This window comes from Actinacidiphila acidipaludis, from assembly GCF_019890725.1.
Taxonomy (GTDB): domain Bacteria; phylum Actinomycetota; class Actinomycetes; order Streptomycetales; family Streptomycetaceae; genus Actinacidiphila; species Actinacidiphila acidipaludis.
Map to the genome: position 1 here is coordinate 1 of NZ_JAINZZ010000024.1, position 106,776 is coordinate 106,776.

Genomic DNA, 106,776 nt, shown 5'->3' on the forward strand with positions numbered 1-106,776 from the left:
TCCAGTCGCAGCTCCAGCACCGCCAGGATCACACCGCCGGCCGCGACGATCGCCGAGCCCCAACGGGTGCGCTCGGCAAGGGACATGAAGGCGGCCGCCGGGATCGTGCACACCGCGCCGATCAGATAGGCGAGGAAGACCGCCATGCCGTGCTCCGGCCGCTCGCCCCGGGCGAGCTGCACCAGCGACACCACGAGCTGCACCAGCGCGAGCAGGGTGACGACGGCCATGCCGGCGAAGTGCCAGTCCTTGGTCGGCGAGTCACGGTACGCGGCGTAGCCGCACCACGCCGCGAGGAGCAGCGCCGTGACGGAGACCGTGATGATGACCGCGTCGACCATGCGAAAACTGTATTACGGGCGGTCACCCCGCCCGATTCCGCCCCCGGCCTCCCGGCGGCCGGCGCTCCCGCCCGGCACTGTGTCCGCATCATGAACAAACGGACCACCATTCGGAACCCGGGCGGATCTCTGCTTTACTGGGGCACATGACCACGACGAACCGCCGCTGCCACGCGACCGAGGCGACCACGCCCGGTGTCCGCTGCATGCCCGGCCGGCGTCGTGCGTGTCGAATGTGTGACTGACTGAGGGCCCCGACCATCTGACTCCCGCGCCCCGAAGCGGGACCGGCGGCACGTCCGCGCGCCGCCCTCGTCGTCCCACCCCCTCCTCCCGGCCGAGGCCGGCAGGAACCCACCCCGCGCCACACCCACCGCCGCCGCGCCGCGCGCGCGGCCGGTCGCGCACGGCCCTGTCCGGGCCCGCCCGCGTGCCGCGGAGCACCGCACATCCCCCCGCACCCGGCGGACGTCACCGCCGTGTGCCCCGACGTGATGGACACGATCGTGATCACCACCACCGACCTGCGCAAGGTCTACCGCTCGCGCGGCCGTGAGGTCAGCGCCCTGGACGGCGTCGACCTGACCGTCCGCGAGGGCGAGGTCCTCGGCGTCGTCGGGCGGAGCGGAGCGGGCAAGAGCACCCTGATCCGCTGCGTCAACCTGCTGGAACGCCCCACCTCGGGCACCGTCGAGGTGGCCGGCCGCGACCTGACCGCGCTGGCCGGCCGCACCGACCGGGCGCCGGCCGCGCTGCGCGCCGCCCGCGCCGGCATCGGCATGGTCTTCCAGCACTTCAACCTCCTCTCCACGCGCACCGCGCAGGAGAACGTCGAACTCCCGCTGGAGATCCTCGGCCGCGCCGGCCGCCGCGACCGCGCCCGCAGGGCCCGCGAACTCCTCGACCTGGTCGGCCTGTCCGACGAGCAGGCCCGGGCGTACCCCGCCCAGCTCTCCGGCGGCCAGAAGCAGCGCGTCGGCATCGCCCGCGCGCTGGCCGGCGACCCCAAGGTGCTGCTCTCCGACGAGGCCACCTCCGCGCTCGACCCGGAGACCACCCGCGCGGTGCTCGGGCTGCTGCGCGACCTCAACCGGCAGCTCGGCCTCACCGTGCTGCTCATCACGCACGAGATGGACGTGGTCAAGGCCGTCTGCGACTCGGCGGCCCTCATGAAAGGCGGACGCATCGTGGAATCCGGCACCGTGGCCGAACTCCTCGCCACCCCCGGCTCGGAACTCGCCGGCGAGCTCTTCCCCGTCGGCGGCGTGCCCTCCGGCCCCGACCGCACCGTCGTCGACCTGACCTTCCACGGCGACAGCGCCAGCCGGCCGGTGATCTCCCAACTGGCCCGCACCTACAACGTCGACGTGTCGATCCTCGGCGCCGCCATGGAGACCGTGGACGGCCGGCAGGTCGGCCGGATGCGGATCGAACTGCCCGGCCGGTTCGAGGACAACGTGGTGCAGATCGGCTACCTGCGCGAACTGGGGCTGCAAGTGGACATCGCCGACGTCACCGGCGAGGCCGACGTCACCGGCAGCGCCGCCCCCCGTGCTCCCGGCGCCGCCGCTGCTCCCGGTCTTCCCGGTCTCGCCGCCGCGGAGGCCGCGAAGTGACCTGGTCCGAGATGGAGCCGCTGCTCTCCCAGGCGCTCGGTGAGACGCTGCGGATGGTCGCCTGGTCCACGGTGATCGCGGTGGCCGCCGGACTGCCCGTCGGCGTCCTGCTGGTCCTCACCGACCGCGGCGGCCTGCTCCGCAACCTCCCGGTCAACCGCGCGCTGGGCGTCGTGGTGAACGTCGGCCGCTCGCTGCCGTTCGTGATCCTGATGATCGCGCTGCTGTCCTTCACCCGCGGGATCGTCGGCACCACCATCGGCTGGCAGGCCGCCGTCGTGCCGCTGTCCGTCGGCGCCGTGCCGTTCTTCGCCCGGCTCGTGGAGACCGCGGTCCGCGAGGTCGACGACGGCCTGGTCGAGGCCGTGCGGGCGATGGGCGGCAGCACCTGGACGGTGGTCCGCAAGGTCCTGCTGCCCGAGTCGCTCGCGTCCCTGCTCGCCGGGGCGACCACCACCGTGATCGCGCTCATCGGCTACTCGGCGATGGCCGGGGTGGTGGGCGGCGGCGGACTCGGCGACCTCGCCCTGCGCTACGGCTACCAGCGGTTCGAGACCGGCTTCATGTGGGTGATCGTGGCGCTGCTCGTCGTCCTGGTCACGCTCGTGCAGCTCGCCGGCGACCTCGCCGCCCGGTCCGCGGACCGGCGCCGCCGCGGCCCGGCTCCCAGGCTGCGGCTGCTGCGGCCGCGCACCCCCTGAGTTTCCCCCCACACCCTGGCCCCGCGACGTTGCGGGGCTGCACCACCCATCTCCGTACATGGTCGAGAAAGAGGCACTTTTCGTGCGTACCACCCTGACGTTCACCGCCGCCGCCCTCGCCACCGGGGCCCTCGCCCTGGGCCTGACCGCATGCGGCTCCTCCGGCTCCGGCTCCCACGCCTCCGACGCCTCGGGCCCGCTCGTCGTCGCCGCCAGCCCCACCCCGCACGCGCAGATCCTGGACTTCGTCCGGGACCACCTGGCCAAGAAGGCCGGTCTGGACCTCCAGGTCAAGGAGTTCTCCGACTACGTCCTGCCCGACACCGCCACCGAGCAGGGCGAGGTCGGCGCCAACTTCTTCCAGCACAAGCCGTACCTGGACGACTTCAACAAGAAGAACGGCACCCACATCGTGCCCGTGGTGGACGTCGAACTGGAGCCGCTCGGCCTGTACTCGCACAAGGTCCACTCGCTCGCCGGGCTGTCCGACGGCGCGAGCGTCGCCGTGCCCAACGACACCACCAACGAGGCGCGGGCGCTGACCCTGCTCGCCGACAACGGGCTGATCACGCTCAAGGCCGGGACCGGCCAGACCGCCACCCCCGCCGACATCACCGCCAACCCCAGGCACCTGACGTTCAAGGAGCTGGAGGCCGCGGAACTGCCGCGCTCGCTGGACGACGTGGACGCCGGCGTCGTCAACGGCAACTACGCCATCCAGGCCGGGCTCAACCCGGCCAAGGACGCCCTCGTCCTGGAGAAGGCCGCCGGCAACCCCTACGCGAACTTCCTCGCCGTGAAGAAGGGGAACGAGAACGACCCGCGGGTGCGCAAGCTCGCCGAGCTGCTCAACTCGCCCGAGGTGCGCACGTACATAGAGGACACCTTCAAGGGCGCGGTCATCCCCGCGTTCGGCAAGGCCGCCTGACCCCGGGCCGCCTGACCCCGGGCCGCAGGACCTCGCGCCGTCGTGACCCCAGGTCCGCGGGGGCCCGTGCCCGCCGTTCGCCACGGCCGGGTACGGGCCCTCAGCCGTACCGCAGCCAGTACACGTCCGTGGTGTACGGCATCTCGACCGCGTCGCTGCCCCGCGTCGCGTCGTGCGCCCCCAGCACCGCCTCGACCTCCGCACGGACCCGTGCCTGCGCGGCCGGGTCCAGCACGGCTATGTGGCTCGACGACATCATGCGCTCCACCACGTCCTCCACGGTCGTGGAGTGCGGGTTGGGCCAGTGCCGCTCCTCGATCACGCCCCAGCCCTTGCGCTCCTCGAACGCCTCCCGCCACGCGCCCGGACCGACGCCGGGACCCGCGCCCGGATCACCGGGCAGCGAACCCAGCGGCGGCCGCGGCAGGTCCCGCGGCGCCAGCCGGAAGTAGATGTCCTGGTAGTCGCGCACCCACGGCACCGAGGTGTCGTAGGTGTTCCACACCAGTGCCAGCGCCCCGCCCGGCCGCAGCAGCCGCTCGACCTCGGCCAGCGCCTCGTCCTCCTGGAACCAGTGCCACGACTGCGCCGCCACCACGGCGTCCGCACACGCGTCCGGCAGTCCCGTCGACTCCGCAGTGCCGGCCGTCACCGCCACCCCCGGCAGCAGCTCCGCCATCCGCTCGCGCATCTCCGGCACCGGCTCGACCGCCAGCACCTCGGCGCCGGTCAGCGCCAGCAGCCGGGTGAACTTGCCCGTCCCCGCGCCGAGATCGACGACCGTGCGGCCCGCCTCCAGGGGCAGCGCGTCGGCCAGCGCGGCGAGCGCCGCGAGCGGATAGGAGGGCCGGGAGCGCTCGTAGACCCCCGCCGCCCGCTGGTAACCGACTCCTGCTGCGTGGTGCACTGTCACGCGGGCTGACGGTAGCAGTATCGGATGACGTCCACGGATATCCGCCCTGACCGGCATTCCCCCTACTCTGGAAGGGCGTTCGTCACAGCCCCGGGCCGCCGCACCCCGCGGCGACCCTGCCCGGCGGACGCCGCGCCTGATGCTGCATGCTGTGCAATCCACACATGCCCTGGTTACGGAGCAGCGAATGACAGCCACCTTCCCGGACATCACCCTCAGCACCGAACGCCTGGTGCTGCGCCCGTACGAGGCGGCCGACATCCCCGCGCTCGTGGAGATGATGAACGACGAGCTGGTCACCGCCTGGACCGGCGTCCCGTATCCGTACACCACGGCCGACGCCCGCGACTTCGTCTCCCGGGGCGCCGGCGCCGAGCGCACCCAGGGCCGCGGGCTGGTGCTGGCGGTCACCGAGTTCCTCACCCAGCGGCTGGTGGGCACCGTGACCCTCCAGCGCACCGACTGGCGGATCCGCGCCACCGAGATCGGCTACCTCACCGCCCCCTGGGCCCGCGGCGAGGGCTACGCCAGCGAGTCGGTGCTCGCCGTCTGCCGCTGGCTCTTCGACGAACAGGGCTTCCAGCGCGTCGAACTGCGCACCGCCGCCGACAACACCGCCTCCCAGCAGGTCGCCCAGAAGATCGGCTGCGTCAGCGAGGGCGTGCTGCGCGCCGCCGGGATCGTCCGCACCCGCGCCGAGGACCGCGCCGGCGACGACGCGGAAGGCTGGACCGAGACGCGCACCGACCTGCTCGTGTGGAGCCTGCTCCCGGAGGATCTGGACGACACCCTGGAGCCCGGACCCGAGGCCGAGCTCTACGACTCCGGCAGCGCCTCCACCGCCTACGCCGACTGGCGCTGACCGCGCCGCCACGGCCGCCGGCCGCCCGGGTTAGGGTTCTCCCCCGGGCCCTCCGCCGCGACCTGCCGGAGAGGAACCCGCACGCCCCGTCACAGGGACCCGCAGCGATCCGCACACGGCATGGAGGCAGAAGACGATGGCCGACCGGGTCACCGTGATCGGATGGGACGGCTCACCCCTGTCCGAACCCGCCCGTGCCGCACTGGGCGCCGCCACCCTGGTGGCCGGCACCCGCCACCATCTCGCCCTGCCGGACGTGCCCGAGGGTGCCGAGCAGATCGTCCTGGGCAGCATCGAGATCGCCGCCCGCCGGATCGCCAAGCACCGCGGCACCGCGGTCGTGCTCGCCGACGGCGACCCCGGCTTCTTCGGCGTGGTCCGCGCCCTTCGCGCCCCCGAACACGGCCTGGAGATCGAGGTCGTCCCCGCCGTCTCGGCCGTCGCCCAGGCCTTCGCCCGCGCCGGGATGCCCTGGGACGACGCCCGCGTCGTCGTCGCCACCAGCCGCACGCTGCGGCGCGCGGTCAACGTCTGTCGCGCCTACCCCAAGGTCGCCGTGCTCACCTCGCCCGGCGCCGGGCCCGCCGAACTCGCGCTGCTGCTCACCGGGGTGCACCGCACCTTCGTCATCTGCGAGGCGCTCGGCACCGAGCAGGAACAGGTCACCGTCCTCACCTCCGACAAGGCGGCCGACCACATCTGGCGCGACCCCAACGTCGTCCTCGTCGTCGGCAGCACCTCCTCCTCCCGGTCGCTGCGCTGGGGCGACCCGCAGCCCGGCGCCGCGAGCCGGGTCGGCGGCTGGATCGCCGGCCGCGACCCCGGCTTCCCCGGCGACGTCCGCGGCTGGGCGCTGCCGTCCTCCGAGTACGGAGGGAACGTTCCGGCACAGGTGCGGGCGCTCCAACTCGCCCGGCTGGGCCCGCGCACCGGCGACCTCGTGTGGGACATCGGCGCGGCGGACGGCGCGGTCGCCGTCGAGGCGGCCCGGTTCGGCGCGGCCGTCATCGCCGTCGAACGCGACGCCGACGCCTGCGACTGGATCACCGCCACCGCACGCGGCCACGGCGTCCAGATGCACGTCGTGCACGGCACTGCGCCCGCCGCCCTGGAGGACCTGCCCGAACCCGACGTCGTGCGGATCGGCACCGCCGACGCCGCGGTCACCGCCGCCTGCGCGGCCCGCAGGCCCGAGCGGATCGTCACCTCCGCGGCGAACCGCGATCAGGCCGAGGCGGTCACCCGGGCACTGGAGGAGGGCGGTTACGACGTCGAGCGGTCCCTGGTGCAGTCCGTCGAACTGGGCAGCGACTGGACCGAACGCGAGCGCGCTGTGACCTTCGTCCTCAGCGGCACCCGGCGCTGATCGCCGAGCCGTCCCAGGGCCCACCGGCCCACCCCCCGGGGGGTGTTGGGAACGGGACCGCCAACGTGTCGCGGTGTAGCACGTTTCCGCTGGTGGCGCGGGGAAATGCGGGCATCGTGTGAGATACGTCCCGAGGTGCGGACGGGGGAGCGGACGGCCTCCCGCAGCGGGGTAGGCTGACGGATCGTTGTGCCGTCGCCGTACGTTGACGGGCCGTTCAGGTGTTCGGGCCGTCCGTCGCCCGACGTGCCGCATCCCTGGCACGCTCGTTGTTGTTCCCAGGGGCTGCGGCACGGGTGGCACGGCGGCTGGAAGGAGCGAAACCGATGGGCGAGGGGCAGGCATGACGGACACCGGTCAGATCCCCGGCGAGGGGCTGCCGGAGAACGGCGTCGGGGATGCGGCTCTTCCGCCGCACACCGGCCTTCCCGGCAACGGCGTACCGCAGCAGGCCGGGTGGGGCACGGACCCGCTGGCCGGCCAGGAGGCGCCCGGGACCGGCTACACCTACCTCGACCAGCAGCCCGGCGCGGGATCCGGTCTCGACGACGAGGACGACGCCCTGCTCATGCCCGGTTCCGTGGGCGCGTGGAGCGACCCGCAGCCGGTGCCCGCCCAGCCGCAGCCGCACCTCCAGCAGCCGCCGCAGGGCTACGCGCAGCCGCAGGTGGTCAACGTGATCTCGGTGGAAGTGCCCACCGAGGTCCCGGTCGAGGCGCCCGTGCTGCAGATGCCGCCCACCACCCCGCGCCGGCCCCTGCACATGGGCCCGCCGGTCACCGACACCCCGTCCGGCGGCGTGTCCGTGCGCTCGCTCTCCGACCGCGGCCCGGCCGTGGCCACCGCCGGACCGCCCACGGCGGGCCCCGAGTACCTCGACGTGCCCCGGGACGAGGCCATCCCCGCGCAGCAGACCGGCGAGCCCACCGCCGCCGGCTGGCCGCAGGCGGGCGGTGCCTCCCGGGTGTCCCTCATCCCGCACGCCGACAGCGTGATCCCGGCGCAGGCGTCGGCCCCCTCGGTGTCCGAGGGCGCGGGCATCCCGTCGCCGACCCCGCCCAGCGCTCCCACCGCCTCCGTGGACGGGCCGCAGTTCGCCCGGCCGGAGCAGGTCCCGGCCGCCGAGCCCGCGCCGGCCGCCGAGTCCGTCCCGGTCGGCGGGGCTGAGGTGCCGCCGGCGCCCGTCGCCGCCGCGGCCCCCGCGGCGCCCTCCGTCAACACGCCCGCCGAAGCGTCCGGTTCGGCCCCGAGCGGCCCCGTGGCGTTCCTGCCGGGCGACGGTCCGGTGGCCGCGGCCGTGCCCGTGCAGGGGCTGCCCGGCGTCGTCGGGCTTCCCGTCGCCCCGGCCGTCCCCGCCGCGTCCGGTCCGGCGGACGCCGCGCCGGGCGCGCACGCTGCCGCGGACGCCGTCCCGGCGCCCACCGCTGCTCCGGCCGGCGCCCCCGCGACTGCTCCCGCGGAACCGGCCGGTGTCGCCGCCGCGACCGCCGACGCCCCGCAGAGCGCGAGCGGTGGGACGGACGCCGCGGACGCGGCCGGCAGTCCTGCCGCCGAGGGTGTCGCCGTGCCCGCCCAGGACGGCCCGGCACTGCACGTCGGGCCCGAGGCTCCGGTGGCGACGGGGGAGAGCACCCCCGTGCCCGCCCAGGCCGTGGCCGCCGCCGAGGCACCTGCCGAACCCGAGGCACCCGCCGCTGACGCCGTTGCGGAACAGGGGCCTGCGCCCGTCGGCGCTCCCGAGACCGTTGTGGCCGTCGCCGCGCCCGAGGGCGAAGCACCGGCCAGGCAGGCGCCTGCGCCCGAGGCGGAGGTCGTGCCGGGCGCCGAGCCGGGCGTGACCGAGGAGCCCGCCGCAGCCGCGCCCGTGGTGACCCCTGCGGAGCCGAACTCCGCCGCCGCGCACGGCGGTTCGGAGGAGGCGGTGCAGGAGAAGCCGTCCACCGCCGCCGGGACCGGCCGTCGGCGGGCGCCTGCCGCCCGCGAGGAGGAGCCCCCGGCGCCGCCCGCCGAGGAGGCCGCCCCGCCTGCGGCCGCGGCCGCAGGTGTCCCGCAGACACCGGCCGCCGAGGCCGGACCGGAGGGTCCGGAGTCCGCCGCCACGGCGGAGAACGCTGCCGTCGCCGCCGAGGTACCCGCCGCGCCCGCGCGAGGCCGTCGCGCCCGCCGTGCCGCGGCCCCGGCCGCCGCCCCGCCCGCTGTCGAGCCGCACGCCGCCGAGCAAGTCACCGAGGCCGGCGAGCCGGTCATGACCGGGGCCGCCGAGCCCGCGGCGGCGGAGGCCCCCGTGGTGGAGCCGCCCGTCGTCGAGGTGCCCGCCGTCGAGGCGCCCGATGCGGATGCGGCCGCAGAAGAGGCCCCCACCGCGGACGGGACCGCCTCCGGCGAGCCCGTCGCGGAAGTGGCCGCAGCCGACGAGCCCGCCGTCGAAGCGCCCGCGGAGGCGGAGCCGGCCGCTGAAGTGCCCGCCACCGCCGTGCCCGTGACCGAAGTGCCCGTGACCGAGGCGCCCGCAGTGGAGGAGCCGGTCGCCGCCGAGCCGGCGGCCGAGCCGTCCGCTCCCGAGCCGGCGGCTCCGGAGGTGGCGGCCGTTGCCGCCGCGGAGCCGCAGCCCGCCGCCGAGCCGTACGACCCGGCCGTGCGTGACGCCGTGCACCGGGTCATCCGCGAGCGCCGCGACATCCGCAACGGCTTCCGGTCCGACCCCATCCCGCACGAGGTGCTGCTGCGCGTGCTGGAGGCGGCGCACACTGCGCCGAGCGTCGGCCACTCGCAGCCGTGGGACTTCGTCGTGATCCGCTCCGAGAAGACCCGCGAGCGGATGCACCAGCTGGCGATGGCCCAGCGCGAGGCCTACGCCAAGTCGCTGCCGAAGGCCCGCGCGCGGCAGTTCCGCGAGCTGAAGATCGAGGCGATCCTCGACACCCCCGTGAACATCGTGGTCACGGCCGACCCGACGCGCGGCGGCCGCCACACCCTCGGCCGGCACACCCAGCCGCAGATGGCCCCCTACTCCTCGGCCCTCGCCGTGGAGAACCTGTGGCTCGCCGCCCGCGCCGAGGGGCTGGGCGTCGGCTGGGTCAGCTTCTTCGACGAGCGCCAGATGGTGGAGGAGCTCGGCCTGCCCGAGCACCTGGAGGTCGTGGCGTACCTGTGTGTCGGGTACGTCGACGAGTTCCCCGAGGAACCCGAGCTGATGCAGGCCGGCTGGTCGCAGCGGCGTCCGCTGTCCTGGGTCGTGCACGAGGAGGAGTACGGCAACCGGGCGCTGCCCGGCGAGGCGCCGCACGACCTCCTTGACGAGACGCTGCGGGGCATCCGCCCGCTGGACGCCAAGGCGCTCGGCGAGGCGTGGGAGCGGCAGAAGCGGATGACCAAGCCGGCCGGTGCGCTGGGCATGCTGGAGATCATCTCCGCGCAGCTCAGCGGGCTGTCCCGGCAGTGCCCGCCGCCGATCCCCGAGCCCGCGGCGGTGGCGATCTTCGCCGGCGACCACGGGGTGCACGCCCAGGGCGTCACGGCGTGGCCGCAGGAGGTCACCGGCCAGATGGTCGCCAACTTCCTCGGCGGCGGCGCGGTGTGCAACGCGTTCGCGAACCAGGTGGGCGCGGAGGTGTGCGTCATCGACGTCGGTGTCGCTTCCGAACTCCCCAGTACCCCGGGCCTGTTGCCGCGCAAGGTGCGGCCCGGGACGGCGGACTTCACCACCGGTCCGGCGATGACCCGGGACGAGGCGCTGCGCGCGATCGAGGTCGGCATCGAGACCGCCCGCGACCTGGTGGCGGCCGGCAACAAGGCGCTGCTCACCGGTGAGATGGGCATCGCCAACACCACGACGTCGGCGGCGCTGATCGCCGTCTTCACCGGGGTGGACCCGGCGGAGGTCACCGGGCGCGGCACCGGCATCAACGACGAGATGCACGCCCGCAAGGTCGAGGTGGTCCGGCGCGCGCTGGAACTCCACCAGCCGGACCCGGGCGACCCGATCGCCGTCCTCACCGCCGTCGGCGGGCTCGAACACGCGGCGATGGTGGGTCTGTTGCTCGGGGCGGCGGCGCTGCGGACGCCGGTCATCCTGGACGGGGTCAGCGCGGGCGCGGCGGCGCTGGTCGCCCGGGCGATCGCACCGGAGGTGCTGGCGGCGTGCATCGCCGGGCACCGCAGTGCCGAGCCCGGCCACATGGCGGCCCTCACCACCCTCGGACTGCGGCCCCTGGTCGACCTCGACCTCCGCCTCGGCGAGGGCACCGGGGCGCTGCTGGCCCTCCCGCTCGTCCAGAGCGCGGCACGCGTGATGCACGAGGTGGCCACCTTCGACGCGGCCGGCGTCACCGAAAAGTCCTGACGCCTCTCGCCCCGAGTTACGCCCCCAAGGGTCCCCAGCTACGCCGAACCATGCGCCGGGCACGCACCGCAAAGGGGCATGCGTGCCCCGCAGAGGGGCTCGGCCACGGCGAACTGTGCGACGGGCATGCACCGCAAGGGGGCGGTGCGTGCCCCGTAGGGGCGCGGGGAACTGCGCGATCGGCCACGGCGAACCGTGCGACGGGCACGCACCGCAAGGTGCAGCTCGGGCCCCGAAGGGCTCGGCCACGGCGAACCGTGCGACGGGCATGCACCGCAAGGGGGCGGTGCGTGCCCCGTAGGGCGCAGGGAACTGCGCGATCGGCCACGGCGAACCGTGCGACGGGTACGCACCGCAAGGTGCAGTTCGGGCCCCGAAGGGCTCGGCCACGACGAACCGTGCGGCGGACACGCACCGCAAGGGGGCGGTGCGTGCCCCGTAGGGCGCGGGGAACTGCGCGATCGGCCACGGCGAACCGTGCGACGGGTACGCACCGCGCAGTGCGTGCCCCGTAGGGGCGCGGGGAACTGCGCGATCAGCCACGGCGAACCGTGCGACGGCGACGCACCGCAAAGGGGCATGCGTGCCCCGCAGAGGGGCTCGGCCACGGCATACCGTGCGACGGCGACGCACCGCAAGGGGCGGTGCGTGCCCCGTAGGGGCGCGGGGAACTGCGCGATCAGCCACGGTGAACCGTGCGACGGGCACGCACCGCGCAGTGCGTGCCCCGTAGGGGCGCGGGGAACTGCGCGATCAGCCACGGCGAACCGTGCGACGGGCATGCACCGCAAGGGGCAGCTCGGGCCGTGTGAGGCCCCGGCCGCCCAGGCCGAACGGGCGCTCGGGCCCGTGGCCCGAGAGGGGGCTGCCCGGCGGGGGCGGACCGCGGGGGAGGCGGGCCCACGAGAGTGGGACTGACGCCCTAGGGTGGGACGACACGACCTATGGAGGACAACCGTGCTGGAAGACGCCCCGGCGTACCCCGTCGGCCTGCGGCTGCAGGGCCGCCGCGTGGTCGTGATCGGCGGCGGCCAGGTCGCCCAGCGGCGCCTGCCCGCCCTCGTCTCCGCCGGCGCGGACCTCGTCCTCGTCTCACCGAGCGCCACCCCCTCCGTCGAGGCCATGGCCACCGCCGGTGAACTCCGCTGGGAGCGGCGGGCCTACCGGGACGGCGACCTGCACGGCGCCTGGTACGCGCTGATCGCCACCACCGACCCGGCCGCGAACGCCGCCGCCTCCGCCGAGGCCGAGGCCCGCCGCGTGTGGTGCGTCCGCAGCGACGACGCCGGGGCGGCCACCGCCTGGACCCCGGCCACCGGCCGTACCGAGGGCGTGACCGTGGCGGTGCTGACCGGCCGCGACCCCCGCCGCTCGGCCGCCGTGCGGGACGCGGTGGTCGCGGGGTTGCGCGACGGCAGCCTCGTCGCCCCGCAGCACCGCGCGCGCACCGCGGGCGTCGCCCTGGTCGGCGGCGGTCCAGGCGACCCCGACCTGATCACCGTCCGCGGCCGCCGCCTGCTCGCCGAGGCCGACGTGGTGATCGCCGACCGGCTCGGTCCGCGGGACCTGCTGGACGAACTGCCGCCGCACGTCGAGGTGATCGACGCGGCGAAGATCCCGTACGGCCGGGCGATGGCGCAGGAGGCGATCAACGCGGCGCTCATCGAGCACGCGAAGGCCGGCAAGGCCGTCGTGCGGCTCAAGGGCGGCGACCCCTACGTGTTCGGACGGGGCATGGAGGAGGCCGAGGCGCTCGCCGCGGAGGGCATCCCCGTGACCGTGGTGCCCGGCATCTCCAGTTCGATCAGCGTCCCCGGCGCGGCCGGGATCCCGGTCACGCACCGCGGCGTCGCGCACGAGTTCACCGTCGTCAGCGGGCACGTCGCGCCCGACGACCCGCGCTCGCTGGTCGACTGGGCCGCGCTGGCGCGGCTGCGCGGCACCCTGGTGCTGCTGATGGCCGTCGAGCGGATCGGCGCGATCGCGGACACCCTCGTCGCCGAGGGGCGGGCCGCCGACACCCCGGTCGCGGTGATCCAGGAGGGCACCACCGCGGCCCAGCGCCGGGTGGACGCCACCCTGGCCACGATCGCCCGCACGGTCGCCGACCAGGACATCCGTCCGCCGGCCGTCGTCGTCGTGGGCGACGTCGTGAACGTCGGCACCCGGGGCTGACCCGCGATGGCCGAACCCGTCACCGTCGACGACCCCGCGGACCCCCGGCTCGCCGACTACACCTCCCTCACCGACGTCGAGCTGCGGCGACGCCGGGAGCCCGCCGAGGGCCTGTTCATCGCGGAGGGCGAGAAGGTCATCCGGCGTGCCCTGGCCGCCGGTTACCGCATGCGGTCCCTGCTGCTGTCCGAGAAGTGGACCGAGGCGCTGGGTGACGTGATCGCCGCGACCGACGCGCCCGTGCACCTGGTGGAGCCCGCGGTCGCCGAACAGGTCACCGGCTACCACGTGCACCGCGGCGCGCTCGCCTCGATGGAGCGGCGGCCCCTGCCCGCGCCGGCCGAACTCCTCGCCGGCGCACGGCGGGTGGCGGTCATGGAGGCGGTCAACGACCACACCAACATCGGTGCGATCTTCCGCAGCGCCGCCGCCCTCGGCATGGACGCCGTGCTGCTCTCCCCGGACTGCGCCGACCCGCTGTACCGGCGTTCGGTCAAGGTCTCGATGGGCGCGGTGTTCTCGGTGCCGTACGCCCGGCTGGAGCGGTGGCCGCACGACCTGGACGGCGTGGTGCGCGCGGCCGGGTTCCACGTCCTGGCGCTGACCCCGGCCGAGGACGCCGTGGACCTCACCGCTCTCACCCCGCCCGACCGGCTCGCTCTGCTGCTCGGGGCGGAGGGCCCGGGGCTGACCCAGCGCGCCCAGCGGGCGGCGGACACCCGGGTGCGCATCCCGATGTCGCACGACGTCGACTCGCTGAACGTGGGCGCCGCCGCGGCGGTCGCCTTCTACGCGGTCTCCCACCCGGTCAGCGGACGGGCTCCGATCCCGGAGTGACCAGGCCCGTCTCGTAGGCCACCACGACCGCCTGGGCGCGGTCGCGCAGCCGCAACTTGTTCAGGATGCGGGCGACATGGGTCTTCACGGTGGCCTCGCTGAGCTGGAACCGGCCGGCGAGTTCGGCGTTGTTCAGGCCGGTGGCCAGGAGTTGCAGCACCTCCAGTTCGCGCGGGGTGAGCGCGGCCAGGTCGCGGTGCAGGGTGGTGGCGCCGGCGTCGCGGACGGCGAACCGCTCCACCAGCCGCCGGGTGATCGCCGGCGCCAGCAGGGCGTCGCCGGCCCGCACCATGCGCACCGCGGCCACCAGGTACTCCGGCGTGACGTCCTTGAGCAGGAAGCCGCTCGCGCCGGCCGCCAGCGCCGCGTACACGTACTGGTCCAGATCGAAGGTGGTGAGGATGACGACGCGCGGCTCGCCCGGAGCGCCGGCCAGGATCCGCCGGGTGGCCTCCAGGCCGTCGAGTCCCGGCATCCGGATGTCCATCAGCACCACGTCGGGCCGGCAGCGGCGGACCGCCTCCACGGCCTGTTCGCCGTCGGCGGCCTCGGCCACCACCTCGATGCCGTCGGCCGCCAGGATCATCCGGAACCCGGTCCGCACCAGCGCCTGGTCGTCCGCGATCACCACACGGAGCCCCGCTGTGTCCTCCGGCGCGTCCCCCGGCACGTTGATCGGAACGTTCCCCGGCACGTCGAGCGGCCTGTCCTTCGCGTTCACACGCCCCCCACCGGGATCACGGCCCGGACCCGGTAGCCGCCGCTGATCCTGCGGCCCGCCTCGAGGGTCCCACCATAGACGGCCAGGCGTTCCCGCAGCCCGATCAGGCCGCGGGCGTTGCCGGTGGCCGCGGCCGGCGAACTCGCGCCGCCGGTGTCGGCCACCTCGATCCGCAGTTCCTCGGGCGAATGCCGCACGGTGATCGTCACGGACGCGCCCACCGCGTGCTTGACGGTGTTGGTGAGCGCCTCCTGCACCACCCGGTACGCCGCCAGGTCGACGCCCGGCGGCAGCACGCCCGGGGTTCCCGACACCACCAGGTCGACCGGCACGCCGGTCTCGCGGATCCGCCCGGCCAGCACCTCCAATTGGTCCAGGCCCGGCTGCGGGGCCAGGTCCACCTCGTCCGTCATGGTCAACAGGCCCATCACGTGCCGGAGTTCGGACAGTGCCGCGCGCCCGCCCGCCTCCACCGCGAGCAGCGCCTCCCGCGCCTGCTCCGGCGAGCCGTCCATGACCTTGCGGGCCGCGCCCGCCTGGACGGTCATCATGCTGACGTTGTGGGTGACCACGTCGTGCAACTCCCGTGCGATCCGCGCCCGTTCCTCCTCCACCGCCCGCCGTGTCGCGGCTCGCTGCTCGGTCTCCAGCGCCGCGAACCGCTGCCGCCAGGTGTGCAGGGTGTTCGCGGCCAGACCCAGCGGGATCAGCATCAGGAACGGCACGAAGCCGGGGGTGAAGTCCGGGACCGTCCGCTTGTAGAAGCCCAGCACGACCACGGTGGCGGCGCCCAGGCACCACGTCAGGGCCCGCCGGTTGCGGCTGTACATCGCCGCGCTGTAGGCGGCGATCAGACAGGACCCGAAGGTGAAGAACGCCGTGTCGTTGATCTGCGTCCCCGGCACCTCACCCAGGTGGTAGGCGAGGGTCGCGCCCACCACCAGGCACAGCGCGGTCAGCGGCAGCCGCCGCCGCACCACCAGCGGCGCGGCCGTCAGGGCCGCCAGCACCAGCAGCCACCACGGGGGCGAGATCGCGTGGGCGTCGAAGAGCGGGCCGGCGGCGACCGGGACGTGCCGCGGTGGTGGCACCGCCGGGGGACGGGGCGGCAGGGGTACCCCCGCACCCGGCCTGAACGGCGGCACGAACCCCACCAGTGCCTCGCCCTTGCCCGCCGCGAACACCGTGCCGGCGGCGAGGAACACCGCGAGCACCGCGTCCGCGGTCCACGCCCATCGCGTCGGACGCTGCGGCACGCCCACCGGCATGCGCAGCACGTCACGGAACGCGCGTATCCGCGCGACCACGTCCTCCCTGTTCACCGCGCCAGTGTGCCAAGGCGACGGGCGCGGCCACATCCCACCGGCGAAGGTTCCGCCGGAACCGGCCTACACCGGCCGCGTACATCCGCGGGATGACGCCCCGCGCGATCCGCCCGGCACGGTACGGCCGTTCGTCACGCCGGGCGACGCGCCGGCCCCGCCGTGTTCCCTAGCTTCGGCGTGTACCGAGACGACCGCACAGGAGGACCGCGTGACCGCGCCGATCATCGAGATCCGGGACGTGAGCAAGAGATACGACGACGGGCCTCCCGCACTGGCCGGGCTGTCGCTGACGGTCGCCGCGGGCGAGGCGCTGGCCGTCCTCGGTCCGTCGGGCAGCGGCAAGTCCACGCTGCTCAACATGATCGCCGGGCTCGACCGGCCGACCGGGGGCGGCGTCACCGTCGCCGGAGTGCGGGTCGACGAGCTGACCGAGACCGCGTCCGCCCGGTTCCGCCGCGAACGGATCGGCATGGTCTTCCAGTTCTTCAACCTGCTGGACGACCTGACCGTGCTGGACAACGTGCTGCTCCCGGCCCAGCTCCTCGGCACCGGCCGGGCGGCGGCCCGCGACCGCGCCGTCGAACTGCTCGACAACCTCGGCATCGACCGCCACGCCCGCGCCTACCCCGGGCGGCTGTCGGGCGGCGAGCGCCAGCGCGTCGCAGTCGCCCGCGCCCTGATGAACCGGCCCGCGCTGCTGCTGGCCGACGAGCCGACCGGCGCCCTGGACACGGCGTCCGGCGCCGAGGTCAGGGAACTGCTGGCCGAACTCAACGACGACGGCCAGACGATCCTGCTCGTCACCCACGATCTGGCACTCGCGGAGTCCTGCGCGACCCGCACCATCGAACTCGTCGACGGCCGCCTCGCGCGCGACGAGCGGGCGGCGACCCGATGAGCGCGCTGGGCCGGGTGGTGCGCGCCGGCGTCGGGCGGCGCCGCGTGCAGAGCCTGGTGATGGCGCTGACCACGATGACGGCGGTGACCGCCTCCGTGATGGCGGCGGCTCTCGTCGTCGCGTCGCAGCAGCCCTTCGACCACTCCTTCGCGCGGCAGCGCGGCGCCCACCTGACGGCGGTGTTCGACGGCGGCCGGGCGACCGCCGCCCAGGTCGCCGCGACCGCCCACGCCCACGGCGTCACGGCCACCGCGGGCCCGTTCCCGCTGGTGTCGGTGGGTGTCCGGCCCCAGCCCCCCGCGGGAATGCCCGCGCCGCCGGTCGACCCCGTGCTGACCGTCGCCGGCCGCACGGCCCTCGGCGGCGCCGTCGACTCCCTCACCCTCACCTCCGGTCACTGGCTCACCGGCGCGGGACAGATCGTCGTCGCCGACGGCTGGGGCCCGCCGGACCTGCTCGGCCACCAGGTGCACGTGCCCGGCGTACCCGGGAACCCTGCGCTCACGGTGGTCGGCACCGCCCGCTCGGTCACCTCGACCGCCGACGCCTGGGTGCTGCCCGGTCAGATCGCCGCGCTCACCCGGCCCGGCACCACCCCCGAGCAGCAGATGCTCTACCGGTTCGCGGCGGCCGGCAGCACGGCGGCGATGGACGCGGACCGCGCCGCCGTCACCGCCGCGGCCCCCGCGGGCTCCGTCGACGGCAGCCAGTCCTACCTCGTCGTCCGGGCCACCGCCAACCGCCAGACGGCCACGTTCGTGCCGTTCGTCGCCGCCCTCGGGCTGCTCGGACTGGTCATGTCGGTGCTCATCATCGGCATCGTCGTCAGCGGGGCGGTCAGCGCCGGCACCCGGCGCATCGGCGTCCTCAAGTCACTGGGCTTCACACCGTTCCAGGTCGCCCGCGCCTACGTCGGCCAGGCGCTGATCCCCGCCGCGGCCGGCACGGTCCTGGGCGTGGTGCTCGGCAACCTCGGCGCGGTGCCGCTGCTGTCGCAGGCCGAAGGGGCGTACCACACAGGCACGTTGACGGTCGCCGGGTGGATCGACGTGGCCGTGCCGGCCGCCGTGCTCGCCCTCGTCGTGGTCAGCGCGCTGGCCCCGGCCCTGCGCGCGGGCCGGCTGCGCACGGTCGAGGCCCTGGCCATCGGCCGCACTCCGCAGGTCGGCCGGGGGCGGTGGGCCGCCCGCCTCGCGGGCAGGCTGCCGCTGCCAAGGGCGTTCAGCCTGGGGCTGGCCGGTCCCTTCGCCCGGCCGGGACGCTCCGCCACGATCGCCGCGGCGATCGTCTTCGGCGCCGTCGGCGTCACGTTCGCCTACGGCCTGGGGGCGTCCCTCAACGGCGTGCAGCGCGGTATCAACCTCGACTCGCCGGGCCAGGTCACCGTCGATCCGTTCCCGCGGCAGATCGCGGCGCCCGGCAGCGGACCCGCCGGCCCGCCGCGGGAGGCCGACCCCGCAGCCGTCGCCCGGGTCATCGCCGCACAGCCCGGCACCCGGGCCTCCTTCTCCAGCGTCTTCACCGAGGTGCACTTCCTGGGAGTGTCCGACGCCGTGACCGCCGTGGCCTACCAGGGCGACTCGTCGTGGGGCGCCTACCAGATGGTGTCCGGGCGCTGGTTCGACCGGGCCGGTGAGATCGTGGTCGGCCACCGCTTCCTGCAGGCCACCGGTACCCGCGTCGGCGACTGGACGACGCTGGAGGGCGACGGGCGCAGCACCCGGGCGCGGATCGTCGGCGAGGCCATGACCACCGGCGACGGCGGCATGCGCGTGCTCACCGACGCCGGCACCCTCGAACGCGCCGGCATCACCGAGCACAGCGCCACGTTCAGCATCGCGCTCAGGCCCGGAACCGATCGGGACCGCTACGTCGCCGCGCTCGACACCGCGCTCGGCCCGCTCGGCGCGAGCGCGCAGGCCCGGAACGGCGAGATCAGCGCGACCGTCGTCGCCATCGACGCCATCACCGCCATCCTCACCCTCATGCTGGTCCTGGTGGCCGGCCTCGGCGTCCTCAACACCGTCGTCCTCGACACCCGCGAACGCGTCCACGACCTCGGCGTGCTCAAGGCCCTCGGGATGGCGCCGCGGCAGACGGTGGGGATGGTGATCACCTCGGTGGCCGGGATCGGCGCGGTCGGCGGACTGGCCGGCGTGCCGCTGGGGATCGCCCTCCACGACCTGGTCGTACCGCGGATGGGGGAGGCCGCGGGCACCCGGATCCCGCCGGTCGACATGGCGGTCTACCACGCGCCGCAACTCGTCCCGCTGGCCCTCGGCGGCCTGCTGATCGCCGTCCTCGGCGCCCTGCTCCCGGCCACCTGGGCCGCCAGGACCCGCACCGCGACGGCACTGCGCACGGAGTGACCCGCGGGCGGCGGGCCGCCACCGCACGGAAGGCCCGTGCGGCGGCGTCCCGGCCGGTCAGCCCACGGCCGGGAGGCCGACCAGGGCGCCGAGGGCCGCGCGGTGGCGGCCCGGGGTGCCCAGGGCGATCTCGTCGGCCTTGGCACGCTTCAGATACAGGTGGAGCGGGTGCTCCCACGTCATGCCGATGCCGCCGTGGAGCTGGACGCCCTCCTCGGCCGCGTGCACCGCGACGCCGCTGACGTACGCCTGCGCCACCCGCACCTCGACACCCGCGTCCCGGCCGTCCCCGGCCAGCGCGTCGGCCGCCGCCCGCGCGGCCGCCCGGGCCGACACGACCTCCAGCCACAGATCGGCCAGCCGGTGCTTGAGGGACTGGAAACCGCCGACCACCCGGCCGAACTGGTGCCGCTGCCCGAGATAGCGGACCGTCTCGTCCAGGCACCACTGGGCGACGCCGAGCTGTTCGGAGGCCAGCAGGCCCGCGCCGGTCAGCAGCGCCGCGTCGAGCGCCGCCGCCGCGTCGCCCGCTGGCAGCAGGCGCGCCGGGGCGGCCGCCAGCCGCACGTCGGACAGCGGCCGGGTCAGGTCCAGGGACACGAACGGCTCGACCGCCGCGTCCGCGGCGGCCACCGCGTAGAGGCCCGACCCGTGCGGACCGGTCGCCGGCACCACCAGGACCCCGGCCGCGGCCGCGTCCGCCACGGCGGTGACCACGCCGGTCAGCCGGCCGTCGGCGTCCGCCCGCACGGCGGCCGGGAACGGGGCGCCGGGCGCGGACGCCAGTGAGACGGCGAGGGCGGCCGTCTCCGTGCCCGCCGCGAGCCGGCCCAGCAGGTCGGCCACGGCGGGCTCGCCCGTCGCGCAGCCGAGCAGGGCGGTGGTGGCCAGCACCGCGCTGCCCAGGAACGGCACCGGCGCCACCGCGCCACCCAACTCCTCCATCACCACGGCCACTTCGCGTGCCGTCGCGCCCTGGCCGCCCAGCTTCTCCGGCACCAGCAGTCCGGCCACGCCCAGATCGGCGGCCAGCACCCGCCACAGCCCGCGGTCGTACGGCTCGCCGCCCTCGACCCGGGCCGGCACCGCGCCCGGCGGGCAGTGGTCGGCCAGCACGTCGCGGACCGCGGCCCGCAGGTCGTCCTCCACCTCGGAGTACAGCAGGTTCATCGGGGCAGGTCCTTCCAGGCGACGTCCTTGTCGGTACGGGGTTCCGAGGGGAGCCCGAGCACCCGCTCGGCGATGATGTTGCGCAGGATCTCCGAGGTGCCGCCCTCGATGGAGTTGCCCTTGGCCCGCAGATAGCGGTAGCCCGCGTCCCGGCCGTAGAAGTCGACCTTCTCCGGGCGGACCATCGTCCAGTCCCCGTACCGCAGGCCGTCCTCGCCCAGCAGCTCCACCTCGAAGCCGCTCACCCGCTGGTTGAGCCGGGCGAAGGCGAGCTTCAGGCCGCTGCCCTCGGGACCGGGGGCGCCGGCGGCCATCTGCTGCCGCACCCGCTCGGCGCCGAGCCGGGTCACCTCCGCCTCCACCCACAGCCCCAGCAGGCGGTCGTGGAGTTCGGCCGTCCGCAGCTCGGGACGCTCCCGCCAGGTCTTCGCGACCGGGGCGATCATGCCGCCCTCGCGGGGCAGCGCCAGCCCGCCGATCGCCACCCGCTCGTTCATCAGCGTGGCCTGGGCGACCCGCCAGCCGTCACCGACCGCGCCCAGCCGGTGCGCGTCCGGGATCCGCACGCCGGTCAGGAACACCTCGTTGAACTCGGCCTCGCCGGTGATCTGCCGCAGCGGCCGCACCTCGACGCCGGGGTCCGTCATGTCGCACACGAAGTACGTGATGCCCTGGTGCTTGGGGACGTCCGGGTCGGTGCGGGCGATGAGGATGGCCCACCGCGCGTTGTGGGCGCTGGACGTCCAGACCTTCTGGCCGTCCACCACCCAGTCGTCGCCGTCGCGCACGGCCCGGGTGCGCAGACCGGCCAGGTCGGAGCCCGCGCCCGGCTCGCTGAAGAGCTGGCACCACACCTCCTCACCGGTCCACAGCGGCCGCAGGAAGCGCTCCTTCTGCTCGGCGGTGCCGTAGCGGAGGATCGTGGGCGCGGCCATGCCGAGGCCGATGCCGATGCGGCGCGGGTCGTTGTCGGGCGCGCCCGCCGCGGCCAGTTCGGCGTCCACCACGGCCTGCAGGGCCCGTGGCGCGCCGAGGCCGCCGAGGCCCTCCGGGAAGTGGACCCAGGCCAGCCCCGCGTCGAACCTCGCGCGGAGGAAGTCCAGGGGGGTGGGGCGGGGCTCTTCCAGAAGCGTGCGGGTTCTGCTGCGCAGGTCTTCCGGGGTGGGCGTGGGGTGCTCCGCCATGCGCCGCGTCCTTCCGTTTCTCAGGGGGCCTAAGCAAGCGCTTGTTAACGTACTCGACGTACCCTCTTTCCCGCCACCCGCCGGCTTCCAGCCCGGTAGACCTCCGGCTTCCAGCCCGGTAGAGCGGTACGGTTTCGGGCTGCCCCCGCGGCTTTGCTTCCCGCCCTCCGCCCGATGGTGGGCTGCCCGCGCCTCTTTCGGCTTCCGGGCTGCCCCGGGCCCGCCGTCGCCGTCCACCGGTTCCCCGTGGCCTGTCGCGCAGTTCCCCGCGCCCCTTCGGGGCTCGCCCTGCCCCTTGCGGTGCTGTGCCGTCTGCCGACCGGCCGTGGCCTGTCGCGCAGTTCCTCGCGCCCCTGTTATCGCTTGCCGTTCGTTCGTCTGTTGGGGGCAGTCCGGAAGCGTCTCCTCGGACTGTGCATGACGGGTTCTTCCGCCTGTTGACGCGGGCGGATGCACATTCCTGCGGGGAGCGCTTCCTCCCCACCCCCTGGCAGTGAAAGTGGCCGCAGGGGGTGTTACCGGGGCACCCCTGTTCTGCCCAGGCGGCTCCATGGGCTGCCAAGGGGGTGGGGAGGAAGCGCTCCCCGCAAGGACTTGTGCACCCCCCCGCCCAGCCGGACAAAAGAACGGTCACGCACAAGTCCGAGGAGACGCTTCCGGACTGCCCCCAACGAGTGGACGAACGGCACGTGAAACAGGGGCGCGAGGTCCCCCAGACTTCGTCCGGGAGGTGCCCCAGCGCGACAAGCCCACCACCGGGCGGAGACTCGGCAACGCACCGCAAGGGGCAGGACGTGCGGACGTGCCCCGGCAGGGGCGCGAGGTCGCCCAGGCTCCGCCCGGGAGGCGCCCCCAGGGCGACGAGCCACAGCCCAGCGGCAGGCGAAAACGCACCGCAAGGGGCAGGACGTGCGGACGTGCCCCGGCAGGGGCACGAGGTCGCTCAGGCTTCGCCCGGGAGGCGCCCCCAGGGCGAGCAACCCACCACCGGCGGACAGCCGGCAACGCACACGCAAGGGGCAGGACAAGGTCCCGAAAGGGGCCCGGCCGGAGGTCGGGAGGGGGAGGCAGGGCGTGCCCGAGGGATTTGGAGGGGGAACCCCGCGGGAGGCGTCAGAAGTGGTGGCACCCCTGAAGCGCCGCGATACACACCGCCGCCAGCACCGTGACCGTCACGAAGACGAACAACCGCTGCCGCATGAGCCGACTGCGATGACCGACGGCCCGCGGCACAGGCGTGCGGGTCCCCCCGGACGGCCCCCGCCCCGCGGGAGTGCGCTGGGCCGGCGTACGGACAGGAGTGCGCCCACCCTGCCGCGGCACAGGGGTGCGCGCACCCGCCCGCCCCGCCGTGGAGGACGGCCCGGGCGCCACCCCCCGCTCCGTCCGCTGCCGCGCGTACTCGTCCGCCCGGCGCCCCACCGGCCGCTCCGGCCGCGGCCCGGCCGCCTTCGGGATGCCCTCCCGCCGCGGCGCGGCGATACCGCGCGCCTCGCGGGCCGCGATCTCGGCCAGCCGCTCGGAGAGTTGCACGGTGCTGGGCCGCTCCCCGGGATCCTTGGCGAGACACGCGTAGACCAGCGGCGCGAGCGCGTCGGGGACGCCGGCCAGGTCCGGCTCCTCGTGCACGACCCGGTACAGCATGACCTCGGAACTGCCCTGCCCGAAGGGGGAGTCGGCGGTCGCGGCATACGCCAGCGTGGCGCCGAACGCGAAGACGTCCGTCGCCGGGGTGACCGCCGCCCCCCGTACCTGCTCGGGCGCCAGGAACCCGGGGGAACCCACGGCCGTCCCCACGTGCGTGAGCGTGCTCGCCCCCGTCGCCCAGGCGATGCCGAAGTCGATGATGCGCGGGCCCTTGGGGGAGAGCAGGATGTTCGACGGCTTCAGGTCCCGGTGCACGACACCGGCCTCGTGGACCGCCACCAGGCCCTCCGCCAGCGCCGCGCCGATGGAGGCGACCTCGGCGGCCGGCAGCACGCCGTTCTCGGCGACCTTGTCGTGGAGCGAAGGACCGGGCACGTACTGGGTGGCGAACCAGGGCCGCTCGGCCTCCAGGTCGGCGGCCACCAGGCGGGCCGTGCAGCCGCCGCGGATCCGCCGGGCCGCCGACACCTCGCGCGCGAACCGCGACCTGAACTCCTGGTCCTCGGCCAGCTCCGGCCTGATCACCTTGAGCGCCACGCGCTGCCCGCGCTTGTCCGCCCCCAGGTAGACCACGCCCATGCCGCCCGCGCCCAGCCGCCGGTGCAGCCGGAACGCGCCGACGACCCGCGGATCCTCGCGCCGGAGCCGCATCATCGCCATGTTCTGTCCGTCCCCTGCCTCCGGTTGGTGGGGAGGCCCCACTCCGCTGTCTGGCCGGTGCGGCCGCCCACAGCTTACGGACTCACCTCGCTCCGCGCGGTGAAGCCCCGCAGGCGACGGGCCGTGAATTGTCAGTGCCGGGTGGGAATCTGGACTGTGGGAGCGGGCCCGCGGCCTGCGGACCGGCTCCCGCCGACGCGCCAACGGACCGTCTGCCGAGGGGGAGTGACGCCGTGAAAGGTGACCGGGTCGAGATCGTGGTGGACGCGGGGGACACCACACGCACGTACGAGGTGATAGCCACCCGCGCCGGCCGCCGGGTGGAGACGGCGGTGCGGCGCGGAGTGGTGGAGGTGAGCGAGGTCACCCGCAGCGGCACGGTGGTGCGCACCGCCCGCTTCATGGCGAACCGGGTGCTGGCCCTGGTGGAGCAGCCCGTGCCGCGGGACGACGACTCCGCGGCCTGAGCCGGGTGGACTCAGGGATCACCCTGGGGACCTAGGACCCTTCCTCCACCCAGGGGAGTATCCGGGGTGTCCTTCGTCATCCTCCGGGAGGCCGGTAAAGCCGTACGAGGGGCTGACGACCGGGGCTCCCGCGGCACCTAATGTTGAGGTCAAGCGGCGGGCGAAGCACTCGTCCCCCGAGGTCAAGCGTCCGCCGCTCCTCAGACGTCGTCCGTGGCCGGCCTGATGGGGCAGCGACATTCGCCCCAGGCCCGGAAGAGCGGTCCGGGCCGGGGACACACCGGCATCACCCCGTGGGGACGGGGGTACGGCGGACGACTGCGGTTGCCCGGGTATCTGCTGATACCCGGGCATTACGCTTGCCCCGGCGCGACCGGTCCCCTCAGCGGCACGGCCCGCCTCGCGCACCGTCCGGCGGGCCACCGGGCGGCGACCGGAACCGACGCGAGCCCCGCGGCCGGGGGCGGGGGAGCGCACGTGCCACCAGCAGACCCGACCGCCCCCACTCCCCGCACCGGTGCCACCGCCCGCCCAGGTCCCGCTCCTCGCACCGCCGAGCCCCGGCCCGCTCCCGCGGCGCCCCCCGGCGTCCGTGCTGTCCACCCCCAGGCCCCCGGCGCGCCGGCCGCCCAGGCCACCCCGTCCGTGGACCTGGCGGCCCGCGCGGCGGCCGGCGGCCTCGTCCGGGGCCTGGCCGACATCGCGGCGGCCGCCGGGACGGAGCACGCCACCGGAGCGGGACACCAGGACGAGGGCGCCCACACCGTGCTGGCCGAGCGCCGCGACGGCACGGTCGTACGGGTCGGCGGCGCGGTCGCCAAGGCGCACCCCGTGGACAGCGTGCCGGCCGACCTGGCGGTGCGGCTGGCGGTGGCCGGGCACCCGCGGCTGCGCGGCATCGTGCTGGCCCCGCACGCCACCGGCGCGGAGGTCGGCGGCCGGGCGGTCAGCGTGTGGCCGTACGGGGAGCCGGTGGACCGGCGGCAGGCGCAGGCCGCGCCGTGGGAGGACGCCGCGGTCCTGCTCGCCCGGCTGCACGCCGTTCCCCTCACCGAACTGGGCGCGCCCCCGCCCGAGATGCGCGGCCCGGCCAAGGCGGCGCGGGCCATGGCCCGGCTCGGCGCGCTGCCCGACTCCGCCGACACCCGGACCGTGCGGGCCGCCTGGCGCCGGCTGCCGGCCTGGGCCCGGGGCGAGCAGCCCTACCGCGGCCAGCGCGCGCTGTGCCACGGCGACTGGCATCTCGGCCAGCTCGTCCGTCACCCTCCGCCGGACGGCCCCTGGCTGCTGATCGACATCGACGACCTGGGCGCGGGCGATCCGGCGTGGGACCTGGCCCGGCCGGCCATGTGGTTCGCTGCGGGCCTGCTGCCGGGCGAGGCGTGGGCGCGGTTCCTCGCCGCGTACCGTGCCGCCGGCGGCATCGCGGTGCCGCCGGATGGCGACCCGTGGCCGCAACTCGACGTGCCCGCAAGGGCGCTGGCGGTGCAGACCGCCGCGATCGCGCTGGCCAAGGCGGCCCGTGACGGCCGCGCCCTCGATCCCGCGGAGACCGAACTCCTTGGCGTCTGCCGCCGGATCGCCCAACTAGAGTGAGCGCACCCTTGTCCGCAGGAGGAGTTGATCCCGACCATGGTGTGCCCCAAGTGCCACGGCCACATGCAGACCTACAACCGCAACGGCGTCCAGATCGAGCAGTGCGGCAACTGCCGGGGCATCTTCCTCGACTACGGGGAGCTGGAGGCGCTGACCCAGCTCGAGGGTTCCTGGCACCAGCCGGGACCGCCGCCGCAGCCCTATCCGCAGGCGTACCCGCAGGCCCCCGGCTACCCGCAGCCGGCCGCCCCCGTCTGGGGCGCCCCGCACCACGGTGGTCACGGGCACGGCGGCCACGGCGAGTACGGTCATGGCCACGGCGGGCAGCACGGCTTCGTGCACATGCTGTTCTCCTCGTGACCCCGGGCCGCCCGGTCACGGCTTCGCGCCCCGACCGGGCGGCCGCCCGTCGCGGCAGGTGCGCGCACAACGGCGGAGGGCCGGAAGCTGATCGCTTCCGGCCCTCCGCCGATCTTCGTGTGGACGATACTGGGATTGAACCAGTGACCTCTTCCGTGTCAGGGAAGCGCTCTCCCGCTGAGCTAATCGTCCGGGATGCGTGTGACGCGTGCGCGATACTGGGATTGAACCAGTGACCTCTTCCGTGTCAGGGAAGCGCTCTCCCGCTGAGCTAATCGCGCGGGATTCCAGCAAGGACCCCCGGAGAAGGTCTCCGCAGGTCCCGTGGACGATACTGGGATTGAACCAGTGACCTCTTCCGTGTCAGGGAAGCGCTCTCCCGCTGAGCTAATCGTCCTTGGAGGTGGAGACGGGATTTGAACCCGTGTAGACGGCTTTGCAGGCCGTTGCCTCGCCTCTCGGCCACTCCACCACACAGCGGGGGTCCCGGGAGGATCCCCCACGTCGAGCGGACGACGAGATTCGAACTCGCGACCCTCACCTTGGCAAGGTGATGCTCTACCAACTGAGCCACGTCCGCACGTTGCCTCGGAACGGGTTCCTCGGCGACGGGTTGAACTCTAGCGGATTCCCGGGCCAGCTCAAAAACCGGTTTCCGCAGCGTGCCGGGGCAATGACAAGCGGTTGACGGTCGTTGTGCCTGCTGACCGGCGTCCACCGGCCCCGATTAGACTCGGCCCCGGCACTCTTTCGTCCACCAGGGAAGCCCCGTGCGCGACCTCGCCCCCATGGCCCGGTTCGGCGGCCTCGTCGCCTCCGACCTGCGGGATGTCACCGATGATCTCGGTGCGCTCGACTCGTCCGGCTTCTGGGCGGTCGCCGCCGACTTCGACGGCCGCACGGTCTGCGCCCGCTTCGGCGACGTGCGCGAGGCCCCCGACGACGCCGCCGACCGGGCCCGCGGCTGGCGCGGCCCGCGCGCGGACGCGTGGACGACGTCGATGGACCGCGAGGCCTACGAGGCCGGTGTCCGCTCGGTGCGGGCCCGGATCGCCACCGGCGAGGTCTACCAGGTCAATCTCTGCCGGGTGCTGAGCGCACCGCTCCCGTCGGGGGAGGAGCCCGACATCGACGCGCTGACCGGAGTGCTGGCCGCCCGCAACCCGGGCGCCTACGCAGGAACGATCCGGCTGCCCGCGCACGGCGTCGAGATCGCCACCGCGTCGCCGGAGCTGTTCCTGCACCGCGACGGCACGACCGTCGAGTCCGGCCCGATCAAGGGCACCGCCGTGGACGCCGGCTCCCTCCTGGACAAGGACTACGCCGAGAACGTCATGATCGTCGACCTGGTCCGCAACGACCTCGGCCGCGTCTGCGCCACCGGCAGCGTCACCGTCCCCGCGCTGTGCGCGGTCGAGCCCTACCCGGGGCTGGTCCACCTGGTCTCCGCCGTGCGCGGCGAGCTGCGCGACGGCGCCGGCTGGCCCGAGCTGTTCGCCGCGTCCTTCCCGCCCGGCTCGGTCAGCGGCGCGCCCAAGTCGAGCGCCCTGCGGGTCATCCGGGAGCTGGAGACGGCGCCGCGCGGCCCGTACTGCGGGGCGATCGGCTGGGTGGACGCGGACCGGCGCAGGGCCGAACTGGCTGTCGGCATCCGCACGTTCTGGATCGACCGGACGGCTCCGGGCGGCCCGGTGCTGCGGTTCGGCAGCGGCGCGGGCATCACCTGGGGCTCCGACCCGTCCGGCGAGTGGGCGGAGACCGAGCTGAAGGCCGGCCGGCTGCTGGCGGTAGCGTCGGAAGAGGACCGGGGAACGCCCGCGGACACACGGGCCGGCATGGCGCACCGCGCGCCGGAAGGAGCCGTGGCCGACGGTCAGGGACGGGACCCCGAGCCGGTACCGGGAGCGCGCCCGGACCGCGCAGACGCGTCCGGGCCTCCGCCCGGGCACAGCACGAGCGGAAGGATGCTGCGGTGAGGATCTGGGTGGACGGCGGACTGCGGGACACCGCGGACGCCATGGTGTCGGTGTTCGACCACGGGCTGACCGTCGGGGACGGCGTCTTCGAGACGCTCAAGGCGGTGGACGGCACCGCGTTCGCCACCACGCGTCACCTGCGGCGCCTGGCCCGCTCGGCGCGCGGGCTCGGCCTGCCGGAGCCGGACCTCGACGAGGTCGCCGCCGCCTGCGCGGCGGTGCTGGCGGCCAACCCCGTCCCCTTCGGCCGGCTGCGGATCACCTACACCGGCGGGGTCTCCCCGCTCGGCTCCGACCGCGGCGACGCCGGTCCGACGCTGGTCGTCGCGCTCGCCGCGTCCACGCCGCGCGCCGACACCACCGCGGTGGTCACCGTGCCCTGGACCCGGAACGAGAAGGGCGCGCTCGCCGGTCTGAAGACCACCTCGTACGGCGAGAACGTGGTCGCGCTCGCCCGCGCCCACGAGCACGGCGCCTCCGAGGCGCTGCTGGCCAACACCGAGGGCCGGCTGTGCGAGGGCACCGGCTCCAACGTGTTCGTGGTGGTCGGCGGCCGGCTGCTCACGCCGCCGCTGGAGTCCGGCTGCCTGGCCGGCATCACCCGGGCACTCGTCGTCGACTGGGCGGGCGCCGAGGAGGCCGACCTGCCCTTCGAGGCGCTCGCCGAGGCCGACGAGGTCTTCCTGACCTCCAGCCTCCGCGACGTGCAGGCCGTGCACCGCGTCGACGACCGTGAACTCCCGGGCGCCCCGGGCCCGGTGACCGCCAAGGCCATGCGGGTGTTCGCCGAGCGGGCCGCCGAGCAGATCGATCCCTGACGGCGGTGAGCCGGGCCCTCCCGGCGGGGTAGAACGGCTCTCGACGACCGCCGCGACTTCCCCGGAGCGTGACCCATGACGACGACCCTGCGGCCCGCCGGGGAGGAGCGGCGCGGCCCGGACGGCTTCCGCGCGCGCAATTACACGGTGTGCGTCAACAGCCGCCCGGTCGGCAGCGTCGAGCTGAGCTGCGGCGAGGCCTTCGGGCCGGCGGTCGGCACGATCGCGGCGCTGACGATCGACGCGCCGGACCGGCGGCGCGGGCGCGGCGCGGTGGCCGCCCTCGCGGGCGAGGAGGTGCTGCGCTCATGGGGCTGCCGGGTGGTGAAGATCGCGGTGCCCGTCGAGGCCGAGTACGCCCTCCGGCTCGCCTCCGCGCTGTGCTACGCCGAACGCAGCCGGCACCTGCGCAAGGAGCTCGGGGCCGAGCGGGAACTGCCGCCGGGCAGTTCGGTGCGGGCGCTGGGCGCGGCCGGCTACGAGCCGTGGCTGGACCGCGTGCGGCGGGACGCCGCGGACAGCGTGACCGGCCTCGGCTTCTCCCGGGAGGCGGCCGAGGCGTGGGCGCGGGACGGGGCGCGGCTGCTGCCGTACGACGCCGCGGGCACGGTGCCGGAGGGCGTCGCGCTGCTCGGCGTCACCCACGGCGGCGAGGACGTCGCCGCGATGTGGCTGCGGACGGCCGAGCCGGCGTGGGTCTACGCGGTCGAGGTCGCCGAGGAGCACCGCGGCCGCGGTCACGGCCGGACGGCCATGCTGGCGGCGGAGAACGCGGCGGGGGTCGCGGGGGCGCGGACGATCGGCCTCAACGTCTTCACCGGCAACGCCCCGGCCGAGGCGCTCTACGCTTCGCTGGGGTATCGGACGGTGGTGCGTCACTTCACGAAGCCACTGGTGTAGTGGCCTGCTCCGCGATCCGCGCCCGTGCGGGCGGCTCCTCCCTCGGGCGGGGGCCGTTCTACCCCTTGCGGTGCGTTGCCGGGTCCCCGTGCGGGGTGGCTGGTCGCGCTCCTACGGGGCTTCGGTGGTGATGAGGGGGTCGAGGAGGGACTGGAGGCGGGGGAGGACGCCCTCCTGGGACTTGGAGGCGTCGATCAGCTCGCCGCCGACCACATAGGTGGGCGTGCCCTTGACGCCGATCGCCCGGCCCTCGGCCTGGTCGGAGTCGACCAGCAGCAGGTGGCGGCCGTCGATCAGCGCCGTGTCCACCTCGTCGGCGTCCAGGCCCAGCTCCCGGGCCACGTCCACCAGCGCCTCCTCGCCCCGCCGGTCCAGTTCCTCCACCCGCGCCAGCACCGCCTCCGCGTAGGGCCACGCGGCACCCTGCGCGAAGGCCTCCTCGTACGCCTGCGCCGCGGCCAGCGCGTGCTTGTGCTTCTCCAGCGGGAAGTGCCGCAACTGGATCACGAGCGCGTCGCCGTATCGCTCACGCAGGGCCGCCAGGTCGTCCAGGGCGGTCCGGCAGTCGGGGCACTGCAGCTCGCACCAGACGTCGAGGACGACGGGCGAGGCAGCGGAGGCGGGGGAGGGGTGCGTCATGCGGCCCAGTCTCCCACTCACGGAGGAGGCCACCCCGCACCCACGGAGGAGGCACCCCCGAGATCCCCCTGAAGCCGTCGCCGGGCCGTGGCCGCCGGGGCGGTGCACGGGGCACGATGGAGGGACGCGATACCGCGGGGTGCCCCGGCAGGGGTGCCCCGCGGCCGGACGAGAGACCGCGGGGAGCCGCAGGATGCTGACCACCGCCCTTTGCGTCGCCCTGACCGTCGCGGGTCTGGCCGTCGCCGCGCAGACGGCCCACCGGCGCCGTTTCCCGCGGGCCACCAGGATCGCCGCCCTGTCGCTGCTCCCAGTCGGCCTGGCGATGGCCGGGCTGATCACGCTGGGGCGCCGGATCGGCACGGCTGTCGCGGACTGGGCCGCCGACCTGGTCTTCAAGCCCACGGTGTGGGTCGGCTTCGGCGTGATCGTCTGCTCGGTGCTGCTGTACGGCACCACCCGGCTGTTCTCCGGCCGCGGCGGCGGGGAGGAGACGGCGGGAGGCGCCGGTGCCGGTGGCGGGCCGGCTGCGGTCCCGGCGGCCGGCGCCGGCGCGGGCACCGCCGCGATCACTCAGGGCCGCGGCCAGGGCGGCAGGCGCAAGAGCGGCGACAGCGGCCTGTCGGAGTTCGCGGACGTCGAGGAGATCCTCAAGCGCCGCGGCATCTGATCCGACGATCCGACCGTCGAAGGCCGCCGGGCGCCATCCGGACAACCCACGCACACTAGTTGGGACGGGACGTCTCAGCAGGCGGATTCCGCGATCCGAGACGCAGGTAAACGGCCTTGCAAACTCTGCGTGTTGGGGCCCCCGCGATCTTGTGCTGCGCGATCATCGGGCTGTGCTGACCTCCCCCGGGGACCGCATCGCCCCACCGCGCCCCGAGCGCGCCGATGCGTCCCCCCACCGGGCCCCTGCCGCCACTCGTCCCGCGCCCGAACCCGCTCCTCCCGAAGCCGCGCCCGAGCCGGCCGCGAGCGCCGCGGCCGGCGAACCGAAGGGCTGCCTGTACGCGCTGTCGCAGCCGCCGCTGATGCTGTTCCTGTGCGTGATCGGCGGTCTCATCGGGGCGGGTGCGGCCTGGGACCTGCTCTTCGTGTGAGGGCGGCCCGGGCGGCGGGCCGCCGGAGCCCCGTCGTGCGCCCGGGCCGTCCCGGCCCCGGGTCCGTCCGGTGGAGGGAGTGCCTCAGGCGCTGGCCTCGCGGCGGCGGGCCCGGTACGCGGCGACGTGCAGCCGGTTCCCGCAGGTGCGGCTGTCGCAGTAGCGGCGCGACCGGTTGCGGGAGAGGTCGACGAAAGCGCGCCGGCAGTCGGGGGCGTCGCAGCGGCGCAGCCGCTCCCGCTCGCCCGCCACGATCAGGAACGCCAGCGCCATCCCGCCGTCCGCAGCCAGGTGCTCGGCCAGGGCGGCGCCCGGCGCGAAGTAGTGCACGTGCCAGTCGTAGCCGTCGTGGTCGGTGAGCCGCGGCGTGGTCCCGGCCTCGGCGATCATGGCGTTGAGCATCGTCGCGGCGGCGGTGTCGTCACCGGCGCCGAAGAAGACCTCCGTGAACCGGTCGCGGACGGCCCGCACCGCCGTGACGTCGTCCTCGGTGAGCCGGCCCACCTCGCTCACGCGGTGCTGCTCGACGAAGTCGCGCAGGGCGGCGACGTCGCCCAGCGCCTCCCGCCCCTCGATCTGCGGCTGGCTGTTGACCAGGTCCACCACGCTGTCGAGCGCGCACCTGGTGTCGTGGTTGATGAGCACGGAATCGCTCCCTGCCGGCGGGATCAGCGGCTGCGGTTCCGGGTGACTCTAGCGCGCGAGAGCCGCCCGCGTGGGGGTCGGGCCTCCACGATGACGGCTCTCTTACGTGCGGCGACGGCATGCCGGTGCGGCTTGGGCCCCGGCCGGCATGACGGGTCGCAGTCCGGGCTGTCCCCCCGAGTAGGACGGCTCCGGACGCCGGGATGCGGATTCAGCTCTCGGCGAGGATGTGCGAGAGCTCCGTGTCCAGATCGAAATGGCGGTGCTCGGTGCCGGGTGGGACCGCGGCGTCCGTCCGCTTCAGGAAGGACTCCAGGGCCCGCGCCGGGGCTTCGAGCAGGGCTTCGCCCTCGGGGGAGCTGAGGGCGATGCACACGACGCCCTGACCGTGGCTGCGGGACGGCCAGACTCGGACGTCGCCGGTGCCGGTGGGGCGGTGCAGCCCCTCGGCGAGCAGGTCGCGGGCGAACACCCATTCGACCGTCTCTTCGGCTCCGGTGTGGAAGGTGGCGTGCACGGCATACGGATCGGCCGTGTCGTACCGCAGGCCCGCGGGTACAGGCAGTGAGGACTCGCTCGACACAACGAGGCGCAGGTGCAGCTCGCAGCTGACCGTGGTGTTCATAAGCGCCAGGGCCTTTCGCTCAGTGTGCGCTCGGGGATTCGCACGTCGGCGAAATCGACATGCCACCTGCGGGGACGTTGTAAACCCCTCTGAGGGGTTTGTGCGTCTTCGGGTACCTCGTCCGGCGCAGCGCCCGGACCAGCGCGGCGGCCATCCCGGTGAGCGGTCCGGTGGCCCGATCCGGGCGGCGCGACTGCGGAGAGTGACGGAATGACGTTGCGCGGCGGGAGCCCGCTCAGGGCGGCTCGGGGCGGTCGCGGCATGGTCGGGACCCCGGCCCGGGTGCGGTAGTGTTGTCCTCGCCGGGGCGATTAGCTCAGCGGGAGAGCACTTCGTTCACACCGAAGGGGTCACTGGTTCGATCCCAGTATCGCCCACCCGGAATCGAGGATCCCGGAGTCCGAATGCGGACTCCGGGATCTTCGTCGTTCGCGCGGTCCGCGGTCCGCCGGCCGGGGGCGGAGCGCGGGGGTGCCGGAGCGCCGGGACGGGCAGGCTCCGGGCATGGACTGGAGCCACTACCGATTCCGCAGCACGTGGCACCTCGACGCCGGACCCGACGCCGTGTACCGGGTGCTGGAACGCCCGGACTCCTACCCCCAGTGGTGGCCGCAGGTCCGTGAGGTGCGGCAGACCGGCGAGGCCACCGGGGTACTGCGTTTCCGCTCGGTCCTCCCGTACGACCTGGTCGTCAACGCCCGCTCCACACGCCAGGATCCGCGCGAGCGGGTGCTCGAGGTCGCGTTGACCGGCGACCTGGAGGGGTGGGTGCGCTGGACGGTCGGTCCCGGGGCGCCGGGTCGCGGGACCCGCCTGGTGTTCGAGCAGGAGGTCGTGGTGCGCAAATCGCTGATGCGGGCCCTGGCCGTGCCGTGCCGGCCGCTGTTCCGTGCCAACCACGCCCTGATGATGCGCTCCGGGCGGGTCGGACTGCTCGCCCGGCTGGCCGCCGACGCGGCGGATCTCGTTTGAAGGCCGCACCCCGGGGACGGTATGGTTCACCACGTCCCGGGCGATTAGCTCAGCGGGAGAGCACTTCGTTCACACCGAAGGGGTCACTGGTTCGATCCCAGTATCGCCCACCACCGCGAAGGCGGGACCGGTCCACTCACCGGTCCCGCCTTCGTCGTCGGTGCTCCGTCGTTGAGCGATCGCTGTCCGGCCTTCGCGGTCCGGCCTTCGCCGTTCGGCGCCGACGTGAAGCCCGGCGCTCAGCCGTGGAGCCCCCGCGCGTTCAGGCCGCCGCGCTGGCCGGCGGCTGCGGCCGCAGCGGCCAGGCGGGATCGCACCGTTCGTCCGAGCCGTTGACGGCGAACCACGCCTGCAGCCCGCGCGACTGGGCCGCGTGCCACACCGCCTGACGGGTGTGCAGCTCCGCGAGTGTCAGCCCGTCCAGCCGGGCGGCGAACCTGCGGCCGACCGCCCGCACCAGCTCCAGTGACGCCAACGCGTCGGCGGCCGCGTCGTGCGCGCCGTCCAGCACCACGCCGTAGTGCGCGCACAGGTCGGTCAGGGTGCGGCGGCCCCTGCGGTAGCGGTCCAGGTGCTTGTCCAGCACGCGGGGGTCCACCACGCACCACGCGGGACCGGTGAAGTACGTGCTCAGCGGCACCCCGCGGTGCCGGAGCAACTCCCGGTCCAGCAGGGTGAGATCGAAGGGGGCGTTCATCACCACCAGCGGCGTCCCGGCCGCGCACACGGCCGCGACCGCGCGGGCCAGCTCCTCCGTCACCGGAGCGGGCCGCCGCCCGTGCCGCCGCAGGAAGGCGTCCGACAGTCCGTGCACCGCGCGCGCGGCCTCCGGGACCGGTATGCCCGGGTCGACCAGCCACCGGGTGATCCCGGCCGGTTCGCCCGGCGCGCGCTGGACCACCAGCGCGGCGGAGACGATCCTGTCCTGCTCCACATCCACTCCGGTCGTCTCCGTGTCGAAGGCGGCCAGCGGTCCCTCGTACCAGGCTTGCGTGTCCGGCATGTCCGGCTCCCGTGTTTCGGGTGAACAGCGTGTGTCCAAGGGGAGATGAGGAGGAGTCAGGACAACTCCCCATCAACGGTGTACCCATGACGTGACGTCAACGAACCGGGATTGTTTGACGGTTGTCGCAGGTGGAGATGACACCTGTGACGAGATAAGTCGTATGAACGGCGACCCGGCGCCCCTGGGCGCACCCGCACGGAAGGCACACAGAGCGATGGCGCTCGCACAGCCCGGCCCTGGCGGGCTGCTGCCCGAACGGGCGGCCCCCCTGCGCGGCGGGCTCGCCACCACCAGCTGCATGGAGACCCTGCAAGTGGGCTATCTGCACGCGGTCGCCGCGGCGGCCGGCTGCTCCCTGGCCCAGCCCTTCCCCGACAACGGCATCGACTGGCACCTCAGTCACAGTTCCCGCACCCACGAGGTCGACGACGAGGTCACCATCAAGGTGCAGCTGAAGTGCACGTACCAGACGGCCCCGAACCCCCCGGGCCCCACGTTCGCCTTCACCCTGGAGAACGACCATCTGGCCAAGCTCGCCAGAACCCCCGTGTCCGTCCACAAGATCCTGGTCGTGATGCTCGTCCCGCGCACCCAGGACGAATGGCTGCGCGCCGCGCACGACCGGCTCGAACTGCGGCACTGCTGCTACTGGACCAACCTGGCCGGCCACCCGCTGACCGGCAGGTACAAGACCACTGTGCGGATACCCACCGCACGGATCTTCGACGACCGCGCGCTGTGCGACATCATGGCGCGGGTCGGGGCCGGAGGAAGACCGTGACGCATCCGACCGGCGACGCACCGGTACCACCGGACCCCGAGCGGGTCGACCCCGCCGTCCTGTCCGCCCTGCTGCGCCGCCACGGCTGGCAGCGCCGGGGCGGCGCGCCCGGCCGCTACAGCCGCTGGACGCCGCCCGGCGACGCCGCGGGCACCAGCCTGCTGCTGCCCGAGGGCCGGCCGCGCGGCGGGCGCAGGCCGGAGTACGCCGACTACGGCGACCTGATCGGCGAGGCGCTCACCGCGCTGGCCCGCTCGGCGGTCCCCTCGGCGCGCGAGGTGCTGCGCGCCCTGACCGTGCCCGGCGACGCGATCCGGTGGAGCCGCGACGTCCCCGGGGCGGGGCCGGGCGTGCCCTGGGCGACCGCGGACCACCTCCGGTCCGCGGCCCGCTCCATGCTGCTGGCGGGCGCCCGCGCCGCGCTGCGGCCGGCCGCCTACTTCGGGGAGCGGCACGGCCCGCAGGCGGCCGCGTTCCTCGACACCGTCCTGGTCGGCCCGAGCGGGGCAGGGGTGGGCGGCGACCTGCTCACCGCCTACACCCCGGTGCCCGACGGCCGGCCCACCGCCACCACGCTGCTGCGGGCGCTGCAGGCCACCCGGGACGCGGTCGACTACCAGCGCGCCACCGGCGGCCTCGACGCGTTCGACGCGGCCGTCGGCCTGGGCGTCAGCCACGAGCTGGCCCGCTCGCTGGTCAAACTGGTGCGCGGTACCGAGGGCGTCACCGTCGAGCTGGAGTGGTCCCCGGAGGCGGGCCCGCCCGAGGGCTTCCCGGCCCGCCCGGAACCCGTCGAGTTCTCACCCGGCGACCTCCCCGCCCTGGAGGCCGCCGGTGCCCGTTACCGGGACCGTGAGCCGTCCGTCCCCGTGCGCATCACCGGCACCGTGGTCCGCATGCGCCGCCCGGCGCCGGCCGGCGGCGGCACGGTCCGGCTGCGGGTACTGGCCGGGGCGGACGTCCGCCAGGTGCGGGTCCGCCTCGGCGAGGAGGCGTACCGCATCGCCGTCCACGCCCACCTGGTCGGCCTGCCGGTGCGGATCAGCGGCAGGCTGGAGAGCCGCGGCGGGTTCCGGCGGCTGGCCGAACCGAGCGGGGTGACCCCGGTCGAGGTCGACGAGGCCGAGCGGGACCGGCTGCTGAAGTCGCTGCACGGCGGGGTGGAGACCTTCGAGGACGCCTGCGGCACCGAGACCGACTGACCCTCCCCGGCTCAGCGGCCCGGACCACGGGCCCCGCCGCGGAGGGGGCCACCGCGCGCCCTTCGGCCACGCGGCTCGGCCGTACCTTGCGTGACGGCTGCGCGGGCCACCCTGATCGCTCGGTACGATTCAGCGAGTGGCGGCTGCCGCCGCCCGGCCCGTACGACCAAGTCAGGAGCAGACCGGTGTCAGACCTCCGTGTGATCATCAAACGCGAATCCGCCGAACCGGAGGAGCGGGTGGTCACGACGGGCACGACCGCCGCCGAACTGTTCCCCGGAGAGCGGTCCGTCGTCGCCGCCCGCGTGGCCGGCGAGCTGAAGGACCTGGCGTACGCCCTGGCCGACGGCGACGAGGTCGAGCCGGTCGACATCTCCAGCGAGGACGGCCTCAACATCCTGCGGCACTCCACCGCGCACGTCATGGCCCAGGCCGTGCAGGAGCTGTTCCCGGAGGCCAAACTCGGCATCGGCCCGCCGGTCAAGGACGGCTTCTACTACGACTTCGACGTGGAGCGGCCGTTCCACCCCGATGACCTCAAGGCCATCGAGAAGAAGATGCAGGAGATCCAGAAGCGCGGCCAGCGTTTCTCCCGCCGTGTCGTCAGCGACGAGCAGGCGCGCGAGGAGCTCGCGGACGAGCCGTACAAGCTGGAGCTGATCGGCATCAAGGGCTCCTCGGCCACCACCGAGGACGGCGCGGACGTCGAGGTGGGCGGCGGCGAGCTGACCATCTACGACAACCTGGACGCCAAGACCGGCGAGCTGTGCTGGAAGGACCTGTGCCGCGGCCCGCACCTGCCGAGCACCCGCGCCATCCCGGCGTTCAAGCTGATGCGCAACGCCGCCGCGTACTGGCGCGGCAGCGAGAAGAACCCGATGCTGCAGCGCATCTACGGCACCGCGTGGCCCACCAAGGAACAGCTCAAGGAGTACCTGGACTTCCTGGAGGAGGCGGCCAAGCGCGACCACCGCAAGCTCGGCGCCGAACTCGACCTGTTCTCCATCCCGGAGCAGATCGGCTCGGGCCTGGCGGTCTTCCACCCCAAGGGCGGCATCGTCCGCCGGGTCATGGAGGACTACTCGCGGCGGCGCCACGAGGAGGAGGGGTACGACTTCGTCTACACCCCGCACGCCACCAAGGGCACCCTGTTCGAGACCTCGGGCCACCTGGACTGGTACGCCGACGGCATGTACCCGCCCATGCAGCTCGACGAGGGCGTCGACTACTACCTCAAGCCGATGAACTGCCCGATGCACAACCTGATCTTCGACGCCCGCGGCCGGTCGTACCGTGAACTGCCGCTGCGGCTCTTCGAGTTCGGCACCGTGTACCGGTACGAGAAGTCGGGTGTGGTGCACGGCCTGACCCGTGCCCGCGGCTTCACCCAGGACGACGCGCACATCTACTGCACCAAGGAGCAGATGGCGGAGGAGCTGGACTCGACGCTCACCTTCGTGCTCAACCTGCTGCGCGACTACGGCCTGACCGACTTCTACCTGGAGCTGTCCACCAAGGACCCGGAGAAGTACGTCGGTTCGGACGAGGTGTGGGAGGAGGCCACCGAGACGCTCCGGCGGGTGGCCGAGAAGCAGGGCCTGCCGCTGGTCCCCGACCCGGGCGGCGCCGCCTTCTACGGCCCGAAGATCTCCGTCCAGACCAAGGACGCCATCGGCCGGAGCTGGCAGATGTCGACCGTGCAGCTCGACTTCAACCTGCCCGAGCGCTTCGACCTGCAGTACACCGCGGCGGACGGCTCCCGGCAGCGGCCGGTGATGATCCACCGCGCGCTGTTCGGCTCGATCGAGCGGTTCTTCGCGGTGCTGCTGGAGCACTACGCGGGCGCGTTCCCGGCCTGGCTCGCGCCGGTGCAGGCGGTCGGCATCCCGGTCGGTGACGCCCACGTCCCGTACCTGCAGGAGTTCGCCGCCGAGGCGCGGCGCAAGGGCCTGCGGGTCGAGGTCGACGCCTCCTCGGACCGGATGCAGAAGAAGATCAGGACGCACCAGAAGCTCAAGGTGCCGTTCATGATCATCGTCGGCGACGAGGACATGACCAACGGCACGGTGTCCTTCCGCTACCGCGACGGCTCGCAGGAGAACGGCATCCCACGCGACCTGGCGCTGACGAAGCTGGCCGACGTGGTCGAGCGCCGCGTCCAGGTCTGACGGCTGACGGCTGACGGCTGACGGCTGAGGGCTGAGGGCTGAGGTCTGACGGCTGACGGGGCGGGGCCGGGCGGATCGCGCGTGCGATCCGCCCGGCCCCGCGCTACTTCTCGTCCTCCCGCGTGAACGTCTGGATCAGCCAGGACGAGAACGAACCGGTCACCGCGCCGAGCAGCGCCAGGCCCAGGACCATCACGAAGGCCGCGATCACCCGGCCGCCGGGCGTGACCGGCGTGACGTCGCCGTACCCGACGGTGGTCAGCGTCTCCGACACCCACCACAGCGAGTCGCCGAAGGTGCGGATCGTGGCGCCGGGCGCGTTCCGTTCCTGCTGGTAGACCGCGAGCGCGCTCGCGAAGCCGAGCAGCAGCGCGGTCATGCTCCCGTAGGCGATCACCCGGACGTACAGGCTCAGCCGCGGCTGCTCCTGGCGGCGCTCGATGACCTCGTAGAGCTGCACGACCCGCAGGGGGCGCAGCAGCGGCAACGCGGTGGCGATGGTGTCGATCAGGTGGCGGCGGACGTAGGCAGGACCGAACCGCACGCCGCTGAGCCGCCAGCGGACCGCGTAGTCGGCCACGAACATCGCCCACGTCGCCGCGATCACCGCCAGCAGCGCGTCGTGCACGTCGGCCGGCGCGTCCGGAGCCAGGACGTGCGCCGCGTAGGCGCCGAGGAACACCAGCGACGCGGCGAACAGCGGCAGCTCGCTGCGGTTCTCCCACCGGGACAGACGCGGGTCGGCCTCCATCCGGCCAGGATCGTGGCCCGGCCCCCGGCCCGGGGCCCGGCGACACGCGCCGCACGGGTGAAGTCCTATGCTGAGCGGCATGACGAGTGACCGGGGTCAGCAGATCGGGGCGGGGGAGCCGGACGCGTTCCAGCGGCTGTGGACCCCGCACCGCATGGCGTACATCCAGGGCGAGAACAAGCCCACCGGCCCCGGCGCGGGGGACGGCTGCCCGTTCTGCGCGGTGCCTGCGGAGTCCGACGAGGACGCCCTGATCATCACCCGCGGCAAGCACGTCTACGCGCTGCTGAACCTGTACCCGTACAACAGCGGCCACCTCATGGTGGTGCCCTACCGGCACGTCGCCGACTACACGGAGCTCGACGCGGCGGAGACCGCGGAACTGGCGCTGCTCACCAAGCAGGCGATGGTCGCCCTGCGGACGGCCTCCGCGGCCCAGGGCTTCAACATCGGCATGAACCAGGGCGGGGTCGCCGGCGCCGGGATCGCCGCGCACCTGCACCAGCACGTGGTGCCGCGCTGGGGCGGCGACATGAACTTCATGCCGGTCGTCGGGCACACCAAGGTGCTGCCCCAACTGCTCGCCGACACGCGGAAGATGCTCGCGGACTCCTGGCCGCGCTGAGCGCGCCGAGGCGCCGCCCGACGGGCGGCGCCGCCCTCACGCGTCGTAGACGTCGGCCTTCTTCGGCTCCACGCCCTGCACCAGACCGCTGAGGACCATCGAGCGGTTGGTGAAGTGCGAGGTGTCGACGCCGTTCTCGTCCATCACCTGGATCGCGGCCGCGTGCACCGCGCGCAGCACCGGGGTGGCGGCGCGCAGGGCGTCGTCCGCCATGAACCGGTGCTTCCACGGCTTGCCCGCCCAGGTGTGCCGCAGCCCGAACGGCTCGGGCAGCTTCACGGACCCGCCGAGGTGGTCCAGCACCGGCGGGAACCAGGTCAGCGGGGCGCGCGCGGCCAGCCGCACCACCTCGTTGGCGGTGATGATCGGCTGGCTGACGGTCTTGGTCTCCCAGAACTTCACCGGCTTGGCGACGGTCTTCTCCGACGGCTCCGGCGCGGTGGTGAACAGGCCGTCCACCGGCCCGAGCGCGTGCCCGGTCACCTCCACCCGCAGGGTGTGCGCCAGCACCGTCACGGTGACCATCAGGGTCAGCACCAGGTTGCCGTCCCAGAGCACGAACTGGATGCCGAGGTAGTGCCGGTTGCCCTTGCCGAACTGCTGGTTGTTGCAGATCCGCTGGATCTCGAAGTCCTTGACGCTGAACGCCTCGACGTCGGCGCCGGTCGGCCGGACGATCTTGCCGGCGTTCTCGCCGACGGGCACCACGACCCAGTGCCGTATCGAGGCCTTGGGGAATCCGCCGGTGTGCAGCGGGCCGCGCTCCAGCATGCGCAGCTTGTCGTGGATCGCGCGGATGACGTCCCAGCTGCGGAAGGGGTGGATCTCGGCGAGGCCCTCGCGCGGCACCAGCTCCTCGGCCATGTGCCAGCTGCCCCAGCGGCTGCCCATGCCCAGTATCCCCCTGGGCCCGGCGTAGAAGACGACGTTGCTGTTCTGCTCGGCCGCCAGCTTCGCCAGGCTCTGCCGCAGCGTCTCCGCCTTCACCTGGTTGGGGTTGCGGGGGACCGCCTCCGGGATCTTCGCGCCGACGCCGCTGCCCGCCACCAGGCCGTCCCAGCGGTCCCGCAGGTCCTTCGCGCTGCGCTCGCAGATCCGCTTGGCCCAGTACCAGCCGATGACCGGGGCGATCATCACGACCCGTGTGTACTCGCGCCAGAAGCCGCTGAACGGCGGGCGGACGGCCAGCAGCACGGTGAACCCGATGGCCACCGCGAGCACGATCGTGCCCAGCGCGCCGGCCCGGTTGCCCCGCTGCCGCAGCGACGCCAGCGAGGTGCGGAGCTGGAACGCGCCGAGCCACACCAGCACGCCGGGCAGGAAGAGCAGGCCGAACACGCCCATCAGGCCGGTCAGCCGGGTGTCGCGCTCCTGCCGCAGCCGGTTGGCGGCCAGGCAGTGCTCCACCACGGTCTGCGGCTCGATGCCGAAGGACTGCACCAGCTCCTTGCGGCCGGCGCCCAGCATCCGCACCTGCACCGCGCGGGCGAACGCCTCACCGAGGTTGGGCCGGAACAGCGACAGACGGGGCGGGGTGATCTTGGTACCGGCGTTGATGTCCACCAGTACCGTGACCGGCGAGTCGCGGTACGCCGCGGAGGCCAGCGCCTGTGTCGCGGCGGTCTCGCCGTCGATGCCCGTGAGCGGGACCTGAGCCCCGGGGCTGAAGTCGAACCCGTCCGTCATCCACAGCCCCCAGTCGGCCGTTCCGCCCGCCACTTCACCCGCTCCGACCGGCCCATTCCCCGCCGGACGGCGCGTCACACGTTCGGAGCAGTTCCCACAGTAGCGGCGCGGCGGCCCGCGGGATGCCCGCGGACCGCCGAATGACCATGAAACCGTGCCCAGTTGGCGAATCACCCGGGGCGCGCGCCGTTCTGCGCGCGCGCCCCGCCACTCACCTGGGGCGCACCGTGCGCCCCGGCGGGTGCGGTGTCATCTGGCGTGCTCCTCCTCCAGCGCCTGCTGGCGCATCTTGGCGGCCAGCGCCGTCGGCATGGGTTCGTGCCGGGCGTAGTGGCGGCTGAACCGGCCCGTGCCGTGGGACAGCGAGCGCAGGTCCACGGCGTACCGGCCGATCTCGATCTCCGGGACCTCGGCGCGTACCAACGACCGCCCGGGACCGGCCGGTTCGGTGCCCAGCACCCGCCCCCGCCGGCTCGACAGATCGCTCATCACCGGGCCCACGTAGGCGTCGGGCACCATCACCCCGACCTCGGAGACCGGTTCCAGCAGGTGGATGCGGCAGGCGGAGGCCGCCTCCCGCAGGGCGAGCGCGCCCGCGGTCTGGAACGCGGCGTCCGAGGAGTCCACCGAGTGGGCCTTGCCGTCGGAGAGCGTCACCCTGATGTCCACCACCGGGAAGCCGAGGGCGACACCGCGGGCGGCCTGGGCGCGGACGCCCTTCTCCACCGACGGGATGAACTGCCGCGGCACCGCGCCGCCGATCACCTTGTCCACGAACTCGATGCCGGAGCCCACCGGCAGCGGCTCCACCTCGATGTCGCAGATCGCGAACTGGCCGTGCCCGCCGGACTGTTTGACGTGCCGGCCGCGCGCGACCGCGCTCTCGCCAAACGTCTCGCGCAGCGACACCCGGTAGGGCACCGCGTCCACCTGGACCCCGTAGCGGGCGCGCAGCCGCTCCAGCGCGACGTCCGCGTGCGCCTCGCCCAGGCACCACAGCACCACCTGTCCGGTGTCCGGGTTCTGCTCCAGACGCATCGTCGGGTCCTCGGCGACCAGCCGGGACAGGCCCTGCGAGAGCTTGTCCTCGTCGGCCTTGCTGTGCGCCTCGATGGCGATCGGCAGCAGCGGATCCGGCATCTGCCAGGGCTCCATCAGCAGCGGCCGGTCCTTCGACGACAGCGTGTCCCCGGTCTCGGCGCGGGTCAGCTTGGACACGCACACCAGGTCGCCGGCCATCGCGGACGGCGCCGGGCGCTGCTGTTTGCCGAAGGGCGACGACAGCGCGCCGACCCGCTCGTCCACGTCGTGGGGCCCGCTGCCGAACGGCGACTCGCGGTCCTCCATGCCGTGCCCGGAGACGTGCACCGTCTCGTCGGGCCGCAGCGTGCCGGAGAACACCCGCACCAGGCTCAGCCGGCCCACGTAAGGGTCGGACGACGTCTTGACGACCTCGGCGGCCAGCGGCCCCGCGGGATCGCAGACCAGGTCCGGCTGCGGGCTGCCGTCCGGACCGGTGACCGGCGGCGGCGTGCGCTCCAGGGGGGTCGGGAAGCCCCTGGTGACCAGCTCCAGCAGTTCCACCGTGCCCAGGCCCTGCTTCGCGCCGTCCGTGGCGGGGGCGGCGGCGAGCACGGGGTGGAAGGTGCCACGGGCCACGGCGCGTTCCAGGTCGGTGATGAGCGTCTTGACGTCGACCTCCTCACCCCCGAGGTAGCGGTCCATGAGGGTCTCGTCCTCGCTCTCCGCGATGATCCCCTCGATCAGCCGGTTTCTCGCCTCCTGGAGTTCGGTCAGCAGGCCGGGACCCGGTTCGATCTCGGTGCGCTCGCCGCCGGAGTAGTCGAAGACCCGCTGGGACAGCAGACCCGCGAGCCCGGTCACCGGCGCGTGCCCGTCGGGACCGGCCGGGCCGTGCACCGGCAGGTACAGCGGCAGCACCGCGTCGGGGTCGTCGCCGCCGAGCTCGGCCGCGCACTGGGCGGCCGTCTCCTCGAAGCCGGCCCGCGCCGACTCGAGGTGTGTGATCACCACCGCCCGCGGCATCCCGACCGCCGCGCACTCCTCCCACACCAGCCGGGTCGCGCCGCCGATGCCCTCGCCGTCCTGGGCCGCCGAGACGACGAAAAGGGCCGCGTCCGCAGCGCGCAGACCGGCCCGCAGTTCCCCGACGAAGTCCGCGTAGCCGGGGGTGTCCAGCACATTGACCTTGATGCCGTCCCATTCCACCGGGACGAGCGACAACTGCACCGACCGCTGCTGCCGCTGCTCGATCTCGTCGTGGTCCGAGACGGTGCCGCCGTCCTCGACGCGGCCCGCCCTGTTCACCGCCCCCGTGGCCAGCGCGAGCGCCTCCACCAGCGTCGTCTTGCCCGATCCGCTGTGGCCGACCAGCACCACGTTGCGCACGTTCTCGGGGCGGTCGGCCGTCGGTGCCCCTCCGGCGGCCCCTGGCTGTCCGTCTCTCCTGTCGGATGCACCACCCATGTGTCATTCGCCTCCCGGTCCTTCACCGCATGAGGGACCGCACCCGCGGGGCGGGCGCGGAATCGGGGGCGCCACGACACGACCGCACCGGCACACAGGCGGTCTTCGACGACGCCCGCGGTAATTCGACCTTCCCACGGGTGTCACGGTGCGTCCATACGTCGGACAACCGGCCCGGTCAGCGTGGCGCCGGAGCCCGTCCGGCGGGCGGCGCGACGCGATACCGGGGTCCGCCGGGGCGCGCTGGGCGGTGCCACAGACGTTCGGTGTCCCGGGGCTGGCTACGATGGGCCATCCGGTGGCCGCCCAGGCCGTCGCGTCTTGATCCACCGACCCGTCGGGAAGGCCATGCTGAACAAGTACGCGCGTGCGTTCTTCACGCGTGTTCTCACGCCGTTCGCCGCGTTTCTCCTGCGCAAGGGGGTGACCCCGGACGCGGTGACGCTCGTCGGCACCGCGGGCGTGGTGGCCGGCGCACTGGCCTTCTACCCCAGGGGGCAGTTCTTCTGGGGCACGGTCGTGATCACGCTCTTCGTCTTCTCCGACCTGGTCGACGGCAACATGGCCCGCCAGATGGGCCGGTCCAGCCGCTGGGGCGCCTTCCTGGACTCCACCCTGGACCGGGTGGCCGACGGCGCCGTCTTCGGCGGCCTGGCCATGTGGTACGCCGGCAGCGGCAACGACCTGGTGCTCTGCGCGGTGACGATCTTCTGCCTCGCCAGCGGCCAGGTGGTGTCCTACACCAAGGCCCGCGGCGAGGCCATCGGACTGCCGGTGAACGTCAACGGCCTGGTCGAGCGGTCGGAGCGCCTGGTGATCACCCTCGTGCTCTGCGGCCTGTCCGGTTTCCACCGGACGTTCGGCGTGCCCGGCATCCAGTGGCTGCTGCCGATCGCGCTGTGGGTCGTGGCCGTCGGCAGTCTGGTCACCCTCATCCAGCGCGTGGTGACCGTGCGGCGCGAGGCCGCGGAGGCCGACGCCGCCGACGCGGAGGCCGCCGCGCTCACCGACCAGGGGAGCGGCGCGTGAAGGAACGCCTCACCGACGGGCTGTACGGGCTGGGGTGGAGCGCGGTCAGGACGCTGCCCGAGCCGGCCGCCCGCGCTCTCGGCCGCGGCATCGCCGACGCGGCCTGGCGGCAGCGCGGCAAGGGCGTGCGGCGCCTGGAGGCGAACCTGGCCCGGGTCCGGCCCGGCCTGGACGAGGCGGGCCTGCGCGAGCTCTCCCGCGCCGGGATGCGCTCCTACCTGCGGTACTGGATGGAGTCGTTCCGGCTGCCGGCCTGGAGCAAGGACCGCATCCGCGGCGGCTTCGACCCCAGGGACGTGCACTACCTGACCGGCGGACTCGCCGCGGGCGGCGGCGTGATCCTGGCGCTGCCGCACATGGGGAACTACGACCTGGCGGGCGCCTGGGTCACCACCAAGCTGGAGACGCCGTTCACCACCGTCGCCGAGCGGCTCAAGCCCGAGACGCTCTACGACCGGTTCGTCGCGTACCGCGAGGGTCTGGGCATGGAGGTGCTGCCGCACACCGGCGGCTCGGCGTTCGGCACCCTCGCCCGGCGGCTGCGGGCCGGCGGGCTGGTGTGCCTGGTGGCCGACCGCGACCTGTCGGCCAACGGCGTCGAGGTCGAGTTCTTCGGCGAGAAGACCCGCATGCCCGCCGGGCCCGCGATACTGGCCCAGCAGACCGGCGCCCTGCTGCTGCCGGTCACCCTCTGGTACGACGACTCGCCGGTCATGCAGGGCCGGGTGCACCCGCCGGTCGACGTGCCCGCCACCGGGGACCGGCCGTACCGCACCGCGGTGATGACGCAGGCACTGGCCGACGCGTACGCCTCCGGCATCGCCGAGCACCCCGAGGACTGGCACATGCTGCAGCGCCTGTGGCTCGCCGATCTCCCGCCGCGGCCGCCGGCGCAGGGCGCCGCGGGAGCCGCCGAGGGCTCCGGAACGGAGAAGGTGTGAGGATCGGGATCGTCTGCCCGTACTCCTGGGACGTCCCCGGCGGCGTCCAGTTCCACATCCGCGACCTCGCCGAGCACCTCAACGGCCTCGGCCACGAGGTGTCGGTGCTCGCGCCCGCCGACGACGAGACCCCGCTGCCGCCCTACGTCGTCTCCGCCGGCCGCGCGGTGCCGGTCCCGTACAACGGGTCCGTCGCCCGGCTCAACTTCGGCTTCCTGTCCGCCGCGCGGGTCCGGCGCTGGCTGCACGACGGCAACTTCGACGTCATCCACATCCACGAGCCGGCCTCGCCGTCGCTCGGCCTGCTGTCGTGCTGGGCCGCCCAGGGCCCGATCGTCGCCACCTTCCACACCTCCAACCCGCGGTCGCGGGCGATGATCGCCGCGTACCCGATCCTGCAGCCCGCGCTGGAGAAGATCTCGGCGCGGATCGCGGTGAGCGAGTACGCCCGGCGCACCCTCGTCGAGCACCTCGGCGGCGACGCGGTGGTCATCCCCAACGGCGTCGACGTCGGCTTCTTCGCGGCGGCCGAGCCCAAGAAGGAGTGGCAGAACGGCACCATCGGGTTCATCGGCCGGATCGACGAACCCCGCAAGGGCCTGCCGGTGCTGATCCGCGCGCTGCCGAAGATCCTCGCCGAACGCCCCGGCGCCCGGCTGCTGGTGGCCGGCCGCGGTGACGCCGAGGAGGCCGTGCAGGACCTGCCGCGCGAGATGCGGGACCGGGTGGAGTTCCTCGGCATGGTCAGCGACGAGGACAAGGCGCGGCTGCTGCGCAGCGTCGACCTGTACGTGGCGCCCAACACCGGCGGCGAGTCCTTCGGGATCATCCTGGTCGAGGCCATGTCGGCCGGCGCGCCGGTGCTCGCCAGCGACCTCGACGCGTTCGCCCAGGTGCTCGACCAGGGCGCGGCGGGCGAACTGTTCGCCAACGAGGACGCCGACGCGCTGGCCGCCGCCGCGGTCCGGCTGCTGGGCGACCCGGCACGCCGTGCGGAGCTGCGCGACCGGGCCGGGGCCCACGTGCGGCGCTTCGACTGGTCGGTGGTCGGCGGCGACATCCTCGCCGTCTACGAGACGGTCACCGACGGCGCCGCGCACGTCGCCACCGACGAACGCACCCGGCTGCGCGCCCGGTTCGGGCTCGGCCGCGACGACGCGGCGGACCGCTCCGACCGCGGCTACCGGCCCCGCCGGTAACCTTGCCGCCCGTGACCACCACCATCATCTGGGTCGCGGTGGCCGTCGTGGCCGTCGGCCTCTACCTGAGCTGGACGGCCGGCCGGCTCGACCGCCTGCACGCCCGGATCGACGCGGCCCGCGCCGCCCTCGACGCCCAGCTGCTGCGGCGCGCCTCGGTCGCCCAGGAACTGGCGACGGCGGGCGTGCTGGACCCGGCCGCCTCGATCGTGCTGTACGAGGCCGCGCACGGCGCCCGGCAGGCCGAACCCGACCAGCGCGAGGTCGCCGAGAGCGAGCTGAGCCAGGCCCTGCGCGCGGTCTTCGCCGACGGCGAGACCGTCACCGAGGTCCGCGAGGCGCCCGGCGGCACCGCGGCGGTCGGCGAGCTCACCCAGGCGGTACGGCGGGTGCCGATGGCCCGCCGCTTCCACAACGACGCGGTCCGCGCGGCCCGGGCGGTCCGCGACCACCGGGTGGTGCGCTGGCTGCGGCTCGCCGGGCACGCCCCCTTCCCGATGGCCTTCGAGATGGACGACGAGCCGCCCGGCGCGCTGACCGCCGACGGCGGCGCGACCGCGGTGCGCTGAGGCCCGGACGGCCGCCCGCCGCGGGTCCGCCCGGGCGCACCGGGCCGGGCGGGAGCCACCGCAGCGGAATTGGCCCTTTTCCGTCGCCCGCGGCCGCCGGACGATGGGGACAGACCGTGGCACAACCATGGTCGAATCCGTCCTTTCGTCAGGAGTGAGGTCACCGTGTCCACCACCCCGTCCACCGCCACCCCCGAGACCGGCACCGCACGCGTCAAGCGCGGTATGGCCGAGCAGCTCAAGGGCGGCGTGATCATGGATGTCGTCACCCCGGAGCAGGCGAAGATCGCCGAGGACGCGGGCGCCGTGGCCGTCATGGCCCTGGAGCGGGTGCCGGCCGACATCCGCAAGGACGGCGGCGTGGCCCGCATGTCCGACCCCGACATGATCGAGGGCATCATCAACGCCGTCTCGATCCCGGTCATGGCCAAGTCCCGCATCGGCCACTTCGTCGAGGCCCAGGTCCTGCAGGCGCTCGGCGTCGACTACATCGACGAGTCCGAGGTCCTCACCCCGGCCGACGAGGTCAACCACTCCGACAAGTGGGCCTTCACCACCCCGTTCGTGTGCGGCGCCACCAACCTCGGTGAGGCGCTGCGCCGCATCGCCGAGGGCGCGGCGATGATCCGCTCCAAGGGCGAGGCCGGCACCGGCAACGTCGTCGAGGCCGTCCGCCACCTGCGCCAGATCAAGGGCGAGATCTCCCGGCTGCGGGGCCTGGACAACAACGAGCTGTACGCCGCGGCCAAGGAGCTGCGCGCCCCCTACGAGCTGGTCAAGGAGGTCGCCGAGCTCGGCAAGCTGCCCGTCGTGCTGTTCTCCGCCGGCGGTGTGGCCACCCCGGCCGACGCCGCGCTGATGCGCCAGCTCGGCGCCGAGGGCGTCTTCGTCGGCTCCGGCATCTTCAAGTCCGGCGACCCGGCCAAGCGCGCCGCGGCCATCGTCCGCGCCACCACCTTCTTCGACGACCCGAAGGTCATCGCGGACTCCTCCCGCAACCTCGGCGAGGCCATGGTCGGCATCAACTGCGACGTGCTGCCGGAGTCCGAGCGCTACGCGAACCGCGGCTGGTAACCGAAGCGATGAGCAGCACCCCCACCATCGGCGTCCTGGCACTGCAGGGTGACGTGCGGGAGCACCTGGCGGCACTGGCCGCGGCGGACGCCGCGGCCGTGCCGGTGCGGCGTCCCGAGGAACTCGCCGGCGTGGACGGCCTGGTCATACCCGGCGGCGAGTCCACCACCATCTCCAAGCTGGCCGCGCTGTTCGGGCTGGCCGAGCCGCTGCGCGCGGCCATCCGCGACGGCCTGCCGGTCTACGGCACCTGCGCGGGGCTGATCATGCTGGCCGACAAGATCCTCGACCCGCGCTCGGGCCAGGAGACCTTCGGCGGCATCGACATGATCGTGCGGCGCAACGCCTTCGGCCGGCAGAACGAGTCGTTCGAGGCGTTCGTCGACGTCCGCGGGGTGGCCGGCGGCCCGGTCGAGGGCGTCTTCATCCGCGCGCCCTGGGTGGAGTCGGTGGGCGCCCGCGCCGAGGTCCTCGCCGAGTACGACGGCCACATCGTCGCCGTGCGGCAGGGGCAGGTGATGGCCACGTCGTTCCACCCGGAGCTGACGGGCGACCACCGGGTCCATGAACTCTTCGTGCACACAGTACGCACCGGGAGCTGACACTTCACCGGTAGGATCGACCGCGCGACGAAGAACAGACATTGGTGACGCGAAGGAGACAGTCGGATGTCCGGCCACTCTAAATGGGCGACGACGAAGCACAAGAAGGCCGTGATCGATGCCAAGCGCGGCAAGCTCTTCGCGAAGCTGATCAAGAACATCGAGGTCGCGGCCCGCACCGGCGGTGCGGACCCGGACGGCAACCCGACCCTCTTCGACGCCATCCAGAAGGCCAAGAAGCAGTCGGTGCCGAACAAGAACATCGACAGCGCGGTCAAGCGCGGCTCCGGCCAGGAAGCCGGAGGCGCCGACTACCAGACGATCATGTACGAGGGCTACGGCCCCAACGGCGTGGCCGTCCTGATCGAGTGCCTGACCGACAACCGCAACCGCGCGGCCTCCGACGTGCGGGTCGCCATGACCCGCAACGGCGGCTCGATGGCCGACCCGGGCTCGGTGTCGTACCTGTTCAACCGCAAGGGCGTGGTGATCGTCCCCAAGGGTGAGCTGGGCGAGGACGACGTGCTGGGCGCGGTGCTCGACGCGGGCGCCGAGGAGGTCAACGACCTCGGCGAGTCCTTCGAGGTCATCAGCGAGGCCACCGACCTGGTGCCGGTCCGCAAGGCCCTGCAGGACGCCGGCATCGACTACGACTCCGCCGACGCCAACTTCCTGCCCACCATGCAGGTCGAGCTGGACGAGGACGGCGCGCGGAAGATCTTCAAGCTGATCGACGCGCTCGAGGACAGCGACGACGTACAGAACGTCTTCGCCAACTTCGACGTCTCCGACGAGGTCATGGAGAAGGTCGACGCCTGACGCCGGGCGCCGGGCGACGCGGCTCCGGCGCACGGCCGAGGGGCCGGCGGGGACACGCCCCGCCGGCCCCTCGACCGTTTGTCGGTGCCAACCGATAGCCTGCGGGAACAGGGCGAACGGCGGTGCGAAGGGAGGGGCGGCGTGCGCGTACTGGGCGTGGACCCGGGGCTGACGCGGTGCGGGGTCGGCGTGGTCGAGGGCACGGCCGGCCGGCCGCTGGCGATGGCCGGTGTCGGTGTGGTCCGCACTCCGGCCGACGCCCCGATCGGCGACCGGCTGGTGCTGATCGAGCGCGGCCTGGAGGAATGGCTGGACGCCCACCGGCCCGACGCGGTGGCCGTCGAGCGCGTCTTCAGCCAGCACAACGTCCGCACCGTCATGGGCACCGCCCAGGCCAGCGCGGTGGCCATCCTGTGCGCGGCCCGGCGCGGTCTGCCGGTGCACCTGCACACCCCCAGCGAGGTCAAGGCCGCCGTCACCGGCAGCGGCCGCGCGGACAAGGCGCAGGTCGGCCAGATGGTGACCCGGCTGCTGCGGCTCGACGCCCCGCCCAAGCCCGCGGACGCCGCCGACGCCCTCGCGCTCGCCATCTGTCACATCTGGCGCGGCGCCGCCGCAGGCCGCCTGCAGCAGGCCGTCGCCGCCCACCGCACCGCACGCAACCAGGAGCCCGCCCGGTGATCGCCTTCGTCAGCGGCCAGGTGGCCGCACTCGCACCCGACACCGCCGTCATCGAGGTCGGCGGGGTCGGCATGGCCGTGCAGTGCGCGCCGAACACGCTGGCGGCGCTGCGCGTCGGGCAGCACGCCCGGCTGGCCACCTCCCTGGTGGTCCGCGAGGACTCCCTCACCCTCTACGGCTTCGCCGACGACGAGGAGCGGCAGGTCTTCGAGCTGCTGCAGACCGTCAGCGGGGTCGGGCCGCGGCTCGCCCAGACGATCCTCGCGGTGCACGCGCCCGACGCGCTGCGGGCCGCGGTGGCCGGCGGGGACGAGAAGGCGCTGACCGCCGTGCCCGGCATCGGCAAGAAAGGCGCCCAGCGCCTGCTGCTGGAGCTGAAGGACCGTCTGGGTGCCCCCACCGGCTCGGGCGTCCCACAGGCCCCTGGCACCCCCGTAGCGGCCTCCTGGCGCGACCAGTTGCACGCGGCACTGCTCGGCCTCGGCTACGCCGCCCGCGAGGCGGACGACGCGGTGGCCGCCGTCACCCCGCAGGCGGAGGCCGCCGCCGAACCCAACGTGGGGGCTCTGCTGCGCTCCGCCCTGCAGAGCCTGAACCGCACCCGCTGACGCGCGCCGCGCGCCCGAGCCGCACGGCATCCGCGGCGCCCGCGCCGCCGCCGGCCAGCGAACCCGAGACCCCGCCGAGAGACCGAGACCACCGATGAACTGGGACGACGCCACAGCCGAGACGCCCGAGCGCCTGGTCGGCGCCGACGCCGACCGAGAGGACCAGGCGGTCGAGGCGGCGCTGCGCCCGAAGGACCTGGCGGAGTTCGTCGGCCAGGAGCGGGTCAGGCAGCAGCTCGGCCTGGTCCTCCAGGCCGCCCGCAAGCGCGGCGGCACGGCCGACCACGTGCTGCTCTCCGGCGCCCCCGGACTGGGCAAGACCACCCTGTCCATGATCATCGCCGCCGAGATGGGCGTTCCCATCCGCATCACCTCGGGGCCGGCCATCCAGCACGCCGGCGACCTGGCGGCGATCCTCTCCTCCCTCCAGGAGGGCGAGGTGCTCTTCCTCGACGAGATCCACCGGATGTCGCGGCCCGCCGAGGAGATGCTCTACATGGCCATGGAGGACTTCCGGGTCGACGTGATCGTCGGCAAGGGCCCGGGGGCCACCGCGATCCCGCTGGAGCTGCCGCCGTTCACCCTGGTCGGCGCCACCACCCGGGCCGGGCTGCTGCCGCCGCCGCTGCGCGACCGCTTCGGCTTCACCGGCCACATGGAGTTCTACGCGCCCGCCGAGCTGGAGCGGGTGATCCGCCGCTCGGCCGCGCTGCTGGACGTGGAGGTCGACGGTGAGGGCGCCGCCGAGATCGCCGGCCGATCCCGCGGCACCCCCCGGATCGCCAACCGCCTGCTGCGCCGGGTGCGGGACTACGCGCAGGTCGAGGCGGACGGCGTGGTCACCCGCGAGGTCGCGGCCCGCGCCCTGGAGGTCTACGAGGTCGACGAGCGGGGGCTGGACCGGCTGGACCTGGCGGTGCTCCGGGCGCTGCTGACGCTCTTCGGCGGCGGGCCGGTCGGCCTGTCCACCCTCGCGGTCGCGGTGGGGGAGGAGCGGGAGACCGTCGAGGAGGTGGCGGAGCCGTTCCTGGTGCGCGAAGGACTGCTGGCCCGGACGCCGCGCGGCCGGATCGCGACCCCCGCGGCCTGGACGCATCTGGGCCTCGTGCCGCCGCAGGGGACACCGGGGGCCGCCGGGGGGAGTGCGACAGATCACCCAAGAACCGGACAGGACGGTCTTTTCGGTCCTTGAGCTGCGTGAGAGTCTTGCAGTCAGGAACCGCAGTGCCATGCTTGGCGTTGTTCCAGCGGCGAGCCAGCCTTTAGACTCCGCCGACGCCCTTCCTCCGGATTGGCATCCACACCCCGAAATCCAGGCCATCCCCACGTGGCCGCGCGAAGGAATGTCCAGACCGTGAACATCGGAATCCTCCTCCCCCTGATCCTGATCGTCGGCGTCATGTTCATGATGTCGCGATCCGCCAAGAACCGGCAGCGTCAGGCATCGGAGATGCGCAGCAAGATGGAGCCCGGCACTGGCGTCCGCACCATCGGCGGCCTGTACGCCGTGGTGAAGGAAGTCAACGACGAGACCGTGCTCCTCGAACTCACGGACGGCGTCCACGCGCACTTCGCCAAGAACGCCATCGCCACCGTGCTCGGCGAGGACGAGTTCAACCGGATCGTCCACGGCATCGAGCCGGACGAGCCCGAGGGCCTCGACCACGACGCGCAGGCCCCCGCGGCCGACGCCGGTGACGCCGACGCGAAGGAGGCCGGGGACGCCGGGACCGCCGAGGACGCGCCCGCCGAGGACGCCCCGATCGACCTCAGCAAGTCCGACGCCGCCACGCCGCAGGACAGCGGCGCGCCCCGCGACGGCAAGTAGCCTCAGCAAGGGTCCGGTCTCACAACACTCGTGGCCGTCCCCGGGGAGCCGTACGCCCGGGCGGTAGGACAGGGAGAAACAAGAAGGTGGCAGCAGCCAAGAAGGGCCGCAGGTCGTCGGGGAGCCAGGGGTATCCCGGGCGCGCCCTGGCCGTGATCCTCATCGCCCTGGTCGCGCTGACCGGGGGGATCTTCATCTCCGGCCAGAAGACGCCGCGCCTCGGCATCGACCTCGCCGGCGGTGTGAGCATCACGCTGCAGGCGAAGGCCAACCAGGGGAACGCGGTCAACAAGGCCAACATGAACACCGCGGTCGACATCATCAACCGCCGTGTCAACGGCCTGGGTGTCTCCGAGGCCGAGGTCCAGACCCAGGGCTCGAAGAACATCATCGTCAACATCCCCAAGGGCACCAACGCCGACCAGGCCGAGAAGCAGGTGGGCACCACCGCCCAGCTGTACTTCCGCCAGGTGCTGGCCGAGGTCGACGGCAAGCCGGCCAAGCCGGCCGCCACGCCCACGCCCTCGGGCACCACGACGCCGAAGCCCACGGGCAGCGCCACTCCCAAGTCCACCGCCACCCCGAAGTCGACCGCGACCCCGTCGAAGAGCGCCACGCCGCAGGGCCGCGCCGTCACCGACGCGCTGAAGTCGAGCACGGGCAAGGCGCCCACGCCGTCGCCGACCGCGCCGACGCCGGCCGCGCCGACCACCCCGGCCACCGGCGGCACCCCGACCGCCGACACCAGCATCCCGGCCGCCCTGCAGGCCAAGGCCGACAAGCTGGACTGCACCAACGCCAACCAGCGTGCCGAGGCGGTCGCGAACAACAAGGCCAACGAGAAGGTCGTGGCCTGCGGCCAGGTCAACGGCGCCTGGGCCAAGTACCTGCTCGGCCCGTCCCTCATCGACGGCAAGCGCGTCTCCAGCGCCAACGCCGCCTTCGACACCCAGCAGGGCAACGGCTGGGTCGTCAACCTGTCGTTCGACTCCGCGGGTGCCAAGCAGTTCACCTCGGTGACCGGCAACCTGGCCAGCCAGCAGACGCCGTACAACCAGTTCGCCATCGACCTCGACGGCGACGTGCAGTCGGCGCCGCGGGTCAGCAGCGCCCTCACCGGCGGCAGCGCCCAGATCTCCGGCAGCTTCACCCAGCAGTCCGCCGAGGACCTGGCGAACGTGCTGAAGTACGGCTCCCTGCCGCTCGCCTTCGACATCCAGGACAAGACCACCGTCTCCGCCGCCCTCGGCGGTGAGCAGCTGCGCGGCGGCCTGATCGCCGGCGCCGTCGGTCTCGCGCTGGTCGTGCTGTACCTGGTCGCCTACTACCGCGGCCTGAGCCTCGTCGCCCTCGCGAGCCTCATGGTCTCGGCGGTGCTCACCTACACCCTGATGTGCCTGCTCGGCTCGGCCATCGGGTTCGCGCTCAACCTGCCGGCGGTCTGCGGTGCCATCGTGGCCATCGGTATCACCGCCGACTCGTTCATCGTCTTCTTCGAACGCATCAGAGACGAGCTGCGCGAGGGCCGGTCCCTGCAGCCCGCGGTGGCCCGCGGCTGGCCGCGCGCCCGGCGCACCATCCTGGTGTCGGACTTCGTGTCCTTCCTCGCCGCCGCGGTGCTGTTCGTGGTCTCCGTCGGCAAGGTCCAGGGCTTCGCGTTCACGCTCGGCCTCACCACGCTGCTCGACGTCGCGGTGGTCTTCCTGTTCACCAAGCCGCTCATGACGATCCTGGCCCGGCGTCCGTTCTTCGCCCAGGGCCACAAGTGGTCCGGTCTGAACCCCGAGAGCCTCGGCGTGCGGCGAGCGCCCCTGCGCAGCGTCCGCCGCAAGCCCTCCGAGACGAAGGAAGCCTGATGTCCAAGCTCGGCACCCTCGGGCACAAGCTGCACCGGGGCGAGGTCAGTTACGACTTCGTCGGCAAGCGCAAGATCTGGTACGGCATCTCGATCCTGATCACGATCACCGCGATCATCGGTCTGGCCGTCAACGGGCTCAAGGAGGGCATCGAGTTCTCCGGCGGCGCCGTCTTCACCACGCCCAAGACCTCGCTGTCGGTCTCGGACGTGCAGAACAAGATCTCCGGTGACACCGCCGGGCACGACGCCACCGTGCAGAAGCTCGGCACGGGCAGCGTCCGCATCCAGGTCAGCGGCATCTCGACCGACGCCTCCAAGGAGGCGCAGACGAAGATCGCCCAGTCGCTGAACATGCCCAAGGACAAGGTCGACGCCGAGATCGTCGGCCCGAGCTGGGGCAAGGAGATCTCCCAGAAGGCCCTGGAAGGCCTGGTCATCTTCCTGGTGCTGGTGGTCATCTACCTGGCCATCGCCTTCGAGTGGAGAATGGCGGTGGCGGCCCTGGTCGCCCTGCTCCACGACCTGACGATCACCACCGGCGTCTACGCCCTAGTGGGCTTCGAGGTCACGCCGGGCACGGTGATCGGTCTGCTGACGATCCTCGGTTACTCCCTCTACGACACCGTCGTCGTCTTCGACGGTCTGAAGGAAGCCAGCAAGGACATCACCAAGCAGAACAAGTTCACCTTCAGCGACGTCGCCAACCGCAGCCTCAACAGCACGCTGGTCCGGTCGATCAACACCACCGTGGTCGCGCTGCTGCCGGTCGCCGCGCTGCTCTTCATCGGCGGCGGCATCCTCGGCGCCGGCATGCTCAACGACATCGCGCTCGCGCTGTTCGTCGGCCTCACCGCCGGTGCCTACTCCTCGATCTTCATCGCGACCCCGATCGTGGCGGACCTCAAGGAGCGCGAGCCGCAGCTGAAGTCGCTGCGCAAGCGGGTGCTGGCCAAGCGGGCCTCCGACGCCGCCAAGGGCGACGACCCGCGCGCGACCGAGGCCGCGGGCGACGAGCGGGACCGCGAGGTGCCCGACGACGAGGACGCGGCGACCGCGACCGCCGGTGTCGTCGGCCAGCGCTCCCAGGGCACGGCCGCCGGCCGCCCGGCGCGCAACCAGCCGCCCGGACGCGGCAACCGCAGCCGCAACCGCCCCTCCGGCAAGCGCCGCTGAACCACCGCCCGCCGCCGCCCGGCTGAATCAGCCGGGCGGCGGCGGGCCTTTGTGTCCGCGAGCCGTCGCCGCCTGTGCGGCCCGTAGGCTCGTACCTTCTCGCCCCCGCCCCGAAAGAAGCACCATGACCACGACGGAAGCCGCCTCCGCCGAGCTGCGTGACCTGCTGCTCTCCCGCATCAGGGACGTGCAGGACTACCCGAAGCCCGGTGTGGTGTTCAAGGACATCACCCCGCTGCTGGCCGACCCCGTCGCCTTCAACGCCCTCGTCGACGCGCTGGCCGGGCTCTGCCGGCGGCACGCGGCCACCAAGGTCGTCGGTCTGGAGGCGCGCGGCTTCATCCTGGCGGCCCCCGCCGCCGCCCGCGCCCACCTCGGCTTCGTCCCGGTCCGCAAGGCGGGCAAGCTCCCCGGCGAGACGCTCGGCCAGTCCTACGACCTGGAGTACGGCACCGCCGAGATCGAGCTCCACACCGACGCCTTCGCTCCCGGCGACCGGGTCATGGTGATCGACGACGTGCTGGCCACCGGCGGCACCGCCGAGGCGTCCCTGGAACTGATCCGCCGCACCGGCGCGACCGTCGCCGGAGTGGCGGTGCTGCTGGAGCTCGGGTTCCTGGGCGGGCGGGGACGGCTCGCCCCGGTCCTGGGCGCCACCCCGCTGGACGCGCTCATCGCCGTCTGAGGCGCCCGCGGTCACACGGACGGCCCAGAAAAGCTGCGAGGCCGCCTGAGGCCGTCCCCGGCCGCCTGGGCCCACGCCGGCCCTCTCCGGCCCCAGGAGGCCACAGCCGCCCCCTTACGGCCTCCCGGGCCGTCTACGGGCCCGCTGCGGCGGCCTGGGGCCGCCTTGCCCCACCGGGCCCTCCGGTTGCCTCCGCGGCTCGATACCATGGGTACTCCCACCCCCGCGTGAGGAGTGCACTTGCCAGACCAGGCCCAGCCACTCGGCGCCGCAGGCGGGCCGGAGCCCGTCACCGGCGGGCCGGGGTTCACCGCCGCGTCGGGCGGAGCCACCGAGCCCGCCGAGAGCAAGGCGACCGCGCCCAAGCCCGCGCCCCCCGGTGTCCGGCCCGTCCGGACGCCGGGCAGCGTCGCGCCCACCCGGCCGGGGGCCTCCTCCAGTCGCGTGCGGGCCCGGCTGGCACGGCTCGGCGTGCAGCGCTCCAGCCCCTACAACCCGGTGCTCGAACCGCTGCTGCGGATCGTCCGGGGCAACGACCCCAAGGGCGACAGCGGCCAGCTCCGGCAGATCGAGCGGGCCTACCAGGTCGCCGAGCGCTGGCACCGCGGCCAGAAGCGCAAGAGCGGCGACCCGTACATCACCCACCCGCTCGCGGTGACGACGATCCTGGCCGAGCTGGGCATGGACCCGGCGACGCTGATGGCCGGGCTGCTGCACGACACCGTCGAGGACACCGAGTACGGCCTGGAGCAGCTCCGCCGCGACTTCGGCGACCAGGTCGCGCTGCTGGTCGACGGCGTCACCAAGCTGGACAAGGTCAAGTTCGGCGAGGCCGCGCAGGCCGAGACCGTCCGCAAGATGGTCGTGGCGATGGCCAAGGACCCGCGGGTGCTGGTCATCAAGCTCGCCGACCGCCTGCACAACATGCGGACCATGCGCTACCTCAAGCGCGAGAAGCAGGAGAAGAAGGCCCGCGAGACCCTGGAGATCTACGCCCCGCTGGCGCACCGGCTGGGCATGAACACCATCAAGTGGGAGCTGGAGGACCTCGCCTTCGCGATCCTCTACCCGAAGATGTACGACGAGATCGTCCGTCTCGTCGCCGAACGCGCCCCCAAGCGCGACGAGTACCTGGCGGTCGTCACCGACCAGGTGCAGCAGGACCTGCGCGCGGCCCGGATCAAGGCCACCGTCACCGGCCGCCCGAAGCACTACTACAGCGTGTACCAGAAGATGATCGTCCGCGGCCGCGACTTCGCGGAGATCTACGACCTGGTCGGCATCAGGGTGCTGGTCGACACCGTCCGGGACTGCTACGCGGCGCTCGGCACCATCCACGCGCGATGGAACCCGGTCCCCGGCCGGTTCAAGGACTACATCGCGATGCCGAAGTTCAACATGTACCAGTCGCTGCACACCACGGTGATCGGTCCCAGCGGCAAGCCCGTCGAGCTGCAGATCCGCACCTTCGACATGCACCGCCGCGCCGAGTACGGCATCGCCGCGCACTGGAAGTACAAGCAGGACGCGGTGGCCGGAGCGTCCAAGGTCCGTACGGACAGCCCGCGTTCGGACAAGAAGGACGACGCGGTCAACGACATGGCGTGGCTGCGTCAGCTGCTGGACTGGCAGAAGGAGACCGAGGACCCGGGCGAGTTCCTGGAGTCGCTGCGCTTCGACCTGTCGCAGAACGAGGTCTTCGTCTTCACGCCCAAGGGCGACGTCATAGCGCTGCCGGCCGGCGCCACCCCGGTCGACTTCGCGTACGCGGTGCACACCGAGGTGGGCCACCGCACCATAGGGGCACGGGTCAACGGCCGTCTGGTGCCGCTGGAGTCCACCCTCGACAACGGCGACACCGTCGAGGTGTTCACCTCCAAGGCGGCCGGCGCCGGACCGTCGCGCGACTGGCTGGGCTTCGTCAAGTCCCCGCGGGCGCGCAACAAGATCCGTGCGTGGTTCTCCAAGGAGCGCCGCGAGGAGGCCGTCGAGCAGGGCAAGGAAGCCATCGCCCGCGCGATGCGCAAGCAGAACCTGCCCATCCAGCGGGTGCTGACCGGCGACTCCCTGGTGACGCTCGCGCACGAGATGCGCTACCCCGACATCTCCGCGCTGTACGCGGCGATCGGCGAGGGGCACATCACCGCGCAGTCGGTGGTGCAGAAGCTGGTGGACGCGCTCGGCGGCGAGGAGGGCGCCACCGAGGACATCGCCGAGATCACCACGCCGACCCAGGGCCGCACCAAACGGCGGGCGAACGCCGACCCGGGCGTGATCGTCAAGGGCACGAGCGACGTGTGGGTGAAGCTGTCGCGCTGCTGCACGCCGGTGCCGGGCGATCCGATCATCGGCTTCGTGACCCGCGGCAACGGCGTCTCGGTGCACCGGGCGGACTGCGTCAACGTCGAGTCGCTGTCGCAGCAGCCCGAACGGATCATCGACGTGGAGTGGGCGCCGACCCAGTCCTCGGTGTTCCTGGTCGCCATCCAGGTCGAGGCGCTGGACCGCTCGCGGCTGCTGTCGGACGTCACCCGCGTGCTGTCCGACCAGCACGTCAACATCCTCTCGGCGGCCGTGCAGACGTCCCGTGACCGGGTCGCGACCTCGCGGTTCACCTTCGAGATGGGCGACCCCAAGCACCTGGGCCACGTCCTGAAGGCCGTCCGCGGCGTCGAGGGCGTCTACGACGTCTACCGCGTCACCTCCGGCCGGCAGCGCTAGCCCGGACCCCCGCGGCCGCCGCCGACGGCCGCGGGGGCCGACCTGCACGCCGAAGGGCGGCCACCCGGGATCTCCCGGGTGGCCGCCCTTCGGCCGTCACGGCGTGCGGTTCTAGCGGAACTCGCCCATGCCCTTGAGAGCGGCGTCCAGGAGGGCCTGGCGGCCGTCCAGTTCGGACTGCAGCTTGTCCGCCTTCGCGGTGTTGCCGGCCGCGCGGGCGGCCTCGATCTGGTCACGCAGCTTGTCGACCGCCGCCTGGAGCTGTCCGGTCAGGCCCTCGGCCCGCGCCCGCACCTCCGGGTTGGTCCGGCGCCACTCCGCTTCCTCGGAGTCCTGCAGGGCGCGCTCGACCGCGTGCATCCGCGCCTCGATCCGTGGCCGGGCGTCCCGCGGCACATGGCCGACGGCCTCCCAGCGCTCGTTGATCGAGCGGAACTGCGCCCTGGCGGCCTTGAGGTCGCCCACCGGCAGGAGCTTCTCCGCCTCGGCGACCAGCTCCTCCTTGCGCTCCAGGTTCTCCCGCTGCTCGGTGTCGCGCTCGGCGAACACCTCGGACCTGGCGGCGAAGAAGACGTCCTGCGCACCGCGGAAACGGTTCCACAGGTCTTCCTCGGCCTCGCGCTGGGCGCGGCCCGCCGCCTTCCAGTCCGCCATCAGCTCGCGGTAACGGGCCGCCGTCGGGCCCCAGTCGGTGGAGTCCGACAGCGACTGCGCCTCGGCGACCAGCTTCTCCTTGGTCCGCCGGGCCTCCTCGCGCTGCGCGTCCAGCGACGCGAAGTGCGCCTTGCGGCGCTTGGAGAAGACCGAACGGGCGTGGCTGAAGCGGTGCCACAGCTCGTCGTCGGACTTGCGGTCCAGCCGGGGCAGGCCCTTCCAGGTGTCGACCAGTGCCCGCAGCCGCTCGCCCGCCGACCGCCACTGCTCGCTCTCCGCGAGCTGCTCGGCCTCGACGACCAGCTGCTCCTTGGCGCCCCTGGCCTCCTCGCTCTGCTTGGCCTTGGCGGCCTTGCGCTCCTCACGACGGCTGTCCACCAGCTCGGTCAGCTCGTCCAGGCGCTTGGCCAGGGCCTGCAGATCGCCCACCGCGTGCGCCTCGGACACCGTGGTCCGCAGGTGCTCGATCGCGGTCAGCGCCTCCTTGGGAGCGAGGTCGGTGGTCTTCACCCGGCGTTCGAGGAGGCTGATCTCGACGACGAGCCCCTCGTACTTGCGCTCGAAGTAGGCGAGGGCCTCCTGGGGAGAGCCCGCCTGCCACGAACCGACCTCCTTCTCCCCGTCGGCCGTCCGCACGTACACGGTCCCCGTCTCGTCGACGCGGCCCCACGGGTCGCTGCTCACAGCGCCTCCCTCACGTGATGCCCCGCCGAATCGCGCCCGGCGGGCATCGTCCACAGTTTCCAGCCGGCCGGGCCGCACGCCCTGACCGGTCCAACGCCAACATAGGCGACCAGCGCCCCGGCTGTCCGCATCCCGTGACGGCCTAATCGCGATTCAGATACCGATCAGGTCTCGGTGGCCGCCGGGTGCGGGTCCTGACCAGGACCCGCGCCCGCCCTCAGGTCAGGACTTGGTGACGGTCGCCTTGTTGATCACGACGGTGGCGTTCGGCGCGCCGTCGCCCTGCCCGGTCGACTCACCGGCCTTGGCGATCTTGTTCAGCACCGTCATGCCGTCGGAGCTGATCGTCCCGAACGGGGTGTAGCTGGGCGGCAGCGGGCTGTCCTTGTAGACGAGGAAGAACTGGCTGCCGCCGGTGTGCTTCTGGCCGGTGTTGGCCATCGCGACGGTGCCCGCCTTGTACGTCACCGAACCGCTCGCGCCGGCCTTGCCGAAGGCGTCCAGGTTCTCGTCGCCGATGGTGTAGCCGGGGCCGCCGCTGCCGCTGCCCGTCGGGTCGCCGCACTGCAGCACGTAGATGCCCGTGGTGGTCAGGCGGTGGCACTTGGTGTGGTCGAAGAAGCCCTTGCCCGCGAGGAAGTCGAACGAGTTGACCGTCTCGGGGGCCTTCGCCGCCTCCAGGGCGATCGGGATCGCGCCACAGGTCGTCTGCAGGGTGAAGGTGTAGTGCGCGGACTTGTCGATGGTCTGCGCCGGCTCCTTCTTCCACTGCTGCGTGCCCGGCTTGCCGGCGGCCGGCTGAGCGCACGGGTCCGGTCCCTTGGCGGGCGTGGTGGCCGCGGAGGCGGACGGGGAGGTGCTCGCTTTCGCGGCGTCGGTCTTCTTGCCGCTGCTGTCGAACGCGCCGGCCCCCCACGCCCCGAGGAGCGAGAGGGCGACCACCGCGACGACCGCGCCGATCGCGGAGTTGCGGACCCTCGCCTTGCGCCGCGCGTCGACCCTGCGCTGCTGCTGCCGCTCGAACTTCTCCCGGGCGAGCTGCCGCCGCCGCTGATCCTTGGTGACCACTTCGCCGTCTCCGTCGTCTGTGTCCGTTGCCGTCCGTGCCGTGGGGGGCACGCTGTGCGTTCACTGTGTGGCGGCTGTGTCCCGGGGGCCGCAGCCGTTGTCTGTTGTTCTGTTCTCGAACGCGAATGCGTGTGCCGAGATCTTCGCGTCAAGCAGGCCCGCAGTCCAGTCCGCACGCGCTCCGATGCGCGCACGATACGGGTTCGCGACCGCCACACCGTCGCCGGTAGGCTCGTGGCACACCACCGCACGACAGCACCGCGGCGGACGCCGCGGACGACAGAAGGACGAACGTGCTCATTGCCGGGTTCCCCGCCGGGGCCTGGGGCACCAATTGTTATGTGGTCGCCCCCGCCGCCGGCGAGGAGTGCGTGATCATCGACCCGGGTCACCTCGCGACCCAGGGCGTCGAGGACATGCTCGCCAAACACCGCCTCAAGCCCGTCGCCGTCGTCCTCACCCACGGCCACATCGACCATGTCGCGTCGGTCGTCCCGGTGTGCGGGGCCCATGACGTCCCGGCCTGGATACATCCCGAGGACCGCTACATGCTCGGCGACCCGGAGAAGGCCATGGGCCGCGCGATCGGCGCCCAGCTGCTGGGCGAGCTGACCGTCGGCGAGCCCGGCGACCTCCGCGAACTCAGCGACGGCGCCGCCCTGCGGCTGGCCGGGCTGGAGTTCACCGTCGCGCACGCGCCCGGCCATACCAGGGGGTCGGTGACGTTCAGGCTGCCCGAGGCCACCGGAGACTCCATCCCCCCGGTGCTGTTCTCCGGCGACCTGCTCTTCGCCGGCTCCGTCGGACGCACCGACCTGCCCGGCGGTTCCGCGGCCGAGCTGTACGAGTCGCTGGCCCGTGTGTGCCTGCCGCTCGACGACTCGACCGTGGTGCTGTCCGGCCACGGCCCCCAGACGACCATCGGCCGCGAGCGCGCCACCAACCCCTACCTGGGTGAGGCGGCCCGCGCCGCCGGAGCCGCCGGACCGGCTCCACGACGAGGATTGTGACGACTGCTGCTGTGAGCACGTTCCAGGCCCCCAAGGGCACCTACGATCTGCTGCCGCCCGACTCCGCGACCTATCTCGCGGTGCGCGAGGCGATCGCCGCACCCGCCCGCCGTGCGGGCTACGGCTATGTCGAGACCCCCGGTTTCGAGAACGTCGAGCTGTTCTCCCGCGGCGTCGGTGAGTCCACCGACATCGTGACCAAGGAGATGTTCACCCTCACCACCAAGGGCGGCACGCAGCTCGCGCTGCGCCCCGAGGGCACCGCCTCGGTGCTGCGCGCGGCCCTGCAGGCCAACCTGCACAAGACCGGCAACCTGCCCGTCAAGCTCTGGTACTCCGGCTCCTACTACCGCTACGAGCGCCCGCAGGCCGGCCGTTACCGGCACTTCTCGCAGGTCGGCGCCGAGGCGATCGGCGCCGAGGACCCGATGCTGGACGCCGAGCTGATCATCCTGGCGGTGGACGCCTACCGCTCGCTGGGGCTCCGCGACTTCCGGCTGCTGCTCAACTCGCTCGGCGACCGCGAGTGCCGCCCGGTGTACCGGGCCGCGCTGCAGGACTTCCTGCGCGGGCTGGACCTGGACGAGGACACCCGCCGGCGGATCGAGATCAACCCGCTGCGGGTCCTCGACGACAAGCGCGAGTCGGTGCAGCGCCAGCTCGCCGGGGCGCCGCTGATCGCCGACCACCTGTGCGAGGCGTGCAAGGCGTACCACGAGCAGGTGCGCGACCTGCTCACCGAGGCGGGCGTGGCCTACGAGGACGACCCGAAGCTGGTCCGCGGGCTCGACTACTACACCCGCACGACCTTCGAGTTCGTGCACGACGGCCTCGGCTCGCAGTCCGCGGTCGGCGGCGGCGGCCGCTACGACGGCCTGTCCGAGATGATCGGCGGCCCGTCGCTGCCGTCCGTCGGCTGGGCGCTCGGCGTCGACCGCACGGTGCTGGCGCTGCAGGCCGAGGGCGTCGAGCTGAACCTGCCGGCCGCCACCGCGGTCTACGCGGTGCCGCTCGGCGAGGAGGCCCGCCGGGCGCTGTTCACCGCGGTCACCGCGCTGCGCAGGGCCGGGGTGGCCGCCGACTTCGCCTACGGCGGCAAGGGCATGAAGAACGCGATGAAGTCGGCGAACCGCTCCGGCGCGCGGTTCGCGCTGGTCGCGGGGGAGCGGGACCTGGCCGAGGGCGTGGTCCAGCTCAAGGACCTGGAGACCGGCGAGCAGGGTCCGGTGGCGTTCGACGACCTCGTCGCGACCGTCAAGGAGCGGCTGGTTTAAACCCCCCGTCCGGGTTGAGGTCGGTCAGGACTTACTCCGTCCTGACCGACCTCGTGCACAATGAGGGATGCCCGCCCCCACGGACTGACCTGGAGACTTCGGCGATCATGACGACATCAGCTCTTGACGAGCCCCGCACGGACGGCGATCGCGATGAGCCGGCGCGCCAGACGATCGCCGCGGGCAGGCCGCTCACCTGGCTGCTGCTGATCTGCGGCGCCCTCGGTCTGTGGGCCTCGTTCGTGATCACCAACGACAAGTTCGTCCTGCTCCAGGACAAGATCGAGGGCAAGCAGACGCACTTCTCGTGCAGCCTGAACCCGATCATCTCCTGCGGCGACGTGATGGAGAGCTCACAGGCGCACGCCTTCGGCTTCCAGAACCCGATCATCGGCCTGGTCGCGTACGGCGTGGTGGTCTGCCTGGCGATGGGCATGTTCGCCGGCGCCCGGTACAAGCCGTGGTTCTGGTACGGCCTGCAGGCCGGCGGCCTGTTCGGCGTCGGCTTCATCAGCTGGCTGCAGTACCAGACGATCTACAACATCCAGGCGATCTGCCTGTGGTGCTGCCTGGCCTGGGTCGTCACCATCCTGATCTTCTGGTACACCGCCGTGCACAACATCAAGCACGGCCTCATCAAGGTGCCGGGCAAGGTGCGGGAGGCGGTGCTGGAGTTCCACTGGGTGGTCCCGGTGCTGTGGTACGGCGTCATCGCGCTGCTGATCCTCACCCACTTCTGGTACTACTGGAAGACCGTCATCTGACCACCCGCAGGCCGCCGCCCACGCCTCCGTGCGCGCCCTCGCGCGGGCGTCCCGGCCGGCGTACTGCCGCCGCGGACCCGAGTGTCCGACCGGTGTCCTAGGCTTCAAGGCGTGGAGCCAGACCTGTTCACCGCCGCGGCCGAGGAGCGCCGGGAGCGGGACCCCAGCAGTACCCCTCTCGCCGTCCGGATGCGTCCGCGCACACTCGACGAGGTGGTGGGCCAGCAGCATCTGCTGCGTCCCGGCTCACCGCTGCGGCGCCTGGTGGGGGAGGGCGGCGGCGGCCCGGCCGGCTCCTCGTCGGTGATCCTGTGGGGCCCGCCCGGCACCGGCAAGACCACCCTGGCCTACGTGGTCAGCAAGGCGACCAACAAGCGCTTCGTCGAACTCTCGGCGATCACCGCGGGCGTCAAGGAGGTCCGCGCGGTCATCGAGGGCGCCAAGCGCCAGTCCGGCGCGTACGAGCGCGAGACCGTGCTCTTCCTCGACGAGATCCACCGCTTCAGCAAGGCCCAGCAGGACTCGCTGCTGCCGGCCGTGGAGAACCGCTGGGTCACCCTGATCGCGGCCACCACCGAGAACCCCTACTTCTCGGTCATCTCCCCGCTGCTGTCGCGCTCGCTGCTGCTCACCCTCGAACCGCTCACCGACGAGGACGTGCGCGGGGTGCTGCGCCGCGCACTGACCGACGAGCGCGGGCTGGCCGGCGCCGTCACCCTCCCCGAGGACGCCGAGGCCCATCTGCTGCGCATCGCCGGCGGCGACGCCCGCCGCGCGCTGACGGCCCTGGAGGCGGGCGCGGGCGCGGCCCTCGCCAAGGGCGAGGACGCCATCACGCTGGCGACGCTCGAACAGGCTGTGGACCGCGCCGCCGTGACCTACGACCGGGACGGCGACCAGCACTACGACGTGGCGAGCGCGCTGATCAAGTCGATCCGCGGCTCCGACGTGGACGCGGCACTGCACTACCTGGCCCGGATGATCGAGGCCGGCGAGGACCCCCGGTTCATCGCCCGCCGCCTGATGATCTCCGCGAGCGAGGACATCGGCCTGGCCGACCCGACGGCCCTGCCGACCGCGGTGGCCGCGGCCCAGGCCGTGGCGATGATCGGCTTCCCCGAGGCGTCGCTGATCCTCAGCCACGCCACCATCGCCCTGGCCCTCGCCCCCAAGTCGAACGCGGCGACCACCGCGATCGGCGCCGCCCTGGCCGACGTCCGGGCCGGCAAGGCGGGCGCGGTGCCGCGCCATCTGCGCGACGGCCACTACAAGGGCGCGGCCAAGCTCGGCCACGCGCAGGGCTACGTCTACCCGCACGACGTCCCCGGCGCGATCGCGGCCCAGCAGTACATCCCGGACGAACTGCTCGGCCGCCGCTACTACGAGCCGACCCGCTACGGCGCCGAGGCCCGCTACGCCGACGTCGTCGAGCGCGTGCGGCAGCGGCTGTCGGGCACCGCCGAGGAATGAGCGGTGCCGAGGGCGGGTTACCCTCGATGGATGTGCGCGCGCCGGCGGCCTCGGGCCGCCCGGGCGCATCGTTCTGCGTCGGGACGCGGCTGACCACCCCTGCCGGATCAGGGATGGGGTTCCCGTGCCGAACCACGCACTCCCATCAGTTAAGGTAAGCCTTACCTAAGTACACGGAGGTTCGACGCACGTGAATCAGTCGCGTCCCAAGGTCAAGAAGTCCCGGGCACTGGGCATCGCGCTCACCCCGAAGGCGGTCAAGTACTTCGAGACTCGCCCCTACCCGCCGGGCGAGCACGGTCGCGGCCGCAAGCAGAACAGCGACTACAAGACGCGTCTGCTGGAGAAGCAGCGGCTGCGTGCGCAGTACGACATCAGCGAACGCCAGATGCAGCGCGCCTACGACCGTGCGAAGAAGGTCGAGGGCAAGACCGGCGAGGCGCTCATCGTCGAGCTGGAGCGCCGGCTGGACGCCCTGGTGCTGCGCTCCGGCCTGGCCCGCACCATCTACCAGTCCCGCCAGATGGTCGTGCACGGCCACATCGAGGTCAACGGCCGCAAGGTCGACAAGCCCTCGTACCGGCTGCGTCCCGACGACGTCGTCCAGGTCCGCGAGCGGTCCCGGGAGAAGACCCCGTTCGTCGTCGCCCGCGAGGGCGGCTGGGCCGGCGAGGGCGAGGGCCCGCGCTACCTCCAGGTCAACCTGCAGGCGCTGGCCTTCCGGCTGGACCGCGACCCCAACCGCAACGAGATCCCGGTGATCTGCGACGAGCAGCTCGTCGTCGAGTACTACGCCCGCTGACCGGCGGGGCCGTCCGGCCGGCTACCCGGCCGCCCACGGCCCGATCTCCGCGGCACGCTCAGCCCGTCGCCTCCCCGGAGGCGGCGGGCCGCTGCGTTCGCGGGCCCTTCCCGCCGCCGCGCGCCCTGCTGCGGGTGCGCGGGCGGTCCAGTGCCCGGGCCACCGCCTCGTCGAAGCCCAGCCGGCCGCCCTCCAGCAGGGCCGCCGCGTAGGGGCCGTCGCCGAGCGCCGCGCGGACCCGCTTCTCGCACACCACGTGCGGGGCGTTGAAGTGCCGCGAACCGAACAGCCGCAGCCCCACCGATTCCCACAGCCGGCCCGCCGCGCCCTGCAGCACCGCCGCCTCGTGCGGCGCCCCCTCGCCCTCGGTGACCAGCGCCAGCAGCTCCAGCGCCAGCACCGACCCCACCAGGTCGTGGAAGGCGTGGTCGATCGCCAGCGACTCCTCGGCCAGCCGCCGCGCCCGCTCCTGCTCGCCGGCCAGCCAGGCCGCGTACGCCAGGACGTACAGCGCGTAGGCGAGAGTCCACCGCTCCCCGTGGTCCCGGCAGATCTCCCGCACGTCCTCGGCCAGCCGCACCGCGTGGTCCAGGTCGCCCTGGAAGGCCACCGCCATCGCGAGTTCGACCTGGCCCATCAGCACGTTGCTGTTCAGCTCGCCGATCCCGCGGTAGCGCAGCAGCGCGTCGCCGATGAACCGCTCGGCACGGTCCATGTCGTCCGAGACCAGCGCCAGGCAGCCCAGCCGGTGCACCGCGTACGCCTCGGCGGTCTCGTTGCCGGTGGCCTGCGCCTCCTGCCGGCACTCCTGGAGCGCGGCGAGCGCCGCCGCGGAGTCCCCCTGCAGCAGCGCCACATAGCCGAACACCCACATCGCCTTGGCGCGGGCCTCGTTCGCCGTGTCGCTCGCGTCCAGCGCGCGCTCCAGCCAGTGCCGGCCCTCGGTCAGCCGCCCGCAGCCCACCCAGCAGAACCACAGGGTCGCCGCCAGGTACTGGCCGACCGCCGGATCGTCCGGCGGCTCGCCCTCGGTGCCGTCCAGACTGAAGTCCAGGGCCAGCCGCAGGTTCGGCAGGTCCGCGGCCACCCGGGCGGCGACCTCGGCCTGCCGCGGGCTGAACCAGTCCAGTTCGCACCAGGTCGCCAGCCCCAGGTACCAGTCCCGGTGCCGGCGTCTGACCCGCAGCTCGTCGCCGATCGCGGCCAGCCACACCGCGCCGTACTCCCGCACGGTCTCCAGCATCCGGTAGCGGACCTGCCCGTCGCCGCCCTCCTCCCGGCTGAGCACCGACTGCGCCACCAGCGCCTCGACGGTCTCCAGCACGCCTTCGTCGGCGAGTTCCGCGCCGGTGCACACGTACTCCACCGCGTCCAGGTCGAAGGGCCCGGCGAACACCGAGAGCCGCGCCCACAGCAGGCGCTCCGGAGGGGTGCACAGCTCATGGCTCCAGCCGATCGCGGTGCGCAGCGCCCGGTGCCGCTCGGGGGCGCTGGGATCGCCGCCGGTCAGCAGCCGGAACCGGTCGTCGAGCCGTTCCAGCACCTGCTCCAGGGACAGTGCGCGCAGCCGTACCGCGGCCAGCTCCACCGCCAGCGGCAGCCCGTCGAGCCGGGCGCACAACTCGGTGACCAGCCCCTCCTCCTCCGGGGCGACGCTGAACCCGGGCAGCACCCCGGCGGCCCGCTCGCTGAACAGCCGCACCGCGTCCGGGGCCGGCAGCGGGGCCAGCGGCAGCAGCTGCTCCCCGGTGATGCCCAGCGGGCGGCGCCCGACGGCGAGCACCCGCAGCCCCGGAGCGTGCCGCAGCAGCTCGGCCACCAGGGCCGCGCACTCCTCCTGCACCCGGTCGAACCCGTCGAGGACCAGCAGCAGCTCGCGGTCCGCGAGATGGCCGGCCAGCACCTGCCGGGGGTCGCGCCTGGTGTGGTCCGCCAGCCGCAGGGCGTCGGCGACCGTCTGCTCCAGCAGATCGGGGCCGTTCAGCCCCGACAGCTCGACCGACCACACTCCGTGGCCGAAACGGTCCTGCAGACGCGCGGCGGCACGCAGCGCCAGCCGGCTCTTGCCCACACCGCCGGGCCCGGTCACGGTGGCCAGCCGGGAGTGCGCCACCAGGCGGGAGAGGTCGCTGAGTTCGTCGCTCCTGCCGACGAAACTCGTCAGGTCGGCCGGAAGGTTGCCCTCGGTACCCATGATGCACGGAGCGTACTGGCGGATGAGCGGAACGTACAATCCAACCGCAATCCGGGCGGAATCGACCCCGTTCCGCGGACAGGAGGCCGCCGCATCTGCTAAGAGCGGTCCTTCCGCTTCCGTCGGCGGCCGTGCTCGACGCCGTGCCTGCCGCCGTGTTCCGGAGGGGCCACCCGACGCGGACCGCCGCGCGCTAATGCGGTACGGAGGCGTCGGTGTGGCGCGATAAGGTCGGAGTTCACGAACGACGTTCACGACCGGCGCCCGACTGCGGCGCGGCGTGCGGGTGACGAGGGAGAACGGCAACGTGTCGGGTGGAGAGGTGGCCGGCCTGATCGTGGCGGTGTTCTGGGCGATCCTGGTGTCGTTCCTGGCCGTCGCGCTGGTCCGCCTCGCCCAGACGCTCCGCCGCACCACCGAGCTGGTCGCCGGCATCACCGAGCAGGCCGTGCCGCTGCTCGGCGAGGCGTCCGAGGCGCTGCGCACCGCGCACACCCAGCTCGACAAGGTCGACACCATCACCTCCGACGTCGCCGAGGTGACCGCCAACGCCTCCGCGCTGTCCTCGACCGTCGCCACCGCCTTCGGCGGCCCGCTGGTGAAGGTCGCGGCGTTCGGCTACGGAGTGCGCCGCGCGGTGGGGCTGCAGACCGGCGAGGCCGGCCGCGCCCGCGCCCGGACCCTCCGAGGGAAGGTGCTGCCGCCCGCCCGGCGCGGTGGCCGTCGCAACCGATCCAAGGACTGAGGCCCCGCCATGTTCCGCCGCATGTTCTGGTTCCTGACCGGCGCCGTCACCGGCGTCTGGGCCACCGTCAAGGTCAACCGGGCGGTGCGCAGGCTCAGTCCGGACAGCCTCGCCGCCACCGCGGCCGACCGCGCGCTGGAGACCGGCGCCCGGCTGCGGCTCTTCGCCCGGGACGTGCGCGCCGGCATGGCGCAGCGCGAGGGCGAACTCCACGACGCCCTGGGCCTCAAGGTCCACGACCAGCCGCCCGCGCTGCCCGCGGCTGAGGAGCACCCGGGCCTGACCGCCCGGAACACCGACGTCCCGGCCGCGCGCCGGGGGATCACGTACAACGCGTACGACCGGAAGGACGAACACTGATGGAGTCGGCAGAAATCCGCCGTCGCTGGCTGCGCTTCTTCGAGGAGCGCGGGCACACCGTCGTGCCGTCGGCGTCCCTCATCGCCGACGACCCCACCCTGCTGCTGGTCCCGGCGGGCATGGTCCCGTTCAAGCCCTACTTCCTCGGCGAGGTCAAGCCGCCCTTCGCGCGCGCCACCAGCGTGCAGAAGTGCGTCCGCACCCCGGACATCGAGGAGGTCGGCAAGACCACCCGGCACGGCACGTTCTTCCAGATGTGCGGCAACTTCTCCTTCGGCGACTACTTCAAGGAAGGCGCCATCACGTACGCCTGGGAGCTGCTCACCACGCCCCAGGACCAGGGCGGTTACGGCCTGGAGCCCGAGAAGCTCTGGATCACCGTCTACGAGGAGGACGACGAGGCCGAGGCCATCTGGCGGGACGTCATCGGCGTGCCCGCCGAGCGCATCCAGCGCCTCGGCAAGGGCCCCAACTTCTGGTCCATGGGCGTGCCCGGACCCTGCGGCCCGTGTTCGGAGATCAACTACGACCGCGGCCCCGAGTTCGGCGTCGAGGGCGGCCCGGCCGTCAACGACGAGCGCTACGTGGAGATCTGGAACCTGGTCTTCATGCAGTACGAGCGCGGCGCCGGCGAGGGCAAGGAGGACTTCCCGATCCTCGGCGACCTCCCCGCCAAGAACATCGACACCGGCCTCGGCCTGGAACGCCTCGCGATGATCCTGCAGGGCGTCCAGAACATGTACGAGACCGACACCCTGCGTGCCGTGATCGAGACCGCCACCGCTCTCACCGGCGTGCACTACGGCGCCGACCACGAGTCCGACGTCTCGCTGCGCGTGGTCGCCGACCACATGCGCACCGCCGTGATGCTCATCGGCGACGGCGTCACCCCGGGCAACGAGGGCCGCGGCTACGTGCTGCGCCGGATCATGCGCCGCGCCATCCGCAACATGCGGCTGATGGGCGCCGACCGCCCGGTGGTGGCCGAGCTCGTCGACGTCGTCATCGGCATGATGGGCCAGCAGTACCCGGAGCTGATCAACGACCGCAAGCGCATCGAGTCGGTCGCGCTCGCCGAGGAGTCCCGCTTCCTCAAGACCCTGTCGGCCGGCACCAACATCCTGGACACGGCGGTCAGCGAGACCAAGGCCAAGGGCGGCACCGTGCTCGCCGGCGAGCAGGCCTTCCTGCTCCACGACACCTGGGGCTTCCCGATCGACCTGACCCTGGAGATGGCCTCCGAGCAGGGCCTGTCGGTGGACGAGGACGGCTTCCGCCGCCTCATGAAGGAGCAGCGGGACCGCGCCAAGGCCGACGCCCGGGCCAAGAAGACCGGCCACGCCGACCTGTCCGCCTACCGCGAGGTCGCCGACCGCTCCGGCGCCACCGTCTTCACCGGCTACACCCAGGACACCAACGAGGCCACCGTCGTCGGCCTGCTCGTCGACGGCCTGCCCTCGCCGGCCGCCTCCGAGGGCGACGAGGTCGAGGTCGTCCTGGACCGCACGCCGTTCTACGCCGAAGGCGGCGGCCAGCTCGCCGACCGGGGCCGGATCAAGATCGAGGGCGGCGCCGTCGTCGAGGTCCGCGACGTCCAGCAGCCGGTGCCCGGCGTCAGCGTGCACAAGGGCGTCGTCCAGGTCGGCGAGGTGACCGTCGGCGCCGCGGCCGAGGCCCAGATCGACATCACCCGCCGGCGTGCCATCGCCCGGGCCCACAGCGCCACCCACCTGACCCACCAGGCGCTGCGTGACGCCCTCGGCCCCACGGCCGCCCAGGCCGGCTCGGAGAACTCGCCCGGCCGCTTCCGCTTCGACTTCGGGGCGCCGGCCGCCGTCCCCGGCACCGTGCTCACTGACGTCGAGCAGAAGATCAACGAGGTGCTGGCCCGTGAACTCGACGTCACCGCCGAGGTGATGCCGATCGCCGAGGCCAAGCGGCAGGGGGCCATCGCCGAGTTCGGCGAGAAGTACGGCGAGCAGGTCCGGGTCGTCACCATCGGCGACTTCTCCAAGGAGCTGTGCGGCGGCACCCATGTGCACAACACCGCCCAGCTCGGCCTGGTCAAGCTGCTCGGCGAGTCGTCGATCGGCTCCGGTGTGCGGCGCGTCGAGGCGCTGGTCGGCGTGGACGCCTACAACTTCCTCGCCCGCGAGCACACGCTGGTCGCCCAGCTGACCGACCTGGTCAAGGGGCGCCCCGAGGAGCTGCCCGAGAAGATCTCCGGCATGCTCGCCAAGCTCAAGGACGCCGAGAAGGAGATCGAGAAGTTCCGCGCCGAGAAGGTGCTGCAGGCCGCCGCGGGGCTGGCCGAGGCCGCCGAGGACGTCAAGGGCGTCGCCCTGGTGACCGGCGCGGTCCCGGACGGCACGGGTGCGGACGACCTGCGCCGCCTGGTGCTGGACGTCCGCCAGCGGATCACCGGCGGCCGGCCGGCCGTCGTCGCCCTGTTCACCGTGGCCGGCGGCCGCCCGCTGACGGTGATCGCCACCAACGAGGCCGCCCGCGAGCGCGGCGTCAAGGCCGGCGAGCTGGTCCGCACCGCGGCCAAGACGCTCGGCGGCGGTGGCGGCGGCAAGGACGACGTCGCCCAGGGCGGCGGCCAGAACCCGGCAGCCGTCGCGGAGGCCATGGAGGCCGTCCGCCGCCTTGTCGCAGAGAAGGCGTGACGGCGGCATGAGAAGGGGCCGGCGGATCGCGATCGACGTCGGGGAGGCCCGGATCGGGGTCGCCTCGTGCGACCCCGACGGGATCCTCGCGACCCCGGTGGAGACCGTGCCCGGGCGGGATGTGCCCGCGGCCCTGCGCCGCATCGCCGCGATCGTGGCGGAGTACGAGCCGCTGGAGGTCGTCGTCGGACTGCCCCGGTCCCTCAACGGGACCGAGGGCCCGGCGGCGGCCAAGGCCCGCGCCTTCGCACAGAGTGTGGCGAAAGTCATCGCCCCGGTCGCCGTCCGGCTGGTGGATGAGAGGATGACGACGGTCACCGCGACGCAAGGGCTCCGTGCGTCGGGTGTGAAAGCGAAAAAGGGACGCTCCGTAGTCGATCAGGCAGCAGCCGTCATCATCCTGCAGAGTGCCCTGGAGACCGAACGGGTGTCTGGGAAAGCGCCGGGCGAGAGCGTCGATACAGTCCTCTGATCGCGGTACGGTAACGTTCCGCGCGCTGCAGCGGCGCCTCCTTGGCGCCGCCCGTTTCGCAAGGTCGGCAGGCCCGATGCCGGCCGTGTAGCAAGGGGACCGATGACTGACTATGGCCGGGGCTCCGGCTCGGATCCGTGGCATCCCGAGGACCCGCTCTTCGGTGATGTGTACGACCAGGGCCAGGGGTACCAGCAACAGCAGCACCAGCCTCAGTCCCAGCAGGGCGGCTGGCAGGACCCGTATGCGCAGGACCCCTACACGTCGGGACAGCACCCCACCTATCCGCAGCAGGGCTACCCCCAGCAGCAGTACCCGCAGGGCCAGTACGGCCAGGACCAGTACCAGCAGGGGCAGCCGGTTCAGCAGGGCCAGCAGGGTCACTACCCGCAGGAGCAGTACCAGCAGCAGCCCGCGTCGCACCCGCAGCACCCGCAGCACCCGCAGCAGCAGTCGTACGGCCAGACGGCCTACGACCCGTACGACACGGGCTCGTACTCCACCGGCGGCTACGGGAACCAGGACCCGTACGGCGGTCAGCAGGCGCACGACCCCTACGGGAACGGGCAGCGCCCCGACTACTACGGGCAGAACGGTTACCCGCCGCCGCAGCAGCCGCAGTTCCGCGGCCAGCCGCAGCCGGGGATGCAGCAGGGCATGGGCGGCCCCGGGCAGATGGGCCAGCCCGGTCAGGGCGGTCAGCCGGCCGGCCCCGGTCAGCCCGGCGCCGGCCCCCAGGGCCTGCGGCAGCCCGGTCAGCCCGGCCAGGGCGGCCGGCCGACGGAGCCCGAGCAGACCCCGCTGCGGACCGCGCCGGAGAAGACCGGTACGTGGGACGACGACGAGGCGGATCCGCGCGAGCACGCGTTCTTCGCGGGACGTGACGACGACGATGACGATGACGAACTGCCGTCGTCCTCCGGCGGGCGCAGGACGGGCAGGTCGTCCGGCAAGGAAGGCCCGCGCAAGCGGCGCAGCGGCTGCGCGTGCCTGGTCGTCGCCACCCTCCTGGTGGGCGCGGTCGGCGGCGCCGGCTACTACGGCTACACCTTCTACCAGTCGCACTTCGGCCCCGCCCCGGACTACTCCGGCCAGGGCACCGGGGACGTCCAGGTGACGATCCCGAACGGCTCGACCCTCACCACCATGGGCAACATCCTGAAGAACAACGGTGTGGTGAAGAGCGTCGAGGCGTTCACGTCCGCGGCGAACAAGAACCCCAAGGGCCGCTCGATCCAGCCCGGGGTCTATGTGCTGCGCAAGCAGATGTCCGCCTCCGACGCGGTCACCATGATGCTCGACCCCAAGGCGCAGAGCACGATGATCGTGGCCGAGGGCATGCGGGACAAGCAGATCTACGACGTCATCGACAAGCGGCTCGGTCTCGCGTCCGGCAGCACCCAGAAGATCGCCGCCGCGAAGTGGAAGACCTTCGGGCTGCCCGCGTGGGCCAACTCCGCCCGGGACATCAAGGACCCGCTGGAGGGCTTCCTCTTCCCGTCCCGCTACAGCGTCGCCAAGGGCATGAAGCCCGAGGACGTGCTGCGGCAGATGGTCGGCCAGGCCAACGAGCAGTTCGCCAAGTTCGACCTCGCGGCGGAGGCGAAGAAGCAGCACCTGAAGAGCCCGCTGGAACTGCTGACCGTCGCCAGCCTGGCCCAGGCCGAGGGCAAGACGGACGACGACTTCCGGAAGATGGCCAAGGTCGTCTACAACCGCATGGTGCTGTCGAACCCCGAGACCTACGGGTTGCTGGAGTTCGACTCGACCTATAACTACATCAAGAACGCCAGCCTGACGAACATCAATATCGACAGCGCCAAGGCCCTTGACGACCCGTACAACACCTACAAGTACAAGGGCCTGCCGCCGGGACCCATCGGCAACCCGGGCCTCGTCGCCCTCCAGGCGGCCATGAACCCGGATCCGGGTAACTGGTACTACTTCATCTCGCTGGACAACAAGACGACGAAGTTCACCAAGACCTATGCCGAGTTCAAGGAGCTCTACGCCCAGTACAACGCGAAGAAGCACTAGGAGAGCCGGACACCTGTCGTGAGCACCCCCGAAGGAGGGCCGGGCCCGCGCCGCGCGGCCGTGCTCGGTTCGCCCATCGCCCACTCGCTGTCCCCGGTGCTGCACCGGGCCGCCTACGCGGACCTCGGCCTGGACGGTTGGCGGTACGACCGGTTCGAGGTCGACGAGGCCGCGCTGCCGGACTTCGTCGCCGGCCTCGACCCGGCCGAGTGGGCGGGGCTGTCCCTGACCATGCCGCTGAAGCGGGCGATCCTGCCGCTGCTGGACGAGATCACGCCGACCGCGGCGTCCGTGGAGGCGGTGAACACGGTGGTGTTCACCGCCGACGGCCGCCGCCTGGGCGACAACACCGACATCCCCGGCATGGTCGCCGCACTGCGCGAGCGCGGGGTGACGGCGGTGCCGTCGGCCGCGGTGCTGGGGGCCGGTGCCACCGCGTCCTCGGCGGTCGCCGCCCTCGCCCAGATCTGCGAGGGCGAGGTCACCGCCTATGTGCGGGGTGCGGCCCGCGCCGCCGAGATGCGGCAGTGGGGCGAACGGCTCGGCGTCACCGTGCGCACGGCCGACTGGGCGGACGCCGCGAAGGCACTCGACGAGCCGCTGGTCGTCAACACCACGCCCGCCGGTGCCGCCGACCATCTGGCCGACGCCGTCCCGGACCAGCCGGGGGCCCTCTTCGACGTCCTCTACGACCCGTGGCCGACCGCGCTCGCCGCGGCCTGGTCGGCCCGTTCCGGCGCGGTCGTCGGCGGCCTCGACCTGCTCGTCCACCAGGCCGTCCTCCAGGTCGAACAGCACACCGGCCGCGCTCCGGCCCCCCTCGCCGCCATGCGCGCCGCCGGCGAGGCCGCCCTCGCCGCCCACTGAGGCGCCCGCCCGTACCCACTCGCCCTTCCGGCACCACCCGGCCTCCCGCCCGGCGCGGCAGGAACCGGACGACCATGCCGTCCGCACGCTGGACCGGGTCCGGTGCGGGGGGCGGATCGTGGGAGGATCGGAGGCGAAGCACCGGGTCGCCACACGGGGGCGTTCCACCGGGCGCCGATTCGAGGGAGCACGCAGTTGAGCAGGTTGCGCTGGCTGACCGCGGGGGAGTCGCACGGCCCCGCACTCGTCGCGACGCTGGAGGGACTGCCCTCTGGCGTGCCGGTGACCACGGAACTGGTCGCCGACGCGCTCGCCCGGCGGCGGCTCGGCTACGGGCGCGGCGCCCGCATGAAGTTCGAGCGCGACGAGGTCACCTTCATCGGCGGGGTCCGGCACGGCCTCACCATGGGCAGCCCGGTCGCGGTCATGGTCGGCAACACCGAGTGGCCCAAGTGGGAGCAGGTGATGGCCGCCGACCCGGTCGACCCCGAGATCCTCGCCGGCCTTGCCCGCAACGCCCCGCTGACCCGGCCGCGCCCTGGCCACGCCGACCTCGCCGGCATGCAGAAGTACGACCTGGACGAGGCCCGGCCGGTGCTGGAGCGGGCCAGCGCCCGTGAGACCGCGGCCCGCGTCGCCCTGGGCGCGGTCGCCCGCTCCTACCTCAAGGAGACCGCGGGCATCGAGATCGTGTCGCACGTCGTGGAACTCGCCCGCGCCAAGGCTCCTTACGGCGTGGTGCCGGTGCCCGGCGACGAGGCCCGGCTGGACGCCGACCCGGTGCGCTGCCTCGACGCCGACACGAGCAAGGCGATGGTCGCCGAGATCGACCAGGCCCACAAGGACGGCGACACCCTCGGCGGCGTCGTCGAGGTGCTGGCCTACGGGGTGCCCGTGGGCCTCGGCTCGCACGTGCACTGGGACCGCAGGCTCGACGCCCGGCTCGCCGCGGCCCTGATGGGCATCCAGGCCATCAAGGGCGTCGAGGTCGGCGACGGCTTCGACCTCGCCCGCGTCCCCGGCTCCCAGGCGCACGACGAGATCGTGCCGACCCCCGAGGGCGTGCGCCGCGCCTCCGGCCGCTCCGGCGGCACCGAGGGCGGCATGACCACCGGCGAGGTGCTGCGGGTGCGCGCCGCGATGAAGCCCATCGCCACCGTGCCGCGGGCCCTGGCCACCATCGACGTCACCACCGGCGAGGTCGCGCAGGCGCACCACCAGCGTTCCGACGTGTGCGCCGTGCCGGCCGCCGGCATCGTGGCCGAGGCGATGGTCGCCCTGGTGCTCGCCGACGCCGTCGCCGAGAAGTTCGGCGGCGACTCGGTGGCCCAGACCCGCCGCAACGTCACCGACTTCCTCGACCACCTGGCGATCCGGTGACCGCCCGCCCGCCCGCCGGGCCGCCGCAGGTGGTCCTCGTCGGGCCGCCCGGCGCGGGCAAGACCACCGTCGGCCGGGTCCTGGCCGCACGTCTGGGCCTGGAGTACCGGGACACCGACGCGGACATCGAGACCACCGCGGGCAAGCCCATCCCGGAGATCTTCATCGACGAGGGCGAGCCGCACTTCCGCGGCCTCGAACGGGAGGCCGTCCGGGCCGCGTTGACCGGCCACGGCGGTGTGCTGTCGCTCGGCGGCGGCGCCGTCATGGACGAGGGCACCCGCGCCCGGCTCACCGGACTGCCGGTGGTCTTCCTCGACGTCGGCCTGCACGACGCCGTCCGCCGGGTGGGCCTCGACGCCCCCCGCCCGCTGCTCGCCGTCAACCCGCGGCAGAAGTGGCGCGAACTCATGGACGCCCGGCGCCCGCTGTACACCGAGGTCGCCCGCGCCGTGGTGTCCACCGACGACCGCACCCCGGAGGACGTGGCCGACGCCGTCCTCGACGCACTCCAACTGAAGGACGCATGAGCGACAACGCCCCGGCCGGGGAGAGCGCCCCGGCCGCACCTCCCACCCGTATCCAGATCGGCGGCACCGCGGGCACCGAGCCGTACGAGGTGCTCGTCGGCCACCAGCTGCTGGGCGAACTGCCCGGGCTGATCGGCGACAAGGCGCTGCGCGTCGCCGTGCTCCACCCCGAGGCACTGGCCGGCACCGGCGAGGCGATCCGCGAGGACCTGGCCGAACAGGGCTACCAGGCGATCGCCATCCAGCTGCCGAACGCCGAGGAGGCCAAGACCGCCGAGGTCGCCGCCTACTGCTGGAAGGCGCTCGGCCAGACCGGCTTCACCCGCAGCGACGTCATCGTCGGCGTCGGCGGCGGCGCCACCACGGACCTGGCCGGGTTCGTCGCGGCCACCTGGCTGCGCGGGGTGCGCTGGATCGCCGTGCCGACGACCGTGCTCGGCATGGTCGACGCGGCGGTCGGCGGCAAGACCGGCATCAACACCGCCGAGGGCAAGAACCTCGTCGGCGCGTTCCACCCGCCGGCCGGCGTGCTGTGCGACCTGGCGGCGCTGGACTCGCTGCCGCCGAACGACTACGTCAGCGGGCTCGCCGAGGTGATCAAGGCCGGCTTCATCGCCGACCCGGTCATCCTCGACCTGGTCGAGGCCGACCCCGCCGCCGCACGCAGCCCGCAGGGCCCGCACACCACGGAACTCCTGGAGCGCGCCATCCGGGTCAAGGCCGAGGTCGTCTCCGCCGACCTGAAGGAGTCGGGCCTGCGCGAGATCCTCAACTACGGCCACACCCTGGGCCACGCGATCGAGAAGAACGAGCGCTACAACTGGCGGCACGGCGCCGCGGTATCCGTCGGCATGGTCTTCGCCGCGGAACTCGGCCGGCTGGCAGGGCGGCTGGACGACGCGACGGCCGACCGGCACCGCAGCGTGCTGGAGTCCGTCGGGCTGCCGCTGACGTACCGCGGCGACCAGTGGCCGCGGCTGCTGGAGACCATGAAGGTCGACAAGAAGTCCCGCGGCGACCTGCTGCGCTTCATCGTCCTCGACGGCCTCGGCAAGCCCACGGTGCTGGAGGGCCCGGACCCGGCGATCCTGCTGGCCGCCTACGGGGAGGTGTCCGGGTGAGCAGCCGCGTGCTGGTGCTCAACGGCCCCAACCTCGGGCGGCTGGGCTCGCGCGAGCCGGACGTGTACGGCGCGACGTCCTACGCGGGGCTCGTCGAGGAGTGCACCAAGCTCGGCGCCGAACTCGGCTTCGACGTCGAGGTCCGGGAGACCAACGACGAGGGCGAGATGATCCGCTGGCTGCACGAGGCCGCGGACGGACGTATTCCCGTGGTGCTCAACCCCGGTGCGTTCACGCACTACTCGTACGGCATGCGGGACGCGGCGGCCCAGCGCACCGCACCCCTGATCGAGGTGCACATCTCCAACCCGCACGCCCGCGAGGAGTTCCGCCACACCTCCGTCGTCGCCGCGGTCGCCACCGGCACGGTCGCCGGCTTCGGCATCAACTCCTACCGCCTGGCCCTCCGCGCCCTCGCCGACACCTGACCACCCGCCCCGGCCTCCGGGCTGCCCCGGGCCGCCGTTGCCTTGCGCGCCGCCATCGGGGTTGCCCGCGCTGGGGGCACCTCCCGGGCGAAGTCTGGGGACCCCGCGTTCCTGACGGGGCACGTGGTGTGCTGCGTCCACCCCGTACTGCCCCCGCTGCCAGGGGTGGGGAGGAAGCGATCCCCGCAGGACTTGTGCATCCGCCCGCCCGGCCGGGCGGAAGAAGGGTGCACGCACAAGTCCGAGGAGACGCTTCCGGACTGCCCCCGACGAGTCGACGAACGGCAGGCGATAACAGGGGCGCGGGGAACTGCGCGACAAGCCACGATGCCGCAGCAGTCGGCAAACAAAGGCCAGGGGCACCCCGGAAGCCGCACCGGGCGGAGACCCGGGCCGTTCACACAAGAACGGCCCGGGACGGTACCGTTCGGAGTCGAACAGCACGACCCGCCGGTCATATCGGCACGCGTGGGTGCCGCACGGGATGGAGTGGGCCGAGATGCAGCACGCTGTCGGGGCGCCGCAGCCCGGTGGACCGCCCGCGCAGCCGGGAAGCACCACCGGCCACTTCCCGCTGCCCGCCCCCACCCCCGTGCAACTGCCCGCCGCGCAGGGCCCGATCGCCGTCCTGCTGATCGGCGCGGCGGGCGCGGGCAAGACCACGATCGCCCGCCACTGGGCGGACCACCGTGCCAGCCCGACCGCCCACATCAGCCTGGACGACGTGCGGGAATGGGTGCGCTCCGGCTTCGCCGACCCGCAGGCCGGGTGGAACGAGCACTCCGAGGCGCAGTACCGGCTGGCCCGCAGGACCTGCGGCTTCGCCGCCCGCAACTTCCTGGCCAACGGAGTGTCCTGCATCATCGACGACGCCGTGTTCCCGGACCGCCCCGCGGTGGGCCTCGGCGGCTGGAAGCGGCATGTGGGTCCCGGGCTGCTGCCCGTCGTGCTGCTGCCGGGCCTGGACATCGTGCTCACCCGCAACGCCGAACGCACCGGCAACCGCCGGCTCTCCGACGAGGAGGTCGCCCGTATCCACGGCCGGATGGCCGGCTGGTACGGCTCGGGCCTGCCCATCATCGACAACTCCCAGCTCGACGTGCCCTCCGCCGTCGCCGCCCTGGACCGGGTGGTCGCCCGCAGCCTCCAAGGGCCTCCCACCTGGTAGGACGCGCCGGCGCACCCCGCCGGCGCCCCGCGCGCCGCCGCACACGACACGCCGCGGGCGGGGGCAGCACGGACGCAGGCCGAAAAGGGGCGGGCCGCGCCGCGGCGACCTAAGCTCGCCGCATGGCGGAGGTGCATGGGACCCGCAGGAACCGGCTGCGCGAGAGGTGCGCGGCGACCGGGATCGACGCTGCCCTGGTGACCCGCCCCGCGAACGTGCTCTATCTGACCGGCTGCGCGCCGCCCGGCGCCGCCCTGCTGGTGGGGCCCGGCCCGGACGACACCCTGGTCCATCTGCGCCCGCCGCCGGACGACCCCGGTGACCCGGGGGAGCGGGGCGACCGGAGCACCGACCGGCCGCCCGAGGACCTGCGGTCCACCACGCTGCCCTCGCCGGACGGCGACGCCGCCGTCGCGGCCGCCGACCTGGCCCGCGAGGCCCAGGTGGAGCGGCTGGCGGTCGAGGAGCACCACCTGACCGTGGCCCGCCACCGCGCCGTGCGCTCGGTCGTCCAGGGGCTGCCGATGGCCGACCTCGCCAACGCGGTCGAGCAGCTCCGGCTGGTCAAGGACGAGCAGGAGATCGCCGCGCTGCGCATCGCGGCCGAGATCGCCGACCAGGCGCTCGGCGAACTGCTGGAGTCGATCCTGGTCGGCCGCACCGAGCGGCATCTGGCGCTGGAGCTGGAGCGCCGGCTGGTCGACCACGGCGCGGACGGGCCCGCGTTCCCCACCTCGGTGGGCACCGGCCCGCACTCCGGCACCGCCCGGCACGTGCCGACCGACCGCCGGGTGGAGGAGGGCGACTTCCTCAGCGTCCGTCTCGGCGCCTGCTACCGCGGCTACCGGTGCGAGGTCGGCCGGACGTTCGTGATCGGGACCGCGCCCGCCGCGTGGCAGGTCGAGCTGTACGATCTGGTCTTCGACGCCCAGCGGGCCGGCCGGGAGGCGCTCGCACCCGGTGTGGCCTGCCGCGACGTGGACAGCGCGACCCGCCGCCCGCTCACCGCCGCCGGCCACGCGGAGGGCCTGGCGCCCTGGTCGGGCCACGGTGTGGGCCTGGAAATCGACGAGGACCCTCAGTTGTCCCCGGCGGCCATGGGTAAACTGGACGCTTGCGTGCCGGTCACCGTCGAGCCCGGGGTCCATCTTCCGGGCCGTGGCGGTGTCCGGATCGACGACACACTCGTCGTGCGTCCCGCGGCGGACGGCGGGCCCGAGCTACTCACCATCACGACCAAGGAACTGCTCGCCCTCTGAATCCGGGCGCGGAATTCCGTGGTCCCGAAGCAGCACTTTCAGGAGATTCCGCAACCGTGGCCACCACGAACGACCTCAAGAACGGCCTCGTGCTCAAGCTCGACGGCGACCAGCTCTGGACCGTGGTCGAGTTCCAGCACGTCAAGCCCGGCAAGGGCCCCGCCTTCGTGCGCACCAAGCTGAAGCACGTGCTCTCCGGGAAGGTCGTCGACAAGACCTTCAACGCCGGCGTGAAGGTCGAGACGGCCAACGTCGACAAGCGCGGCATGCAGTTCTCCTACAAGGACGGCGCCGACTTCGTCTTCATGGACACGGAGACGTACGACCAGATCAACATCACCCCCGAGGTCGTCGGCGACGCCGCCAACTACCTCCTCGAGGGCTTCGAGGCCGTCGTCGCCATGTACGAGGGCGCGCCGCTCTACATCGAGCTGCCCGCCTCCGTCGAGCTGGTCATCGAGTACACCGAGCCGGGCGTGCAGGGCGACCGCTCCACCGGTGGCTCCAAGCCGGCCCGCCTGGAGACCGGCCACGAGATCGGCGTGCCGCTGTTCATCACCACGGGTGAAAAGGTGAAGGTCGACACCCGCACGGGTGACTACCTCGGCCGGGTGAACAGCTAACCGTGGCTGCCCGCAACAAGGCCCGCAAGCGCGCCTTCCAGATCCTCTTCGAGGCGGAGCAGCGGGGTGCCGCCCCCACCACCGTCATGGCGGACTGGATCCGGCTCGCCCGGACCGACGACCGGCAGCCGCCGGTCACCGAGTACACCCGCCGGCTGGTCGAGGGGTACGCGGAGCACGCCGCGCGCATCGACGAGCTGCTGGCCGGCTACGCGGTGGGGTGGACGCTGGACCGGATGCCGGTGGTGGACCGCAACGTGCTGCGCCTGGGAACCTACGAGCTGCTGTGGGAGGACGAGGTCCCCGACCCGGTGGTGCTGGACGAGGCCGTGCAGCTGGCGAAGGAGTTCTCCACCGACGAGTCGCCGTCGTTCGTCAACGGTCTGCTGGGCCGGCTGTTGGAGCTGAAGCCGACGCTCAAGCGCTGAGCGCACGACGCCGCATGCGGCGATCGCGCCTGTGACCAGGCCCGACAGCAGAAGTTGAACAATATTCTGCTTCGGGCCTGGTGTGTGTCCGCGTCCCTGTCCTAGATTCCGCCGCATGGACCGCCGTACGGACCGGGACGCCCGGGCCTTCGCCGACCCGTGCCGCGGCACGGACGCCTCCGCGCTCCTCGCCCGGCTGGCCGCGCTGCGCGCCGCCGACCTGCCGGTGCACGGCGGCCGGACGATGGCGTACGTCTACGACGCCGGGCTGACCGCGCTGGACGACCTCGCCGCCCGGGCGCAGGACGCGGTCGCGGGCGTCAACGGCCTGGACATGACGGCCTTCCCGAGCGTGGTGACGCTGGAGAACGAGGTCGTCGGCCGCGCGGCGAGGCTGCTCGGCGGGACCGCCGGCACGGCCGGCACCTTCACCAGCGGCGGCACCGAGAGCTGCCTGCTGGCCGTGCTCACCGCGCGCGAGCACGCCCGGCGCACCCGCGGCGTGACCGATCCGGAGATCGTCCTGCCGGTCACCGCGCACGCCGCCTTCCACAAGGCCGCCCGGCTGTTCGGGCTCCGCGTGGTGAGCGTGCCCGTGGACGACGGCTTCCGGGTGCGGCCCGCCGACGTGGCCGCCGCCCTCACGCCCCGCACCGCGCTGGTCGTGGCCTCCGCCCCCTCGTACGCGCACGGCGTCGTCGACCCCGTGCCCGCCGTCGCCGCGACCGCCGCCGGGCACGGCGTGCTCTGCCATGTCGACGCCTGCATCGGCGGCTGGTACCTCGGGCACCTCCGGTTGGTGGACGACGTGCCCGAGCCGCCGCCGTTCGACCTGTCCGTGCCCGGCGTCACCTCACTCTCCGTCGATCTGCACAAGTACGGCTACACCCCGAAGGGCGCGTCCGTGCTGCTGTTCCAGGACGCCGAACTGCGCCGGCACGGCTGGTTCGCGCACGCCTCCTGGCCCGGCTACCCGGTGGTCAACGCCACGCTCCAGGGCACCAAGCCGGCCGGCCCGCTGGCCGCCGCCTGGGCGGTGCTGGAGCGGGTCGGCACGGACGGCTACGCCGAACTCTCCGCCCGCGTCCACCGGGCGGTGCGTCAACTCGTCGACGGCGTCGGGGAGATCGAAGGACTGCGGGTGCTCGGCGAGCCGGACGCCGCGCTGGTCGCGGTGGCCTCCGCGGACCCGCGGGTCGACCCGTTCGTGGTGGCCGACGAGATGCGGTTGCGCGGCTGGTACCTCCAGCCGCAGCCCGCCCACGCCGGTTCCCCGGCGAACCTGCACCTGACCGTGACGGCCGCGGCCGCGGACCCGGCCCGGATCGCCGAACTGCTGGGCGAGTTGGCGGGTGCGGTGGCGCGGGCCCGTGAACTCGGGCCGCCGTCGGTCGATCCCGGGCTGATCGAACTCGCGCGGGGGCTCGACCCGGACTCCCTGACGCCGGAGGAGGCCGGTCTGGCCCTGGAGGCGGCCGGAGTGGGGCCCGGCGGGGCGCTGCCCGCGCGGATGGCGCCGGTGCTCGCCGTCCTGCAGGCGCTGCCCGCGCCGCTGACCGAACGGCTGCTGCCCGAGGTGGTCTCCCGGCTCTACCCGGGCGCGGACGCCCGCTCCGGCTCCGGTGTTCCCGGCTGACCCACGTCGACGACCGCCGTCGGCGGACGAGTCGACCGGCGGCCCGAGGCGGATCCGGCGCGCCGAAAACCCGGTGCGGCGCCCGCGCCGCGCTGCCTACACTCCCGGGAGACGGCGCGCCCCCGAGGGCGGCGCGCACCCGGACGATCGGACGACGAAGAGGGGAGCCCGGCCGTGCGTGACCGTACCCCCGCCGCCGTTCCCTGCTCGCTGCACCGGGTGATCCTGGTGTCCCCGTCCGTCCGGCGCCGGCTGCGCGGCCGGCCCCGGACCCGCTGACGAGTCACCACCCCTGCCGTACCGGCGGGCACGGTCGTCCCGACCGTGCCCCGGCCTTGGTGCGCCCGTAACGGGATCACCGGCCGCGGCGGCCCACCTCGTCCCGGGAATCGCGCTGCCCGCGTCCTGGCCCCTGTCCAGGACCAGCCCCGCACCGAAAGGCCGACGGCCGTGCGCAGCACCCCGAAGCATCCCCTCGTCCCCGCGACCGCGAAGGTCCGCAACCTCGGCATCCTCGCGCATGTCGACGCGGGGAAGACCACCCTGACCGAACGCGTCCTCTTCCTGACGGGCGCGACCCACAAGCGCGGCGAGGTCCACGACGGCACCACCGTCACCGACTTCGACCCGCAGGAGCGCGACCGCGGCATCACCATCTTCGCCGCCGCGGTCAGCTGCGCCTGGGACGGCCATCGGATCAACCTGATCGACACGCCCGGCCACGTCGACTTCGCCGACGAGGTCGAGCGGTCGCTGCGGGTCCTGGACGGCGCCGTCGTGGTGTTCGACGCGGTCGCGGGGGTCGAGCCGCAGAGCGAGTCGGTGTGGCGGCAGGCCGACCGGCACCGCGTCCCGCGGATCGCGTTCGTCAACAAGATGGACCGGGCGGGCGCCGACCTGGACGCGGCGGTCGCCTCGATCCGCACGCGCCTGGGCGCCACCGCGCTCGCCGTCCAGCTCCCCGTCGGGCGGGAGGCCGGCTTCACCGGCGTGGTGGACCTGGTCCGCATGCGGGCGCTGCTCTGGCCCGGAGCGGAGCGCGCGACCGGCGCCGGCGGCGCCTGCGTCGAGGGGCCGGTGCCGGACGTGCTGCGCGCGGAGGCGGAAGCGCGCCGGCGGGCGCTGGAGGAGGCGGTCGCCGAACTCCACCCCGGAGCGCTCGAGGAGTACTGCGCGCACGGCGCCCTGTCCGCCTCCGCGCTGGCCGCGGCGCTGCGCGACCTGACCCGCGACGGCCAGGCCGTCGCGGTGCTGTGCGGGTCGGCGTACCGCGACCGCGGCGTCGAGCCGCTGCTCGACGCGGTCGTGGCGTACCTGCCCTCGCCGCTGGACGTCCCGCCGGTGCGCTCCACCGGGACGGACGGCCCGGCCGGGACGGGCGGGGACACCCGCGACCGGGAGCGGCCCGCCGATCCGGCGGCGCCGTTCGCCGCGCTGGTGTTCAAGGTCACGGCCACCGAGACCGGCCGCCTGACCTACGTACGGGTGTACTCGGGAACGATCGGGAAGGGGGACACGGTGCTGGACGCCGGAGCCGGGCGCACCGAACGCGTCGCACGCGTCCTGCGGGTCCGCGCCGACCGCCACTTCGAGCTGGACCGCGCGGAGGCCGGTGACATCGTGGCGCTGGTCGGGCCGAAGGCGGCCCGCACGGGGGCGACCCTGTGCGCGCCGGACGCCCGGCTGGTCCTGGAGCCGCCGCCGGTGGCCGCGCCGGTGGTGTCGGTGGCCGTCGAGGCGCGCGGGAACGGCGACGCCGAACGGCTCGTGCAGGCGCTCGCGCGGCTGGCGGAGGAGGACCCCTCGCTGACCGTCGGCACCGACGCGGAGACGGGCCAGACGGTCCTGGCCGGGATGGGGGAGCTGCACCTGGAGGTGGCGATCGAGAAGATCCGCCGCGCCCAGGGGCTGGAGGTCGTCGTGGGCCGTCCGCGGGTCGCCTACCGCGAGACCGTCGAGGAGGGCGTGTCGGGTCTGGTCCACCGGCACGTCAAACAGGACGGCGGCGCGGGCCAGTTCGCGCAGGTGGTGCTCGACGTGGCGCCGCTCGACGACGGCGCGGATCCGGCGGGCGACGGCACGGGCTTCGTGTTCCGGTCGGCCGTCACGGGCGGCCGGGTACCGCGGGAGTACGTCAGGGCGGTCGAGGACGGCTGCCGGGACGGGCTCGCCGAGGGCCCGCTCGGCGGCCATCCGGTGACCGGACTGGTGGTGACGCTCACCGACGGCGCCACGCACAGCCACGACTCCTCGGAGCTCGCGTTCCGGGCCGCCGGGCGGTTCGCGCTGCGGCAGGCCCTGGCGGCCGCCCGGATGCGGCTGCTGGAGCCGGTCGCCGAGGTCGTGGTGACGGTCCCGGACGACGCGGTCGGCGCCGTGCTGGGCGACCTGGCGGCCCGGCGCGGCCGGGTGCGGGGCTCGGTGGCCCGGGCGGGTTCGGCCGTGGTCACCGCGACCGTGCCGCTGGCCGAGCTGTTCGGCTACGCCACGCGGCTGCGCGGCCGTACGCAGGGCCGGGGCACGTTCACCACCCGCCCGGCCGGCTACGCTCCGGTCCCCGCCGGCCTGACCGGCCGGTCACCGGCCCGCTGACCGGAAACGGGACCGCCCGGGGCGCCCCCACGGGGACGCCCCGGGCGGGACGTTTCTGCAGAAAGAGTGCGAACCGGCTCAGCCCTCGTCGTGCTGCACCGCGCGGCGCGCGTCCGCGTCGAGCACGCCCCAGGAGATGAGCTGCTCGGTGAGGACCGAGGGGGACTGGTCGTAGATCACGGCGAGGGTGCGCAGGTCGTCCTGGCGGATCGAGAGCACCTTGCCGTTGTAGTCGCCGCGCTGGCTCTGGATGGTCGCGGCGTAACGCTGCAGCGGACCGGCCTTCTCCGGCGGCACCTGGGAGAGGCGCTCCAGGTCGAGGACCAGCTTCGGCGGGGGCTCGGCCGCGCCGCCGGGGGTCGTGCCCGGCAGCAGCTCCTGGACCGGCACCCCGTAGAAGTCGGCGAGCTCGGCGAGGCGCTGCACGGTCACGGCACGGTCGCCGCGCTCGTACGAGCCCACGACCACTGCCTTCCAGCGGCCCTGGGACTTCTCCTCGACGCCGTGCAGGGAGAGGCCCTGCTGCGTACGGATGGCCCGGAGCTTGGCTCCGAGCTGCTTGGCGTAATCGCTGGACATATGGCTCCCCGGACGGAAACTCGGTGACTCACTGTGAGGTTACGCAGCGTAATCCGGCGTCGTCAAGCCGAATAGGGCCGACCGGTCTCTGACCTGGGCGGTCCAAGGCCCCGAAAGGCCACCTGCTATGGTCGAGAGGTACCCCTGACGTCCTTTAACGCCCGTCCCGTGAGGCGGGGAAGGAGGTCTGACGACCATGGTCGACGACCGCAGTACCACCGCGCAGGCGGCACCCGCGCCGCCCGCCCGTCCGGTGCTCGAAGCCCCGGACATCGCGCGGGTCCTCACCCGCATCGCCCACGAGATCGTCGAACGCGCCAAGGGCGCCGACGACGTGGTGCTCCTCGGCATCCCCACCCGCGGGGTCTTCCTCGCCCGCCGGCTGGCCGACAAGCTCGCCGAGATCACCGGCCGCACCACCCAGGTCGGATCGCTCGACATCACCATGTACCGCGACGACCTGCGGCTGCACCCGCCGCGTGCCCTCGCCCGCACCGAGATCCCCGGTGACGGCGTCGACGGCCGGCTCGTCGTCCTGGTCGACGACGTGCTCTTCTCCGGCCGCACCATCCGCGCCGCGCTCGACGCGCTGGGCGACATCGGCCGCCCGCGGGCCGTCCAGCTCGCCGTGCTGGTCGACCGCGGCCACCGGGAGCTGCCGATCCGGGCCGACTACGTCGGCAAGAACCTCCCGACCTCGCTGCGCGAGACCGTCAGGGTCCTGCTGACCGAGGAGGACGGCCGCGACAGCGTGCTGCTCGGCCACAGCCGCAGGGAGCCCCAGGACCGCACGGCCGCGGCCGCGGACCAGTAGCGCCCTCACGCCCGGACCCGTCAGCGGGTCCGGCACTTCCGCGCGCCCTCCTGACCATCCCCGGCACCGCACCGGCCTGCCTCAGCACCACGGAGTGACCCTGTGAAGCGCCATCTGATCTCGGCCGCCGACCTCACCCGCGACGACGCCCTCCTCGTTCTCGACACCGCCGAGGAGATGGCCCGCGTCGCCGACCGCCCGATCAAGAAACTCCCCACCCTGCGCGGCCGCACCGTCGTCAACCTCTTCTTCGAGGACTCGACGCGCACCCGCATCTCCTTCGAGGCGGCGGCCAAGCGGCTGTCCGCCGACGTCATCAACTTCTCCGCCAAGGGCTCCTCGGTCTCCAAGGGCGAGTCGCTCAAGGACACCGCGCTGACGCTGGAGGCCATGGGCGCCGACGCGGTCGTGGTCCGCCACCACGCCTCCGGCGCGCCGCAGCGCCTGGCCACCTCCGGCTGGATCAACGCCTCGGTGGTCAACGCCGGCGACGGCACCCACGAGCACCCCACGCAGGCGCTGCTCGACGCGTTCACCATGCGCCGCCACCTGTCGGGCGTCGGCCGCGACCTGGCGGGCCGCCGCGTCACCATCGTCGGCGACATCCTGCACAGCCGCGTGGCCCGCTCCAACGTGCTGCTGCTGAACACCCTCGGCGCCGAGGTCACCCTGGTCGCGCCGCCGACCCTGCTGCCCATCGGCGTCGAGCAGTGGCCCTGCCAGGTCGGCTACGACCTGGACGCGGTGCTCGCCAAGTCCGACGCGGTGATGATGCTGCGGGTGCAGCGCGAGCGGATGAACGCCGCGTTCTTCCCCACCGAGCGTGAGTACTCCCGCCGCTACGGCCTGGACGGCGGGCGGATGGCGGTGCTGCCCGAGCACGCCATCGTCATGCACCCCGGCCCGATGAACCGGGGCATGGAGATCACCGCCGAGGTCGCCGACTCCCCGCGCTGCACCGCCGTCGAGCAGGTCGCCAACGGCGTCAGCACGCGGATGGCCGTGCTCTACCTGCTGCTCGGCGGGTCCGAGCCGGCCCTGGCCACCGCCCGTGCCGAAGAACCCCGCCCCGAAGAACCCCGTGCCGACGACGCACGCCCCGACGACGTCCCCACCGAAGCCGCCCGCACCGAGGAGAGCAAGTAACGATGAGCACGATCCTGATCCGCGGCGCGAAGGTCCTGGGCGGCGAGGCCCGCGACGTCCTGATCGAGGGCGAGACCGTCGCCGCGGTCGGCACCGGGCTGGCCGCCGAGGGCGCCCGGGTCGTCGAGGCGGACGGCCTGATCCTGCTGCCCGGCCTGGTCGACCTGCACACCCACCTGCGCGAGCCCGGCCGTGAGGACTCCGAGACGGTGCTGACCGGCACCCGGGCCGCCGCGGCCGGCGGCTACACCGCCGTGCACGCCATGGCCAACACCTTCCCCGTCGCGGACACCGCCGGCGTCGTCGAGCAGGTCTGGCGGCTGGGCCGCGAGTACGGCTACTGCGACGTGCAGCCGGTCGGCGCGGTCACCGTGGGCCTGGAGGGCAAGAAGCTCGCCGAACTCGGCGCCATGGCCGACTCCGCCGCCCAGGTCCGGGTCTTCTCCGACGACGGCAAGTGCGTGGACGACGCGGTGATCATGCGCCGCGCCCTGGAGTACGTGAAGGCCTTCGGCGGCGTCGTCGCCCAGCACGCGCAGGAGCCCCGGCTCACCGAGGGCGCCCAGATGAACGAGGGCACCGTCTCCGGCGAGCTCGGCCTGACCGGATGGCCGGCCGTCGCCGAGGAGTCGATCATCGCCCGCGACGTGCTGCTCGCCGCGCACGTGGGCTCCCGCGTGCACATCTGCCACCTGTCGACCGCCGGCTCGGTGGAGATCGTCCGCTGGGCCAAGTCCAAGGGCTGGGACGTCACCGCCGAGGTCACCCCGCACCACCTGCTGCTCACCGACGAGCTGGTGCGCTCGTACAACCCGGTCTACAAGGTCAACCCGCCGCTGCGCACCGAGGCGGACGTGCTCGCGCTGCGCGAGGCCCTCGCCGACGGCACCATCGACTGTGTGGCCACCGATCACGCGCCGCACCCGCACGAGGACAAGGACTGCGAGTGGTCCGCGGCCGCGATGGGCATGGTCGGCCTGGAGACGGCGCTGTCGGTGGTCCAGCACACCATGGTCGACACCGGCCTGCTCGACTGGGCGGGCGTCGCCGACCGGATGTCCGCCCGCCCGGCCGCCATCGGCCGGCTCGCCGGGCACGGCCGGCCGATCGCCGAGGGCGAGCCCGCGAACCTGGTGCTGCTCGATCCCGCATACCGTGGGGTCGTCAATCCCGCGGGCTTCGCCTCCCGCAGCCGCAACACGCCCTACGAGGGCCGCGAGCTGCCGGGCCGGGTCACGGCGACGTTCCTGCGGGGCCACGCCACGGTCATGGACGGGAAGCTCACGTGACGACTCCTCTCAACCTGCTCGCGGTCGTGACCGCGCAGGGCGGCCAGCACTCCGCCAAGGTCACCGACTGGTCCGGCCGGATCGGCTGGATCGTCGGTCTGGCGCTGTTCGTCGCGCTGGTCTACTGGCTGATGCGCCAGGGCTGGCAGTGGCGGCGCACGCTGCAGGGGAACCTCCCGGAGCTGCCGCAGGCACCGGCGGAGACCGGTGATCCGCTGCTCGTGGCGGACGGCCGGTACCACGGCAGCACCACCGCCGGGCAGTGGCTGGACCGGATCGTCGCGCACGGTCTGGGCGTCCGCAGCAAGGCCCGGCTGACCCTGACCGAGCAGGGCCTGGACGTCGAACGGACCGGCGCCCCCGGCTTCTTCGTGCCCGTGGCCGCGCTGCGCGGCGCCCGGCTCGACAAGGCGATCGCCGGCAAGGTGCTGCCCGAGGGCGGCCTGCTGGTCGTCACCTGGGAGCACGGCGGCACCCTCATCGACACCGGATTCCGGTCCGAGCACGCCGCCGACCACCCGCAGTGGGTGGGGCGGATCAACGACCTCAGCGGCGAGCGGGCCGCCGTCCCCGCCCCCCTCACCGAGAGCGGGCAGCCCGCCCGGCGGGTGCAGCAGCACGCCGCCGCACCGCACGACCAGAAAGGCGCACAATGACGACTCCCACCCGGGTGGCCAAGGCGCCCGCCGTCCTCGTCCTCGAGGACGGCCGCATCTTCCACGGCCGCGCCTACGGTGCGGTGGGGGAGACCTTCGGCGAGGCCGTCTTCTCCACCGGCATGACCGGCTACCAGGAGACCCTGACCGACCCCTCCTACCACCGGCAGGTGGTCGTCATGACCGCCCCGCACGTCGGCAACACCGGCGTCAACGACGAGGACCCCGAGTCGTCCCGCATCTGGGTGGCCGGCTACGTCGTCCGCGACCCCGCCCGCGTGCCGTCGAGCTGGCGCTCGCGCCGCACCCTGGACGACGAGCTCGCCACGCAGGGCGTCGTCGGCATCAGCGGCATCGACACCCGCGCCCTCACCCGCCACCTGCGGGAGCGCGGCGCGATGCGGGTCGGCATCTTCTCCGGCAACGCACTCGCCGACGAGGGCACGCTGCTGACCCGGGTCCGCCAGGCCCCGGAGATGACCGGCGCCGACCTGTCCGCCGAGGTCGCCACCGAGCAGCTGTACGTGGTGCCGGCCATCGGCCCGCGCCGCTTCACCGTGGCCGCCCTGGACCTGGGCATCAAGGGCATGACGCCGCACCGGATGGCCGAGCGCGGCATCGAGGTGCACGTGCTGCCCGCCACCGCGAGCGTCGAGGACGTCTACGCGTCCGACCCGGACGGCGTGTTCCTGTCCAACGGTCCCGGCGACCCCGCCACCGCCGACCTGACGGTGATCCAGGCGGCCCTGGAGCGCGGCACCCCGCTGTTCGGGATCTGCTTCGGCAACCAGCTCCTCGGCCGGGCGCTGGGCTTCGGCACGTACAAGCTCAAGTACGGCCACCGCGGCATCAACCAGCCCGTCCAGGACCGCGCCACCGGCAAGGTCGAGGTGACCGCGCACAACCACGGCTTCGCCGTGGACGCGCCCCTCGACGCGGTCAGCGAGACGCCCTACGGCCGCGCCGAGGTCAGCCATGTCTGCCTGAACGACAACGTGGTCGAGGGCCTGCGGCTGCTGGACCGCCCCGCCTTCAGCGTGCAGTACCACCCCGAGGCGGCAGCCGGCCCGCACGACGCCGCGTACCTCTTCGACCGCTTCATCCAGCTCATGGCAGAACAGGGAGCCCAGCGTGCCTAAGCGCACCGATATCCAGTCCGTCCTGGTCATCGGCTCCGGCCCGATCGTCATCGGCCAGGCAGCGGAGTTCGACTACTCCGGCACCCAGGCGTGCCGGGTGCTCAAGGCCGAGGGCCTGCGGGTGATCCTGGTCAACTCCAACCCGGCCACGATCATGACCGACCCGGAGATCGCCGACGCCACCTACGTCGAGCCGATCACCCCGGAGTTCGTCGAGAAGATCATCGCCAAGGAGCGGCCGGACGCGCTGCTCCCCACCCTCGGCGGCCAGACCGCGCTCAACACCGCGATCGCGCTGCACGAGAACGGCGTGCTGACCGAGTACGGCGTCGAGCTGATCGGCGCCAACGTCGCCGCCATCCACAAGGGCGAGGACCGCGAGCAGTTCAAGACCGTCGTCGAGGCGGTCCGCGAGCGGATCGGGCACGGCGAGTCCGCGCGGTCGGTCATCTGCCACTCCATGGACGACGTGCTGGCCGGGGTGGAGACCCTCGGCGGCTACCCGGTCGTGGTCCGGCCCTCCTTCACCATGGGCGGCGCCGGCTCCGGCTTCGCCCACGACGAGGAGGAGCTGCGCCGCATCGCCGGCCAGGGCCTCACGCTCTCGCCCACCACCGAGGTGCTCCTGGAGGAGTCCATCCTCGGCTGGAAGGAGTACGAGCTGGAGCTGATGCGCGACAAGCACGACAACGTCGTGGTCGTCTGCTCCATCGAGAACTTCGACCCCATGGGCGTGCACACCGGCGACTCGATCACCGTGGCGCCGGCCATGACGCTCACCGACCGCGAGTACCAGGTCCTGCGGGACATCGGCATCGCCGTCATCCGCGAGGTCGGCGTCGACACCGGCGGCTGCAACATCCAGTTCGCCGTCAACCCCGCCGACGGCCGGGTCATCGTCATCGAGATGAACCCCCGGGTCTCCCGGTCCTCGGCGCTGGCCTCCAAGGCCACCGGCTTCCCGATCGCCAAGATCGCCGCCCGGCTCGCCGTCGGCTACACCCTCGACGAGATCCCCAACGACATCACCGAGCAGACCCCGGCGTCCTTCGAGCCGACGCTCGACTACGTCGTGGTCAAGGTGCCGCGGTTCGCCTTCGAGAAGTTCCCGGCCGCCGACGCCACCCTGACCACCACCATGAAGTCGGTCGGCGAGGCGATGGCCATCGGCCGCAACTTCACCGAGGCGCTGAACAAGGCGCTGCGCTCGCTGGAGAAGAAGGGCTCCCAGTTCGACTTCGTCAGCGATCCCGCCGCGCAGGGGACCAAGGACGAACTGCTGGCCCGGGCCGCGGTGCCCACCGACGGCCGGATCAACACCGTCATGCTGGCCATCCGGGCGGGCGCCACGCCCGAGGAGATCTTCGCGTCCACCCGGATCGACCCGTGGTTCGTCGACCAGCTCTTCCTGATCAAGGAGATCGCCGACGAGCTCGCCGCGGCCGGCAACCTCGCGCCCGACCTGCTGGCCGAGGCCAAGCGGCACGGCTTCTCCGACGCCCAGATCGCCGGCATCCGCGGCCTGCGCGAGGAGGTCGTCCGGGAGGTCCGGCACGCGCTGGGCATCCGCCCGGTCTACAAGACCGTCGACACCTGCGCGGCCGAGTTCGCCGCCCGCACGCCGTACTTCTACTCCTCCTACGACGAGGAGAGCGAGGTCGCGCCGCGCGCCAAGCCCGCGGTGATCATCCTCGGCTCCGGCCCCAACCGCATCGGCCAGGGCATCGAGTTCGACTACTCCTGCGTCCACGCGTCCTTCGCGCTGCACGACGCCGGGTACGAGACCGTGATGGTCAACTGCAACCCGGAGACCGTCTCCACCGACTACGACACCTCCGACCGGCTGTACTTCGAGCCGCTCACCCTGGAGGACGTGCTGGAGATCGTGCACGCCGAGACCGAGGCCGGACCGGTCGCCGGGGTCGTCGTGCAGCTCGGCGGGCAGACCCCGCTGGGCCTGGCGCAGGCGCTCAAGGACAACGGCGTGCCCGTGGTCGGCACCTCGCCCGAGGCCATCCACCTCGCCGAGGACCGCGGCGCCTTCGGCCGGGTGCTCGCCGAGGCCGGCCTGCCCGCCCCCAAGCACGGCACCGCGACGTCCTTCCCCGGCGCCAAGGCCATCGCCGACGAGATCGGCTACCCCGTGCTGGTCCGCCCGTCCTACGTGCTGGGCGGCCGCGGCATGGAGATCGTCTACGAGGAGTCGCGCCTCGCCGCCTACATCGCCGAGTCCACCGAGATCGGCCCGGACCGGCCGGTGCTGGTCGACCGGTTCCTCGACGACGCCATCGAGATCGACGTCGACGCGCTCTACGACGGCCACGAGCTGTACCTGGGCGGCGTGATGGAGCACATCGAGGAGGCCGGCATCCACTCCGGCGACTCGGCGTGCGCCCTGCCCCCGATCACCCTCGGCGGCCACGACATCAAGCGGCTGCGCGCCTCCACCGAGGCGATCGCCTGCGGAGTCGGCGTCCAGGGCCTGATCAACATCCAGTTCGCGCTGGCCGGGGACATCCTCTACGTGCTGGAGGCCAACCCGCGGGCCTCGCGCACGGTGCCCTTCACCTCCAAGGCCACCGCGGTCCCGCTGGCCAAGGCCGCCGCGCGGATCTCGCTGGGCGCCACCATCGCGGAGCTGCGCGCCGAGGGCCTGCTGCCCGCGTCCGGCGACGGCGGCGACGTGCCGCTGGACGCCCCGATCTCCGTCAAGGAGGCGGTGCTGCCGTGGAGCCGGTTCCGCGACCCGCAGGGCCGCGGCGTCGACACCATCCTCGGCCCGGAGATGCGCTCCACCGGTGAGGTCATGGGCATCGACGCGGTCTTCGGCACCGCCTACGCCAAGTCGCAGGCCGGCGCGTACGGCGCCCTGCCCACCAAGGGCCGGGCCTTCGTCTCGGTCGCCAACCGCGACAAGCGCGCGCTGATCTTCCCGGCCCGGGCGCTGATCGAGCACGGCTTCGAACTGCTCGCCACCTCCGGCACCGCCGAGGTGCTGCGGCGCAACGGCATCGACGCCCGCGTGGTGCGCAAGCAGAGCGAGGGCGTGGGCCCGCACGGCGAGCCGACGGTGGTCACCCTCATCCACGAGGGCGAGGTCGACCTGATCGTCAACACGCCGTTCGGCACCGGCGGGCGGCTCGACGGCTACGACATCCGCACCGCGGCGGTCGCCCGCGGGGTGCCGTGCCTGACCACCGTCCAGGCGCTGGCCGCCGCCGTCCAGGGCATCGACGCCCTGGTGCGAGGCGACATCAGCGTCAGCTCCCTGCAGGAGCACGCCGAGCGCCTGACGGCCGCGCGGGAAGGCTGAGGAACGGAGACGTGTACGCACTGTTCTTCCGGCTCTTCTTCCGGCGGATGGACCCCGAGCGGGCCCACCACCTGGCCTTCCGGTGGATCCGGCTGGCCGCCGCCGTCCCGGGGCTGCGCGCCCTGGCCGCCGCGGTGCTCGCGCCGCGGCGGCCGGCCCTGCACACCGAGGCCTTCGGGCTGCGGATGCCCGGGCCGTTCGGGCTGGCCGCCGGGTTCGACAAGAACGCGGTGGCCGTCGACGGGCTGGCGATGCTCGGCTTCGACCACGTCGAGGTCGGCACCGTCACCGCGCAGGGCCAGCCGGGCAACCCGCCCAAGCGGCTGTTCCGGCTGGTGCCCGACCGGGCGCTGATCAACCGGATGGGCTTCAACAACGACGGCTCGGCGGCGGTCGCGGCCCGACTGGCCGCCCGCAAGGCGGTCTTCCGCACCACTGTCGGCGTCAACATCGGCAAGACCAAGGTGGTCCCGGAGGAGGAGGCGGTCGGCGACTACGTCCGGTCCGCCGAGCGGCTGGCCGTGCACGCCGACTACCTCGTGGTCAACGTGTCCTCGCCGAACACCCCCGGCCTGCGCAACCTCCAGGCGACCGCCGCGCTGCGCCCGCTGCTCACCGCGGTCCGGGAGGCGGCCGACCGCAGCGTCCCCGGCCGCCGGGTGCCGCTGCTGGTCAAGATCGCCCCCGACCTCGCCGACGAGGACGTCGACGCCGTCGCCGACCTCGCGGTCGAACTCGGCCTGGACGGCATCATCGCCACCAACACGACCATCGCCCGCGAGGGCCTGGGCCTGCGCTCGGACCCCGCGGTGGTCGCGGAGACCGGCGGCCTGTCCGGCGCACCGGTCAAGGAGCGCTCCCTGGAGGTGCTGCGGCGCCTGTACGCCAGGGTCGGCGACCGGCTGACCCTGGTCGGGGTCGGCGGCATCGAGGACGCCGAGGACGCCTGGCGGCGCATCCTGGCCGGCGCCACCCTGGTCCAGGGCTACAGCGCCTTCATCTACCGGGGCCCGTTCTGGATGCGCGCCGTGCACAAGGGCCTGGCCGAACGGCTGGCCGCCAGCCCGTACGAGACCCTCGCCGACGCGGTCGGCGCCGACACCGGGAAGGTGACCGCATGACGACGGAACCCTTCGGCGCGCGGCTGCGCCGGGCCATGGACGACCGCGGCCCGCTGTGTGTCGGCATCGACCCGCACGCCTCGCTGCTCACCGCCTGGGGCCTGAACGACGACGTGGCGGGCCTGGAGCGGTTCGCGCTGACCGTGGTGGAGGCGCTGGCCGGCACCACGGCCGTCCTCAAGCCGCAGTCGGCCTTCTTCGAGCGCTTCGGCTCGCGCGGCGTCGCGGTGCTGGAGCGGACCGTGGAGCAGGCCCGGCAGGCCGGGGCCCTGGTGCTGATGGACGCCAAGCGCGGCGACATCGGGTCCACCATGGCCGCCTACGCCGCCACCTACCTGGACAAGGACTCCCCGCTGTTCAGCGACGCGGTGACGGTCAGCCCCTATCTGGGCTTCGGCTCGCTGCGCCCGGCCCTGGACGCCGCGGCGGTCTCCGGCTCGGGTGTCTTCGTGCTGGCGCTGACCTCCAACCCCGAGGGCGCCGAGGTGCAGCGGGCCGCGGCGGCCGGCGGCACCGTCGCCGAGGTCGTTCTCGGCCACATCGCGGCCGAGAACGCGGGCGTGCGCCCGTTGGGCTCGGTCGGCGCGGTGGTGGGCGCCACGCTGGACGAGGCGGGCGCGGACCTGGCGGTCAACGGCCCGCTGCTGGCCCCGGGCGTCGGCGCGCAGGGCGCGACGCCGGCCGACCTCCCCCGGGTCTTCGGCGCCGCGCTGCCGAACGTCCTGCCGAGCGTGAGCCGGGACGTGCTGCGGCACGGACCCGGCGTGGAGGCGTTGCGGAATGCCGCGCGCGCCTATGCCGACGAGATCGGCGCCGTGGTCGCGGGCTGACGCAGCCATCGTCCGCGGACGGACGCGGAACCGGGGCCGGGCGGCGGAACGGACCGCCCGGCCCCGGTTCGACGGATCGGGCGAATGCGTCGGTAATACCGTCTGCTTATCGGCTGCGAAAACGGCCGAAAAAAGGGTCGGATTCAACAACCGGCCCCATTGACCCCGAAACCTGTTCCGGTTTGCCCCATATATCCCGCTGGATCGAGTCTGACCAGGACTTTTCGTCTGTTCTCGCTGACTTGGGCCGTTCGGACCGCTAGTCTCCGACGAGAGCGAGCCGTTCAGATGCGGCGCTCATCGCCCTGCACTTCCGGGCGAGTACGTTCCATACGGTCCATATCCGATTGCTCTACATCCGAGGTGACGTAGGCGTGGCTCTTCCGCCCCTTACCCCTGAACAGCGCGCTGCCGCGCTCGAAAAGGCCGCTGCGGCTCGCCGGGAGCGCGCCGAGGTCAAGAACCGGCTCAAGCACTCCGGCGCTTCCCTGCACGAGGTCATCAAGCAGGGCCAGGAGAACGATGTCATCGGCAAGATGAAGGTCTCCGCCCTGCTCGAGTCGCTTCCCGGCGTCGGCAAGGTGCGCGCCAAGCAGATCATGGAGCGGCTCGGCATCTCCGAGAGCCGCCGGGTCCGTGGTCTCGGCTCGAACCAGATCGCCTCCCTGGAGCGCGAGTTCGGCGGCACGGCCGCCTGAGGTCCCGGCACTGCCGGAAAGCAGGGATAATCACTCCATGAGCCCTGCAGTACATCCGCGGCTGACCGTGCTCTCCGGCCCCTCCGGAGTCGGCAAGAGCACGGTCGTCGCCCATCTGCGCACGGTGCACCCCGAGGTCTGGCTCTCGGTGTCCGCCACCACGCGCAAGCCCCGCCCCGGCGAGCAGCACGGAGTGCAGTACTTCTTCGTGGACGACGACGAGTTCGACAAGCTCGTCGCCAACGGCGAACTGCTGGAGTGGGCCGAGTTCGCGGGTCACCGCTACGGCACCCCGCGCAAGGCGGTTCTCGACCGGCTCGCCGCGGGCGAGCCGGTGCTGCTGGAGATCGACCTGCAGGGCGCGCGGCTGGTCCGCGAGTCCATGCCCGAGGCCCGGCTGGTCTTCCTGGCCCCGCCGAGCTGGGACGAGCTGGTCCGCCGGCTCACCGGGCGTGGCACCGAGTCGCCCGAGGTGATCGAGCGGCGGCTGGTCACCGCCAGGGTCGAGCTGGCCGCCGAGTCCGAGTTCGACGAAACCCTTGTCAACACCTCGGTCGAGGCGGTAGCGCGTGAGCTGCTAGCCTTGATGCGGATTGCCTGATCCACATCGCAGTCTTCCGTCTTCCACTTGTAGGGGTAGGTAGAGCGTGTCCTCTTCCATCACCACGCCCGAGGGCATCATCAACCCGCCGATCGACGAGCTGCTCGAGGCCACCGACTCGAAGTACAGCCTGGTGATCTACGCGGCCAAGCGTGCCCGCCAGATCAACGCGTACTACTCCCAGCTCGGCGAGGGCCTGCTGGAGTACGTCGGCCCGCTGGTGGACACCCACGTCCACGAGAAGCCGCTGTCGATCGCGCTGCGCGAGATCAACGCCGGGCTGCTGACGTCCGAGGCCGTCGAGCCGCCGCCGAACGCCTGACCAGGCACGACGACACACAGCACACCACCACGGGCCCGGCGGAGCGACCGCCGGGCCCGTGGTGTGTCATAGGGGCACCGGAACCGGGACGCGGAGGCGGGAGTGACGATGGGCAAGCCACAGGTCGTGCTGGGCGTGAGCGGCGGCATCGCGGCGTACAAGGCGTGCGAGCTGCTGCGCCGGCTGACCGAGTCCGGGCACGAGGTGCGCGTGGTGCCCACCGATTCCGCACTGCACTTCGTCGGCGCGGCGACCTGGTCCGCGCTGTCCGGCAACCCCGTCTCCACCCAGGTCTGGGACGACGTCCACGAGGTCCCGCACGTGCGCATCGGCCAGCACGCCGACCTGGTGGTCGTGGCCCCGGCCACCGCGGACACCCTGGCCAGGGCCGCCCACGGCCTGGCCGACGACCTGCTCACCAACACGCTGCTCACGGCCCGCTGCCCGGTGGTCTTCGCGCCGGCCATGCACACCGAGATGTGGGAGCACCCCGCCACCCAGGAGAACGTCGCCACGCTGCGCCGCCGCGGCGCGGTGGTCATCGAGCCCGCGGTCGGCCGGCTCACCGGCGTCGACACCGGCAAGGGGCGGCTGCCGGACCCCGCCGAGATCTTCGAGGTGTGCCGGCACGTGCTGGCCCGCGGCACCGCCGATCCCGACCTGGCCGGCCGCCATGTGGTGATCAGCGCCGGCGGCACCCGCGAGCCGCTGGACCCCGTCCGCTACCTCGGCAACCGCTCCTCCGGCAAGCAGGGCTACGCGCTGGCCCGCACCGCCGTGGCCCGCGGCGCCCGGGTGACGCTGATCGCCGCCAACACCGGACTGCCCGACCCCGCGGGCGCCGACGTGGTCACCGCGGGCAGCGCCGAGCAGCTGCGCGAGCAGGTGGTCAAGGCCGCCGCGGACGCCGACGTGGTGGTGATGGCCGCGGCCGTGGCCGACTTCCGCCCCGCGGCCTACGCGAGCAGCAAGATCAAGAAGAAGGACGACGCCGAGCCGGAACCGCTGGCCCTGGTCCGCAATCCCGACATCCTCGCCGAGGTCGCGGCCCATCGCGCCCGCCCGGGTCAGCTCGTCGTCGGCTTCGGCGCCGAGACCGACGACGTGCTCGCCAACGGCCGCGCCAAGCTCGCCCGCAAGGGCTGCGACCTGCTGGTGGTCAACGAGGTGGGGGAGGCCAAGGCGTTCGGCACCGAGGAGAACGAGGCCGTGGTGCTCGGCGCCGACGGCAGCGAGACGCACATCCCGTACGGCCCGAAAGAGGCCCTCGCCGACCGCGTCTGGGACCTGGTCGCCGCCCGGCTGGCGTAACCGCGGCCCCCGACCGGACGAGCGCGCTCAGCGGCTTCCCGCAGGTCCGCACACCACCGGAAACGCCCGGCGGACCAGGGTGGCCGGAAGGCGTCCGTCCGCCGTCCGGGGCCTGATGGGGGCCGTGCGGTGGCCAAAAGGCGAGATCACACGTCCGCCGATGCGGAGCGAACGTTAAACTGACCGCGAGGTGCCGGGCGCAGCCCCGCGCACCTCGACCAGAATCAGCCAGCAGCCGCTGCAACCCCAGGGAGCGATGTGTCCCGCCGCCTGTTCACCTCGGAGTCCGTGACCGAGGGCCACCCCGACAAGATCGCCGACCAGATCAGCGACACGATCCTCGACGCACTCCTGACGGCCGACCCGACGTCCCGGGTCGCCGTGGAGACGATGATCACCACCGGCCAGGTGCACATCGCGGGCGAGGTGACCACCACCGCCTACGCGGACATCGCCACCCTGGTGCGCAACAAGATCCTCGACATCGGCTACGACTCGTCCAAGAAGGGCTTCGACGGCGCCTCCTGTGGCGTCTCGGTCTCGATCGGCTCGCAGTCCCCGGACATCGCGCAGGGTGTCGACACCGCGTACGAGAAGCGCGTCGCGGGCACCGCCCCCGACGACGACGAGCTGAACAAGCAGGGCGCCGGCGACCAGGGCCTGATGTTCGGGTACGCCTCCGACGAGACGCCCGAGCTGATGCCGCTGCCGATCACCCTCGCGCACCGGCTGTCGCGCCGGCTGACCGAGGTCCGCAAGAACGGGACCATCCCGTACCTGCGCCCGGACGGCAAGACCCAGGTCACCATCGAGTACGACGGCGACAAGGCGGTCCGCCTGGACACCGTCGTCGTCTCCTCGCAGCACGCCTCGGACATCGACCTGGACTCGCTGCTCGCCCCCGACATCCGCGAGTTCGTGGTCGAGGTCGAGCTGAAGGCGCTCCTCGACGACGGCATCAAGCTGGACACCGAGGGCTACAAGCTGCTGGTCAACCCCACCGGCCGGTTCGAGATCGGCGGCCCGATGGGCGACGCGGGCCTGACCGGCCGCAAGATCATCATCGACACCTACGGCGGCATGGCCCGCCACGGCGGTGGCGCCTTCTCCGGCAAGGACCCGTCCAAGGTCGACCGCTCGGCCGCGTACGCGATGCGCTGGGTCGCCAAGAACGTGGTCGCCGCCGGCCTCGCCGCCCGCTGCGAGGTCCAGGTCGCCTACGCGATCGGCAAGGCCGAGCCGGTCGGCCTGTTCGTCGAGACCTTCGGCACGGCGAACGTCGAGGTCGAGAAGATCGAGCAGGCCATCTCCGAGGTCTTCGACCTCCGCCCGGCCGCGATCATCCGCGACCTGGACCTGCTCCGGCCGATCTACGCCCAGACCGCGGCCTACGGCCACTTCGGGCGGGAGCTGCCGGACTTCACGTGGGAGCGGACGGACCGCGTCGACGCGCTGAAGGCCGCGACCGGCCTGTAACCGCCTGCCCAGGCCCGTCCCGCGCCCCCCGGAGCCGCACCCGTGCTCCGGGGGGCGCGGTGCGTCCGTGCGCCCGGACCGCGGCCCGCGCGGACCCGGGGTGTCGGCGGGGTCTGGTAGGAAGTGAGGGTGAGCGGCGAGAACGGGCGAGGTGAGCGGGGGCAGGGCGGCCCGGAGGACGAGGCCCGGGGGGCCGAGCAGCTCGCCCTGATCCGCGACACCGTCCGCAAGACCCGGGCGAAGCCCCGCACCTGGCGGGGCGCCGCCCTCGCCGAGGGACTGCCGGTCGCCCGCGTCCTGGTCGACAAGGGGCTGGTCCACCTCGACCAGTTCTTCGACTACGCCGTGCCCGCCGCCATGGACGAGGAGGCGCAGCCGGGCGTCCGGGTCCGGGTGCGCTTCGGGGCCCGCGTGGTCAAGGGCCGCCGTGAGGGCGGCACCCTCCACGACGGCTTCGTCGTCGAGCGCCGGACGGACACCGACTTCCACGGTCCGCTGGCCCCCCTCGCCCAGGTGCTCTCCACCGAGCCCGTGCTGAGCCCCGCGCTGCTCGCGCTGTGCCGCCAGGTGGCCGACCGGTACGCCGGTTCGCTCGCCGACGTCGTCCAGCTCGCGGTGCCGTCCCGGATGGCGCGCGCGGAACGCGACCCGTCCCCGCCGCCGCGCCCCGTCCCGCCCTCCCCGGCGCCCGGGAGCTGGGAGCGCTACGCCGCCGGGCCCGCCTACCTGGACGCCCTCGGCCGCGGCGACACCCCCCGCGCCGTGTGGCTGGCCCTCCCCGGCCCGCACTGGCCCCGGGAACTCGCCGTCGCCATGGGCACCGCCCTGGCCGCCGGGCGGGGCGCCCTCGCGGTGGTGCCCGACGGGCGGACCGCCACCCGCGTCGACCAGGCGCTCACCGAACTGCTCGGCGAGGGCCATCACGTGCTGCTCACCGCCGACGCCGGGCCCGAGGAGCGCTACCGGCGGTGGCTCGCGGTCAGCCGCGGCAGCGTCAGGGCGGTCGTCGGCACCCGCGCCGCGATGTTCGCGCCGGTGGCCGACCTCGGACTGGTCGCCCTGTGGGACGACGGCGACTCCAGCCACTCCGAGCCGCACGCCCCGCAGCCGCACGCCCGGGACGTGCTGCTGCTGCGGGCCCGCGAGGAGCGCACCGCGTTCCTGCTCGGCGGCGTGACCACCACGGTCGAGGGCGCCCAGCTCGTCGAGAGCGGCTGGGCGCTGCCGCTGGCCGCCTCCCGCGCGGCGGTGCGGGCCGCGGCGCCGCTGATCCGTACCGTCTCGGACGCCGACCAGGCCCGCGACGAGGCGGCCCGCGCGGCCCGGCTGCCGTCGCTCGCCTGGCAGGTCGCCCGGGACGCGCTGACCCGCGGACCGGTCCTGGTGCAGGTGCCGCGCCGCGGCTATCTGCCCAAACTGGCCTGCGACCGCTGCCGGGAACCCGCGCGCTGCGCGGCCTGCGCGGGTCCGCTGGAACTACGGGACCAGGCCGGCACGCCCGCCTGCGGCTGGTGCGGACGGCCCGCCCCCGACTGGCACTGCGCCGAGTGCGGCGGCACCCGGCTGCGGGCCCGGATCGTGGGCGCGCGCCGCACCGCCGAGGAGCTCGGCCGGGTCTTTCCCAGCGTGCCCGTGCGCACCTCGGGCCGGGACACCGTACTGGCGTCGGTCGGCGACGCGCCGGCGCTCGTCGTCGCCACACCGGGGGCCGAGCCGGTCGCCGACGGTCCCGGGTACGCGGCCGCGCTGCTGCTCGACGGCTGGGCGCTGCTCAACCGGCCCGACCTGCGGGCGGGCGAGGAGGCGCTGCGGCGCTGGGCGATCGCCGCGTCGCTGGTGCGGCCCGCCGCGCAGGACGGCACGGTCGTGGTGCTGGCCGAGCCCACGCTGCGGCCGGTGCAGGCGCTGGTGCGCTGGGACCCGGCCGGGCACGCCCTGCGGGAGCTGGCGGAGCGGGCCGAGCTGCGGTTCCCGCCGGTGGCGCGGATGGCCTCTGTGACCGGGCCGCCGTCCGCGATCGCCGACGTCGTCGACACGATGCGGCTACCGCCGGAGGCGGACCTGCTGGGGCCGGTGCCGGTGACGGCGCGGGCGCCCGCCGGGCGGCGGGAGCGGGACGAGCCGGTCGAGCGGCTGCTCATCCGTGTGCCGCCCGGGTCGGGGGCGGCGCTGGCCGCGGCACTGAAGCAGGTGCGCGTGGCCCGGGCCGCGCGGGGGGCCGGGGACCCGGTTCTGATGCGGATGGATCCGCTGGACATCGGCTGAGCGCTGCCCTGGGCTGCGCCGGGCTGCGCCGGGCTACATTGGGCACTGCCGGGTCTTCGGGGCGCCCGGGTCTCGTTGCGGCCCGCGGCCACTCCGCCTCGGGTTCCGCGAGCCCGCCCTCCGGCGGCACGTTCGTGCCGGGTGCGCCTCGGTGGGGTTCCCGCGCCTTGCGGCGCGGGGTGTTCCCTCCCGCACCACCCTTCCCCAGGGGGTGCGCCGCCGTCGGCGGCCGCGGATCGTGCGCCGCGGGAAGTCAGCCGTTGCGGGGGGAGGGGAGGGCCGGGCCCGGGACGGCGTCCTCGCGGAGGGGGCCCGGCATGGACCGGGCCGCG

At 73.4% G+C, this 106,776-nt stretch carries 91 protein-coding genes and 7 tRNA genes; 75 read left to right on the forward strand and 23 right to left on the reverse strand.

All coding sequences use genetic code 11. The features are described from left to right. The coding region (locus K7862_RS19585; protein WP_222964255.1) for a hypothetical protein at positions 1 to 341 on the reverse strand (341 nt) is incomplete at its 3' end. Positions 342 to 847: 506 nt separating this feature from the next. Between K7862_RS19585 and K7862_RS19590 the strand changes: the two genes are divergently transcribed. The 3 genes from K7862_RS19590 to K7862_RS19600 all read left to right on the forward strand — a co-directional run bounded on the left by K7862_RS19590 (position 848) and on the right by K7862_RS19600 (position 3,586). Further along, positions 848 to 1,957 (forward strand): methionine ABC transporter ATP-binding protein, encoded by a 1,110-nt coding sequence (locus K7862_RS19590; protein WP_222964418.1) that lies wholly within the window; start codon positions 848 to 850, stop codon positions 1,955 to 1,957. After that, positions 1,954 to 2,658 (forward strand): methionine ABC transporter permease, encoded by a 705-nt coding sequence (locus tag K7862_RS19595; protein WP_222964257.1) that lies wholly within the window; start codon positions 1,954 to 1,956, stop codon positions 2,656 to 2,658. The genes K7862_RS19590 and K7862_RS19595 overlap by 4 nt, the downstream gene beginning before the upstream one ends. 82 nt (positions 2,659 to 2,740) lie before the next feature. Then, entirely contained in the window at positions 2,741 to 3,586 is an 846-nt protein-coding gene (locus K7862_RS19600; RefSeq protein ID WP_308012075.1) for a MetQ/NlpA family ABC transporter substrate-binding protein, read from the forward strand. A 100-nt stretch (positions 3,587 to 3,686) separates the two neighbouring features. Here K7862_RS19600 and K7862_RS19605 read toward each other — a convergent pair whose 3' ends face one another. Next, positions 3,687 to 4,499, reverse strand: a complete 813-nt coding sequence (locus tag K7862_RS19605; protein ID WP_222964261.1) for a class I SAM-dependent methyltransferase — start codon at positions 4,497 to 4,499, stop codon at positions 3,687 to 3,689. 187 nt (positions 4,500 to 4,686) lie between these two features. Between K7862_RS19605 and K7862_RS19610 the strand changes: the two genes are divergently transcribed. The 5 genes from K7862_RS19610 to K7862_RS19630 all read left to right on the forward strand — a co-directional run bounded on the left by K7862_RS19610 (position 4,687) and on the right by K7862_RS19630 (position 14,081). Then, positions 4,687 to 5,361 carry a GNAT family N-acetyltransferase gene (locus K7862_RS19610; RefSeq protein WP_222964263.1) on the forward strand — a complete coding sequence of 225 codons (675 nt, stop codon included), beginning with the start codon at positions 4,687 to 4,689 and terminating at the stop codon, positions 5,359 to 5,361. A gap of 136 nt (positions 5,362 to 5,497) precedes the next feature. Further along, positions 5,498 to 6,727 (forward strand): precorrin-6y C5,15-methyltransferase (decarboxylating) subunit CbiE, encoded by a 1,230-nt coding sequence (cbiE, locus tag K7862_RS19615; RefSeq protein ID WP_222964265.1) that lies wholly within the window; start codon positions 5,498 to 5,500, stop codon positions 6,725 to 6,727. Between the two features lie 343 nt (positions 6,728 to 7,070). Beyond that, positions 7,071 to 11,069, forward strand: a complete 3,999-nt coding sequence (gene cobT, locus K7862_RS19620; RefSeq protein ID WP_222964267.1) for a nicotinate-nucleotide--dimethylbenzimidazole phosphoribosyltransferase — start codon at positions 7,071 to 7,073, stop codon at positions 11,067 to 11,069. A gap of 960 nt (positions 11,070 to 12,029) precedes the next feature. Continuing rightward, complete coding sequence (gene cobA, locus K7862_RS19625) at positions 12,030 to 13,244, forward strand: uroporphyrinogen-III C-methyltransferase (protein ID WP_222964421.1); 1,215 nt, start codon at positions 12,030 to 12,032, stop codon at positions 13,242 to 13,244. A 6-nt stretch (positions 13,245 to 13,250) separates the two neighbouring features. Beyond that, positions 13,251 to 14,081, forward strand: a complete 831-nt coding sequence (locus tag K7862_RS19630) for a TrmH family RNA methyltransferase (protein WP_222964269.1) — start codon at positions 13,251 to 13,253, stop codon at positions 14,079 to 14,081. Here the strand turns inward: K7862_RS19630 and K7862_RS19635 are convergent. Together K7862_RS19635 and K7862_RS19640 are read right to left on the reverse strand one after the other, a co-directional pair. Further along, a complete protein-coding gene (locus K7862_RS19635) occupies positions 14,053 to 14,751 on the reverse strand; it encodes a response regulator (RefSeq protein ID WP_308012081.1) in 699 nt (232 codons plus the stop codon). The two genes, K7862_RS19630 and K7862_RS19635, sit on opposite strands and share 29 nt — an antisense overlap. 47 nt (positions 14,752 to 14,798) lie before the next feature. Further along, entirely contained in the window at positions 14,799 to 16,070 is a 1,272-nt protein-coding gene (locus tag K7862_RS19640; RefSeq protein WP_262413467.1) for a sensor histidine kinase, read from the reverse strand. A 265-nt stretch (positions 16,071 to 16,335) separates the two neighbouring features. Here K7862_RS19640 and K7862_RS19645 point away from each other — a divergent pair, with 265 nt between their 5' ends. Together K7862_RS19645 and K7862_RS19650 are read left to right on the forward strand one after the other, a co-directional pair. Further along, on the forward strand, positions 16,336 to 17,025 hold the full coding sequence (locus K7862_RS19645) for an ABC transporter ATP-binding protein (protein WP_308012076.1): 690 nt from the start codon (positions 16,336 to 16,338) through the stop codon (positions 17,023 to 17,025). Continuing rightward, complete coding sequence (locus K7862_RS19650) at positions 17,022 to 19,394, forward strand: ABC transporter permease (protein ID WP_222964275.1); 2,373 nt, start codon at positions 17,022 to 17,024, stop codon at positions 19,392 to 19,394. The genes K7862_RS19645 and K7862_RS19650 overlap by 4 nt, the downstream gene beginning before the upstream one ends. Before the next feature lie 57 nt (positions 19,395 to 19,451). On the opposite strand, the gene K7862_RS19655 is transcribed toward K7862_RS19650, so the two are convergent. The 3 genes from K7862_RS19655 to K7862_RS19665 all read right to left on the reverse strand — a co-directional run bounded on the left by K7862_RS19655 (position 19,452) and on the right by K7862_RS19665 (position 24,055). Beyond that, positions 19,452 to 20,564 carry an acyl-CoA dehydrogenase family protein gene (locus K7862_RS19655; protein WP_222964277.1) on the reverse strand — a complete coding sequence of 371 codons (1,113 nt, stop codon included), beginning with the start codon at positions 20,562 to 20,564 and terminating at the stop codon, positions 19,452 to 19,454. After that, positions 20,561 to 21,748 carry an acyl-CoA dehydrogenase family protein gene (locus K7862_RS19660; RefSeq protein ID WP_222964279.1) on the reverse strand — a complete coding sequence of 396 codons (1,188 nt, stop codon included), beginning with the start codon at positions 21,746 to 21,748 and terminating at the stop codon, positions 20,561 to 20,563. The genes K7862_RS19655 and K7862_RS19660 overlap by 4 nt, the downstream gene beginning before the upstream one ends. 1,113 nt (positions 21,749 to 22,861) lie before the next feature. Then, positions 22,862 to 24,055 (reverse strand): serine/threonine-protein kinase, encoded by a 1,194-nt coding sequence (locus K7862_RS19665; RefSeq protein ID WP_222964281.1) that lies wholly within the window; start codon positions 24,053 to 24,055, stop codon positions 22,862 to 22,864. A gap of 233 nt (positions 24,056 to 24,288) precedes the next feature. Here K7862_RS19665 and K7862_RS19670 point away from each other — a divergent pair, with 233 nt between their 5' ends. The 3 genes from K7862_RS19670 (at position 24,289) to K7862_RS19680 (ending at position 26,478) form a co-directional block, all read left to right on the forward strand. Beyond that, a complete protein-coding gene (locus K7862_RS19670) occupies positions 24,289 to 24,522 on the forward strand; it encodes a DUF8836 family protein (protein ID WP_222964283.1) in 234 nt (77 codons plus the stop codon). Positions 24,523 to 25,212: 690 nt separating this feature from the next. Then, complete coding sequence (locus K7862_RS19675; RefSeq protein ID WP_262413469.1) at positions 25,213 to 26,118, forward strand: phosphotransferase family protein; 906 nt, start codon at positions 25,213 to 25,215, stop codon at positions 26,116 to 26,118. 36 nt (positions 26,119 to 26,154) lie between these two features. Beyond that, positions 26,155 to 26,478: a TFIIB-type zinc ribbon-containing protein gene (locus tag K7862_RS19680; protein WP_222964287.1), complete on the forward strand. Its 324-nt coding sequence runs from the start codon at positions 26,155 to 26,157 to the stop codon at positions 26,476 to 26,478. 120 nt (positions 26,479 to 26,598) lie between these two features. Here K7862_RS19680 and K7862_RS19685 read toward each other — a convergent pair. The 5 genes from K7862_RS19685 to K7862_RS19705 form a co-directional block, all read right to left on the reverse strand. Then, positions 26,599 to 26,670: transfer RNA gene (locus K7862_RS19685), tRNA-Val, on the reverse strand. A gap of 17 nt (positions 26,671 to 26,687) precedes the next feature. Then, positions 26,688 to 26,759: transfer RNA gene (locus K7862_RS19690), tRNA-Val, on the reverse strand. 44 nt (positions 26,760 to 26,803) lie between these two features. After that, positions 26,804 to 26,875 (reverse strand) — tRNA-Val (locus K7862_RS19695). A 1-nt stretch (position 26,876) separates the two neighbouring features. Continuing rightward, positions 26,877 to 26,950 (reverse strand) — tRNA-Cys (locus tag K7862_RS19700). 35 nt (positions 26,951 to 26,985) lie between these two features. Next, positions 26,986 to 27,058, reverse strand: a tRNA-Gly gene (locus tag K7862_RS19705). A gap of 190 nt (positions 27,059 to 27,248) precedes the next feature. Here K7862_RS19705 and K7862_RS19710 point away from each other — a divergent pair. The 3 genes from K7862_RS19710 to K7862_RS19720 all read left to right on the forward strand — a co-directional run bounded on the left by K7862_RS19710 (position 27,249) and on the right by K7862_RS19720 (position 30,172). Then, positions 27,249 to 28,454, forward strand: a complete 1,206-nt coding sequence (locus K7862_RS19710; protein ID WP_222964289.1) for a chorismate-binding protein — start codon at positions 27,249 to 27,251, stop codon at positions 28,452 to 28,454. Further along, a complete protein-coding gene (locus K7862_RS19715) occupies positions 28,451 to 29,272 on the forward strand; it encodes an aminotransferase class IV (protein ID WP_222964291.1) in 822 nt (273 codons plus the stop codon). The genes K7862_RS19710 and K7862_RS19715 overlap by 4 nt, the downstream gene beginning before the upstream one ends. A gap of 75 nt (positions 29,273 to 29,347) precedes the next feature. Next, positions 29,348 to 30,172: a GNAT family N-acetyltransferase gene (locus tag K7862_RS19720; protein WP_222964293.1), complete on the forward strand. Its 825-nt coding sequence runs from the start codon at positions 29,348 to 29,350 to the stop codon at positions 30,170 to 30,172. Positions 30,173 to 30,283: 111 nt separating this feature from the next. On the opposite strand, the gene K7862_RS19725 is transcribed toward K7862_RS19720, so the two are convergent. Continuing rightward, positions 30,284 to 30,811, reverse strand: a complete 528-nt coding sequence (locus tag K7862_RS19725; protein ID WP_222964296.1) for a DsbA family protein — start codon at positions 30,809 to 30,811, stop codon at positions 30,284 to 30,286. Positions 30,812 to 31,004: 193 nt separating this feature from the next. Here K7862_RS19725 and K7862_RS19730 point away from each other — a divergent pair, with 193 nt between their 5' ends. Further along, positions 31,005 to 31,481: a hypothetical protein gene (locus K7862_RS19730; RefSeq protein WP_222964298.1), complete on the forward strand. Its 477-nt coding sequence runs from the start codon at positions 31,005 to 31,007 to the stop codon at positions 31,479 to 31,481. Between the two features lie 172 nt (positions 31,482 to 31,653). Next, positions 31,654 to 31,914, forward strand: coding sequence for a hypothetical protein (locus K7862_RS19735; protein ID WP_222964429.1), 261 nt, complete (start codon positions 31,654 to 31,656; stop codon positions 31,912 to 31,914). An 84-nt stretch (positions 31,915 to 31,998) separates the two neighbouring features. Here the strand turns inward: K7862_RS19735 and K7862_RS19740 are convergent, their stop codons facing one another. Continuing rightward, positions 31,999 to 32,559: a CGNR zinc finger domain-containing protein gene (locus K7862_RS19740; protein ID WP_222964300.1), complete on the reverse strand. Its 561-nt coding sequence runs from the start codon at positions 32,557 to 32,559 to the stop codon at positions 31,999 to 32,001. Positions 32,560 to 32,770: 211 nt separating this feature from the next. After that, a complete protein-coding gene (locus tag K7862_RS19745) occupies positions 32,771 to 33,184 on the reverse strand; it encodes an SsgA family sporulation/cell division regulator (protein ID WP_003959770.1) in 414 nt (137 codons plus the stop codon). Between the two features lie 305 nt (positions 33,185 to 33,489). Between K7862_RS19745 and K7862_RS19750 the strand changes: the two genes are divergently transcribed. The 3 genes from K7862_RS19750 (at position 33,490) to K7862_RS19760 (ending at position 34,269) form a co-directional block, all read left to right on the forward strand. Beyond that, positions 33,490 to 33,561, forward strand: a tRNA-Val gene (locus K7862_RS19750). Between the two features lie 127 nt (positions 33,562 to 33,688). After that, positions 33,689 to 34,156: an SRPBCC family protein gene (locus K7862_RS19755; RefSeq protein WP_222964302.1), complete on the forward strand. Its 468-nt coding sequence runs from the start codon at positions 33,689 to 33,691 to the stop codon at positions 34,154 to 34,156. A 38-nt stretch (positions 34,157 to 34,194) separates the two neighbouring features. Next, positions 34,195 to 34,269: transfer RNA gene (locus tag K7862_RS19760), tRNA-Val, on the forward strand. Between the two features lie 149 nt (positions 34,270 to 34,418). Here K7862_RS19760 and K7862_RS19765 read toward each other — a convergent pair. After that, positions 34,419 to 35,159, reverse strand: a complete 741-nt coding sequence (locus K7862_RS19765; RefSeq protein ID WP_222964304.1) for an exonuclease domain-containing protein — start codon at positions 35,157 to 35,159, stop codon at positions 34,419 to 34,421. Between the two features lie 217 nt (positions 35,160 to 35,376). On the opposite strand from K7862_RS19765, the gene K7862_RS19770 reads away from it, so the two are divergent. The 3 genes from K7862_RS19770 (at position 35,377) to thrS (ending at position 39,313) form a co-directional block, all read left to right on the forward strand. After that, positions 35,377 to 35,943: a DUF4365 domain-containing protein gene (locus K7862_RS19770; RefSeq protein WP_222964306.1), complete on the forward strand. Its 567-nt coding sequence runs from the start codon at positions 35,377 to 35,379 to the stop codon at positions 35,941 to 35,943. Further along, the gene (locus tag K7862_RS19775; RefSeq protein WP_222964308.1) at positions 35,940 to 37,145 is read left to right on the forward strand and encodes a serine/threonine-protein kinase; all 1,206 of its coding nucleotides are present in this window, start codon (positions 35,940 to 35,942) and stop codon (positions 37,143 to 37,145) included. Before K7862_RS19770 ends, K7862_RS19775 begins: the two co-directional genes overlap by 4 nt. A gap of 185 nt (positions 37,146 to 37,330) precedes the next feature. Further along, entirely contained in the window at positions 37,331 to 39,313 is a 1,983-nt protein-coding gene (gene thrS, locus K7862_RS19780) for a threonine--tRNA ligase (RefSeq protein WP_222964310.1), read from the forward strand. Between the two features lie 103 nt (positions 39,314 to 39,416). On the opposite strand, the gene K7862_RS19785 is transcribed toward thrS, so the two are convergent. Further along, the gene (locus K7862_RS19785) at positions 39,417 to 40,064 is read right to left on the reverse strand and encodes a potassium channel family protein (protein WP_222964312.1); all 648 of its coding nucleotides are present in this window, start codon (positions 40,062 to 40,064) and stop codon (positions 39,417 to 39,419) included. Between the two features lie 67 nt (positions 40,065 to 40,131). On the opposite strand from K7862_RS19785, the gene K7862_RS19790 reads away from it, so the two are divergent. Beyond that, the gene (locus K7862_RS19790) at positions 40,132 to 40,689 is read left to right on the forward strand and encodes an HIT family protein (RefSeq protein ID WP_222964314.1); all 558 of its coding nucleotides are present in this window, start codon (positions 40,132 to 40,134) and stop codon (positions 40,687 to 40,689) included. 36 nt (positions 40,690 to 40,725) lie between these two features. Here K7862_RS19790 and K7862_RS19795 read toward each other — a convergent pair whose 3' ends face one another. Both K7862_RS19795 and K7862_RS19800 read right to left on the reverse strand, forming a co-directional pair. Continuing rightward, positions 40,726 to 42,375, reverse strand: a complete 1,650-nt coding sequence (locus tag K7862_RS19795; RefSeq protein WP_222964425.1) for an AbeC-like domain-containing protein — start codon at positions 42,373 to 42,375, stop codon at positions 40,726 to 40,728. A gap of 249 nt (positions 42,376 to 42,624) precedes the next feature. Next, positions 42,625 to 44,862 (reverse strand): elongation factor G-like protein EF-G2, encoded by a 2,238-nt coding sequence (locus K7862_RS19800; RefSeq protein ID WP_222964316.1) that lies wholly within the window; start codon positions 44,860 to 44,862, stop codon positions 42,625 to 42,627. Between the two features lie 348 nt (positions 44,863 to 45,210). Between K7862_RS19800 and pgsA the strand changes: the two genes are divergently transcribed. The 15 genes from pgsA (at position 45,211) to K7862_RS19875 (ending at position 60,649) form a co-directional block, all read left to right on the forward strand. Further along, entirely contained in the window at positions 45,211 to 45,891 is a 681-nt protein-coding gene (gene pgsA / locus K7862_RS19805) for a phosphatidylinositol phosphate synthase (protein ID WP_222964427.1), read from the forward strand. Further along, positions 45,888 to 46,832: a phosphatidylinositol mannoside acyltransferase gene (locus tag K7862_RS19810; protein WP_222964318.1), complete on the forward strand. Its 945-nt coding sequence runs from the start codon at positions 45,888 to 45,890 to the stop codon at positions 46,830 to 46,832. Before pgsA ends, K7862_RS19810 begins: the two co-directional genes overlap by 4 nt. After that, positions 46,829 to 48,031, forward strand: coding sequence for a glycosyltransferase family 4 protein (locus K7862_RS19815; protein WP_222964320.1), 1,203 nt, complete (start codon positions 46,829 to 46,831; stop codon positions 48,029 to 48,031). Before K7862_RS19810 ends, K7862_RS19815 begins: the two co-directional genes overlap by 4 nt. Before the next feature lie 11 nt (positions 48,032 to 48,042). Next, positions 48,043 to 48,600 (forward strand): LemA family protein, encoded by a 558-nt coding sequence (locus K7862_RS19820; RefSeq protein ID WP_222964322.1) that lies wholly within the window; start codon positions 48,043 to 48,045, stop codon positions 48,598 to 48,600. A gap of 165 nt (positions 48,601 to 48,765) precedes the next feature. Further along, the gene (pdxS, locus tag K7862_RS19825; protein ID WP_222964324.1) at positions 48,766 to 49,674 is read left to right on the forward strand and encodes a pyridoxal 5'-phosphate synthase lyase subunit PdxS; all 909 of its coding nucleotides are present in this window, start codon (positions 48,766 to 48,768) and stop codon (positions 49,672 to 49,674) included. An 8-nt stretch (positions 49,675 to 49,682) separates the two neighbouring features. Next, a complete protein-coding gene (pdxT, locus tag K7862_RS19830; protein ID WP_222964326.1) occupies positions 49,683 to 50,276 on the forward strand; it encodes a pyridoxal 5'-phosphate synthase glutaminase subunit PdxT in 594 nt (197 codons plus the stop codon). Between the two features lie 66 nt (positions 50,277 to 50,342). Next, the gene (locus K7862_RS19835; RefSeq protein WP_222964328.1) at positions 50,343 to 51,095 is read left to right on the forward strand and encodes a YebC/PmpR family DNA-binding transcriptional regulator; all 753 of its coding nucleotides are present in this window, start codon (positions 50,343 to 50,345) and stop codon (positions 51,093 to 51,095) included. A gap of 141 nt (positions 51,096 to 51,236) precedes the next feature. Beyond that, positions 51,237 to 51,776 (forward strand): crossover junction endodeoxyribonuclease RuvC, encoded by a 540-nt coding sequence (gene ruvC / locus K7862_RS19840; protein WP_222964330.1) that lies wholly within the window; start codon positions 51,237 to 51,239, stop codon positions 51,774 to 51,776. Further along, positions 51,773 to 52,384 carry a Holliday junction branch migration protein RuvA gene (gene ruvA, locus K7862_RS19845; RefSeq protein ID WP_222964332.1) on the forward strand — a complete coding sequence of 204 codons (612 nt, stop codon included), beginning with the start codon at positions 51,773 to 51,775 and terminating at the stop codon, positions 52,382 to 52,384. The genes ruvC and ruvA overlap by 4 nt, the downstream gene beginning before the upstream one ends. A 94-nt stretch (positions 52,385 to 52,478) precedes the next feature. After that, entirely contained in the window at positions 52,479 to 53,576 is a 1,098-nt protein-coding gene (ruvB, locus tag K7862_RS19850) for a Holliday junction branch migration DNA helicase RuvB (protein ID WP_222964334.1), read from the forward strand. Positions 53,577 to 53,738: 162 nt separating this feature from the next. After that, positions 53,739 to 54,212, forward strand: coding sequence for a preprotein translocase subunit YajC (gene yajC / locus K7862_RS19855; RefSeq protein WP_222964336.1), 474 nt, complete (start codon positions 53,739 to 53,741; stop codon positions 54,210 to 54,212). An 86-nt stretch (positions 54,213 to 54,298) separates the two neighbouring features. Next, entirely contained in the window at positions 54,299 to 56,068 is a 1,770-nt protein-coding gene (gene secD, locus K7862_RS19860) for a protein translocase subunit SecD (RefSeq protein WP_222964337.1), read from the forward strand. Beyond that, the gene (gene secF / locus K7862_RS19865; protein WP_222964339.1) at positions 56,068 to 57,243 is read left to right on the forward strand and encodes a protein translocase subunit SecF; all 1,176 of its coding nucleotides are present in this window, start codon (positions 56,068 to 56,070) and stop codon (positions 57,241 to 57,243) included. Before secD ends, secF begins: the two co-directional genes overlap by 1 nt. 124 nt (positions 57,244 to 57,367) lie before the next feature. Further along, on the forward strand, positions 57,368 to 57,928 hold the full coding sequence (locus K7862_RS19870) for an adenine phosphoribosyltransferase (RefSeq protein WP_222964341.1): 561 nt from the start codon (positions 57,368 to 57,370) through the stop codon (positions 57,926 to 57,928). Positions 57,929 to 58,168: 240 nt separating this feature from the next. Continuing rightward, a complete protein-coding gene (locus K7862_RS19875; RefSeq protein ID WP_222964343.1) occupies positions 58,169 to 60,649 on the forward strand; it encodes a RelA/SpoT family protein in 2,481 nt (826 codons plus the stop codon). Positions 60,650 to 60,760: 111 nt separating this feature from the next. Here K7862_RS19875 and K7862_RS19880 read toward each other — a convergent pair whose 3' ends face one another. Continuing rightward, complete coding sequence (locus tag K7862_RS19880) at positions 60,761 to 61,987, reverse strand: DUF349 domain-containing protein (RefSeq protein ID WP_222964345.1); 1,227 nt, start codon at positions 61,985 to 61,987, stop codon at positions 60,761 to 60,763. A 222-nt stretch (positions 61,988 to 62,209) separates the two neighbouring features. After that, positions 62,210 to 63,055 (reverse strand): peptidylprolyl isomerase, encoded by an 846-nt coding sequence (locus tag K7862_RS19885; protein ID WP_222964347.1) that lies wholly within the window; start codon positions 63,053 to 63,055, stop codon positions 62,210 to 62,212. A gap of 293 nt (positions 63,056 to 63,348) precedes the next feature. Here K7862_RS19885 and K7862_RS19890 point away from each other — a divergent pair, with 293 nt between their 5' ends. The 5 genes from K7862_RS19890 to rpsD all read left to right on the forward strand — a co-directional run bounded on the left by K7862_RS19890 (position 63,349) and on the right by rpsD (position 68,375). Continuing rightward, positions 63,349 to 64,065 (forward strand): MBL fold metallo-hydrolase, encoded by a 717-nt coding sequence (locus tag K7862_RS19890; protein WP_222964349.1) that lies wholly within the window; start codon positions 63,349 to 63,351, stop codon positions 64,063 to 64,065. Positions 64,066 to 64,076: 11 nt separating this feature from the next. Then, positions 64,077 to 65,339: a histidine--tRNA ligase gene (gene hisS / locus K7862_RS19895; RefSeq protein WP_222964351.1), complete on the forward strand. Its 1,263-nt coding sequence runs from the start codon at positions 64,077 to 64,079 to the stop codon at positions 65,337 to 65,339. A 107-nt stretch (positions 65,340 to 65,446) separates the two neighbouring features. Then, complete coding sequence (locus K7862_RS19900; protein ID WP_222964353.1) at positions 65,447 to 66,103, forward strand: vitamin K epoxide reductase family protein; 657 nt, start codon at positions 65,447 to 65,449, stop codon at positions 66,101 to 66,103. A gap of 111 nt (positions 66,104 to 66,214) precedes the next feature. Continuing rightward, positions 66,215 to 67,573 carry a replication-associated recombination protein A gene (locus K7862_RS19905; protein WP_222964355.1) on the forward strand — a complete coding sequence of 453 codons (1,359 nt, stop codon included), beginning with the start codon at positions 66,215 to 66,217 and terminating at the stop codon, positions 67,571 to 67,573. Between the two features lie 190 nt (positions 67,574 to 67,763). Further along, positions 67,764 to 68,375, forward strand: coding sequence for a 30S ribosomal protein S4 (gene rpsD / locus K7862_RS19910; RefSeq protein WP_222964357.1), 612 nt, complete (start codon positions 67,764 to 67,766; stop codon positions 68,373 to 68,375). Between the two features lie 58 nt (positions 68,376 to 68,433). On the opposite strand, the gene K7862_RS19915 is transcribed toward rpsD, so the two are convergent. After that, the gene (locus K7862_RS19915; RefSeq protein WP_222964359.1) at positions 68,434 to 70,569 is read right to left on the reverse strand and encodes an ATP-binding protein; all 2,136 of its coding nucleotides are present in this window, start codon (positions 70,567 to 70,569) and stop codon (positions 68,434 to 68,436) included. 307 nt (positions 70,570 to 70,876) lie between these two features. On the opposite strand from K7862_RS19915, the gene K7862_RS19920 reads away from it, so the two are divergent. The 16 genes from K7862_RS19920 to fusA all read left to right on the forward strand — a co-directional run bounded on the left by K7862_RS19920 (position 70,877) and on the right by fusA (position 88,884). After that, positions 70,877 to 71,314, forward strand: a complete 438-nt coding sequence (locus K7862_RS19920) for a DUF948 domain-containing protein (protein WP_222964361.1) — start codon at positions 70,877 to 70,879, stop codon at positions 71,312 to 71,314. 9 nt (positions 71,315 to 71,323) lie between these two features. Beyond that, complete coding sequence (locus K7862_RS19925) at positions 71,324 to 71,674, forward strand: DUF6167 family protein (protein ID WP_222964363.1); 351 nt, start codon at positions 71,324 to 71,326, stop codon at positions 71,672 to 71,674. Beyond that, positions 71,674 to 74,343, forward strand: coding sequence for an alanine--tRNA ligase (gene alaS / locus K7862_RS19930; protein WP_222964365.1), 2,670 nt, complete (start codon positions 71,674 to 71,676; stop codon positions 74,341 to 74,343). Before K7862_RS19925 ends, alaS begins: the two co-directional genes overlap by 1 nt. Before the next feature lie 7 nt (positions 74,344 to 74,350). Continuing rightward, positions 74,351 to 74,815, forward strand: coding sequence for a Holliday junction resolvase RuvX (ruvX, locus tag K7862_RS19935; protein WP_222964367.1), 465 nt, complete (start codon positions 74,351 to 74,353; stop codon positions 74,813 to 74,815). Between the two features lie 102 nt (positions 74,816 to 74,917). After that, positions 74,918 to 76,852 carry an endolytic transglycosylase MltG gene (gene mltG, locus K7862_RS19940; RefSeq protein WP_222964369.1) on the forward strand — a complete coding sequence of 645 codons (1,935 nt, stop codon included), beginning with the start codon at positions 74,918 to 74,920 and terminating at the stop codon, positions 76,850 to 76,852. An 18-nt stretch (positions 76,853 to 76,870) separates the two neighbouring features. Continuing rightward, positions 76,871 to 77,719 (forward strand): shikimate dehydrogenase, encoded by an 849-nt coding sequence (locus K7862_RS19945; protein WP_222964371.1) that lies wholly within the window; start codon positions 76,871 to 76,873, stop codon positions 77,717 to 77,719. 195 nt (positions 77,720 to 77,914) lie between these two features. After that, a complete protein-coding gene (gene aroC, locus K7862_RS19950) occupies positions 77,915 to 79,099 on the forward strand; it encodes a chorismate synthase (protein WP_222964373.1) in 1,185 nt (394 codons plus the stop codon). Beyond that, the gene (locus K7862_RS19955) at positions 79,096 to 79,629 is read left to right on the forward strand and encodes a shikimate kinase (protein WP_222964375.1); all 534 of its coding nucleotides are present in this window, start codon (positions 79,096 to 79,098) and stop codon (positions 79,627 to 79,629) included. The genes aroC and K7862_RS19955 overlap by 4 nt, the downstream gene beginning before the upstream one ends. Further along, entirely contained in the window at positions 79,626 to 80,750 is a 1,125-nt protein-coding gene (aroB, locus tag K7862_RS19960; RefSeq protein WP_222964377.1) for a 3-dehydroquinate synthase, read from the forward strand. The genes K7862_RS19955 and aroB overlap by 4 nt, the downstream gene beginning before the upstream one ends. Then, positions 80,747 to 81,178 carry a type II 3-dehydroquinate dehydratase gene (aroQ, locus tag K7862_RS19965; protein ID WP_222964379.1) on the forward strand — a complete coding sequence of 144 codons (432 nt, stop codon included), beginning with the start codon at positions 80,747 to 80,749 and terminating at the stop codon, positions 81,176 to 81,178. Before aroB ends, aroQ begins: the two co-directional genes overlap by 4 nt. A 499-nt stretch (positions 81,179 to 81,677) precedes the next feature. Continuing rightward, on the forward strand, positions 81,678 to 82,346 hold the full coding sequence (locus K7862_RS19970) for an AAA family ATPase (RefSeq protein WP_262413464.1): 669 nt from the start codon (positions 81,678 to 81,680) through the stop codon (positions 82,344 to 82,346). Positions 82,347 to 82,468: 122 nt separating this feature from the next. Then, the gene (locus tag K7862_RS19975; protein WP_222964383.1) at positions 82,469 to 83,605 is read left to right on the forward strand and encodes an aminopeptidase P family protein; all 1,137 of its coding nucleotides are present in this window, start codon (positions 82,469 to 82,471) and stop codon (positions 83,603 to 83,605) included. A 56-nt stretch (positions 83,606 to 83,661) separates the two neighbouring features. Then, positions 83,662 to 84,228, forward strand: a complete 567-nt coding sequence (gene efp, locus K7862_RS19980; RefSeq protein ID WP_222964385.1) for an elongation factor P — start codon at positions 83,662 to 83,664, stop codon at positions 84,226 to 84,228. Positions 84,229 to 84,230: 2 nt separating this feature from the next. After that, positions 84,231 to 84,656 carry a transcription antitermination factor NusB gene (gene nusB, locus K7862_RS19985; RefSeq protein ID WP_222964387.1) on the forward strand — a complete coding sequence of 142 codons (426 nt, stop codon included), beginning with the start codon at positions 84,231 to 84,233 and terminating at the stop codon, positions 84,654 to 84,656. Positions 84,657 to 84,771: 115 nt separating this feature from the next. Further along, entirely contained in the window at positions 84,772 to 86,292 is a 1,521-nt protein-coding gene (locus K7862_RS19990) for a pyridoxal phosphate-dependent decarboxylase family protein (protein WP_222964389.1), read from the forward strand. Between the two features lie 450 nt (positions 86,293 to 86,742). Then, on the forward strand, positions 86,743 to 88,884 hold the full coding sequence (gene fusA / locus K7862_RS19995) for an elongation factor G (RefSeq protein ID WP_222964391.1): 2,142 nt from the start codon (positions 86,743 to 86,745) through the stop codon (positions 88,882 to 88,884). A gap of 78 nt (positions 88,885 to 88,962) precedes the next feature. On the opposite strand, the gene bldD is transcribed toward fusA, so the two are convergent. Continuing rightward, entirely contained in the window at positions 88,963 to 89,463 is a 501-nt protein-coding gene (gene bldD / locus K7862_RS20000; RefSeq protein WP_222964393.1) for a transcriptional regulator BldD, read from the reverse strand. Positions 89,464 to 89,659: 196 nt separating this feature from the next. Here bldD and pyrR point away from each other — a divergent pair, with 196 nt between their 5' ends. From pyrR to K7862_RS20070, 14 genes are all read left to right on the forward strand, one after another. Continuing rightward, entirely contained in the window at positions 89,660 to 90,277 is a 618-nt protein-coding gene (gene pyrR, locus K7862_RS20005; protein ID WP_222964396.1) for a bifunctional pyr operon transcriptional regulator/uracil phosphoribosyltransferase PyrR, read from the forward strand. 102 nt (positions 90,278 to 90,379) lie between these two features. After that, positions 90,380 to 91,423: an aspartate carbamoyltransferase catalytic subunit gene (locus K7862_RS20010; protein ID WP_308012079.1), complete on the forward strand. Its 1,044-nt coding sequence runs from the start codon at positions 90,380 to 90,382 to the stop codon at positions 91,421 to 91,423. Positions 91,424 to 91,425: 2 nt separating this feature from the next. Further along, positions 91,426 to 92,712, forward strand: coding sequence for a dihydroorotase (locus tag K7862_RS20015; RefSeq protein ID WP_222964398.1), 1,287 nt, complete (start codon positions 91,426 to 91,428; stop codon positions 92,710 to 92,712). Continuing rightward, entirely contained in the window at positions 92,709 to 93,368 is a 660-nt protein-coding gene (locus K7862_RS20020) for a PH-like domain-containing protein (protein ID WP_308012080.1), read from the forward strand. Before K7862_RS20015 ends, K7862_RS20020 begins: the two co-directional genes overlap by 4 nt. Continuing rightward, complete coding sequence (locus K7862_RS20025) at positions 93,365 to 94,507, forward strand: carbamoyl phosphate synthase small subunit (protein WP_222964400.1); 1,143 nt, start codon at positions 93,365 to 93,367, stop codon at positions 94,505 to 94,507. Before K7862_RS20020 ends, K7862_RS20025 begins: the two co-directional genes overlap by 4 nt. Then, the gene (gene carB / locus K7862_RS20030; RefSeq protein WP_222964402.1) at positions 94,500 to 97,820 is read left to right on the forward strand and encodes a carbamoyl-phosphate synthase large subunit; all 3,321 of its coding nucleotides are present in this window, start codon (positions 94,500 to 94,502) and stop codon (positions 97,818 to 97,820) included. Before K7862_RS20025 ends, carB begins: the two co-directional genes overlap by 8 nt. Before the next feature lie 11 nt (positions 97,821 to 97,831). Next, entirely contained in the window at positions 97,832 to 98,941 is a 1,110-nt protein-coding gene (locus tag K7862_RS20035; protein WP_222964404.1) for a quinone-dependent dihydroorotate dehydrogenase, read from the forward strand. Next, on the forward strand, positions 98,938 to 99,771 hold the full coding sequence (gene pyrF, locus K7862_RS20040; RefSeq protein ID WP_222964406.1) for an orotidine-5'-phosphate decarboxylase: 834 nt from the start codon (positions 98,938 to 98,940) through the stop codon (positions 99,769 to 99,771). The genes K7862_RS20035 and pyrF overlap by 4 nt, the downstream gene beginning before the upstream one ends. Positions 99,772 to 100,145: 374 nt before the next feature. Continuing rightward, the gene (locus tag K7862_RS20045) at positions 100,146 to 100,469 is read left to right on the forward strand and encodes an integration host factor (protein WP_031515413.1); all 324 of its coding nucleotides are present in this window, start codon (positions 100,146 to 100,148) and stop codon (positions 100,467 to 100,469) included. A 37-nt stretch (positions 100,470 to 100,506) separates the two neighbouring features. After that, a complete protein-coding gene (gmk, locus tag K7862_RS20050) occupies positions 100,507 to 101,070 on the forward strand; it encodes a guanylate kinase (protein WP_222964408.1) in 564 nt (187 codons plus the stop codon). A gap of 46 nt (positions 101,071 to 101,116) precedes the next feature. Beyond that, positions 101,117 to 101,392 (forward strand): DNA-directed RNA polymerase subunit omega, encoded by a 276-nt coding sequence (rpoZ, locus tag K7862_RS20055; protein WP_222964410.1) that lies wholly within the window; start codon positions 101,117 to 101,119, stop codon positions 101,390 to 101,392. 108 nt (positions 101,393 to 101,500) lie between these two features. Further along, on the forward strand, positions 101,501 to 102,703 hold the full coding sequence (gene coaBC, locus K7862_RS20060) for a bifunctional phosphopantothenoylcysteine decarboxylase/phosphopantothenate--cysteine ligase CoaBC (protein ID WP_222964412.1): 1,203 nt from the start codon (positions 101,501 to 101,503) through the stop codon (positions 102,701 to 102,703). Between the two features lie 258 nt (positions 102,704 to 102,961). Beyond that, positions 102,962 to 104,179 (forward strand): methionine adenosyltransferase, encoded by a 1,218-nt coding sequence (gene metK, locus K7862_RS20065; RefSeq protein WP_222964414.1) that lies wholly within the window; start codon positions 102,962 to 102,964, stop codon positions 104,177 to 104,179. A gap of 129 nt (positions 104,180 to 104,308) precedes the next feature. Beyond that, a complete protein-coding gene (locus K7862_RS20070) occupies positions 104,309 to 106,444 on the forward strand; it encodes a primosomal protein N' (protein ID WP_222964416.1) in 2,136 nt (711 codons plus the stop codon). The last annotated feature ends 332 nt before the right edge of the window (positions 106,445 to 106,776 follow it).

Excerpts from the sequence above, each read along its gene's own strand:
- K7862_RS19610 (WP_222964263.1), top strand. The coding sequence starts at position 4,687 with ATGACAGCCACCTTCCCGGACATCACCCTCAGCACCGAACGCCTGGTG.
- cbiE (WP_222964265.1), top strand. The coding sequence starts at position 5,498 with ATGGCCGACCGGGTCACCGTGATCGGATGGGACGGCTCACCCCTGTCC.
- cobT (WP_222964267.1), top strand. The coding sequence starts at position 7,071 with ATGACGGACACCGGTCAGATCCCCGGCGAGGGGCTGCCGGAGAACGGC.
- K7862_RS19630 (WP_222964269.1), top strand. The coding sequence starts at position 13,251 with ATGGCCGAACCCGTCACCGTCGACGACCCCGCGGACCCCCGGCTCGCC.
- K7862_RS19640 (WP_262413467.1), bottom strand. The coding sequence starts at position 16,070 with ATGCCGGTGGGCGTGCCGCAGCGTCCGACGCGATGGGCGTGGACCGCG.
- K7862_RS19650 (WP_222964275.1), top strand. The coding sequence starts at position 17,022 with ATGAGCGCGCTGGGCCGGGTGGTGCGCGCCGGCGTCGGGCGGCGCCGC.
- K7862_RS19655 (WP_222964277.1), bottom strand. The coding sequence starts at position 20,564 with ATGAACCTGCTGTACTCCGAGGTGGAGGACGACCTGCGGGCCGCGGTC.
- K7862_RS19660 (WP_222964279.1), bottom strand. The coding sequence starts at position 21,748 with ATGGCGGAGCACCCCACGCCCACCCCGGAAGACCTGCGCAGCAGAACC.
- K7862_RS19665 (WP_222964281.1), bottom strand. The coding sequence starts at position 24,055 with ATGGCGATGATGCGGCTCCGGCGCGAGGATCCGCGGGTCGTCGGCGCG.
- K7862_RS19680 (WP_222964287.1), top strand. The coding sequence starts at position 26,155 with ATGGTGTGCCCCAAGTGCCACGGCCACATGCAGACCTACAACCGCAAC.
- K7862_RS19720 (WP_222964293.1), top strand. The coding sequence starts at position 29,348 with ATGACGACGACCCTGCGGCCCGCCGGGGAGGAGCGGCGCGGCCCGGAC.
- K7862_RS19725 (WP_222964296.1), bottom strand. The coding sequence starts at position 30,811 with ATGACGCACCCCTCCCCCGCCTCCGCTGCCTCGCCCGTCGTCCTCGAC.
- K7862_RS19730 (WP_222964298.1), top strand. The coding sequence starts at position 31,005 with ATGCTGACCACCGCCCTTTGCGTCGCCCTGACCGTCGCGGGTCTGGCC.
- K7862_RS19745 (WP_003959770.1), bottom strand. The coding sequence starts at position 33,184 with ATGAACACCACGGTCAGCTGCGAGCTGCACCTGCGCCTCGTTGTGTCG.
- K7862_RS19755 (WP_222964302.1), top strand. The coding sequence starts at position 33,689 with ATGGACTGGAGCCACTACCGATTCCGCAGCACGTGGCACCTCGACGCC.
- K7862_RS19765 (WP_222964304.1), bottom strand. The coding sequence starts at position 35,159 with ATGCCGGACACGCAAGCCTGGTACGAGGGACCGCTGGCCGCCTTCGAC.
- K7862_RS19770 (WP_222964306.1), top strand. The coding sequence starts at position 35,377 with ATGGCGCTCGCACAGCCCGGCCCTGGCGGGCTGCTGCCCGAACGGGCG.
- K7862_RS19785 (WP_222964312.1), bottom strand. The coding sequence starts at position 40,064 with ATGGAGGCCGACCCGCGTCTGTCCCGGTGGGAGAACCGCAGCGAGCTG.
- K7862_RS19790 (WP_222964314.1), top strand. The coding sequence starts at position 40,132 with ATGCTGAGCGGCATGACGAGTGACCGGGGTCAGCAGATCGGGGCGGGG.
- K7862_RS19795 (WP_222964425.1), bottom strand. The coding sequence starts at position 42,375 with ATGACGGACGGGTTCGACTTCAGCCCCGGGGCTCAGGTCCCGCTCACG.
- K7862_RS19800 (WP_222964316.1), bottom strand. The coding sequence starts at position 44,862 with ATGGGTGGTGCATCCGACAGGAGAGACGGACAGCCAGGGGCCGCCGGA.
- pgsA (WP_222964427.1), top strand. The coding sequence starts at position 45,211 with ATGCTGAACAAGTACGCGCGTGCGTTCTTCACGCGTGTTCTCACGCCG.
- pdxT (WP_222964326.1), top strand. The coding sequence starts at position 49,683 with ATGAGCAGCACCCCCACCATCGGCGTCCTGGCACTGCAGGGTGACGTG.
- K7862_RS19835 (WP_222964328.1), top strand. The coding sequence starts at position 50,343 with ATGTCCGGCCACTCTAAATGGGCGACGACGAAGCACAAGAAGGCCGTG.
- ruvB (WP_222964334.1), top strand. The coding sequence starts at position 52,479 with ATGAACTGGGACGACGCCACAGCCGAGACGCCCGAGCGCCTGGTCGGC.
- secF (WP_222964339.1), top strand. The coding sequence starts at position 56,068 with ATGTCCAAGCTCGGCACCCTCGGGCACAAGCTGCACCGGGGCGAGGTC.
- K7862_RS19870 (WP_222964341.1), top strand. The coding sequence starts at position 57,368 with ATGACCACGACGGAAGCCGCCTCCGCCGAGCTGCGTGACCTGCTGCTC.
- K7862_RS19900 (WP_222964353.1), top strand. The coding sequence starts at position 65,447 with ATGACGACATCAGCTCTTGACGAGCCCCGCACGGACGGCGATCGCGAT.
- K7862_RS19915 (WP_222964359.1), bottom strand. The coding sequence starts at position 70,569 with ATGGGTACCGAGGGCAACCTTCCGGCCGACCTGACGAGTTTCGTCGGC.
- K7862_RS19925 (WP_222964363.1), top strand. The coding sequence starts at position 71,324 with ATGTTCCGCCGCATGTTCTGGTTCCTGACCGGCGCCGTCACCGGCGTC.
- alaS (WP_222964365.1), top strand. The coding sequence starts at position 71,674 with ATGGAGTCGGCAGAAATCCGCCGTCGCTGGCTGCGCTTCTTCGAGGAG.
- ruvX (WP_222964367.1), top strand. The coding sequence starts at position 74,351 with ATGAGAAGGGGCCGGCGGATCGCGATCGACGTCGGGGAGGCCCGGATC.
- mltG (WP_222964369.1), top strand. The coding sequence starts at position 74,918 with ATGACTGACTATGGCCGGGGCTCCGGCTCGGATCCGTGGCATCCCGAG.
- aroB (WP_222964377.1), top strand. The coding sequence starts at position 79,626 with ATGAGCGACAACGCCCCGGCCGGGGAGAGCGCCCCGGCCGCACCTCCC.
- K7862_RS19970 (WP_262413464.1), top strand. The coding sequence starts at position 81,678 with ATGCAGCACGCTGTCGGGGCGCCGCAGCCCGGTGGACCGCCCGCGCAG.
- K7862_RS19975 (WP_222964383.1), top strand. The coding sequence starts at position 82,469 with ATGGCGGAGGTGCATGGGACCCGCAGGAACCGGCTGCGCGAGAGGTGC.
- K7862_RS19990 (WP_222964389.1), top strand. The coding sequence starts at position 84,772 with ATGGACCGCCGTACGGACCGGGACGCCCGGGCCTTCGCCGACCCGTGC.
- bldD (WP_222964393.1), bottom strand. The coding sequence starts at position 89,463 with ATGTCCAGCGATTACGCCAAGCAGCTCGGAGCCAAGCTCCGGGCCATC.
- pyrR (WP_222964396.1), top strand. The coding sequence starts at position 89,660 with ATGGTCGACGACCGCAGTACCACCGCGCAGGCGGCACCCGCGCCGCCC.
- K7862_RS20015 (WP_222964398.1), top strand. The coding sequence starts at position 91,426 with ATGAGCACGATCCTGATCCGCGGCGCGAAGGTCCTGGGCGGCGAGGCC.
- K7862_RS20025 (WP_222964400.1), top strand. The coding sequence starts at position 93,365 with ATGACGACTCCCACCCGGGTGGCCAAGGCGCCCGCCGTCCTCGTCCTC.
- pyrF (WP_222964406.1), top strand. The coding sequence starts at position 98,938 with ATGACGACGGAACCCTTCGGCGCGCGGCTGCGCCGGGCCATGGACGAC.
- gmk (WP_222964408.1), top strand. The coding sequence starts at position 100,507 with ATGAGCCCTGCAGTACATCCGCGGCTGACCGTGCTCTCCGGCCCCTCC.
- coaBC (WP_222964412.1), top strand. The coding sequence starts at position 101,501 with ATGGGCAAGCCACAGGTCGTGCTGGGCGTGAGCGGCGGCATCGCGGCG.